This is a genomic window from Alteribacter keqinensis (assembly GCF_003710255.1).
Lineage (GTDB): Bacteria > Bacillota > Bacilli > Bacillales > Salisediminibacteriaceae > Alteribacter > Alteribacter keqinensis.
In genome coordinates this window covers 401,104-514,105 of the sequence record NZ_RHIB01000003.1, presented here as the reverse complement: position 1 = coordinate 514,105, position 113,002 = coordinate 401,104, and the positions used below count along the sequence as shown (strand labels likewise).

The window sequence follows — 113,002 nt, the reverse complement described above, 5'->3', positions numbered from 1 at the left end:
TGATGGAAGGATGTCCCAAACAAGGACAGTGATTACTGCTAAAGAAATGAGTAAATTCAGCCACAGCAGTTTCGGCCGGGCAAGGGCCGGATCCCTTTCCACCACGGCAGGCTCTGCAGTTTCGCTGGTGGCAGCAACCTCTGCCTCAGCATCAGCCTTGGCCACTTCATCATCTGACATCCTGGAAATCCGACGCTTTTCCCGAATCCCCAGGAATGCGGCTAAAACAATCAGCAGCAGCATAGCCGAAATCTGCACCGGAATCAGCGGACGCCAAAGCGCAGACGGATCCACACCGAGAACGGCACCGGCTCTGCCGATCGGCCCCGCCCAGGGAACAAGGTTCATAATACTGGCACTCAAACCGACCAATAGTAAAAGTAAATAAGGGCTCATCCGTAATTTCAAATAAAGCGGCAGCAGTGCCGGAATGGTAATGAGGAAGGTTGACGCTCCCGACCCGTCCAGGTGGGCAACGGCACCGACAATGACAGTCCCCACAGCAACGGCAACGACACTTCCCTTTGTAAGGGCAATCATTTTGTTGATTAACGGGTCAAACAGCCCCGTGTCCTGCATAATGCCGAAGAATAAAATCGCAAAAATAAACATGATCACAACACTGATAACCGAATCGATACCTTCGTTAAAGAAACCGCCAATGTCTACGATGTTAAAGCCCGCAAGCAAGGCCCCGCCCACAGGAACAAGGACAAGTCCCATAATCGGGGTAATTCTCCCGCCTATCAGCAGCACAACAATGGTGAGAATGGTTAAAAAACCGATAATACTGAGCATTCTTCATCCCTCTTTTCATAGAGTCTTGATCAGGAAGCGCTTTCAAAACCACGGCTCTTCCTTTGTTTGTTAAGGCTAAGAGTACTACGAAAGAAAAAAGGAGTGAAGATTACTCACATAAGTTCTATTTTGTTCATTTTGTTCACCGGGTTGTCACATAACGCCGTTCCGGCCGTCCCACATCGCCGTACTTGAGCCTCGCTTCCACTTCATTTACTGAAACCAGGTATTCAAGATACCTCCTTGCTGTTGAACGGCTCGCCCCGATTTGTTTTCCAACATTCACAGCAGTAATCCCGTCTTTTTCTTTCATCAGAAGCTTTTTAACCTGCTCGAGTGTAATCGCGTCAATCCCTTTCGGCAGATCTGTTTCATCAGACAGACTCCCTTTCCTGCCCACCTGCAAAAGATCGTCAATTTCCCCTTGATCAAGCTCCTGTTTCATCACAAGCGTCTGCCGCTGCGCTTTATACCGCTCCAGGGTCTGGGCCAGCCGCTCCAGGTCCACCGGCTTCACAATGTAATCAAAGATCCCGCCCTTAAGCGCTTCTTCAAAAGTAACCACTTCCTTTGCAGCCGTAACCATGACCAAATCAACGGCCGGATACTCCCTTCTTATTTCCCAAAACAGACTCAGACCGTCCACATCCGGAATGTACACATCAAGCAGAATAAGATCCGGCGCCGGACCCTTTTCCAAAAAATCACGAGTCTCCTTTGCCGTCTTAGCCGCCCCCGCAACAGTAAAACCGTCCACTTTATTTACAAACCGCTTTGTAATGTCAGCCACACGAAAATCATCTTCTACTATTAAAACAGCAACAGATTGTGTCATCATCATCCCTCCCCTTTGTTTGGAATCGTAATCACAAAGCACGTGCCCTCTTCCCCGGCCGCTTCCGTACTCATTGTGCCGCCGACATTTTCAAGAACCCGTTTGGATAAAGCAAGGCCGAACCCTCTGTGCTCCCCGTCCTTTGTTGTAAATCCCTGCTCATAAATCCGCTCCACGAGCTCCTCCGGAATGCCACCGCCCTTGTCTTCGATCTCAAACAGCACCTCATCCCCGAGATCCGTAAAGAAAACCGATACCGTCCGCTCGTCTTTCGGCAGATGCTTCACCGCATCAATGGCGTTATCGACCACATTTCCAAGAGCTGTAACAAGGGCATGCCGCTCTCCCTTAGGCAGCACCGACGAGAGCGTACTCTCCGGATCGATGATCAGCCGGACACCTCTCTCATGAGCTTCGTTGAGCTTTCCGAGAAGAATCGCACTCACCATAGGGTCCGCCACCTGGTCAATAAGCTGATGAATCCACTTCTGCTGGCTGACCGTCTCTTTTTTTATAAAATCAATGGCCTCCTGCTTCTGATTAAGCTGCAAAAGTCCCGAAATCGTATACAGCTTATTTGAAAACTCATGCGTCTGTGCCCGGAGCCCCTCCGCATACTCTCTTACTTTGGTCAGCTCCTTGGTGAGCCGCTCAATCTCCGTTTTGTTCCGGAACGTGGAAACGGCCCCCGCCAGATGCCCGTCATCATAGAGGGGAACCCGGTTCACCACAACAATATGCTCACCAAACTCCATCTCCTCATCGTACTGGCTCTCCCCGCTCTGAAGCACTTCAGGAAGCTTCGAGTACGGCAGGAGGTCATGAACAGGCTGACCAATATAGCGCTCCAAAGGCTCATTTTCCACATTCAGCAGACGCTGCGCCGCTTTATTCAAAAGCGTAATGTCCCCACTGTTGTTAACCGCAATAATTCCTTCGTGAGCCGACTGAAGAATCGTTTCCTTCTGAAGCAGAAGATACGAGATTTCCTCAGGCTCAAGACCGAACAACACCTTCTTAATGTAAATAGAGATAAGGATCGCTCCCCCAAGCCCCAATGCCATAATAAGGGCAAGGGCTGAGACCAGCTCGTCCCTGTAATTGTCCACCACTCCCCGGACATCTTCTACAAGGAAGCCGACCGACACCACACCGATAATCTCGCCGCTTTCGCTGAAGAGCGGCGTCTTCCCCCGAATCGACGGCCCGAGGGACCCTTCTGCCTGGGAGATGTACGACAATCCTTCAATTAATGCCCCGTCACTGTCCTCTCCTACCATCCGTTCTCCAATCTGACCGGGGTTGGGGTGAGAGTAGCGGATCTCATTGATATCTCCCACCACGATAAATTCAGCCCCCGTTGACTGCCGGATCGGTTCCACGAGGTTTTGGACGGTCCTGTCACCGGGATCGCCCTCGGCAACGGCATCTCTTACTTTAGCAATCTCAGCCACACTTTTTGATACCCCGAGTGCCCTCTCCCCCATCTCCTGCTCAAGGGAATCCGACAAAAGAAAGTAAAAGAACACACCGATAATGGCCAGCATCCCCACTGTAAGGAGCCCGATCAGAAGCGTCATCCTAAGCTTCAGGCTGATTTTTGCCGGAGACCGGCTTATGTATTTTTTCATCTGGGTCCGATCAAATTCCGCCATGTTGATTCTCCTTCTCCGTTCATCTTTCGTCATTATACTATAGTCAGTAAATTCGAAATAGAGCGGGAAGTCTGAGGGTAGTGTGGCAGGCTGTTATTGGGGTTTGTGTTAAGAATTGGGGTGTTATTGTTAATAATTGACCGATCTTTATTAAGCATTCAGCCGCGAAAGTTAAGAGTTAAGCATCTGTTCCCATATTAATGGTAAACAGGAGATTTCTCGTGCAAAACGAGAGCAGATACTCATTTGCGCTCATTGCACTTTTCACGGGGGCGCCGGTGAGCCCCCTGGAATTTTTATACCTGCTTCTTCCTCTGCCAGTAACGCTACGCAAATATGTGCGTCGAAGCAACTCGCAGCATATTTGTGGTGTAACTGCTCGCTGCTCCCGCAGGAGTGTCGCACATTCGCTACAATCACTACTCTCTTATAAAAAATATTGAAATTAACGGTTATTAATTGTGACGGTTTTTTTGTGACAATAGAAGTTAATTTCTGTGATTGACTCTTCAGAGACATCCACACAGCCTCCTATCCTATATAAGAAAAAAAGCCCCCTAAAAAGGGAGCTCTGTCTGTTACCGCTCTGGTGCGTGATAGTTGTTTCGTCCGTTGGCACTGCTGCTTGTCTTGTTGTTTCCGTGCGGACGGTGCTTGTTGTTGTTCTTCACATTATGATTCTGTTTGTTTTTACTCACTCGTAACGCCTCCCATAATCATAATCCAAGCGGTAACAAAAAAAGGGAATCACATCGTGAGAGTGCGATTCCCCTTCTTTTCCTGCATTCTATCCACTTCCCGTCAACAACCAACGCTTTTCATTTGCAGCCGCAAAAGAGATACGAATGATCTAAAGAAGCTTCATCTTCAGAAAACAGGGCCGGAATGAGAACCGCTGAGTTCCCCTTCCGTACTTATATCTTTAGCTTTTGAGCTCGTCCGTATCCACATCAGAAGGAGGTAATTGTTTCCGTTCACCTTCAGCTGCCTCCTCAAGCTGGATCATCTCTTCGGGTCCTTCGCTTCCCCGGAGTCTGGAGGAAAGCTCTTCAAATTCTTCTTTCGCTTCCTGGATCGTACCCAAAATGTCAAAGGTATGTTCCTTTAGCTGCTGGGACGTTTCCACAATCGTCTGAATGTCGTCGGACGCTTCCTCTACGATGCTTGCCACACGGTCCGCAGACACTCTGATGTGCTCCACAAACGACTCCCGGTTTTCTTTAATAAATTCCACCCACTCGCCTGTCGTCCGCGAAATGGTCTCAAACGTTGTTGTCACTTTTGTCCGTGCCTTTCTATTCGTGGCAAAAAAGATGAGTCCTGCTGCCAAACCCGTTGCAACTCCGCCATAAAGCCAGCTTTTGTTCGTTTTTTTCTGTTCCATGGTTTAAGCCTCCTCGTCTCTATAAAGGCACTGAAAAAGTTCGGTCTTTTACTTTTTCCAGCGGCCTATTCTACACTGTTCCTTCTATACATTTTAACAAGAAAACGAGGTCGCAAACAAATTTTCGCTATTTTTACGCAATTTTTTTACGTTGAATTTTGAGTGAACATTCAGTCGACTTTGCAATACCGGTAAACACTGTTTTCATTTACCGCCTTCACTTCGTTCATTTCCTCGAGAAGATCAAGATGACCAAGGGTCTCTGATAACGTCAGACCCGGCTGCTTTGTATACATCTGTGGATAAAGCCGTTTGCAAAGCTCAAAGGACGTGAGTGTCTCTTCACCAAGAAGATTTTTAATCGCTTTCGCTTTCTCGATTTGCTTTTGAAGGCGTTCTTCGATCAGAGCTTTCGGATCTTCCACCGGCTTACCGTGACCTGAGAACGCACGCTTAACATGAAGACATTTTTTCAGGGAATCACGGTATTGAAGCAGCGTCTTCGGCCGCTCAGTCTCCCCTTTGTAAGGAGCCTCAATGATGGCATTGGACGAGATGTGGGCAATTAAATGATCTCCGGAAATGAGAACACCGTCACGCTCACGGTAAAGAGAGATCTGCGACTGTGCATGCCCCGGTGTCTCAATTACGGACCATCCAGGAAGACCTTCAATCCGGTCGCCTTCAGACAATGTTACATCTATGCCTATTCTGCTTGTGTACTTTAAATAATAGGCGTTTGATTTTTCTATAAGAGCGACAATGTTTTCGTCTACACCATGGGCTGTGTATAACTCCCGGAAGAAGTCATTCTTCTGCTCAAAAAAACGCTGATCTCCTTCAAGCCACGGCTTTGTTTTTTCATGAGACGCAATCGTGGCGTGGTCAAACTCTTCTACAAGACCAATATGGTCGGGATGGTGGTGGGTTAAAATAACGAGCTCAATGTCTGAAAATCGATAATCAAGCTCCAGGAGCTCTGCCTCGAGTACCCGCTTCGCTTCTTCTGTTTTCACTCCTGTGTCGACTAGTGTCAATCTTTCTCCCTCAATAATATAGACGTTTACCGGCCCTACCAGAAAAGGAGTAGGGATGGTAATGCCATAAACAGAGGGGGCAACTTCTTTCGTTTTTACCAACATGGCGCCTCCTTAAAATGAATGACCATTCAGTTTTATTTTCTTTATTTTATCCAATCTTAAGCCATTTGTCAGCTAAACCGGCTTTATTTTTTTATCATCAGGATTTATCCACAGATGTGAATAATTTTTCGTATGTTCTTTTATACCAAGGTGTGAACATGTGGATAGATTCTGTGGATAACAAGGGATCTCCTTGTGGATTTTGTTGATAACTCTTTTCCGTCATGAAATATCAGCTATGGAAATGTGTATAACATTGTGGATCACCGAAAAAAGCGCGAAACGTTATTATAAGCAACATTTCCTGATAAGTAAATAATTAATCATTTGCATGTGCGTCTGCTCTTCGGACAGAAAAGGATAGAGGATACTCTGGTATTGAAGAGGACTGTGGATGTACAAATGAACATACAGTTTCATCATCTTTCCTTTTCGCTGCAGAACTTCACCGAGACCGGCCTCGTAGCTTTCGGGAATGCTTCCTGACGGGGTCTGAACGTTGGAACGCTGCCCGCTTATGTCTGTATAGATTTTTGCGAGGGTATCGTAATGGTTTCGTTCATCCTGACGCATGTCATAGAGAATCTGCTCCGCTCCGGGATCCTTTGTCTGCCCGATGAGGTAGTCAATCATCAGCTCATCAAAACTCTCCCACCCCATGATCTGCCGGATGAGCCGAAGAACCATCTGATTGTTATAATGTTGTCCGAAAGCCTCAGACTGAGGCGGGTATCCGCTGTCATACATCCTAAAACCTCCACATAAAACAGAGTCTTCTCTATGTATATGAGGACAGCCGGAGGAATATTTTTCAACAATGTTCGCAAAATTGTAACATCTTTTTCATGTACTTTTCCCCTTTAACCTAGTAAACTTAATTTATCAGAAAGTTTAGAACAAATAATTAAAAGGATGTGTAAAATTTATGCGCAAGCGCTTCCATAAAACATTTGAAGAACTCGTAAATGAAAATAGAGCCCAGCTTTTAAATGATCCAGAAGCGATTCACCAGATTGAAAAGAAAGTTGAAGACAAGCACGCGTTAGAAAAACAGGACTCAAAATAAAAAAAGGAGCGGCACCCTGTAGGGGCCCGCTCCTTTTTATGCGTATTCGCTCAGCAGTGTCTGAAGTTTCATGGCTTTGCCTAGGTCTCCCCTCACTTTCAGCTTTCCGCTCATATAAGCCATCGTCGGATTGAGGTTCCCTTCCGAGAGCTTGAGGAAATCTTTATCCTTCATGATCAGGGTAATGTCCTCGTCCTCTGTATCCCCCAGTGTGTAACGGGCAGCCTGATCTTTAATGTGAAGCTGATAAGTCCCTGCTTCGTCCCCGCTGAGCTCAAACTTATAAAGAACGCTCATCGTTCCAAGGTGCGCCGGATTTGCGTTCATTCTCTCCGTTAATGTGTCAAACTTCTCTTTTACAGCCATAAAAAATCCCCCTAAGTAAAAATGAATAGTCATTCACTTTACTAAATACGACACGATTCAGGGGATTCCTTTTATTTTCATAAAAAACTATACGGTTTCTTTTACCGGCGGCTGAACGTCAAGGTTTTTCTCGATCTCTTCCTGTACGATGCCGGCAAGGGTAATGCCGTCAATATCCTTGTTCTGCTGGTGAATGCGGACCGGCTCTCCGATTGTGACTTTTACATCCGCCGGCTTCATCAGGTTGTTGTTGGCTTCCATTATTTTAAATGAGCCGTTAATGGTAACCGGCAGAATCGCGGCTCCTGATTTGGTGGCAAGCTTAAAGCTTCCCTGTTTAAACTGGCTTACAGGCCCTCCCTTGCTTCTCGTTCCTTCCGGGAATACGACAAGGTTGTGACCATCCTTGAGCTGTTTTGCTCCCTGAAGGATCGCTTTTACGGACTGGCGGCGGTTTTTCCGGTCCATAAACACGCAGTTCATTTCTTCCATCCATGATGCAATGATCGGCAACTTTTTCACTTCCACTTTGGAAATAAAGCCGATTTTTAAATCGAGGTAGCCGAGAATAATCGGGATATCGAAGTTCCCCTGATGGTTGGAGACGATCAGCACCGGTTCGTCTTTCGGGATTCTCTCTATCCCCTCGATTTTCACCCGTGCTCCGGTTAATTTTACAAGTCTTTTCGCCCACTTATTGGACTGCTGTTTGACGATCTGGTCTGCCTGCTCGTCATTTCCGTTTTTGCGGAGCTTTTTCACTTTCCGCAATGCGGGAATGGTGGTGGGAAGATACAGCCAGAAATACGTAAACCATACGATTGTTCGAATCATGTTCTTTCTCCTCATTTTTTCCATTCTTTTATCCAGCCCTATTATAACAGAGGCTGCCGGGATCGTGGTGAAAATACGAGATTTGTGTGTGACTGAAAAAACGCACGGGTAATACACTACTAATGGCTTTATTGGAGGTGCTTAAGTTGAAACGCATACACGGAATTGTAAGCGGACGAGTGCAGGGAGTCGGGTTTCGTTACTTCACCATGCATGAAGCGGTAAACGCTGATGTAAAAGGGTGGGTAAGAAACCGCTCTGACGGTACAGTGGAGTTTGAAGCAGAAGGAACAGAATCAAACCTGAAAGCATTTACGGAAAAAATAAAGAAAGGGCCAAAGCGCTCCCAGGTGGAAAACGTCGTAACTTACGACATTGAACCGAAGAAAAATGAAACGAAATTCCGGAAGAGAAAGACGAAATAATAAAGAGACACCTGAGGTGGCATTTTACCTCAGGTGTCTTTGCAATGAGCGGAGCTATTGCCAACTGCTTTTGGACTTTTAAGTCAGCCTCTTATTCTTTATCCGTCCCAAACCGCTGGAAGACGGTTTCCTCTGATTCCTCGTAAACGCTTCGGCCGGCAATTTTATTAATGATCGTCACATTCCGGTGGACGGCGAGGCCTAGATTCGTGGCTCCTGCACCGTGGGAATGTTCGATGTTTGTGACTGTGAACATGTTGTGGGGACGTTCGTCTTTAAAGGCGAGGCGGTAGTCCCGGTGCACTTTAAAACGTTTATCGTCTTCCCAGACGATCTCCTCTTTCATTTTTTCGAGCCACTCCGGCATGTTCGGCTTGTACCCGGTAGCCAGTACGATCTTGTCTGCTTCCACGTGAAAATTCTTTTCCTCCATCCACTGATGGCAGGTCACATCGTAACGTCCCTCATCTGTTTTATCAATCGTTTTCACATCACTTGCAGAGCGGATCGTCACCGGCGCATTGCCCGGATGAATGGATTTATGGTAAAGAAGATCGTAAATTTCGTGAAGGGTCTTCTCCTCCACGCCGTTTCGGAGGTGATAGAGGTTCGGGAGCTCTTCTTCTCTTTTTTCAAAACTCAGTCTGTGAAAGTAATTCACATAATCCGGGGAGAACACTTCCTGCCCTACTTTGCCCGATTCAAGCTGAAAAAAGCCCGGAGACCTCGTAATCCAGTGAAGATGATAGCCGCCGCTCTCCTGACGCTGGAGAAGATCAAGGAACACTTCGGCTGCACTCTGGCCCGATCCGACGATAAGAATGTCCTCGGAGTCTTTCATAATCCCGTCTTTATGACACATATACTGGCTGGTGTGAACCACGTCTTCCACCGGAAAGGCATCAAATCCTTCAGGTACGAGAGGGATGCTCCCGGTTCCCATCACCACATTTTTAGCATAGTACCGCTCTGTGACCTTTGCTTCCCGGTCTTCAACGACCACTTCATAAAACGGATCTCCCTCTTCTCCCCGGTTAATCACATCGGTGACCCGTTTCCCAAAGTGACAATAGTCAAGCTGCGCTGCCACCCACTGGGCATAGTGATTATATTCCGAGCGGGGGATGTCGAAACGGTTAAAGAAAAAAAACTTCTGTATGCGGTTGTGCTTGTGTAAGTAATTTAAAAACGAATAAGGACTCGTCGGGTCTGCGAAGGTGACCAGGTCTGCAATAAACGGAACCTGAAGATCAGCTCTTTCAATGAGCATTCCCGGGTGCCAGTTAAATTCAGCTGATTCGTCAAAAAAGATGGCATTCACATCGTCAACACGATCCAAAAGGGCTGCCATCCCCAGGTTAAACGGTCCGATTCCGATCCCAATTACGTCATATGAAGCTGGATTTCCCATAGTAACGCCTTCTTCCTCTCATCTGGTTCTATTAGTTTTTCGACAAATATTATTCTCATTCCCATTACCCTCTTTTTTCCCATTTAAAGCTTTTGTTGACGCCTCTGTGCGCAGCGGATAAACTAAGTAAAATTACAGCGGAACAAGAGAGGGGACTCCCATGCTTGAAAACCAGATTAAAGCAGCCCGGAAGCAGGAGCTGTGTGACCTTGTGATAAAAAACGCCACGATTGTGGACGTGTTTAATAAAACTCTGATAAAAGACCAGGATGTTGCGATCCAAAACGGAATGATTGTTGGGACCGGCCTTTCTTTTAAAGGACGAGACGTGTATGACGCCAAAGGGAAAATCATGGTGCCGGGTCTGATTGACGCTCATGTACATATTGAATCATCCATGATGACACCGCGGCACTTTTCCGATACCCTCATTCCAAGAGGCGTAACGACGGCGATTACTGATCCTCATGAAATCGCCAATGTCTCCGGGGAACGGGGGATCCGTTTTATGCTGGAGGAAGCGGAAAAAGCAGACACAGATCTTTACACAATGCTGCCTTCTTCTGTGCCGAGTACGCCATTTGAGACTGCAGGCGCAAAACTCACAGCAACGGATCTTGCTCCCTTTATGGATCACCCGAAAGTCCTCGGCCTCGCTGAAGTCATGGACTCATCGGCTGTGACTTCAGGAGATGAAGACATGCTGGCAAAACTGGCTCTTGCAAAGAACGCCGGGAAAAACATTGACGGACATGGGGCAGGCCTCGGTGTTGATGCTCTGAACGTCTATCGCACTGCGGGTATTGAAACAGATCACGAATGTGTCACAGCCGAGGAGGCCATCGAACGGGTACGTAGGGGGTTTTATGTGATGCTCCGGGAAGGCTCGGTTGCCAAAGACGTAAAGAACCTTCTCCCTGCAGTCAATGAGGCTAACAGCCACCGGTTCATGTTCTGCACGGATGATAAGCATCCGGACGACCTTCTCACAGAAGGAAGCATTGACCACAATATCAGAATCGCCATAAAAGAAGGCGTGCATCCGGTTACAGCGGTACAGATGGCAACGATCAATCCCGCTGTATGCTTCGGACTCAAAACCAAAGGAGCGGTGGCTCCGGGATTTGAAGCCACGTTTGTTCTCACAGAGAGCCTTGAGGAATTTCATGCTGACGAGGTGTATATAAAGGGCGTTAAAAAAGCGGAAAAAGGTAAGCTCACGAGGGACACTGACTATACAGTGGACCTGCCTGAAGAATTGAAGGAGACCGTTCACCTGCCAGCGCTTACAGAAGAAAGCTTTGCGATTTCAATGAACGGGTGTAACAGAGCAAACATCATTGAAGTGCAGGCAAACTCTCTTGTTACCAGACACGCCGTGGAACATGTAAACGTAAAAGAGGACGGCACGTTTGCTCCTGATACAGCAGCGGATCAGCTCATCCTTGCCGTTGTGGAGCGTCACGGGAAAACAAGGAATATCGGCCTTGGGATTGTGAAAGGTCTCGGTCTGAAAAACGGTGCCATTGCGACTACCATCGCCCACGACTCCCATAACATCATTGCCGTAGGAACATCGGGTAGAGATATCCTTCAGGCAGTCCGGAAGATTGAAAAAGATCAGGGGGGCTTAACGGTGGTAAGCAGCGGTCGGGCTGTGTCCTGTCCTCTTCCATGCGGCGGGCTGATGGGACTGGTGCCGGTAAAAGCTGTTGCAAAGAAGCTGGATGAGCTTCACGAAGCTTTGCACAAGACCGGATGTGAAAATATCTTTAATCCATTTCTGACTTTGTCGTTTCTCGCTCTTCCCGTAATCCCATCGCTTAAGTTAACAGACATGGGGCTGTTTGATGTAAAAGAGATGAAGCATGTAAGTGTTCCGGTTAAAGAATAGAGTCCCGAAAGCTGTTCCCAAAGCACGTATGGGGCAGCTTCTTTTAATGGGTTTTTTTCAGACTAGAACCAGCGTATTTGGAAACTTGAGTTTCTCGATTCATGAAAGAAGTTATGTAGATAATAGGAAGTTATTTTCACAAATATTCTTGGGTCGCAGATAAAGGAATGCAGCCGGAATGTCCGAAGACTCCTGCGGTAGCAGAGGCCAGGAAAGACCCCGCAGAGCATTGCTCGAGGAGTCTTGCCGGCACCACCGCGGAAAGCGAAGGACATGCAGGCGGCATCAACAATCTCCATCAATGAGAAAATATCTTTTTCAACAGCCGGTACCTCTTTTTAAGCGTTTGTTTATTGGAAATGACAAAAAACCAGTTTGGCTTTTACATATTTTTCTCCTTTATATATAACAAGGCTAATCGTTTTCATGTTACATATTGCTATGCTATCATTATGTTAAGTAACTTGGAGGTCAATATTATGGAATATGTTGAACCAATTAAAGACATCAGTAAAATCAATGAGATTAAGGAAATATTAAAAAAGCAGTCTCCGAGGGATTATGCCCTGTTTACTCTCGGCATTAATACCGGGCTGCGCATTTCAGAGATTCTCTCCATTAAATTATCTGATATATCCGATTCTTCCGGCAGTATTAACGAGTTTTTCAGCTATACAGAAAACGAAAAAGCATACTGCCACTTCTATTTGAATAAGCAGGTGCACGAGGCACTTCATCTTTATTTATCCAGCAGGGATCTTAAACCCGGGGATTACTTATTCAAATCTGCAAAAGGAGACTTTCCCCTCTCCCGCCAGCAGGCCTACAGAATTATCCACCAGGCAGCCAGGGAAGCCGGGATTACCAATAAGATCGGCACCCACACGCTGCGGAAAACCTTCGGCTATCACGCTTACCAAAAAGGAGTTGCCATTTCGCTCCTTCAAAAAATACTGAATCACACTTCCAAGAAGAAAACCTATGAATACCTGGGAATCGATCCTGAACAACAGGCACCCTTAAAAATAGACGTGAATTTGTAGAAAGGCGGTCATGAATACAGGATGATACAAGACATCATCAATACCGATTATTTCATACTTATATTAGCCCTCTTTTTCATTATCGGGGTTGTAACGACAAAGTTTTCCTCCCGTTTTGGGGTTCCTGCTCTTATTTTATTTATTGTCCTTGGCATGGTTGCCGGAAGTGACGGGCTCGGCCTTATTTATTTCGACAATGCTTCCTACGCACAGGTAATCGGAATCTTCGCACTCGTGGTTATTTTGTTTGAAGGGGGACTCTCAACCAAGTGGTCAACAATAAAACCCGTAGCGGTCCCTTCTCTCCTTCTTGCCACTGTTGGAGTACTGGTGACCAGTTTTACTGTCGCTGTGGTTGCAACGTTCCTTCTTGGTGTTACCTGGCTTGAAGGACTGCTGTTCGGTGCCATTGTCGGTTCTACAGATGCAGCAGCCGTTTTCGCCGCATTAAAAGGGCAAAACATTAAAGCACGGCTTGGAGCCACACTGGAAGCGGAATCGGGCACAAACGATCCGATGGCCATGTTTCTGACGCTCGCTCTTATTCAGTTAATTACAATTGAAGAAACAAACATTTTGCATACGATAGGGATGTTTTTTCTCCAGATGGGGCTTGGCCTTATCTTCGGTCTGGCACTCGGCTGGATTGCGTCGTGGGTCATTAACCGGATCAACCTCGATTCAGGGGGGCTGTATCCGATTATTGCCATGGGATTTGCTCTCTTGACCTACAGTGTAACGGCAAGCCTTGGGGGAAGCGGACTTCTGGCTGTGTATGTGGCTGCCCTTTATATCGGTAATTCAGAATTGACATACCGGCATACGATCTTCCGTTTTAACGAAGGATTTGCCTGGATGATGCAGCTTCTCATGTTCGTCATTCTCGGATTACTCGTATTTCCCGCGCAGCTGTTTACATTTGAAGTCATCCTTCACGGGTTAATTTTATCGTTTGTCTTAATCTTAATCGCCAGACCACTGGCTGTTCTTTTGTCTACGATCGGGTTTAAGTACTCCTGGAAAGAGAAAACCCTCATTTCCTGGGCCGGACTTCGTGGGGCTGTTCCGATTGTACTGGCCACATTTCCCATGATTGCTGGCCTTGAGAATGCACAGCTGTTTTTCAATGTCGTCTTTTTCGTTGTTTTAACATCAGCCTTAATCCAAGGCTCAACCATTTCTCCTTTTGCCAATAAGCTTGGTCTTACGGGACCGAAAAAAGTCACACCTCTGCACTCCCTTGAGCTCGTGTCCATCGGTCAGGCAAATGCTGAGATGGTCGAGTATGTAGTGAATGAAGAGACAGCCATTATTGGGAAGAATCTGGCTGAGATCGAATTTCCTCCGGATGTACTGATCAATGCCATCATTCGTGACGGCGAGCTCGTGACACCATATGGGGAAACGATCATTGAACAAAATGACATCCTCTATATTCTCGTTTCAAGAAAAAGCAAGAAGCAGCTCACCATCCTTTTAGGAGAACGTGAGAGTGTTCCGGAAAAATAAATGATGGTAATGAAGTCACAACAGGAACTCGTAAGTTTCAACCGCTCCTCTTTCGTGAATAAAGAAAACGTAAAGCAGTACAGAAAGGATGATAGATAATGCAATCATTACAAGGAAAGAAAGCACTGATTACTGGAGGCAGCCGGGGAATCGGCCGGGCCACCGCGATTGCTCTTGCAAAGGAAGGCGCACACCTTGGTCTCGTCGCCCGCTCAGAAGACAGTTTCGGCTCAGTAAAAGACGAACTCACCGAGCTTGGTGCCACTGTTGTCACAGCCGCCGCAGATGTAGCGAACGAAGCTGAAGTCCGGAAGGCGGTAAAAGAAATCGAAGACGAGCTTGGCGGAATCGATATTCTGATTAATAACGCCGGTATCGCTGCCAGAGGAACGTTTCAGGAGCTTACAACCGAGCAGTGGCAGAACGTCCTTGATGTGAATGTGATGGGAATTGTCCATGTAACAAAAGCAGTGCTGCCTGGGATGATTGCCCAAAACCGAGGCGACATCATTAACATTTCATCTATGTCCGGTCTCAAAGGTACAAAAGGCTCAAGCGCCTACAGCGCATCAAAGTTTGCCGTGATCGGCATGAGTGAAGGGCTCATGCAGGAAGTAAGACCTCACAACATCCGCGTAAGCGTCCTTACTCCAAGCCTCGTGGAAACAGACCTTACCCGGGGGCGGGACAACAGCGAACGGGATCCGGAGAAATTCACCCAGGCGGAGGATCTGGCGGAATTTATGGTAAGCCAGCTCAAGCTTGATCAGCGCACCTTCGTGAAAACCGCGGCGCTATGGGCAACCAATCCATTTTAAATGTGTCATTTCAGGAAACAGCTCCAGGAGGTCTTTACGCCTTTTGGGGCTGTTTCCTTGATTTTTACCCCTTTAATCGATTTATTTCTCAAACCTCCCCTCTTTCGATATGATAAGAATGAGGTGATCAACATGACTGAAACGTATGCCGTCTGGTTTCGAAGCGACTTTCGCCTGGACGACCAGGTAGCTCTGTATCATGCCATTGAAACCGTGAAACGTAATGATGCCCGGTGGTTTGCTTTTTTCCACCTGGACCCCCGTTTTACAAAAGAGATCGACCTTCATCATGATTACTTTTTTCAGACACTGAACGACTTTCGCAAGTTGTGCAAAGACCACGGTGTTCACCTGCACCTTGTATACGGAGAGCTTAAAGAGGCACTAAACCGAATAACGAAAAGGGTTTCGTCCCTTGAAGCTGTCTTTTTTAACAGAGACGATGCCGGTGAAAACAGCGTCCGGGATCAAGAAGCGATTGATTTTTTCCATAAAAAAGAGATTGAAACCTATGCATATGAAGACGCCCACCTGCACGGCCCTCACGAGGTGACAAAGCAGGACGGTGATTATTACAAGGTATTCACCCCCTATCACAAAGCGTGGAGCAAAGAGGAAAAGCCTAGATCCTATCAAGTGGACACAAAAACACTGGCAGATTATCAGGCTGAGCTAAAACCTCTCCATGAAAAAGGGGAAACGTTTTTTGAGGAAGACGTCCTCTCCCGCTGCAAAGGAGACTGGCAGGCAATCGGCCGTGAAGCGGCGCTCGACAGGCTGGAAACCTTTGTAGATGAGCGTCTAAATTACTATAAGAACGAGCGGGACATTCCTCTTAAGGCAGCCACGAGCCGGCTCAGCCCTTATTTAAAAACCGGGGTTCTTTCACCGAGGGAGGTTTACCACCATGCGGCTGCCCGCCGGGAAGAAGCCGGGGCCGGTGCTGAAACATATCTCTCAGAGCTTGCGTGGCGGGACTTTTACTATATGATTCATGCCCATCACCCTGACTCCAAAAACAAAGAACTTACGGAGAAATATACGGCCCTCAGCTGGGGGGAAGATGAAGAGTGTTTTCAGTTGTGGTCCGGAGGCATGACCGGATTCCCGATTGTGGATGCAGGGATGCGGCAGCTTAATCGGATCGGCTGGATGCACAACCGCCTCAGAATGATTACCGCTTCCTTTTTGACGAAGGACTATCTCCTCGACTGGCGCCTTGGTGAGCGGTATTTTCAGAAGAAGCTCATCGACTATGATGCGTCATCCAATATCGGAGGCTGGCAGTGGGCTGCCTCTGTTGGAACCGACGCCGTTCCTTACTTCAGGGTGTTTAACCCGACAACCCAGGGCAAACGGTTTGATACTGATGGCGACTTTATCCGCAAGTACGTGCAGGAATTAGAGAACGTGCCAAAGAAATTCATTCACGAGCCTTGGAAAATGCCAGAGGACGTGCAGAAAGAAGCAGGCTGCCTGATCGGAAAAGACTATCCTGAGCCGTCCGTTGATCACAGTGTGCAACGAAAAAAAGCGATTGAGATGTTTAAGGGAGAGGGTTAAGTGAACATTCGAAAATTAAAAGAAGACGAGCTAGACACAGCCATCCGAATGTCAGAATTCGCGTTTCAGTATGAATTAACAGAAGACGAGAGAACAGAAAGAAAAAAAGCAATGAATCCTGCGGAAACGTGGGTCATTGAAGAAGAAGGTGACATTCAGTCAAAAGCCACAGTCCTTCCTTTGAATGTCTACATTGGAGGTAAACCGTGGTCCATGGGCGGTGTTGCCGGTGTTGCCACGTGGCCCGAGCACCGCCGGTCGGGACTCGTCCGCGAATTGCTCGGGGCTGCTCTTAACGAAATGAAGGAAAAAGGACAGACCGTTTCCTTCTTGTATCCGTTCTCCATCCCTTTTTACCGCAAATTCGGCTGGGAGCTCTTTGCCGACCAGACCGTAATTACGATTCCCAGGGATAAGCTCCCTGTTCGTCGGGCGACAAAGGGAAGCGTACGCCGTGTGGAAAAGAATGACACGATTGTCGGGCCTGTTTATGATCAGTGGGCACAGAAATTCAACGGTCCTTTAAAACGTAACAGCACCTGGTGGGAGCGCTCGGTTTTTAAACGCCGGGACGGTGAGCTCGCCGTTTATTTTAACGAGGATAAAGAAGCACGGGGTTATCTTTACTATCAGGTAAAAGATGAAGTTCTCACCGTTCACCAGATCGTCTGGCTTGATCATGAGGCTCGGACAGGCCTGTGGACGTTCATCAGCAACCACGATTCCATGATCAAAGAAGCGGTTGTCACACTTCCCGGGGACGATGGAACCGTGTTTTTACTGGACGACCCCCATGTAGAGAAAAAGGTCAGTTCGTATTTTATGGCGAGAATCGTGGACGCGAAGAGCTTTCTTGAGGCGTATCCTTTTGTGACAGCGAACGAAGATGACGGGCCAGTTTTCATTCATCTGGAGGACAGCTTCTGTGAGTGGAATAATGGCACGTATGTGATCAAACCGGCTGCTGGTGGCGGTGAACCGGTCCACGTGACCCATCATCATAAGCCGGAACAGGGGGCGAGCTGTGCACACCCGCCAAAACGTGGTCTTACAATGACCGTCAATACCCTGTCTGCCCTGATGCTCAATGCCCAGCCTGCCGGCGTTCTTTACGATGCCGGCCTTATTACCGGGCGAAAAGAAGAAGTGGTGCGTTTAGCCGGCATGATTCCGGACCGTAAGCCGTTCTTTTATGATTTTTTCTGAAATTAATTTCTTTTGTGCCTCATCCTAAGAAAAAAACGACATGGAGAAACATAATCTCCATGTCGTTTATCTATGATTGATCAGCAGGATAGAAATTCCAGTTTTACTAACACCTGCATTGGGGTCATCTTTTCAGGCCTCCTGAAACGTCTTTGATTAACCTGCCTTCCCTCTGCACACAACGTAGCCTTTGGCTTTGAGTAAGGAATACAGGTTTTTAACGGTCTTTCTGTTTCCGTCCCGGTAGTTGGTATTCTCCAGCAGGTCCTCAACCGCTGCAAGTTCTTCCCACGGAACAAGAGCTGAATGAAGCTTTCTGCCATTATCCTTGGCATCATTTTTGTTTTCAATCGTTTGTTTCGTATCCCAGTTGTTCGTAAAGTGAAAAGCGCACCAGCGGGCATGTTCTGATTTTGCCAGCTGTTCCATTACCCCCTCTAATGCTTCATGGTACTCTTTTTCATCAACGATCTCGTCTTTTTGAGGATCAATCTTGTCTCTTCGTTTTTTATGAAAGTTTAACTCATTGAGCTTTGTTTCAATGTGATCCGCCTGGGCACGGTTGGAATTCTTGTGAAAAAGACTGAGTTCCTCCCAGGAGGGGCCTCCGCCTTCGTTCGTTTCGCAATAATAGTCGTGTATTTCTTCTGCCAGTTCATCGAGGCGGTGGTTAATAATCACATCCTCACTGGCAATGTTCTGCAGGTCTCCGAACCGGTACATCGTTTTAAACTGCTTCACATTCTGGTCCACCCACTCAGCAATGTTCACATCACGCTCCATATGGATCGCAACCGGAATCGTGTGGTACTGTTCCCAGAAGAAAAGGCCGTTAATAAAATCAATATGGTCTGAGGATAAGCTCACTGCGATGTAGGTGATCGGCTTCGTTTCCTCTAAACGCAGTTCGGTGAGATCCGTGATGGTCTCAACGTCTATTGTAATCACCTTCATGGTGCACACGCGGTCAATAAACTTATACCGTTTACGAAAGCTCTTAATCTTATAATCTGCCTCTTTATCAATGATCGTCACGTGGAGTTTTTTTCCGTCCATAAAATGACTCAGCCTGGCTGCCTGGAGGAGGATGTGCTGGCCGGTCTTTCCGAATCCCACAATGAGGAGGTGGACAGCCTCGCCTTTCGCTTTATGCTTATATAACGGGTGATGACGGAACAGTACTTTGGCCGTTGTTTCATAGAGGTTGAAGATTTCCAGATCAAGGCTGTTTTTCGTTTTGCTGTGGTTGTTAATTTCCTTTTCGAACTCTTCAATCACTTTATGAAACTTAGGGTCAACGATGTGTATGCAGCACCTTGTTTTTCTTGTTGTGAATGTTTTACGCTGTTTAAAAATCGAGGTGGTCTTGATAAGTGCTTCAATGTTTAACGTGTCGTTCTTTGTCATCATCAGAAGATGTCTGCAGTTGATGACATTTGCCTTCTCCAAGGTCCTGTAATCAAGAAAGTCCCCTTCGATCACAACCGCCCCGTTTCTTCTAAGCACACCGATAAATTCATTTTGATGGTCTTTTTCGATCACAATAACCTTTTTGTGGTCTTTTCGCAGGTCTAGTGCCAGTTCTTTAGCAGCCTCATTCAATCCGCAAATGACGTAGTGATTACCGACAATACCTATTAATCTGCTTTTGAACGTTTCTGTTGTAATGTTATAGATTTTGTTCAGCACAGCAGAAAGAATAAAGAGAACGGCAAACCAGCGGGCGATCTCGAGGGAAAACGGAACTTCCGTGGTATCCAGGTTAAGGAAGAATAACTTCACTGTGGCATACAGACTCTCAAAAAAGACGTGAAACCCATTGCCATCAATGAGTTCGAAAAAGCTCGGCACTCCTGTAAGAATGACAACCGCAAAAGATATTTTCTGAAGTCGGTTGTGCCGGGGCACTTTTAACCAGTTCAGGATAATGATAAATGTAAAAAGCAAACCAAGAGCCAGTATGTTTGCATAAGGTCCCTCACTGTATTCAGGGTGAAACAGAAAAACAAACGCAGCTCCGCCTGAAAGGAAAGCGGCAGTGCTGAGCAGCCATACGTGCAACGTTGTTAATTTTTCATTAAACAATCTTCAATCTCCCCACATCGTCTGTTCAATTCTTTTTATCGATTGTATACCCGAGTGCCATAATGGCTTTTAAGGTATTCATTGCTGTGATCCGGTCATACCTTTTTTCTGAATCTGACAGACATTCATATTCTATAAGGCTCGGGTGCTCCAGTTTTTCGTCGTCCCGTTTCGGTCCATAGGTCCAGCCGTTTCTCATTCTTTCTTCCGCCCACAGGTCATGGGTATTTTTTGCAAGTTCTTCGGTCAGTTTTTCTACATCTTCAGGCAGCGTAATATGATCGGTATTGATCGGCTTTGGCTTATAGGTCATGATTTAAACACCTCTGTTTATGTATGTTCCAATTATACCTTAATTTGTATTATTTACAAATTGGCAATGTTAAAAAGCTCTGGTAAACTTTCCTGTTGAATTCGCACTTTCCACGGGCGGTTCGATTCGACGTTTGCATCTGCGGGGCCTCCTCGAAACCGGCTTCTACTATCGTGCTTTCATTCCACTTTATCAATAAAAAACCGGAGGCTGGGACAAAAGTGTTTTAGTCAACGAGAATCCGAACGAATCATATGCGGTGCAAATAAATCGCTCCTGAAATATACTTCGCTTTCCGCGGAAAGCAGGTTACCCTCCTCCAGCATACCTGCTTCTTCCTCTGCCAGCTAACCTTTGCAGCTGTCTGCGTCGAAGCAACTCGTCGCATTTTCATGAAGTAAATGCTCGTCACTGTGGGGTCTCACCTTTGCTTTTCATCCCGCAGGAGTCTGCGTATATTTCATCCGCTATGTTAGCGCATTGTTCGGATTATCAGCTAAACCCTTTCTTTATGTCCCAGCCTCCGGCCACTTACGGGAGTGTGTTACTCCCACATCTTCCTCATCGCTTTAATCGAGCCTTCACTTTTGCTGTATCGGAACGGCAGGTCAAATTTATTTGTCTGCTTCAGGACGCTTTTCTCATGTGAGAACGTTTCAAAGCTCGACCTCCCGTGATAGGCACCCATGCCGCTTTCCCCGACACCGCCGAATGGAAGATGAGGTGTCGTGATGTGCATGAGTGTATCGTTGACACATCCTCCGCCGAAGCTCAGGTTCTCAAGAATAAGAGATTCGGTCTGTTTTTTCTCCGTAAACAGATACAGAGCAAGAGGGTGCGGCCGTTTGCGTACTAAGTCGATCACTTCGTACTCATCTTCAAAGCTGATCAGCGGCAGAATCGGTCCGAAAATCTCTTCCCCCATCACATCGTCATCAAAGGTAACGTTATCCATAATCGTCGGTTCGATGAACAGCTCTTCTCTGTTATGAGCGCCGCCGTAAACGATTTTATCAGGATCAAGAAGTGCCGTAATCCGGTCATGGTGTTTTTCGTTTACAATACGCGGGTATTCCTTGTTTTCTTCGACACCTATGCCGTAAAATTTCTTGATATACTTCACCAGGTATTTATAAAGCTTTCGCTTCGCTTTTTCCTGAACGAGGATGTAATCCGGTGCCACACAAGTCTGCCCTGCGTTGATAAACTTGCCCCAGACGATTCGCTTGGCTGCCAGCTTCACATCCGCGTCCTTCATCACAATAGCCGGACTTTTCCCGCCGAGTTCCAGCGTCACCGGGGTCAGGTGTCTGCTCGCCGCCTCCATGACTTTTCGGCCTACGTCAACACTTCCCGTAAAGAAAATGTAGTCCGTGTTTTGTTCGAGAAGGCCCTTTGCAACGGACGCATCCCCTTCTCTTACGGCGATGAAGTCTTCTTCGAACGTGTCTTCAATAATCTCCCGGACCACGGCGCTTGTGTGAGGCGTCATTTCTGAAGGCTTCAAAATAGCTGTGTTTCCCGCCGCAATGGCTCCGATGAGTGGTGCCATCACGAGGTGAAACGGATAGTTCCACGGTCCGATAATGAGCGTTACACCATATGGCTCTTTATAAATAAAGCTGGTCGATCCCACATGGGTAATGGCCGTCTTTTCTTTGCGGGGCTTTACCCAGTCATCGATGTTTTTTGTCGCATCCTTAATTTCGCTGTACAAAAAGCCGATCTCAGAAAGAAAAGCTTCCCTTCTCGATTTGCCCAGGTCTCTCCATGCGGCATCCATAATGTCGTCTTCCCGTCTTTTAATCGCGCTTTTCAGCTTCTGCAGCTGTTCTACGCGGAACGATACTTTCCTTGTTGCGCCTGTATAAAAAAAGCGGCGCTGCTTGTCCACCAGTGTTTTGAATTCCCCACTCATCGTGATTCCTCCTACCTTCTTTTCCGCTTACGTTCATTGGATTTTTTCATTTTCACCGACGCTGTCGCCGGTTGCTTTTTAATCCATTTTAAAAATTTCTTTATCTTTTCATCGTCACGGAGACGCTCAATGGTTCCGAGCCGGAGTGCGAGTTCCTGATTGGTGTAAAGGTTATGAATCTGCCTGTGGCAGGGGGAGCACAGCATCCCTGTTTCCAGATGAGTTCCTCCCTCTTCTTTTGGAATGAGGTGGTGCTCCGTCAGCCTTGCCCCTTCCCGTAAACATAACTCACATGTACCAGTCTGCCCCTTCATCCAACGCGCTCCTTTTTTCCAGCATGCTTATTCTTATATTATGTTAAAAAGCCACTGATCTACAACTTTTTCGTTTTTTTCTACTGTAGAGGATCACGTGCGGTTCCATGCTTAATCACATCATAAATCGCTTTTCCGTCACTCGGGTTTCCGTCTCCGTAGTCGACGGGCAGAAGAGAGAAAAAGGTAAAATACAAGGAGAAATAGACAAATTGATAAAAGAGGATATGCGGCTCCAGCAATCCCATATGAATGGAAGAATTGATTACGATCACGGTTGCAATATTAAAAAGGGGCCCACCGAGATATACAATTGTATGGGACCATTTGTTACTTACGCTTAACTTATCGATCTGGCACCAGGAATCAAGGAAATAAACGCGCCTGACTTCGATCCCGCCTAATTTAAACAATATTTTTCCACGGCCGAGGCAAAATTTTATTTTCCCGCCGAACAAACGGGTAAATAAATAGTGGCCAAGCTCGTGGATCAGGGACACGAGAGGTAATATGACAAAAAACGCCCAGATCGCTGTGGGAACATCTGACCAGCCAAACACGGTGCTTTCACCCTTTCACATATAAGTACTTCTCCTATTTCCAATACGTTTACCTGTTAAACGTGCGTTATGTGGAAAAATCTCAAACCAGGATTGTTGTTAAACAAAAAGCTGCTTCCGGTTTTTTTCCGAAAACAGCCTGATTACTCTATTTATCCCTTGGTTCTGAAAAGAAATACTCGACTGCCTGCTTCAGATTCTGGTAAACTTTGATCCGGTCAAAATCCAGATCTACCTGGGAAAAATCAGCGGCAATTTCATGACGTACACCTGTAAGAATCACGTCTACACCGAGGACGCGGAGCACTTCGATGAGGCGGATAATAATATCGCCGAGTTCTTCGTCCAGAGTCCGGATCGCTGACAGGTTGATGGCAAGTTTTGAGAATCGCTTCTCCCTGCAGATCTGGGCTGTTTTTTCCACAATGACCCACTTCTGCTCATCTCGAAGAATCGGTGGCAGGGGCAGCACGCCGATCGTATCGGAAAGAGGCACCACATTCACCGTCATGTCGATAATCATTTTCTTCAGTTCTTTTTCCTGTCTGGCGTGCTCCGTCAGATCCTCAAACCTGGTCATCACATATTTCTCGCCTTCATGCTCAAATCTTTTGGAAACAGAGTCTAGAAAAAGGATCTCTCCTCCGAGCTTGTGTGTTACTTTCTTACTAAACTTCCTGAAGTCATTGTCGATCATTTCCGTTACAACTTGGTTCTCCTGCGGGGTGTCAGTAAACACGTCGTGGAGATGCTTTCCTACAATGTCTTCGCTTTTGAGTTCAAAAAGCTCCTCGTAAGCATCATTTACATAGCTGATTATATAATCTTCAGTGTTAATAATAACTGGTTGCTGCATCTGATTAAGTGCTTCCTTGAACATGTTATTAGCACCCTCCTGGTTTCAGTTCCAATCCTTGCCTATTAATCTTCTTTCCATTGTAAAGGAAATAAAGGCACAAGAGAAGGAAATTGATAAATTCCCATAGTTTGTGAGGTTTGATTTTGGTTCATTTTGTTGACTATTGAGGTTGGATTATGTAAAATCGGGTTATACTAACGATCGTTCGTTTTTTGTATTGACCACATAAGGAGTGACGATAGATGCCATCTCGGACAGCGGAAAAAATTAAACAGGTGTCCCTCCGCCTTTTTGCCCAGGAGGGGTACGATGGAGCCAGCCTGTCAAAGATTACTGATGAAGTGGGAATCCGCAAATCTTCCCTGTATAACCATTTTAAAAATAAAGAGGCGTTGTTTTTAACACTTGTTGATGATGTTTATGCCCGTTACGTCGCCGAGCTGAATGAGACCGTCCATGAAGGGGCGGATGATGAGAGTGTGGACACCACCCTTCACAAGGCGTTTATCATGACCACCGATTTTTTGCGGAAAGAAGAGGTGGGAAGGTTTTATATGCATTTTTTACTGTTTCCCCCAAAGGATCTGAAGCTTTCTGTCCATGAGCGTTTTTTGCGTTTTGAAGAAGAACTCAACCTTGTCCTGCTTCCGGTTATTACCCGTGGAATGAACGACAGGGCAATCGAAAAAAGCAGTCCGGCTGACGTTTTGGACGCTTTTTACTGCGTGTTGGACGGGATTTCAGCCCAGATGTTTTATTATGATCCGGATACGGTCAACAGGAAGCGGCAGCACGCATGGAACGTGTTCTGGCGGGGTATCCGGGCTGATTAAGAGAGGTGCTTGATGATGTTTGATCTGCTATGGCAGTATATACTGGTTTTCTTGATGGCCGCCCTCCCGTGGCTTGAGATCCTTTTTGTTATCCCTATCGGTATCGGGATGGGGCTTAACCCTTTTGGGGTGGGCATTGTCTCCTTTGCCGGCAACTTTATTCCTGTGGTTCTGATTGTGTATTTACTCAAATGGTTTCAGACGACCAGGCTCTATACGAATTGGAAAAGCAGGCGTGAGGAGAAAAAAGCCGTAAAGCTTGCGGCACAGACGGAGCAGGACGAGGAGCAGCTGATGAAAAAGCAACGGAGGGCAGAGCGGGCACACCGGATTTTTGAAAAATACGGTCTTCCGGGCCTCGCTCTTCTCGGCCCTCTTCTTACGGGTATTCATCTGGCTGCGGTTATCGCTTTATCGTTAAAAGCGAATAAGCACGCCACCACAGTGTGGATGGGGGCAAGTCTCGCGGCATGGACCGTGTTTCTCACCATTGCTGCATACTATGGGTTTGATTTTATTTTGTAGGGAGCCTGTTGGACGGTTTAAATGACCGCATGCCTAAGCGTAAAATTCGTTGCTCTAAGTGTAAGATAGTTGTCTAACCGTAAAATAGATTTGCATATGTGTAGAATACGTGAATTTCCCACGCTAACTGTAAAATACGGCTGTCTAAGTGTAAAATTCGCTGCTCTAAGTGTAAAATTCGTTGCTCTAAGTATAAAATACGTTTGCCAAACCGTAAATTAAGCTTCCCTAAGTGTAAGATACGTTTGCCCAATTGCTTAATTAACAACTTGGCTCTGGTTTCATAAATAATCCCGGGAGAAGAAAGCGTCTCCCGGGATTATTTTACGTGTTGCATCCTCTTGCATCCACCGGCCAACGGTCGGCGATCGTATCCCCTTCCACCACTAGATAGTGGTCGTAGAGATTCACGGCTGTACAGGCATGATTGGGGATGATGCGGATCACCTCATCCGTGATGGCTGGTGCTCCGTCGGGAAAATCGAGAATACCGTGTTCCTCGGATAACCGGGTCAGTGATTTCCCCGCCAAGGTTACAGGTTCCACAATGGTCCCGAAGCCGGTTACCGAGGCGTTGCCGTGAGCCCCTTTTTCAAGTGTGAGGGATTTGCTGCCGGCATCGACGATCAGCCTGTCTTTTTTCCCGCTCACCACCGAGGCGGTTACAGTAAGGGCACATTCATCCATTGTGCACACGCCAAGCCCCTCCTGGACGCCGTCGAAGAACACGGCATTCCCGGGTCTCACTTCTGTAATTCCATCATAAGCCCCGCTCCATTCATAGGTGGGGGTGCTTCCAACACTCCGATTCTCGATGGGAAACCCTGCGTTTTCACACGCCTCTGCCGACCGGACAACGGCCTCTGCTTCCTCTTTCGCGATCCGCTCCCGGTCTTCCTGTGCGCCGGCGCCATAGGCATGACCTGCGTGGGTGTAAAGACCGGTCACCTGGAGCGCCTGAAGCGGGGCAATGTCTTTTACAAGGGAGACGGCTTCTTCTCCGGGGTCTACTCCGCACCGGTTCAGTCCGCTGTTTACTTTTACCCACACTTCAACTCGCATGCCAGCCGTTGCTGCCGCCTCATCAAGTCTCCCTGCCTGTACAATGTCATCAATGGTTGCAATGAGCCTGCCCCGCTTTGCAAGCGCAACAAAACGGGCAATTTTCTCTTCGCTTCTTAAGGGAAAAGCAACAAGAAGATCGTCAAAGCCAGCGTTTTGAAATACCTCTGCTTCGGAGAGCGTCGCAACGGTGAGTCCAGTGGCACCGGCGTGGATCTGCCTTTTTGCCACCTCAAGGCTTTTGTGGGTTTTGATATGCGGCCTCAACTTCACGTTGTTCTTCCTGGCTGATGCAGCCATTCTTTCGATGTTCCGGTTCATTTTCTCAAGGTCGAGGACGAGAACCGGCGTAGGAGCTTCCTTCCATGTTTTCATAAAAAACCCTCCATTCTTTTAGTAAACTATGTAAGTTTCACTGAACGCATTGACATGAGTGCGTTTCTTTAGTAGATTTTTTCGTTGTACTATCGGAAGTGCTAATATAAAGGAGGCAGGTCCCATGCAAACCATCACATACAGCCAACCGCCCCTCGATTCAGACAATCAGGACGTAACCGTGCTTTTGGACGGTGACCATACAGGAAGCATGAAGCGTTTTTTCCCGACGAAAGTTCATGATGTCATGAACCAGATCGTTCCGAACCAGTGGGCACATCTGACGTTCACGACCCTGTCAGGGATGGAGTTTACCATCGTGCAGTCGAACGGGTTTATCCCGAACAAGCCCCGTCACTGGAATGTTCTTGACGGGACACAGATTGTGGGAAAAATTAAGGAAGAAACGACCCACCAGGCTCAGGTTCACACCCTTACCTACACGAGCCATGATCGTCTGATTACGATGAAAAAAGGGCACATAGCCGGGTCATCCAAAAAGGGCGTCCTTGAGGTAAAAGACGGTGGCGGGTCCGCGGACTTGACTTTTAAAGCCGAAAGCGATTTTATCCGCAACGGCATCACTACTGCCCACACCGTAACCGTTCAACAACAGGCGGACGATCCCCTGCTCATTGCAGCTATGAATTATTTATTAAGGTTAACAGACAAGAACTAAAATGGGAAAGCCTGACCCGGCGCGGGTCGGGCTTTTTTCGTTGGCTGTTTTTTCGGCGGGCGGGGTCGGTGGATAGGCGGTGCGGTGCGTTTAAACACGTTAGGTGCGGCTTTACACGGGTTAGGATGCGATTTAAACACGTTGTTAGCGGTTTTAAACAGGTTAGAACTCCTTTTAAACAGGTTAGCCGGTTTTCTCCCCCAACCACCTCGCTTTCCCCCGGGTTGCGCTCACGCATTAACACCTTAGCCACCCTATCCCACAAAAAAACAGGCCTCCCGATCAGGGAGACCCGCGCTTTATTATGCTACTTCTTTTGACACCATATCCACTTCGAACGGCTGATCTTTTCCGAGTTCTTTACGCAATTTCAGCGAGAAGAGGACAATGATGATAACGGTGGCGATGGCGGCTCCGATCAGGGAGACGTTCATCGGAAGACCGAAGCCGATCTCGGCGTTCAGGATATAGGTTGTCGTAACCATTGTCATAAAGGTTGCCGGAAGACTGGCAATCCAGTGATTTTTCTTTTGAAGGGCCAGGTACATGGCGCCGATCCAGAGGGCGATCATAGCTGTACTCTGGTTTGCCCAGGAGAAGTAGCGCCACAGGAGTGTGAAGTCAATCTGCGTCAGTGCAACAGAGATCACAAACATCGGCAGGGCAATGAACAGACGGTTCATCTTCTTGATTTGACCAATGTTGAAGTAGTCCGCGAGAATCATTCGGGCACTACGGAAGGCTGTGTCACCGGATGTGATCGGAAGAATGATGACCCCGATGATCGCAAGTGTACCACCGATGGCACCGAGCATCACAAGACTTACTTCACTTACAACAGCAGCTGGTCCGCCTTCTGCAATGAGGGCGTTCAAATCTGTGCCGTGGAACAGGGCCATGGCAGCGGCTGCCCAGATCATGGCGATGACGGCTTCAGTAATCATCATCCCGTAAAAAATCTTACGTCCCTGTTTTTCATTTTGAGTGGTACGTGAAATAATCGGCGACTGGGTTGCATGGAATCCACTCAACGCTCCACAGCTGATTGTGAGGAACAGCAGCGGGAAAATGGCCAGTCCTTCTGGGTGCATATTTGAGAAGCTTAATTCAGGAATCGGAGCACCTGTAACCACAAGTCCGCCTCCGATACCCAGTGCACTCAGAACAAGGAGTGCCCCGAAGATCGGATACACGCGGCCGATGATTTTATCGATCGGCAGCATCGTCGCAATGATGTAGTAGATAAAAATCAGAGTGATGATAAGCCCCATCGTTACCCAGCCTGGCGTGAGGTTGTCGATCAACGCAGCCGGCGCTGTGACGAACACCGTACCTACGAGAAGCAGCAGCAGGACCGCAAAGCCGTTTACTACATGCTTCATCACTTTACCGAGAAACTTCCCGGCAAGCTCAGGCAGGTGGGCTCCTTTGTTTCGAATCGAGATCATTCCGGTTAAATAATCATGGACTGCTCCGGCAAAAATCGCCCCGAGGACGATCCATAAAAACGCAACGGGACCGTATAAGGCACCGAGGATTGGACCAAAAATCGGACCGACGCCGGCGATGTTTAACAGCTGAATCATAGAGTTTCGTTTCGTTCCCATCGGCACGTAGTCGACACCGTCCTGGTTTGCATAGGCAGGAGTCGGACGCGCCTCCTTTACACCAAATATTTTTTCAACAAACTTTCCATATGTGAAATAACCAATCACTAATATAACGATGGAGATTAAAAATGTAATCATGAGTGCTTCACCTCGTGCGTTCATTTTGAATACGTTTTCATTATAGCGCGAAAACAATAAAGAAAGCTGTTTTCGTCGTAACATGTCGAAAACGGCTCTTCACGTGTCGTAAATGACGCTTCAGATGACAGCGGTTTCAGTACGGGGATTTTTTTGCTTCTCGTTTCGTTAACAAAAGAGCTTTAACGGAGTTCGTCCGTCAAAGCTCGAGCTTCTGCCGCAGTTCTTTTACATAGTTCCGGCTCACGGGAATGTCGCCCGTGCCCCCGCGCATTTTCACCTGGTAGGCGCCGTTCAGCCAAGGGGTGAGGGACTCGACCCGCTCCAGGTTTACGAGATACCCTTTGTGTGTTCTGAAAAAGGAATGGGCGGCGAGTTTTTCTTCAAGTTCACGGAGCGTGAGGCGGCTGGAATAGCAGCGCTCGCCTGTGCACACTTTCGTTTCCTTCCCTTCCCGGAAGCAGTAATCGATCTCTTCCGGGGTCAGGTAGGTGATGGTTTCATCGTGTTCCACGGCCAGGCGGGACACCTTTTTTGACGGCATTTCGGATGCCGTTTTGTATAAAGAACGGATCCGCTCCACCGTTTCTTCGAGCTGTTCTTCGTCGAAGGGCTTGAGGAGGTAGTCAAGGGCCTCCAGGCGAAAGGCGTTGACGGCATAGTCCGGGTACGCTGTAGCAAACACAACTGCGGGGACTTTTTTGAGCTGCTGGAGGGCCTTGGCCAGTTCCACGCCGCTCATCTCGGCCATTTCGATATCCAGAAAGATCACGTCGGGACTCAGCTTCAGGCTGAGCTCCAGACCTTCTTCTCCGGATCCTGCCTGTCCGACTACCTCCATATCTTTATACTCCGATAATAAGTGAGCGAGTTCATCTCTGCTAAGAGGTTCATCGTCTACGATTACGACACGGATCATTTCCTTTCTCCTCCTTTCACCACGTCAAACCAGACGCGTGTGCCGTTTTCTTCTCGGCTTTCCACGTGAAGTTCGCTTGCTTCTCCGAACATGAGAACGAGCCTGCGGTTGACGTTGTACAAACCAAGTCCGGTTCCTTCCTGTGATTCCACCGGCTGCTTTTTGACTTCCTTGAGGCGCTCCTTGCCTATGCCGGCGCCGTTATCTGTTACTTCGATACGAAAGGCTCCGCTGTCCTGGATTTTGACGTGGATACCGAGTTCGAAAAAGCCGTTTCTTTTTTTACCCTCAAAGCCGTGTTTCATGGCATTTTCCACCAGGGGCTGGAGCGTCATGGACGGGACGGTGATGGTCATGGCCGTTTCGTCCAAGTCGTAGGTGACTTTGAGGCGGTCCTGAAAGCGGGCTTCCTGGATGGCCATATAGGCTCGGACGTGGTTGAGCTCGTCTGTTAGTGTGGCCTGCTCCCGCTTCATGCTTGTCAGGTTCTGCCTCAGGTAACGAGACAGGTGGAGCAGAAGCTTGCGGGCGTTTGCCGGGTCGATGCGGATCATGGAGATGATCACGTTCAGGGCGTTAAAGAGAAAGTGCGGGCTCACCTGGGCCTGGAGCGCCTTCACTTCGGCCTCACCCGCGAGAGCCTTGAGTTCGTCGACCCGGGCAAGTTCGAGCTGGTTGCTTAAAAATAAGGACACGCCTTTTACGAGCTCCCGTTTGGTCGGGGTGATCTCTTTTTCCGAGCTCACGTAAAACTTGAGGGTGCCGATCGTGTCCCCTTCCTGCTTGAGGGGGACGATGATGCCGGACCGGATCGGGCAGCGGGGTTCACTGCAGGCAATGTCCTCTTCTTTTGCTTCGATGATGCTGCCTGTTTCGATCACCTCTTTTGTGGCGGGCGTCTGGATCTCGCTCCCCACCGGATGGTGATCTTTGCCCTGGCCTTCGAATGCGAGAATCCGGGTTTTGTCGGTGATCGACACGGCTACAGCGCCGACTTCTTTTACTAGAATGGCACATGTTGCTTTTGCGGACTCCGGTGTGAGGCCTTTCCGGAGGTGGCCCACAGTCCGGTCGGCAATACGGAGGGCGCGCTCGGTCTGGGCGGCGCCGATCCGCTCTTCTTCCCGGAGGACGCTTCTGATGATCAGGACAAAAATCATCGCTCCCACACCGTTGGCAAGGATCATAGGCATGCCGATCATCTGAACAAGGGCCAGGGCCTGGTCAAAGGGTGTGGCCACGACCAGAATGATGCCCATCTGGATCGCTTCGCAAAGAGCGCCGACGCCGAGGGCTGCCGGGAGTGAGACGATCCGTTTCTTTTTTACAAACCGGTGGACGAGTCCGGCGAGCATGCCGGCGACCACAGCGGAGATGCCGCACGCAAAGGCGGTGTAGCCACCGAGGGCATAGCGGTGCGCGCCGGCGATGATGCCGGCTCCTGTACCGACTCGCCAGCCGCCTAGAAGTCCGGCCACGACGATCCCGATGACCCGGGAGTTGGCGAGGGCTTCGTCTTCATTGAGGTCCCACGTCCAGACGGAAAAGGTCTGCTGGTTCGGGCTCACGGCGAGTCCGGTGTAGGTGCCGATGATGCCGAACAAGCCGAAGAGGATGGTGATTTTCAGGCGCTGGGTGAATGTGACATCGTAGCGGTCCAGTATTTGGCGAAAGTATGAAATCCGGGTCATGATGAAGGCGACCATGACGATGATGCCAAGGCGCTCCAGCATGAGGACGAGCAGTTCCCACATAGGCGGTCTCCTTTATGTATTTTTCTTACTATGTCCGATTATCCACAGTACATGATAGAGGATTTGGCGCGGGATGGGAAGAGGTGTGTGGGAGCGGGGGGCGGTGGCTTTGATCGAGTTAGACGGGCATTTAATCAAGTTAGCAGGCCGTTTAGACGAGTTAGCACTAGTTTTAAACAAGTTAGCATCACATTTAAACAAGTTAGGTCGATCTCAAATGATCCAGTATATATTTCTTCCCCCTTCCGCTTCCATAGCCGGTCAGGTTTAAATTTGAGATGATTGCTGTTGCCCTGCGCGAGTCAGGTATTTTAAAGAATTCTTTGAATTCCTGGTGGGATAGAGAAGGAGAAATAATATAGGAGTAATCAATTAGCGTTTTTAAAACAAGCAGCCGTCAATTAGATCGAAAGTGGCATTTGGGACATTTCCAGCTTCGTTGAGCGCGGTACATTGAGGTAGGGGTTATGCACTCGGTACATAATATCCCTTTAAGCAGTTGATTTTTTTCAAGGTCGTATTTTTCTAACACATTAAACGGTCTTTCTTGATGTGAATTTAAGAAGATCTGATCTAATTGGGTCAGTTTTTCAATGCAAAGTTTTTTCTCGGTATATTTCTTATCCATTTCCACTAAAAAATAGTCTAAATAGGTGCTTCTGAAAACTCGGTCAGTTTCTTTATATCCTTCGCTAAAGATAATTTCAGGATTTTTATTTGACATCACTACACCGTACTCTACTGGAATATATGATAATCCGTATTTTTTTAACATGACGAGGAGCTTTTTTCGCTGGGTCTTTACTTGTAAAACAGGGTCGTCATGGACCTCCTTTCGTCCATCGTGGTAGATCTGCCTGACTTGTTTCGTTTCCTCATTAAATTCGAGTGAGGCGCCGCCCCAGTTTTTTATTTCGATAATCATTAAATAATACGGGGTGACCAGTAAAGTGTCCATTTGAAAAGCTGTTTGAGAGGCCGGCAGCCTCAGGTTATGGTACAAATAGCTGGTGGGGGAATTGCTGATATTCTCGAGATAGTAGTCTACAGATTTTTCGCCATTAAATCCAGATTGTGTGATGCCAAGGTCTCTTTTAAAGTTTTTATATTTCGGATGGGCTTCAGGAAACCTCGGTTCTGTGGCATCGAGTGCGAGGAGTTCAAACGTAGGTTTTCGGGGTTTTCTTATCACGGGTCTCTTCCTTTCTTTTTTATAAGAACTTATGTTCTATATCAAAGAGAGGAAAACCTTTAATTTTCGAGTTTCACCTCTAATAAAGCCTCTTCCTGGTCTTTTTGTGGAAGAGACTTCACTAGCTGGCAGTGGGGTTTAATCAAGTTAGATGCAGATTTAACCGAGTTAGGATCCGATTTAAACCAGTTAGGAACTGCTTTAATCAAGTTAGCCTCACCTTTAAACGAGTTAGCTGGTTTCCCCTAGCCACGCCGCCATCCGCTCGATATCCTTTGAAAAAACCCGGTCTTCTTTAATAGAAGGAACGACTTTCCGGCCGGCTTCGTAAAACGCGCGTGTCTGTGCTGCCATGTTATCCACCCCGCGGTACTCCACGGCCTGCATGGCACAGATCGCTTCGATGGCGATAACACGCCGGAGGTTGCCGGCAATCATCCAGGCATGGCGGGCGCCGGTCGTGCCCATGCTCACGTGATCTTCCTGATTGGCAGATGACGGGATCGAGTCCACGCTCGCCGGGTGGGCGAGGGTTTTGTTTTCCGAAACGAGTGAGGCGGCCACATACTGCATGATCATCGCCCCTGATTCAAGACCTGGGCGGGGGCTTAAAAAGGCCGGCAGATCGTTCAGCTGTGGATTGACGAGGCGCTCAATCCGGCGCTCTGAAATGTTGGCCATCTCGGCCATGGCGATGGCGAGGAAGTCCATTGCAAGGGCGATCATCTGACCGTGAAAGTTCCCGCCGCTCAGTACTTTTTCCCCGTCATCAAAAATAAGGGGATTGTCTGTGGCCGCGTTCATTTCCGTTTCCAGCTGTTTTTTTACGTAGCCGAGTGCCTCTCTGCTCGCCCCGTGGACCTGAGGAATACACCGAAGCGAATAGGCGTCCTGCACTCTCAGCTCCCCCTGCTTCGTGACAAGTCTGCTGCCGGCTAAAACAGACCGGATGGAAGCGGCTGTCCGGATCTGTTCCTCATGACCCCGGGCAAGATGAATCGACTCGTCAAAGGCATCGATGATTCCCCGGAGTCCTTCCATGGTCATGGAAGCAACCCTGTCGGCATGATCAAAGAGCCGTGCCGCCTCGAGCCAGGCAAGAGCACCGACACTCGTCATGGCCTGGGTGCCGTTGATCAGGGCGAGACCTTCTTTTGCCTGAAGTTCTAGAGGCTCGAGTCCGGCTGCATGAAGAGCCTGGGGCGCGGCAACCTTTTGTCCTTTCGCCACCACTTCCCCTTCCCCTAAAAGGCCGAGTGCCAGATGGGCGAGCGGGGCCAGGTCGCCGCTTGCCCCGAGAGATCCCTGGGACGGGACGACCGGATGAATTTCTTCATTTAAAAAGGCAATAATCTGATTGACCACATCCGGGCGGACGCCGGAAAATCCTTTTAGCATCGTGTTTACCCTGAGGAGAAGCATCCCCCGGGATACTTCTTCGGGAAACGCCTCCCCTACTCCGCACGCGTGGGAAAGAATCAGATTCCGCTGGAGCTTGACCACGTCCTCTTTTGCGATGGCGATGTCGCTGAATTTTCCAAATCCTGTATTGATGCCGTAGACGGTTTCTCCGTTATTGACGATCCGGTCCACAGCACACCGGCTTGCCGTTACTCTTTTCATGGCTTCTTTATCTGCGGCCACGCATTCTTTTCCCTTAACCACCCGCTCAAAAAGCGTGAGTGTCATGTCGTTTCCTGTTAAAATCACCATTTCTTTTCCCCCTGCCTTTCTTCATGCACCGAAATAAAGCACGAAAAAAGAGACCTGGTCAAAAAATCACATCCGATTTTTTGTCCGGGTCTCTTTTGTTATTTTCAGAATGAAGCCTTCCATGGCTCATCACCTTTTTCTGTTTGAATAGTTAATTTCCGCTCATTGCACTTTCCGCGGGCGGCTCGATCCTCAGCGCTTTGCGCTTCCGGGGTCTCCCCGGAACTCGCTCCTCCCGCAGGAGTGTCGCGCATTCGCTTCAACAATTTTATACAACAAGACCTTAACACAATCATTAAACCAAGCCCGTTTCTACCTCTTTAATCCAGTGCCTGGCAGAATATGAGCTCACCGGCACCCCCACGGAAAGCGAAGAGCATGGAGGCAGCATCAACACCCTTTAGTTTTGGATATCTCCTTTCTATTTTATTAAACATTCTGACATTTAGTCAACCTGAAGCGCTTTCTTTTCTTCAATTCTGTTTGCCTGTGCTATACTATTCCGTGAATCGACAAAACAGGAGGAATGACACGATGATTAACGTTACGTTAAATAACGGACTTGAGATGCCTCAGCTTGGTTTTGGCGTGTGGCAGGTTGAAGATGACCGTGCTGTGACGGCTGTGACAAACGCCCTTGATACCGGCTACCGCTCCATCGATACCGCGATGATTTATCAAAATGAACGAGGTGTTGGAAAGGCGCTGCGCCAGTCCAGTGTTCCACGTGAAAATATCTTTCTGACTACGAAGGTCTGGAACTCGGACCAGGGGTACGACGAGACCCTGAAAGCATTTGACGATAGTCTTGAGCGTCTTGGCACAGACTATGTTGATCTTTACCTGATCCACTGGCCGACACCGGAATATGACGACTACGTGGATACATATAAAGCGATGGAGAAGCTCTACCACGACGGCAAAGTGAAAGCGATTGGCGTATGTAACTTTGACATTGAGCACCTCGAGCGTCTTCTTGATGAGTGCGATGTGAAGCCTGTGGTAAACCAGGTGGAGTGTCATCCGTACTTTGCCCAGAACGAACTGAAGGCGTTCTGTAAAAAGCATGACATCTTCGTGGAAGCGTGGAGTCCTCTTATGCAGGGCGGTGACGTTCTTGAAAATGAGGTTGTGAAGGAAATCGCTGACGCACACGGCAAAACACCGGCACAGGTGGTAATCCGCTGGCACCTGCAGAACGATTCCATCGTCATTCCAAAGTCTGTGACACCTTCACGAATCAAGGAAAACTTCGATGTGTTTGACTTCGAACTTTCGGCTGACGATATGCAAGCCATTGACGAGCTCGACCGCGGTGAGCGAAAAGGTCCGAAACCTACTGAAATGAATAGAAGATAACGTTAAAAGACCTAGAGAGCCCCTGTGGTTCTCCAGGTCTTTTATTTACGCTCTTTTAGCAAGGTTGTTGCTCTTACAATAGTAAATTTTGCTACAGGCGGACTTTTTCCACATTAGGCATCATTTCAGCCTCCTAGTGGAAAACACCCGGACCACAAAAAAGTCAATTTGTTCAGATAAGTACTCCGAAACCACCATACGGTCTTCAATCGATACTATTCCAGCAGGGGTCGCCGCCTTTCGATCCAATTTTTATAGCAACAATTTATCCGAAAACAGCTTTAATTTAACTTTACTAAATCGGAAGTGTAACGAAATCCTTTTAGTATTATGCTCCGCTGGACGCCAGCAGTGAGACTCCTGCGACTGTGGGGGCCAGGCGAGACCCCGCAGGGCATAGCCCGCGGAGGCTCACCGGCACCGTCGCGGAAAGCGAGCGGCTGGCGTTCAGCGGAGCTCAGGTAAACTGACTTAAGGGTATATTCATTTGAATTTATCATGAAAGATGCCTCGTTTTCTGCATATACTCTACTACTCGGAATATGGGGAGGTGAAAGGATGGGCGTCCGCTTTATTAAAACGGCTGTTGTCTACTTTGTCGTCAGTATCGCTGTTCTCACGTACATGACGCTGGCAGGCGATCAGGCTGCGGGTCCTCTCTTCATTAACACTGCCGTTCTCGGCTGGTGTTCCCTTGCGCTTACGGGTATCATTTATCACTTCTTTCCGAAGGCTGGCGAAAACAAGCTGGCACACCTTCATTTCTGGCTTTACAACACGAGCCTTCCTCTGTTCCTCACAGGACTTCTTCTTGAACTCACGAACATGAACATCATCTTCCCTCTTTTGCCGGTGAGTGTCACTCTTTTATCCGTTGCCATTTTTGTGTTTATGTATAATGTTTTTTCACATGTGAAAAAGAGGCGGAGGTTATAGGTACCTGGGAGAAAGTGCTTTTACAGTATGAATCGCATTTAAAAAGGGGCCGAAGAGTAAATTCTTCGGCCCTTTCACTTTATATTTAGAGCAAAAAAGGACGGCTATTGTAACCCCTCCCCATTAAAAAAGAGCAATCCCTGGTTGTTCAAGAACTGCCTATGCATCATCACTACCCCAGTAGTCTTCAGATTCCGGGTGCATCGTTTTTTGTTAAAACAATAAATTTTTATTGATAAACAATAAATCAAGGTATATGATAAAAATTACCATGACAGATGAGGTGAGGGTGTATATGAAGCGAGGTTCCATTCCCTTTTTAAAGAGTGCACTTGTGATTATCGGCTTGATCCTACTCGCCATGTGCGTGTTTGTTCTGCCGCCTCTTGCCAACAGCACTGCAGCCATGAACCCGGAGTTTTCTCATTTGAAGTACCCTGTTCTCCTTGGTCTCTATGCTACCGCGATCCCTTTTTACATTGCACTGTATCAGGCATTTAGCCTTTTACGCTGCATTGACAGAAACAACGCCTTTTCAGAGTCAGGGGTAAAAACGTTAAACCAGATTAAAAACTGTGCCACAGTCATTATGGCGCTGTATATTTCAGGCTTTGTTTTTCTTGCCCTCCAGGGGGCCCTTCATCCAGGGATTATCCTTATCGGGGTGACTATTCTCTTTTCCTGCTTTGTCATTTTCGTGTTTGCATCGGTCCTGCAGGAGCTGCTTAGGAATGCACTGAAAATAAAGTCAGAAAACGATATGACGGTTTGAGGTGAGAGCGTGGCAATTCGAATTAACATTGATGTAATGCTGGCAAAACGGAAAATGAGTGTGACCGAGCTGTCCGAAAAAGTCGGCATCACCATGGCCAACCTGTCAATTTTAAAAAACGGGAAAGCAAAAGCGGTCCGCTTTTCCACATTGGAAGCCCTCTGCAGAGCCCTTGACTGCCAGCCTGGGGATATCCTTGAGTATGAAGACGATGGAGATGAGTAACACAGAAAGGGTGAGGAGATGTCACTGCTTTTGCTGACCGGCATATTCGGTATCGTGCTGGTTCTTGTTTGCAAAAAACCGTTAATGAACAAGATCGGGACAACCAGCAAAATGGCACAGAGGCTGAGCCAGGCAACCTGGTTTTACAACCACTGGCTGGCAGGACTGTTCCTGTTCGCACTGAATACCGCCTTGTTTTTCACCACGGGCTTTCTTCTATATCTCCTTACCCTGGTCCTGATTCCATTCGTCCATTTGTTTGTGATGACCGGGGCCGTCATCGCAAGCATCCTTTTGTGGGTCGTTCTCAGCCAAACATGGCGCGGAACGAAAGAAAACCGTCTTAAAATGAGCGCAACGGGAAGCAGCGTTTATCTGATTCTTACCTTGCTCTTCGGGTACTTTTTCGTGACTCTTGAGCCGTCTTATGAAGGACAGGACACCTTTATGGCTGCAATCGGACTGTTGTTTGCCGCCATTGTCACCACCGTGGCCTTTCTCACGTGTCTTACAATTACAGGACTGTATGGAAAAAAGAGCACCGGTGCATAACAAACGTGCTGTGTGACGGCGCTTCTATAAAAATTCTAGATAAACCAGAAAAACACGCTGATCACAAGCCCCACAATGGCTGTGTTTCTCTTATTCTCTTTATTTACAGGCGCATTCTTCGCAATCATCAGGGCAAAGACAATTCCCACCGGAATGGGAATGAAAATCCAGAAAATAAAGCCCCCAAGCATCGTATGAAGGCACTGGTAAGGTAAAGATCGACCTTTTTCAGTGCCTTCTCGTATACCCGAGCATCTTCAGAAAACCCCAGTCCTCCCCCTCGCCCCTCTTGTAAAACAAAAACGCCGTAAGGAGAAGCAGACCAAAGTGCAGAAAGTCAATCTCTATATTCAAGACCATCCCCCTCTTTCCCCTATTGTAGAAACGATGGATAATTCATACAAAAATACCCGGCTATCTCCCCCCAAGCAGGACATCCCTCCCCCAATCTCGAAACCCTATTTCAAGGAGAGATCATTATGCCGACACTTCTCATCGCCGACCGCGACCACGCCGAATGCCAAGGGCTCAAGTGGTTTGCGGAGCGCTCATCACAAAATATGAAAACCATTACGCCCGCCCACAGCTGCGGGGAGCTCCTCGCCGCACTCGATGGCACCACACCCGACGTGCTCATCCTTGAACTGGACCTCCTTTCAGATCCCCGTGCAAAGTCACGGATTATGGGCCTCAGAGAAACAGCCATCATCGCCACCACCGCCGAACCGACCTTTGAAAAAGCAATGCAGGCCTTACATATGAATGCTCTGGACCTGCTCATCAAGCCCCACGCCCCCGCAAGGCTTCAGGCCCTCCTCGCAGCGGCAGCCAAAACGGGGCACTATGAACCTCCGGCTTCAAATGCCGCCACACTTACGTACGACGACCTGTTTGTGAAAAAAGAGCCCAAGGACCGTGCGTACAACGCCGTCGCCTTTGCCCCGTCAAACAGCCGGAGCCGGGAGCGGCTCTCCCGTTTTTTTAGGGAGCAGTCTTTTTCCAGTACGTTCTTTACCCTCAGTGACTGGACGATCGCCATAAGCGACCGGGGGGCTTCTGATTTGGCAAAAGAAGCGAACCGCCTGTTGGACGTGTGGAACAGCAATCAGCCCTCCACCGCCCTGGCAGCCATTTTGTATACACCCGGATCAACGGATATCCATCACCTATATCAGGAGACAAAGCAGTTGATCCCCATCACCTTTTACAAAGGATACAGACAGCTGTTTTCCTTCGAAAGACCGCTCCGTTGGAAAAAAATCGATCCGTTTTTAACACCAAACGAGCAGCGGGAATGGGTGGACATGCTCGCACACAGGGAGCTCGACCGGGTCAAGGACTGGCTCTACTCGAACCTTCTTCATTCCGACGCGCCGTACCCCGAGCCACAGCTTATGAGAACCCGGCTCACGAGCATTCTCGCCCAGGTGAGGCGCTACATGCGTACGTACCGCCTGGACAGAGGTGACGATGAAGCGGCTTACGAAAAACTTTACGGGACAATCCTCCACGGGCCGACCCTTCACGGGATCGTCCAGGATCTGTACCTGTTTATTCAGGACACCATCACCCACGTGAGCCGGGAGCCTGGGAGTATGGACGCAGTGGAAAGGGGAATTCTGTATATAAACGCACAGTATCAGGACCCGAAGCTCAGTCTGTCCAGGGTAGGACAGGCAATCGGCCAGAGTCCCGGGTATTTCAGTGAGGAACTGAAAAAGCGGGAAGGGATGTCCTTTCGCCCGTACCTCATCCGTGTGAGGCTGAAAAAAGCCGAATCCCTTCTCAGGGATTCCACATTATCCATAAAGGAAATCGCCGCGCAGTGCGGCTTTCTATCGAGCAATTACTTCGCCCGGACGTTCAGACAGCACCGCGGTGTTTCACCGAAAGCGTGCCGGGAAGCCTACAGGAGGGAAAACCATGATCACCATACGCAAAGCGGAAACCAGTGATGCAAAGGGCATCGCCCGGGTTCATGTGGACAGCTGGAATGAAACCTACAAAGGCATCATTCCGGATGAAGTCCTGGACGGAAGAACGTATGAAAGGCAGGAAAAAATGTGGAAAGGTGCCCTCGCCGCTGCCCTGGAAGACCGGGCCATTTTTGTCGCCGAAACCGATGGCGGTGAAGTGGTCGGCTTTATTACCGGGGGACCGAACCGGGAACCGGATAAATTTGACGGCTTTGACGCTGAACTTTACGCCGTGTATGTATTAAAAAATGCCCAGGGTCAGGGTGTGGGACGAAAGCTTACGAACAGCCTCACGTCCTTTCTTGGGGAAAAAGGGTACGATTCGATTATGGTCTGGGTCGTGAAAGACAACCCGGCGGTCCGCTTCTACGCCCGGATCGGCGGCCGCCCGATCGGAAAACGGACGGAAACGATGGGCGGAAAGGAAATTGAAGAAATGGCCCTCGGCTGGGACATTTCCGAGTAGGCTCCCTACTCGGTTCCCAGCTTCATCGTTTCAACGAAGTTTTTCGCAAACCGGTCGTAAACAAAATCCATAGCCACCCGGACAAAGGGCGTCTCTTCCTCCCACTCGGCGCTTGGGCGAAAATCGGCGATGCTCTGACCCCGCGTTGCCGGATCGGCGGAGACGCTCACGGGCTTTTCAACGTAATCAAACATGTCGGGCTCCACGAGGGTCATGAGCGCCACCACGTCATGAAACGGCGCCCCTTCAATCTCCGGCACAAGAACGGCGTAGGCATCGGCATAATACGAATAGACCGGCTCAATGAGCGCTGTAAAGCTGTTGAACTCCTCCTGGGTAACGTCGGTGATCATGCGATCAGTGACGATGGCATAGTTTGTGACGTTCAAAGGGACCAGGGTCACGCGCTCCCCTCTTGCCATCACCAGGTTTGCCGCGATCGGATCGCCGTAAAAGTTGGCTTCACTTAGTGGCGTCACGTTTCCCGGGTTGAGAAACGAACCACCCATGATTACGATCTGCTTCACTTTTTCCATCACTTCCCCGCCGAGGATAAACGCCATGGCAAGGGATGTGAGCCTCCCTACATCCACAATCGTCAGCTCACCTTCGTATTGTTCAATCACATCAAACAGATCGGTAAAGTTCAGCAGGTCCCCTTTGATTTCGTCCGGCGGCTGAATCGGGCCGAGCCCGTTTTCCCCGTGAATTTCCGGGTAAAACACTGCCACTTCCCCTGACAGAGGAAAGCGGGCACCGGCATAAATCGGAATATCTTCCCGTCCGGCAAGGGACAGAAGATAGGCGGCGTTGTTGGTTGCCTGTTCCTGGTCCACATTTCCGTAACCGGTCACAATGCCCACAAGCTCAATATCCGGATGCAGAAGGGCATACATAATCGCCACTGAGTCATCAATTCCCGGATCACAAAACAGCAGTACTTTTTCCAAAAATTCCGCACCTCCCCTCACCTCCAGTTTATGTTAACAATTCAGGCAGGTGCCCGTCTGTCAGCAGGATACTTACAACGGCTTGGTTTCCGGCAAAAAAGCTATGATTCTTTGAAAATTGAACCAATTTGTTATTTCCCAGGTGAAATATCAGGGATTTGTCCTTGTTTTCTGTGAAGATCCGTCTGTTTTTACCCGCCCTCCCTTTCTATACTGAAATTATTAAATGGTCAGGATGGTGAAAAGATGAAACAGGTGAGAACAATTCGAAGTAAACGGGGCACTGCCCTTGAGACGAAAGGCTGGATTCAGGAGGCAGCGCTCCGCATGCTTTCAAACAACCTGGACCCGGAGGTGGCGGAAAATCCGGAAGATCTCGTTGTGTACGGCGGGATCGGAAAGGCCGCAAGAAACTGGGAAGCGTTTGACGCTCTTGTTGCGAGTCTGAAAACCCTTGAAAATGACGAAACCCTTCTCGTCCAGTCAGGAAAACCGGTGGCAGTGTTCCGCACACACGCCAACGCCCCGCGGGTGCTCATTGCCAACTCCAACCTCGTTCCGGCGTGGGCAAACTGGGATCACTTTCACGAGCTCGATGCAAAAGGCCTGATGATGTACGGTCAGATGACCGCCGGAAGCTGGATATACATCGGCAGCCAGGGCATCGTTCAGGGCACATATGAAACATTCGGGGAGCTTGCCAAGCAGCACTTTAACGGCTCACTCAAAGGAACGATCACTCTTACTGCCGGCCTCGGAGGCATGGGCGGCGCCCAGCCCCTGGCTGTGACGATGAACGACGGGGTCTGTCTTGCCATCGAAATTGATCCTTCCCGCATTGAAAAACGGATCGAAACCGGCTATCTGGACCGTTCCACCAACTCCCTCGAGGAAGCAATCCGAATGGCCAGACAGGCGAAAAGTCTCGGGGAGCCGTTATCCATCGGGCTTCTCGGAAACGCTGCCGAACTTTTACCCCAAATGATTGAAGACGGCTTTATCCCTGATGTACTGACAGACCAGACCTCCGCTCACGATCCGCTAAACGGCTATGTGCCGGAAGGGTTCAGTCTCGATAAGGCTGCCGCGCTCCGTAAACAGGACCCGAAAGCATACACCGGTCTTTCAAAAGCGAGCATGGCGACCCACGTAAGGGCCATGCTGGAGATGCAAAAACAAGGAGCCATTACTTTTGACTACGGCAACAACATCCGTCAGGTGGCCTTTGATGAAGGTGTCCGGCACGCCTTCGACTTCCCTGGTTTTGTACCGGCCTATATCCGTCCCAAATTTTGCGAAGGGAAAGGGCCGTTTCGATGGGTCGCCCTCTCCGGAGAGCCTGAGGACATCCGGAAAACCGACGAAGTGATTCTCCGTGAGTTTGCGGACAACGAGCATCTGTGCAACTGGATCCGGATGGCTCAGAAGAAAATTCAGTTTCAGGGGCTGCCGTCAAGGATCTGCTGGCTCGGATACGGTGAGCGGGCGCGGTTCGGGAAAATCATCAATCAGATGGTGGCGGACGGTGAGCTCTCGGCCCCGATCGTTATCGGGCGGGACCACCTGGACTCGGGCTCTGTAGCCTCCCCAAACCGGGAAACAGAAGCGATGAAAGACGGCAGTGACGCCGTGGCCGACTGGCCGATTTTAAACGCCCTTATTAACAGCGTCGGCGGTGCGAGCTGGGTGAGCGTGCATCATGGGGGTGGTGTGGGGATGGGGTACTCCCTTCACGCCGGAATGGTGATTGTGGCGGACGGAACGAAAGAAGCAGAAGAACGCCTCGAGCGGGTTCTCACGACCGACCCGGGAATGGGTGTGGCCCGCCACGCCGACGCCGGGTATGAGAAAGCGATTCGTACCGCGGAGGAAAAAGGAATTCACATTCCCATGCTCAAACAGAAAGGAGACGCGCGCCAATGAGCTATACGTTTATTAAACACGCGAACGAGCTTTTGACGGTAAAAGGACATTCTGAAACGCCTGCTGTCAAAGAACAGATGAACAACCTTCATATTATTGAAGACGGAGCTGTGCTGATCGAGGACGATACGATCATCGACGTGGGAACAACCGACAAGCTCAAACGAAAATATGCGGACATTCTTGATGATGCGATTGTGGTTGACGCATCGAATAAAGTGGTGGCACCGGGACTCGTGGATCCCCACACCCACCTCGTGTTTGCCGGAAGCCGGGAAAATGAGTACAACATGCGTCTTCAGGGGGCCAAATATATGGACATCATGGCCAAGGGCGGCGGCATTCACGCCACCACCCGGGCTACTCGCCAGGCGTCCGCGGAACAGCTTTACACCGAAAGCTTTCCCCGTCTCGATTCGTTTTTAAAGCACGGGGTTACAACCGTGGAAGCGAAAAGCGGCTACGGTATGGACTGGGAGGTTGAGCGGCGCCAGATGGAAGTGGCCCACCAGCTCAACCGTGATCACGTTGTGGACATCGTGAGTACGTTCATGGGAGCCCACGTGATTCCCGAGGAATACAAGGATAAACCCGACCAGTTCGTGGACGAGGTGGTAAACGAGATGATCCCCGCCACGGCGGAGCTCGGGCTCGCCGAATTTAACGACGTTTTCTGTGAGCGGGGCGTGTATACACCTGCCCAGAGCCTGCGAATTCTGGAAGCCGGGAAAAAACACGGTCTCATTCCGAAAATCCACGCCGATGAAATCGAACCGTACGGCGGGGCGGAAATTGCCGCGGAGGTGGAGGCCGTGTCCGCCGATCACCTTCTGAAGGTATCCGACCGGGGGCTCAGCATGATGGCCCATAAAGGGGTTGTGGCGGTTCTCCTCCCGGGGACGGCATTCTTTCTCATGACGGAAGCCGCAAACGGACGGAAAGCGATCGACTCGGGTGTACCGGTGGCCCTGTCCACAGACCGGAACCCGGGCTCGTCCCCCAGCACATCGATGCCGTTTATGATTAACCTTGCGAGTCTGACGATGGGCATGACGCCGGCCGAAGCCATTGTGGCGGCCACCATCAACGCTGCCCACGCCATCAAGCGGGCCGACCGGATCGGCAGTATCGAAGCGGGGAAAAAAGCGGATCTCGTTATCTGGGACATTCCGAACCACATGCAGTTTACGTATTTGTACGGTGTGAACCACACAGAAACGGTCATTAAAAACGGGCGCAAAGTGGTTGATAAGGGGGTTCTCGTGTGAATCCATACGAAGGACTCGAACGTCCCCCGTTTGTCTGGAACCAGCACAAAGACGTACCTGAAAAAGTGCACGAATGGATCAGGCCGGTTGGGGAAAAAAGGCCGGAAGATGCTGAAGCCGTCCTATACGGCGTCCCTCTTTCCCGCTCCTCTATCAGCCCCTCGGCGGCTTCCGCGTTTCCCGAAGCCTGCCGCCGGGCATGGCGGGGATTTACGACGTATAACCTCGATGAGGATGTGAATCTGAGCGGGCTTCGTTTGTATGATCTGGGTGACGTGAAGCAGCACGTCACCGATATTCCGCAGTGTCACCAAAACATTGTGGACGCTTCGGCGGATGTGAAACGGCACCACCCGGGGAGCGTCTCCCTGGCCATTGGCGGGGATCACTCGATTACGGCGATGATTGTAAAGGGATTAAAGGAAGCGGCGCCGGATAAGACGATCGGAATTGTGCAGTTGGACACCCACTTTGATCTTAGGGATATGCGGGAGCTCGGTCCGGCGAACGGTACACCGATCCGGAACATGGTGGAATCGGGTCTTGTAAAAGGCGAGCATATTCACAACATCGGGCTCCACGGATTTTTTAATACACCTGATCTCAAAGACTACGCCGACCACCACGGCATTCACTACACCACGCTTAAACAGGCCCGCAAAAACGGCGTTGCCGAGACTGTGGCACAGGCTTTGGAGAGCCTCGGCGGGAAAGTGGATTGTGTTTATTTCACCTGCGACATGGATGTTCTGGATATGGCGTATGCTCCGGGAGTGCCGGCCACGACGCCCGGGGGGATGCGTACCGATGAGCTGTTCGAGGCGGCGCTCGTGTGCGGGCGGCACCCGAAAGTGATGGCGATGGACATCGTCTGCCTCGATCCGGAGAAAGATGTGGCGGGGATGACGGTGAAGGCCGGGACGCATGTGATGCTGTCGTTTCTGACGGGGGTGGCGATGCGGTAGGTTTTAGGTGTGGTTTTGGGCACAGGGGAGGTTTCCTCTGTGTCTTTTTTGAGTGGGTTTTGGGCTAACCTGTTTAAATGGGGAGGCAATCTGTTTAAGTGGTCAGCAAACCTGTTTAAAGGACCTGCTAACCTGTTTAAAGGACGCCCTAACCTGTTTAAAGCAGATCCTGTCTTGTTTAAAACCACGGATGGGACGCTCCTCCTTACTTCCGCCCTAGTAAACTTCTCCTCCATTTGCTACTCCAACGTCTATCTTCCTGATTCCAAGGGATCAATTTCCAATTCTTGATGCGGGATGGATTGTTTTTCTCTATGGTTCAGCTATGATATACGTCAGATTACATATGAAGGTACTGAGAAAGTTGTTTTGTACTTTTTCAGTGGCCTCACATTTAAGGAGGAGACAATATTATGAAGAGAAACCGATGGCTTCACACCTTTTTGGGTGCCGGGGCGTTATCCTTGGCGCTTATGGGGTGCGCTGAAGATGTGGATCAGGATGTGGAGGAACCTGAGGAGGAGCCGGCTGAAGAGGAGGCTTCTGATGAGGGGGAATCGTTTGAGCTGACGATTTTTCATACGAATGATACCCACGGCAGGACGAATATGTATCCTCAGCTGATTACGACGTTGAATGAAGCGAAAGAACAGTATGGTGAGGGGCTTTTGCTTGATGCGGGGGATGTGTTTTCCGGTACGCTCTATTTTAACGAATTCAGCGGCCAGGATGCCCTGGAGTTTATGAATCTTATGGAATACGACGCGTTTGTCCCGGGAAATCACGAGTTTGACCTTGGGGACCCGGACACGGGCCACCAGGAGCTCGTTGACTTTATTAAAGGAGCGGAGTTCCCTGTTGTGGGGGCGAATATGGACTTTTCCGGCGATGAAGGTCTGAGCGCTCTGGCAAATGAAGGGGTCAGCTTTGAAGCGGAGAACGGGCAGATTTACGACGGAATTGTTCTGGAGCATGACGGTGAGGAAATCGGTGTATTCGGTTTGAATACAGAGGATACTGAATCGATTTCCAGCCCGTTTGATGTAGCGTTCACAAACTATGTGGAGGCAGCCGAGGGTATGGTTGAAGCCTTTGAAGCGGAAGGCGTCAATAAGATTGTGGCCCTTACCCACCTCGGGTATGACAGCGATCCGAGCGTCGGCAATGACCTCCTTTTAGCACAGCAGGTTGAGGGGATTGACGTGATCATCGGCGGACACAGCCATACGGAAATCGCTCCGCCGACGGTCGTTACCGAAAACGCTGACGGTGAGGAAATGGATCCGACCGTGATCGGACAGGCGGGTGAATACGGCCAGTACCTTGGGGTGATGAATGTCTCCTTTGATGAAAACGGTGTTGTGCTGGAGGCTGATGGAGAACTTCTTGCCACCGAGGAACGTGAAGCGGATCCTGAAGCCGCTGAGATGCTCGCTCCGTACACCGAACAGATTGAGGAGCTGGAGAGTGAAGGTGCCGGTTCGTCAGTGGTAACCGAGCTTCCAAACCCGCGTCATGGTGAAGGCGATGAGAAAAGTGTTCGGGCAAACGAGACGGCTCTTGGCAATTTAATCGCCGATGCCCAGCTTGAGGCTGCATTATCGGCTGATGAAAATACGGTTATGGCCTTGCAAAACGGGGGCGGTATCCGTACGTCACTTCCTGAAGGAGACATTACGATCGGTCATTTAATTGAGGTTCAGCCGTTCGGCAACCGCCTGACACTGCTTGAAGTTTCAGGAGAGGAATTGATCGAAGCCTTTGAGGTGAGTGTCTATGATGCCCCTGAGGAAAGCGGGGCGTTCCTTCAAGTATCCTCCGGAACCCGACTGACCTATGACAGCAGCCAGGAGCCTGGAGAACGTGTCGTTTCTGTTGAAATTGACGTGGACGGTTCCTATGAGGAGATTGATCCGGACGAAACGTATACGATTGCCACTAACAACTTCACGGCTACTGGTGGCGACGGCTTTACCGTTTTCGCTGATGCGTATGATGACGGCCGCGGCACGATTGTCGGCTTCACTGACTGGGAGATGCTTCGTGATTATATGGCTGACCACGGTGAAGTGGATTATGAGACGGAAGACCGGATTGTGGATGTGGCTGAGGGAGAATAGAAGATTGTATGTTTTGGCATCCCCTGGTTCTTTTTTGGGCCGGGGGTTTTTTGCTGAGTTTTTTGTGGGCGGGGGGCCGGGCTAACTTGATTAAAGCAGTTTCTAACTTGATTAAAGAAGATCCTAACTTGTTTAAAAGGATCTTTATGTGTATTTTTGTATGAGTTCACCTACAGAGTAACCAATAAAATCCTCATGGCTGCGAAGTTTTCTGTCTTCTGATACGAGATTGATTCCCAGTTTGGAAGATTCATACATTATCATCAGATCATAAATGGTTGAGAGTTTTTGCTGCTTGGAGAATATTTTGAGTATACGCATGAGGCTTTCTTTATCAGGGTGTACGAAGAAGTCTTTTTCAAAGAAGGGAATTAGTATGTCGGTGATCTTTCGAACAGGCAAAGCGATACGGTTCTTTGGCTTACCCTCCTCATCATATGCAATGAGTCTTTTCGCTCCGAAAAACACGACTACTTCTACTAAAACATGATAGGAGAAGTAAAAATCTATGATGCCTTTTTCGGCAAGGCTGAAAACGCCTTCAGCGTTTTCGAGATTTGAATCTGCTGTGAGGAAACTGATAATGATATTGGAATCAAGAATGAGCTGTTCTTTTTCCATAGGCATTAACGGTTCTTTTCATCAATAATGGTTTGAGCATAATACTTATGCGCTGATTCAATTCCTTCATCACAAATCTTTGTGGAGATGGAGAACACGCCTTTGAATTCATTTAAAGGGGTTTCTTTCGTCCACTGCTGACTAGCACCTTTTTTCAGTACACATGTTTCATCATTCACTTGACGATTGGCAGAAATGACATGACGGCCGGACACTTGAGGATATAGATGACCTCTTCGCCCTCTGGTTACACGTCTAGCTTTCATTACAGACATTCTTTTCCCACCTTTCATAAACCTTTTTCTCATCATAACACTTCCCCCTGAAATCTAATAGTAATCAGTATACGCACAGAGGTAGTTTTTTAGCCTTTATTGCCGGCTTGTGCTACTCCTCTCCTCCCCCCGCTTCTGCCAACCGGTTAATTCCTGGATATCCACCACACGCTTCGGAAATGCAGATGACTCCTTTGCTGTATCTTTCGTTTTTTGAGAAGTCAAAAGCACAACTTTTGCACAAAAGAACAATTGACCTGCTTCTAACCTACCAGTTTCTGTGACAGAAAAGGAAGAACTTCTCATGATAAAATCTTTCGACTTCCTCACAATTAATTTATAGAATATTTAGATAATAACTTTAGGAGGAACGTTATGAAACGGTTACGATCTAAAAGTATGATTGTTTTTTTATGTGTTGTTTTACTGGGTTCCACCTTTACGACCCAGTTTCCTGCGTCAGCACAACAGGCGGCCCCGCAGCATTCCATTGAGGAAGAACATTTCCATCATGGAAAACCAAGCTCTCTACCTGCACAGGTATCTGCTCCTGCATGGTCGAAGGCATGGGACAGAGCAGGAAAACCAAACAGAACTATCCGTGAAGGACATCCCTCCCAGGTTAATATGAACGGGGATTATTTAGAAAACATTGATGAGGTTGTTCTTAGGGGAATTGAGGAAAACAAATACCCGGGTGCTGTTGCTATGGTAGTAAAAGACGGCCGTATCGTGAAACACGAAGCATATGGAAAAGCGTCCGTTTATAAAAACGAAACAGAAGTTTTACCAGAAGAGGAACAGTTGGCGATGGAAAAAGATACGATCTTTGACCTCGCGTCTTTAACGAAGATCGTCACATCCATTGCAACGATGCAGCTGGCAGAAGAGGGCCACATCTGCCTGGATGATTCACTCGCAGCATACATACCTGAATTCGGTATCCTCGGTAAAGAGGAGATTACAATTAAACAGTTATTAACTCATACATCCGGTCTTGCAGCGTCTCACCCTCTTGACAACTACGACACAGAGGAAGAAATGCTTGAAGCTTTGTATACATTAGAGCTTCAATACGAGCCTGGAAAAACCATGGTATACAGTGATTTGAGTATGATTCTGCTGGGGCTTCTAGTCGAAGAGGTATCCGGGGAGTCATTGGATCATTATATTTACAATCACATCACCAGCCCTCTCGGTATGGATGACACGATGTTTAACCCGTCAGAGGAGTATCTGCCGAGGATCGCACCAACGGAGCACTCTCCATGGTCAGGCAGAGAAATGGTATGGGGTACAGTGCATGACGAAAAAGCTTATGCCATGGATGGTATTGCAGGACATGCAGGCCTGTTCAGTACGGCTGAAGACTTTGCGATTTTATCACAAATGATCTTGAACGGCGGCAGGTACGGAAATGTCCGCATTCTGGAACCTGAAACGGTTTCTCTTATGCTCACAAACCACATGACAGATGAAACAGATTTAGGTCAGGGCCTGGGCTTTAATTTAAACCGTGGCTGGTTTATGGACGGACTCTCCTCTCCGGTGGCAGCCGGTCATACGGGTTTTACGGGCACGTCCTTTGTGGTTGATCCGGTCAATGACACAATTGTTATCTTTTTTACAAACAGGGTCCATCCGACACGGTACGGTCCTTCCATTAACCCTGAAAGGCAGGATGTAGTCCAACACGCAGCAAGAGCATTACCGGTTCGCCCTGCAGCCGGGCAGAAAGCCTGGTTCAGCGGAAATGGCAGGGACAAAAATCATACCCTTACCCTCCCTGTCACTCTTGAAGAAAACAGTGAACTTACATTTAAAACGTGGTTCGATATTGCAAATGATATTCCACGGGATTTTGGCTACCTTGAAATTTCAATGGATGAAGGAGAATCATGGGAACTTCTTGAAGGCGAACTTTATGCACGGCACACGACAAATGAGCACGACGGTGTTTTCACTGGTTCCACAGGCTGGCAATGGGTGGATGCAGCCTATGACTTAGGAGATTACGAGGGCGATGCACTCGTCCGTTTTCATTATGAAACAGATGCCTCTGCAAACGGCCGCGGCTGGTACATTGACCGGGTCAGTGTAAAAGGAGATAACGGATATGTGTTCAAAGATGGTCCTAACCCCGATCCAGAGAGCTGGCAGGCAGAAGGCTGGGAGTTAAGCGGGGATTAATTCTGATGCTCCGTGATTATATGTCTTACCTTGGTAAGTGGATTATTGGAAGGCAGGACTGTGGATCTGGCTGAGGAAGAATAAGCAGAGAGTGTGTTGGCGGGGATCCCCGGTTCATTTTGTGGACCGGGGGTTTTTGTTGAGTTTAGAGAAAGCTTTATATCTACTTTTTTTGGATGGACCTCGCCTCCCCCGTTAATGTGCGGGTCGAAACCGCGAATCGCGTCCACCAATCCGTTAATGGCAGGATTTCCGCTTCCTTTTTATCTATGAAGCTCTCTTTCTGACTCCAAGCCACGTTGAGGATCCAATTGCGAGGCCCATAACCACTCCAAACAATGTGCTGTCAAAAATCGGTGTGAAAAAAATGATCCCGATCGTAATCCCGATTGCCATCCAACCTAGGTAAAGGAACGTTTCCTTGTAATCAATGGTCATTTGTCTCCACCTCCCTGGTGATAAATGTTGTCCTAAACATCTTAAGCAATTTCGAATTTGATTCTTTTAAGCTCTTCGTTTAAAAACCAGAACTCCAGCGTTGCTCCCCGTTCTTTATCCGGATAGCCGACGATGTGGAATGACTGCTCTTCTCTTATGTAATGCCGGTCTCCATAGGCGCTGATCACGTCCTCAAGGGAGCTCCCCGTGCGAATCAATTCGTTCGTTGCCCATCTCCCCGTTCCCGACGGTCACCCTCCAGACAACGTCATCTTTCACTGACAGGTAATCAATGGGGTTTATAAAGTACGTCCCGGGATTCAGACTGTCCTCTTTCAGCTTCAGGCGGCTTTCCACTTCGTACAGATCTGCCCTCCCGGCTACATAAATGTTGTACAGGTTCTCCCCGGACAAATCATAGTGCGCTGCTTTTTTAAAGGAGCGGTCTTCCTTTACCTGCTGCATGAAAATAGTGGAGGGGATAAATAACAGGAAAACGATGAATATGGTTATGAAAAAAATGATGTTTCGATTCTTCAATTCAGCCTCACACATCCTTATTGTTTTTCACTCTGAAGTAATACATCCACGAACGCAAAATCATGCTAAAAAAGGTGAGTATAATGAAAGGGTATACCGTGACATTGAACCGTTCGAGGCCGGTTAGTGAAAAATATCCGTTTTCCAGCACATCAGGCAGCATAAACCCAAAGAAATTGAGGCTGAAAATCACAACGACCGGTGAAACAAGGAGGGAGTTTAATGTGGCCATCCTCTTAGCGGCGTGCTGCTTTAATTCAGTGACGTTATTCACTCCCGGGTTCTCCTCATGCCCGGAATCACCTTTTCTCCAGATGGTCCATTGCTGCCAGGAAGTACCTGTGGCAGCGGCCTGCTTCCACCCGGCATTCCGGTAGGCAAGATAGAGATGAATGTCCCCTTTTCCTTCATTAACCACACTGAATGTGCAGAGCACCGGATCTGCTTCTTCAAAATAAAACGTGAGGCCCCGTTTCGAAACCTCAACCAGATTATACCCTTCAGCTGCTTGTTTCTCGAGCCACTTCTCAAGCCTGTCAGGTGCATACATCCATCCGAATTTATACCGTTTGATTGAGGTTGTTATGTCATCCATCCTCCTCTCCCCTTCTATAAATCTGTTTCCAGCTGGATATCCCGTACTTCCCGCAGATAGATCTCTTCGTTTGTTTCTTTGGCAGGAACACATCCCATTGACCGGTAAAAATGCTGGGTTTCCACTGCAGGATGGGCTCCGATATAAAGCTTTTCGGCACCGGATGCTCTTGCTTCTTCCTTTGCTTTGTGGAACAGTTGTCTGCCGATGCCCTGCCCTCTTTTTCTTCTGTCAGAATGAAGGTAGGAGAGTTCCTGATAGACTGCGGTTTTGCCGAAAAGGCCTGGCTCCAGAACGGCGAAACCTGCAATGTGAGGACCGTCTTCAGCTGTGATTACTGTTCCCCCGGATTCAATAGTCTTATAGAAGTGGTCTGTGATCGTGCGCTTTTCCTCCGGAGACCATGCGTCTTCAAAGTAATCGGTCTTTTCTTGCCATTCTCCTTTCTCATACGTCAGTACCCGGGATGTGTGCTGGGTGCGGTCAAATGAATCGAGCATGGTCAAGGTGAGGTCATTTAAGGATAAAACACGTATTTTTATCATCGGCGGCCTCCTTTCTACAGGAACCAAAGTCCTGTTTTTCAGCGGTAGGAAGGAAGAAGTCTTCTTCCCGGTGAATAAACAAAAATCAATATGAAAACAAGGGTGATGGTATGGACGTGGAATTGATTTTATGCGGAATGATTGTGTTGGGTTTTATCATGATGGCGGCTGCATTTTTCACGAAGGAAAAAGACATGGATGAGCTGTCTTTTTTCGGGGCAGCTGATTTATTTGCCTGGATTTATCAACTATTCTTTAATGCTTCAGACATTTTTGCAAAGCGGTTTCTGATTTTTTCCCTCGGTCTGGTATGGTCGGGGGTGTTTATTGCTGTGCTCGTTTTAGGTCTTTACTGAGTTTTTGCCAGCTCTTTTGTGAGGGCATTGATGGCGCTCCTCACCTCTTTCACTTGTTCCTCGCCGTTCATGTTGTTTCTCGCATGAAGGAGCACCGGTCTCACGGACTCAACCGAGCGGCCGAACGCGTACATCCACTCATAGCGGGGTACCATCCACGTGTGAAAGAGTCGTGTCTTCGTTGTAAAAATAATAGACGTGCTCAATCCCCAATACTTTCGCTGTGCTTTTCGAATCGTGGCCATGAGGTTGATGTACTCGTACCGCTCCTCTTCTGTGAGTTCATCCAGGCACGTGATATGACGCTTCAGGCGAGAATGACCAGCCCTTTGACCGGATACGCCACGTCCTGGTGGGCATGAAAGTGCCCGGTCTACAATCGTGCCTCCGTCCGGCTCAATCAGGCCTGTAGTGATGGCGCAGCTCAGGCACGTCATTTCTACTTGTTCGCCGTTTGACAGGGTCACTTGCTTCATTTCTGCCTCCTAAAATTGCACACTGATTCTGTTAAAGCGGTGAACGCCGGTTCCGAATTCAATCAGATTGTGTTCCTTCAGATACGATACGAGTCCTCTGACATCTTCCAGAATGTCCGGGTCGAGACCGAGGGAATTGTGGCCTCCGTAAATCCTTTTCACACCATTGAGATTCGTCATTCTCTCAAGGGACCGGATCAGGTCTTCGGGACTTGTGCTCGGAAAAAAAGCATAGACCGGTGTTTCGTCATAGATGAGGTCGCCGGAAAACAGAAAGCCGTTTTTCACGTCAAAGACCGCAATATGCCCCGGGGAATGACCGGGCGTATGATAAATCGTGAGTTCTCTGTCTCCAAGGTTGATTGTATCCCCATCTTTCAGCGTCCCGGCAGGCTTTCCCTGATAGGGCGTGTACATTTCAGGATTAAAGGAAGCGGGAACCGGCAGCGTAATATCCCGGGCAACGTCTTTTCTGATCTGATCGATAGGAAGTCCCTTTATGCCGTTTACAAGCCAGTCCTCTTCCTGTTCATGAACGAAAATGTCCCCGTACTCGCCGTGACTGCCGATGTGATCCCAGTGAACGTGGGTGGTGAGCACCATGACCGGCAGTGATGTGAGCTGATCGGTGATTTTTTTCATGTTATCAATGCCAAGCCCGGTATCGATGAGAGCCGCCTTGTCTTTTCCGAGTAAAAGATACGAGTGGACTTTTTCCCAATGGCCGTATTCGCTGATGCCAAAGGTCGCGTGATCGAGTTGTGTGACCGTAAACCAGTTGTCCTCTATGAAGCTCACTCTGCTCCCCCCTCTAATATTCTCGTATAGCAGACAAACGTCAGTTTCTGCCCGTTAAGTTCGACCGTTTCCTTGTTCGTTTCCACTTCCCTGAAGCCGTTTTTCTCCAGCACTTTCCGGGAGGCCGTGTTGTCCTTGGTTGTTTTTGCGTGGAGTTCGGTTATGTGTTTTTCTTTCAGGTTCCCGATTAATAATTTGAGGGCATCCTTCGCCACACCTTTCCCCGTATGGCTCTCGCCGATCCGATAGCCGAGATGGCCCCGGCCCTCTTCTATATCCGTCACATTGATCCGCCCCAGAATCGTGCCGGTGCTGTCTTTGATTAAATAATAAAGGGCCTGTCCCATGGCCTGTTCCCGGAGCCGTGTTTCGAGCCGGCTTCTAAACGTGTCGCTGTGGTAGAAGCTGTTGCCCCGGCTTGGGACGGACTGCTCAAAATAGGCTCTGTTTTCAAGCTCAAATTGAAGCAATGGTCCGGCGTCTTTTTGGTTAAGCGGTTCAAGATGGATTGGCATGGTGATCATCCGTTCTTTTATAAACTTTTTGTGGTTGATTTCCGCTATTTGCGTTCGCTTCTATCAACCTCTTTTTTAAAACACTTTTAAAACAACAGCTTTATTTCATATCCGGATAAAGCCAAGGTATCACCGGCGGGATCCCTGCTTCGGGCAGGAGGTAGGCAAATATGAACCATGCCCCCATGAGGATACCGAGTGCCGTTACCCAGCCTGACATGACGGGACGGTTGCCTGAAAAAGCGCCGATCGTTCCGAGAATGGTTGTGAGAATTGCTGTTACCATCATTGAAATGCCAAATTGATAGGCTGTGAGAGCTGTTCTTTCGATGAGAAACAGAAAATCGACAGCCATGGTGAAAAAAATATAGGTTATTTGAATGATGAGTCCGATAAGAGCTGCGTGCTTCAAGATGGTGTCACGTCCTTTATGCTTATGTATGACTGCCTTAAGAAGCCCCCGTTTCTCCGGTTCCTCCGTCAATAATCTTTCGCGTCTTTCAGCTCATCGATGATTTCGGTGAGGCGGGTTCTTACTACGAGCTGGGCTTTTCGGGGCTGATCGTCCAGGTGTTTGAGATCTTCTGTCTGTTCCTCCCACGAAAGCTTTGTTTCCCGTTCCAGCGCTGAGACTTCTCTTTCAACCCAGTCGGGGTTTGTGTGGTAGAGGCGGAGCGCAGGCTCTTCGTCTGCCAGCTCCCCGGGAACCGTATACGTGAGCTCCCCAAGCCACGCCTGAAAGTCCTTGTCCCCGAGGACGGTTCGTTTCTCTTCCAGTACCTCTTCAATCAGACGGGCCGCCTTCGGATCGAACCCCTTTTCGTCCATTTTTCCCGTAACGGTCTTGATCGTGAGCCTGTTGAGCTGTTTGGCTTCAGCCCGTTTGCCCGACACGTAAAAGTACAGCATCACGCCTGTGGCGAGAAGGACAATCACCGCGCTCCGGTCGATCTCGCCGTGGTTGATCCAACCGGTGACGAGGGTGAGGCCGCCGTAGCCGAGAAGGATGGCGGTGAGGATGATGATGAATTTTGATAGTGTGGTCATTGCTTCTCTTTCATCTCATCGAGCTTTTTTGTGATTTCGTCCAGCTGGCGCTTGTTTCTCACGGTGTGCCTAATGAACCAGACGACCAGTGCCGCCATTCCGACGAGAATGCCGAGGCCGGCGACCTGATAGAGAAAGTCTGTGATTGAAAACATTTGTCATTCCCCCGTACATGAAATTTTTGATAATTCTATTTTAACATATAATACCATCGCGACACCGCCTTACATTTTCCCCGGGGGGCGTGTAGGATTGCTCCTAACTTTGCGGAAAGGATTTAGGTATTTAATCCTACCGGTTCGTATATCCATGTTCATATACGAGAAGGCACTGAAAAATTCGATCTTTACCTTTTTCCAGTGCCTTCATACTAACGTTGGAGGCTTTATGATGGAAATGGTGAAAAAGGGATGGGAAAACGTGTGGGTGTGGCGGGTTGCGGCGGCTGTTTTTCTTGTGTTGTTTTTCGTGAGTCTGGCGTCGTGTAATGGGGCGAGGTCTGAAGCGGGTGTTGCCCGGACGGTGATCGGAGAGCTGGATAAGGAGCGGGACCGAGTGTCGGAGCAGTTTGAGGATGCCCGTGACAGGGCTGATGCTCTCGAAGCGGAGAATGAGGAACTTGCCGGTGCCGTTGGGGAACTGGAAGCGACGGTTGCGGAGCTGGAGTCGTTTATTGAAGAGAACAACGTGGAAGCTGCGGTTGCTGAGCGGGATGATGCGGAGAAAAAGCGGAAGGCCGCTGAGAGCAGGGCCGAAAACCTCGAAGGCGATCTGGCAGAAGCAGAAGGGAATCTTGAGAAGAAAGATAAGGAGATTTCAGGGCTGAAGGCTCAGCTTGAGGAAAAGGAAGAGGAGATTATTGCGCTGAAAAATCCGCCGCCGCCAAAAACAGAGAAGCTCGGAGCCGGAAAATGGACGGCTGGCGAGCATATCGCCCCCGGCCGGTACACGGTTAGAGCTGAGAGCGGATCTGGTAATTTTATCGTCTATGACAGCGCGGGCTGGCTTGAGGTCAACGAGATTCTCGGTGGTGAGTGGGGCGTGGACGATGTGACGTTTACGCTTGCTGATGGGGATGAAATCGAGATCATGGGGATTACGGTGATTTTTGAGGAAGCGGATTAACCAAACGACTAAAAGTGCCCGAATGCGAGCAATCGTCCGGGCATTTTGTATGGGTTGGGGCGGGGTTTTGCAGGACACTTTTTTTGATTATCACCTGGTTCTCACCTATTTCATTTTCCCTGCTTATTGCATTGCTTGCGGTCTCCAACGCCAAATTATTATAGAAAGTGTAATTATTCAATCCTTTTATCGTTTAAAAAAGCTGTTAAGACCAAAGTCTCAACAGCTCTCCAATCACTTTTTCCCGTTGCCGTTCCCTGTTTTCTGCAAGACCTTTAATCCCGTTTCCATATCAGACGCCAAGATATAGTTTCTGTGTACAAATACGCCCCAAATATTGGACTTTTCAGGTACATAAGCTCCGATTTCTTCAGGATTAGATGGGCTGGTAATGTCGACAATTCTCACTCCGTCAAAGTAGTGAGACAAATAAAGCGTATTTCCCAGCACTTTAGGGTCGTGAACGGTGAATCCCGGGTATCCTGTAGTCATGTTTTCTGCATTATCCGTTTGGAACGTGCTGATTAATTCAGGATTCGCTTTATCTTTAATATCATAGATACGAACATAGCCAAACCCTTGCTCGTAGCCGTGGCGGACCGGGTTAAAGACTTCACGTGTTTCGATTAACACATTGCCGCCCTTTGCAAGAGCCGCAGAGTGGGCTGCCCCTTGAACCTGCTCTTCATAAGAAGTACGTCCTACAAATTCTGCTTCTTCCGGGTTACTGATGTCAAGAATGACCGTGCCCATGTCCCAAGCGGATAAATACGCATATTTTCCTGTAGTATCTGCAATCACGCTGTGAACGCTGATGGATCGTGTTTGATTATGTTCATCTACAAAGCGGTAAGTCTGATCGACTTCTGGAATCACCGTTTTTGGATCGAATTGATAGATTTCCTGAGGTTCAGCCGGATTACTCACATCAACAATCACAAAGTCATGAATCTCCCCGCCTGAACGCCTGTACGATCCCGAGTTAGCCGCAAGAAGCAGCGCCCGGTTTCCTTGAGTAGTTAAATAAAGCTCGTGAGTCCCGCCGCCATTAAGATGAGCTTCAGGTGTTTCCCAGAACCCTAACTCTATCGGGTTAACAGGGTCTGTTACGTCATAAATAACAGTCCCCACCTTTTCTGCATCACCATTAAATCGCTGTACACTGACAACAGCCAAGTCTCCCTTAAAGTGAGGTGTATTGACAGACTTTACAATGATTTTTTCCTGCCATGTACCCGGGAGATTATCTGCGAATTTCGCCACCTCTACAGGATTGGAAGGATCTTTCATGTCGAACACTCTTATTCCTTCATTGGAGCCCGATCCGAGGCGGTGGGTTCCCATGTAGGCATAACCTTTATAAGCGTATACGTCAGCCCCTGTAACGGGGAGTCCGCTTTCTGAAGCGTTTAACGATACAGCCGCTGTTTCCTTTAAAAATGACACGTTTTTACTGCCTTCCATCACAGGAATTTCATTCATTCCTTCATCACCGTACCGGTAACTGCTCCCAGCATCGTATTCATAATCTCCTTTTCCCCAGCCATCAATATCACACGCTAAAGCAGGTGTTGCAAACATTAATGTAGCCAAACTCGTAATAGCCCCGACCTTCAATTTCTGTTTCATTTCTTCCCCTCCGTTATATGTAGGTTTTAAATACCAACAATTAACTAAATATTAAGATAATTACATCGTATTTAGCAACACTAAATACCATCTTTTTCAATAAATAGGTAAATAGTGTATGATTCCACCATCATTAAACAAAATTTTACTGTGGTTTAAGGAGGAATAAGGTCTGCAGTAGCAGGTTAATAGTCATAGAAATATAAAGAAATACCTCTTACACATCACATATGGATAATATTTCAATTTGTTCAGACATGCTCATTAAGCAGGGGAGTGATTGTAGAGTGATGAGGGAGCATTTAGGTTAAACTCAAACCTAACTTGTATCTCTTTTTCAAGCTGCCTTTCAAAACGAATACCGTAAAGGTATCCAACAAACATAATTTTAAAAAGCATCACAGAATCAATGGGAGGGCGGCCGTTGTCCTCTCTATAATATGGATTTACTTTGTCATAGATAATGGAAAAGTCAATCGTGGCATCAGTCTTACGGAGTAAGTGATCTTCAGGGACGAGCTGATTAATGGAAACCATCTCTAATTCAACTTGTTTCTCTCGAATAGGACGTAACATGTCATCCTCCGAAAATAAAATTTTATCCTTATTTATAAGAGTAGACAGGAGCGGGAGACGGCGACTCCAGCGGGAAAAGCAACAGCTGCGAGTTGCTTCGACGCATGTACATCAAAGAAAATAGCAGAGGAAGAAGCAGAAGGCGACTTCAGGAGGCTGAGGCGTTGCCCGCGGAAAGCGTCCGTCTGTAGCGAATGCAAGATCTCTTTTTTTAGGGAGTACATATGCTTGTGTTTTACCAGCCCCTGAAGAACCAACAATAAATAACTACATAATTAAAGCCGATAAAAAATAAATAAAACCGATAACTTTTTTCTAACTACGATAATGACCCAATTAAATCCGATGAACATAGCTAAATCTCGTATTCTTTTTCTGTATCCTTTGGCATGACCCAGTCGGCGATGATGTAGACGATTACGCCGGGCATGATTGATGTGAGGAGAGTGGCGATGGCAAATACAAGCCGGACAATTGTCGGGTCCCAGTTGTAATACTCAGCGATCCCCGCAAGGACGCCGCTCGCTTTCACGTCAGTGGTGGATTTGTAGAACTTTCGGTTGCTCATGGTTTCACCTCCAGTTGTGTGATGCAATCAATCTGCTGCTTTTCTTTCATAAACCTCGAGGGATAAAGCTCTTCTGCTTCCACGACAATCGCCGTCAATCATTTTACCGACCGGGTTTCGTGCCATTCACCACGCTCCCAGCAGACGGCGTCGCCGCTCGTCACTTCAACCCACTCGTTTTCTTTTCCCATGACCGTTCCTTTACCGGAAACGATGAGTAGAAGCTGGGGTACGGCAGCTTCATGGGCTCCGATGACGCCTTCTGCCCCCAGATGTATACAGCCGATGCGGGTTTCCGTGTCTATGACAGCGATCCGGAACATAATGAAGTCCGATTTAAACCGGGTCACCTGCGTTCCTGTTTCTTTTGTGAATGTATAAATGACCATCTCTCCACCTCCGAATCTCTGTGTTCATTCTAACAAATATTCCATTTTTATCCTACGCAAATTATAATAAAGGAAAACAGTGGGGGGATGCCGGGTGGACTTTTATATGATTGCGTTCGTTTTCTTCATCTTTTTCGCCATCAGTTCCGTGTTGAATGTGCTTTTAAATAAGAACATGACGAAGAGGCATTGGGGATTTTCGGTTGTTGTATGTGCCGGTTTTACCCTGATTACCGTTGCCGTTTTGGGGATGTAGACTGAGCGCAGGGAGATGTTTTGAAGGGACCTCTCCAACCCGTTAATGGAGAGGGGAAACCGTTAATCAGACTTACAAAGCCGTGAATAGGGTTATACGATCCACAAAAAGAACCGGAGCGGGTGCGTCCGGTTCTTTTCTATAGAAATATGTGCGGTTATTCCGGGGAAAAGGTGCGTTTCCCGAGCTCGCTTTCAAGCATGTAGAAAGCATTGCTGTCATTTTCGATACGCTTGAGCTTTTGAATGATCGAGTCGAACGTGGCCTCTTCCTCCACCTGCTCTTCGATAAACCAGTTTAAAAATGTCATGGTGGCGTGTTCCCTCTCATCCAGGGCGCGGTCAGCCAACTTGTAGATGCGGGCGGTCACGTCTTTTTCGTGCTGCAATGATTTTTCAAAGGCATCCAATACAGAAGAAAAGTCACGGTTTGGCTTTGGCAGTTCGTCCACTACCGCCCGGGCTCCCATATCTATTATGAAATTGTAGAATTTCATGGCATGATACCGCTCCTCTTCCGCCTGCGCCAAAAAGAAATTTGCAAACCCGTCGAGACTTTCGTTCGAGCAGTACGCTGCCGTTGCCAGATAGATGTGGGCGGAGTAAAATTCGTAATTCATCTGCTCGTTCAGTTCTTTGACCAATTCTTTGCTTACCATAGTAATCATCCTTTCCCGAAGGAGTACTCAAAGATTCATGTAGTCATACTATACCCTTTCCTACTTCAATATAACTTTCAAGTTTCCTTTATTTTGTTTTATCGAAAGTAACACTTGCGACGGCGTCATGGAGATGTATGGACTCTTCATTCCGGCATTCCACTGTAAATTTGATGATGCCTTCTTCCTCATACAGGTCAGCTGCCACAAGGCGTACCATATCTTCTACAAATCGCGGATTTTCATATGCTCTTTCTGTGACCGCCTTTTCATCAGGTCGTTTTAACACAGGGTATAGGAGAGAGCTTGCGTTCGTTTCCGCAGCTGTCAGAAAAATCTCCTTCCAATCTCTGCTTAATTGCTGAAGGTCCAGGTGTGCCTCTATCGTTACATACCCCCTTTGATTATGGGCGCTGTACTCGCTTATCTCTTTTGAGCATGGGCAAAGGGTCGTAACCGCCGCCTTTAGTCCTCCCCTGACAGAAATCCCTTTCTCTTCATGGTAGGACACAGTCAAATGGGCATCCGCATGCATCATGCCAGGTTTTTTAAGCACGGGACTTTCCCTTGTAAAAAACCACGGAAAACTGACTTCCACTATGGCAGCCTCCTGTTCCATACGATCGGCCAGCTCTTTTGCAAGAGCGGATAATTGTTCAAGCGTCAACCGGAGTCCGTCCTTTTCCTGGTATTCATGAAGAACCTCTGTCAGCCTGCTCATATTGATTCCTTTCTTATCCTGACGAAGAGACGTAGTCAAAGAAAAGGTTCCCACCGTTGCCTGCTCATATGGTGCACGATTACTTATGACCACCACAGGATGCTTCACACTTGCAACACCAACCGCGTCCAAAGAAAACAAAAAATCTTCATCTTTATTCTGCAAATCAGCCATCTCTTCTTTACCCGTTGGTTTTACGCCTTTTACCGGCGGAACAGAACCGAACAGAACGTGCCTTTCCGGTTTTGTCAGCCATGTATTGGTTATTGTCATCCTTGCATCTCCCTCCCGCAAATAAGAACGATTACGCTTTATAATTACGTCGTCTATTGTACGTGCAGCGCTTCAAATAATCAAACAAACGTGCCCTCTTTGACAGATTTAACGTATGTAAGTATGATAAGCTACATAAATAGTAATGATTACGATTTAAGGAGTTTTACTATGACTGCAACTCACTATGATGTGATTATCGTTGGCGCAGGTCCTGCCGGGGTGGGACTTGGGTCTCTTTTCAAGCAAACTGGACTGGAGAATTTCACGATTTTGGAGAAAAACGAGGTCGGCAGCACTTTTTTAAACTGGCCGAAAGAAACGAGACTGCTGACTCCCTCATTCCCGGGGCACGGATTCGGGCTTCTCGATTTGAATGCTGTCGTTCCGAGTACATCTCCCGGCTATGCCTATGACCGGGAACATCTGAGCGGGGAAGATTATGCTGATTACTTGAAGCGGATTGCCGATCACTTTGAGCTTCCTGTTCAAACGGGAATCACCGTTGAGCGCGTTCATAAAGAAAATGAGAGGTTTTTCGTTGAAACATCCTCTGGTGTTTTCCAGAGTGAGTTTGTGGTGTGGGCAGGAGGAGAGTATCAATATCCTGAACGCCATCCTTTTCCAGGGGCCGGACATTGCGTTCATTCAAGTGATGTGGGCAGCTGGACCTCTGTTCAGGAGGGACACCACTACATTATCGGTGGCTATGAAAGCGGAATTGATGCGGCTTATCACCTTGTTTTAAGCGGAAAGGAAGTTACCGTTCTTGCCAAGGGAGAACCGTGGAACAACGACGATCCTGACCCGAGCGTCTCATTATCTCCTTTCACGAGTGAGCGGCTTGATGAGGTTATTGACCGTGATGAGCTTACCCTGTTAGGTGACGCCCAAGTCGCAAAGGTAGATAAAAAAGGTGAGCGTTTTTATATTCACTTACTTTCAGGGGAAGTGATCGAATCAGAGACCGTGCCTTTTATTGCTACAGGATACAAAAGCAGTCTCACCCTTATTTTTGAGCATTTTTACTGGGAAGATAACGGTAATGTCCGTCTTACGGAGTCAGATGAATCCACGGTCACAGATGGTCTGTTTCTTACAGGTCCCCAGGTAAAGCATGCTGAGGTGATCTTTTGCTTCATCTACAAGTTCAGACAGCGATTTGCCGTAATTGCAAAGGAAATTCTTGTTCGTCTCGGTCTTCCCGTTAACGATGAGGTGTTTAATGAGTACCGCAAAGCCACCATGTATCTTGATGACTTATCCTGCTGCGATAACAGTTGTCAGTGTTAGGCCATGAGATCTCACACTCAACAACATCTACAGCCTGTGCAGCTTCCACCTTTCTTTACACAGGCCTGGGTGCTGCTCGTCATTATTTTGATTTATGGGATCCCGATTTTTCTTGCCTATCACTTTGCGTCCTTTATCGAACCTGTCGTTGAATCCTATGTTCTCGAACCGTTGAGTGGCACACTCACAAACATGCCTGCTTTTGTTCAAACACTTTTTATGGGCGACTACGGACTAATCTCACTCGGTACCTTTTCTTTTGTCTGGGCTTTTCCTGTGGTTCTTTTTGTAGGAGTGAGTATTGCCCTTGCTGAAGAAACAGGGCTCCAGACTAAATTAGTGCGGGGAAGCGATCCTCTGTTAAGAAAGATCGGTCTTACGGGGTCGGATTTAGTGCCTGTTTTAACGGGATACGGATGCAATGTGGTGGCCATTATGCAGACAAAAGGCTGTCATGCCTGCAGTCAGAAACACTGTGTTTCCATGGTATCTTTCGGCTCTGCCTGCAGCTACCAGATAGGAGCGACCTTGTCGATTTTCAACGCCGTCCATGCACCTTGGATGTTTATTCCCTACATTGGGGTCCTGTTCGTTGCAGGAGCATGCCATACCCGGATCTGGTACGGGAAACCGCGTGACATGCCATTGATATTCCCGGGGGGTTCACGGCTTCGCAAACCTGCTAAAAGAAGGGTGGTAAAAAAACTGACCGGCATGCTGAATCAATTTTTTTACCAGGCTATGCCTGTTTTTCTCCTGATTTGTTTTATTGCTTTCATGCTGGATAAATTCAAAATCATCGCTTTTGTGATTGGAATACTTGAACCTGTCTTTTCGTTCTTTTCCCTTCCTGTAGAAGCAGCTGTGGCCATTTTCTTTTCTGTGCTGCGTAAAGACGGTATCCTCCTGTTTAACGAAGGGGGAGGCGCCATGCTTGCCACATTCTCTATTCTTGAAATTTTTGTTCTGGTGTACCTTGCGTCCACCCTTTCCGGCTGTTTGGTTACAATCTGGACAATCGGGAAGCAAATGGGGGGGAAAGCAGCCCTTAGTGTTACCGGAAAGCAGGCAACAACCTCCGTTCTTTCCGCACTGGTCATGCTCGTGCTGGTCCGGCTCATAACAGGAGATTTATAGGGGCATTTCCTTATCACATTAACTGAGGTTAAGAAAGGGGAGCAAAATGGAAGACCGGCAGCAAGGTTCACTTCTGCCGGTCTTTTTAAAGGGGATTCGGATATGCTCAAAAGCTTTAAGATTGATTCAAAAGGTAATGACCGGCCTAAATAAATCTGTCAGTCGTAGTCGGACTGTGCAGCCTGAATAAGTGCCTTCGTATAGGGGTGCCGGTGGTGTGAGTACAGCTCATCCCGCCTGTTCCTTTACCAATCACACACGCATATAAGGCAGATCCTTCATATGCACTTACCCGTCATTCACTCCAAGCTCGTTCCACCTCCTGACAATGTTGTCTTTATCTAATTCCAGACCGATTAAGATGAGATAACTCTCTTCTTGAGCCTGCGCTTTCTCCCAGTAGGTTTTCTTCATCACGTGCTGAATGAGGTGGACGTCTGCCTCTCTTTTTACACTGATATACCCTTTTGCCCGAATCAGACCCGGCTTAAGTTCCTTAAATAACGCCTCTGCCGCACGTTTGGATTTAACCGGCTTGGTAAATTCAATTTTCAATGTTTGAATGCGGGAATGGGTGTGTTCATCAGTATTTTTTTCTTCTTTTAACAATGAAAAGGGCTTTCTTTCCCCTTCCATGTTAAATAACAGGTCGTCCAAATCCACCTGGCAGTAACTTGTAAACGTAACCGGTGCAACACTGTTTTCTTTTGAGATCACCCGCTTGATTTTCTTCCTGTTGCTTTCATCCATTTGATCTTCTTTATTGACAATCAGGGCGTCTGCAAAAGCGATTTGCTTGCGCGTTGTCTTCACCATCGCCCTTTCGGCTGTAAAAATGCTGTTGTAGTCGAGAATATTTTCACCATCAAGAACGGATATAACTTTCTTAAGTTCGATATGTTCCATGAGTTCCGGTTCAGCCAATGCATCTGCCACTTCTTCAGGGTCGGCAATACCAGTTAACTCCATTACCATCATATCCGGATTTGTCTCTGCCAATTTCATCACGGCCCCGGACACTTCACTCTTTTTGTTGCAGCACATACAACCATCAAGAAGCTTTTCTACCGGGAGATCACCATCCAGTTCAGAAATCAGCCTTCCATCTGTATCGGTTTTACCGGCTTCATTCATAAGAACACTTAAACTCAGCCCCTTATCCCGGGCTTTTTTAATGATGTCAACCAGCAGGGTCGTCTTCCCGCTGCCTAAGAAACCACTCAGCACAAATACAGGAATTTTTTTCATGATAATCCTCCTCTCCCGATCACAAAACGTAATCATTACGATTCGAATTATGGAGGAAAGGGCCGGCTAATACAAGGGGGGATTGTCCTATTTGTGGTCTCTAATAATCTGATCGCTCAAAAAAGAGACATTTCTGGTGTTAAGTCGTTTAATTGTGTTCCTAACCTGATTAAACGAACGACTAAACTGTTTAAACGAGCAGCTAACCTGTTTAAACGATCGACTAACATGTTTAAACGAGCAGCTAACCTGTTTGAAGCTCACTTCCACCCATAAAAAAACCGCCACCGAAGTGACGGTCCACCATTATTTCATTAGAAAAGCGGCGGCTTCTTCCGCGAAGATGTTAAAATTCTCCGGGAAATCATGGCCGAGTCCTTCAACGACGACGAATTGGCATGGCACGTCGTAATCGAGAAGGAGCTGGTGAAGGGCCCTTTGCTGCTGAAGGTACGGATCGTTTTCGCCTGTGAGGATGTACCCTTTCACTTTGCTGCAGACTCCTTCCTTCAACAAGGATTCATAGGCTTTAAGGTCTTTGATGGACGGGACGACTGCGAAAAAGCAGTGATGGGGAACGGGCTGGTGCCTGAGGGCCAGGTCGATGGCCAGTTTTCCCCCCTGGGAAGCCCCGCACAGCAGGGTCTCTCCTCCGCCCACACTGATCTCGTCAAACGCTTCATATGATTTTTTCAAAACCATAAGAGCTTTTTCCTCATCATCCCAGCAGAAACGGCTGTATCCGTGAACCTGGGACGACTGGGGGAAGCCCATATGCCAGTCTGCAAGTCTAGGTGTGGTTTCGAAATACTCGGAGAAACTCTCGGCATCGTCACCGCGCCAGTGAATGGCGAACAGCCGCTGGTGGCTGAGGGGATTCCCCATGGAGACGAGAACCGGGTCCCTGGTGTCTCTTTCCTCATTATACTTTACCCGGCATCGCGCCACGAACGTCTCAAACCGCGGGTCCTCCTGCAAATCGGCTAGACCCGGCTCTTCTTTTATCCGGTCCGGGTTCCACCAGATGCCTTCGTCCAGGGCTTCAAACCCGATTTCAAAGGCTTTGTCCCTCTCCCCTTCCAGGGCGAACGAACACATTTTCCACATAACCGTACGATGCCTCTGTTTCGGAAAAGCACCGTCGATTTTCTTTACCAGCTTACGTACACCTTCGTAATCCTTTTGTTCAAACGCAGAGAAAGCCTCTCTTTGAAGATCCACAAACCGTCCGTGAGCCTGACTTTTCATAAAGACCCCTCCTGTTGAAAATGAACACTCTTCTATACATAGTTCGGCAGAGGCGAAAAAATCCCCTTTATAAAATAGCCGACAAAGGCATACACGTTTCACCCTCCGGCTTCGTCCTTTGGTCCTATAAACATCGCCCAGATAAATCCAGATGCATGTATTCCTGTTTTACCAGTTCATACACGTCATGAATGAGAGCTTCCATTTCATTTATCGCATCTTCAGGGCTGCCAAGAAGAACGGAGTTAAACCGCTCCACTGCCCTCTCAGGCTTCAGGGCCATTCCCCTAAGTGTTTGGTGCTGCCATTTGAATGCAGGGTGATGAACATACTGCCGGTTCAGTGCAAACAAGATGCCCATCAATTTCGTCTGTACAGACACCATTACGCTAAAAAGCATAAGCCAGTCCTGCCGGTAAAGAAGGGCTTCACGATTATTCCAGCGGCTGCCCAGGTCACTATTTTCCCGGAGCATGGCTTCCCTCAGTTCCGGAGGATAAACCGCTGCTTTTTCTTTCAAGACCGCAATCACACCATCCTCTTCCCTGAGTGTAATCCCATCCCGAACCGTTGCCACCACACACTGCTTATCCAGGCCAGTATCAAACGACAGCGTCACATCCCGGATGAAAGATGATACCGTTTTGGTCAAAAAATTGCTGATCTCCAGCTTAACTCCCTTGGTAATATACGTTTCCGACCATTCTTCATCTTCGTAGGGATAGAAGTCCAGCAGCTGCCCGTCCAAGGCTTTGACAGGAGCCATCCGCTCTTCATCCGTCGGACCTTCCTTCCAGAGGACAAACAGTTCAATATCTGAATAGTCATCATGCCAGTTTCGTGCAACAGACCCCCCGAGTAATACTGACTCCACTTTAGGGTTTTTCTTATAGTGTCTCGAGATCTCCTGAGCCCGTAGTCTAAGGTTCTTCATTTATTTTCCTCCGTCGATCGTTGAATCACTTCTCTGACCGCCGCGACCACCACTTCCGGTTCGTCACGGTGGATATAGTGGCCGCTGTTTTCGGCCATGATGAACCGGCTGTCTGAAGAAATCGTGAGCATCTCATGCTGCAGGGTGTTCCACAGCTTTTGTGCCCCGGCGGAGTAATGATCTTTTTTTCCGGCAGCCAGGACAGTCAGGGAAATGTCCAATTTGACTTCTGTTTTCTTCACCTGGTTCAGGCTCTCCATAAATTCTTCGTAATTTCCTTCGATCACAAACTGCTTTTTGTACGCTATTTGAAACTCCTCCGGCATCACCGGCAGGAAACGTTCTCGGTAATCAACCGGTGTCGCATCCACGAGGACGAGGCCGCAGACGTTTTCCGGATAGACCGAAGCATACAGACGCGCGTTCACTCCCCCAAAGGAATGGCCCACAAGGATATAGGGAGGCTCTATTCCAGCAGCCTTTAGAAGATCATACAGTTCTTTTACCATCTCACGGCTCGTTCTCGGGTTCTCGCTTTTCCCGCTCCGGCCAAGGCCTGCCCGGTCATACCGGAACACCTCTCCCAGCTCGGAAAGGCGGTCTACCACAGGCTCCCACGTGTCTGAGTCTTCCCCGTACCCTGCCTCCAGCACGATCACCGGCTTCTTCTGCCCCATCACTTCCGAATATAATGTAAGCTCTTTAATAAAACCCAAGCTTTGACACCTCCCCACTCATCCAGCCGTCCTTCTCTCTGCTGTTCTCCTCACGAAGGTCCTTGCAGATCTCCTCCACATTCACTTGTCTGTCGTAATACCAGTCAAGCGCCACGTTTTTGTAAAGTTCATTGAGCTGGGCAAACGAGAAGCCGTCCGTTGCCTCCACAAGAGCGTTGATATCTTCGTCTGAAAGCAACTCGGTCAGCTTTTTCTTAATCAAATAATCCGATCGCATGGCGGCTGTCGGGCCTTTCAGCTCATAAGCCCGGTCGAAACGCCCTGCCCGGTTGATCAAAGCCGGGTCAATTTGTTCAGGATAGTTCGTTGTTCCGATCAGAAAAATGCCTTCCTTTGAGGTGGCACCATCCAGTGTATTTAAAAACACGGAGCGAACCAATTCAGGCATGGAATCAATATCTTCGATCACAAGAACCATCGGTGTCATACGGGAGATTGACGAAAAAACTTCCTGAATGGAATAGCTGGATGTAAACTCGGTAATTTGCCAGTACGCCACTGGTGAAGAGATGCTGTTTGCAATCGATTTCACCATCGTTGTTTTTCCGTTCCCGGGCTTTCCGTACAGCAAAAGCCCCCTCTTATACGGAATGTTGTACTGCTCAAAAAATGTCCCGTTCTTCGTGAAGAATTCATCCACGAAACGGAAGATCTGCTTCTTTATTTTGCTCTCCATAATCACGTCATCACGGGTTACATAAGAAGTAATCTTCACTTTCTCCGGCTCAACGCCGTGCTCCATATCTGTAAAAACCGTCACATAATTTTTAATGTATTCCTTCTTCCGCGCCTGAACATAATCCAGGAATTGCTTTATGTCTTCGTCGCTTCCTGCAAAAATAAAGTGGTGAATCATGTCCCCGAAACCGTGCATAAGAGAAGCCTGCGTGAGGGCAACATTGAATTCGGGGTAATAAAACAGCGAATTCAAAATACCAGGCTTGACTGTAAAGCCATGATGTTTTCCACTTTCCTCAGACGCAATCGACCTTGTGGCCACATGATCAACGATGTGGCTTATGAGCTTCACATCGGTCTTCTTCTCCTGCACATCTTCCTCCAGTACCTCCCACATTTCCTGGGACGTTCCGTCCTCTAAGTAAAGGTGATAATCGTCTGTACCTGAATGTTCTTTTATCCCTTCTTTGCATTTTTTTACTAGAAAATTAAGGGCATGCTGATCGGGCATGTGAGCCTTACTTTCCGTGATTGACAGAAGTGTCTTTGTTTTCATGTTCATTTTCCCCATTTAGATAGTAACTGCCATAATATTGTAATAATACCCCACATAATGTAAATGTCTACAGATAGATGGTTTTTTTGACAATATTTCATGGGAAATAAAAGGGTTTTATCCGTTTAGGAGATAAATCTGGTAAATATATCAAAATTATAAGAAAGCAGGGGTTACGATGGGAAGAGTCATAGGATTTGAGATCAGCTGTCAGGATCCGGAGAAAGCTGCGCATTTCTACAGAGAGGTTTTTGGATGGGAGATTGGCGAACCGATGTGGGATTACCGGTCTGTCTCAACAGGAAAAGAAGACGGAAAGGGTGAGCTTAAAGGAGGGATCAGTAAAGGACCGGGCGATTATCCTCATGGCACACGGATTCTGATCGAAGTGGATTCGATCGAGGAGACGATGGCCACAGCAAAGGACCACGGTGCTCAAGTGGTGAGAGAGAAAATGGCGTTTGAGAATTTTTATCTTGCCTATCTTGTGGATCCTACAGGTGTAGGGTTTGGGATCAGGGAGAAAAAATAAGACGATGGAGGAACTTCTGTGAATAAGAACTTTTTGGTGTCAGGATACGTCTTGTTTCTATCAGGATTAGTGTTATTCGGTCTCATGCATGTGGCTATTGCTCTCTACGTCCCTCACTTAGGAGGCTGGGGCGATCCTCCGGGTAAGTTTGTCACGGTCCTTAACGAAATAATGGGATGGGTCCCTTATGTATTGAGCGTTATTCTGATGATCGTTGGTGCTGGAATTCTTCTTGATCAGATGAATAAATGGATCGAACAAAAAGAGAACCAGCAATAGTCAGATAAAAACGCATGTGGTTTCACATGCGCCATTCACATTCAATTACTGATCCATCATGTAGGTGAAGCCCCCGATTAGCGCACCGATAACAATTGCAGCCCCTGCCACAATCATAAGTGTTTTGCCCTGTTTAGGGTCGTGTTTTTTATACAGGTACCCGAATAAAATGCCCAGTCCTCCGAAAAGGATCGGGACGAGTAGGAGTGCTATTAAGGCATTGATATACCCCACTACCAGCATCCACGTTGGTTTGTTTTTTGTTCCTGCTTCTCTCATCTGCTTCTCCTCCTGTATGTAAGTGATTTTTCAGTACATGTCCATTGCTTCATGTCATTCTTCATTTCACATGAATTCGAGTGTAGTACTGAATCAATTATCCTCCTTATTTCCCTAAATCAGGAAGTCAAAACAAGTTAACAGTTTTTTAATAACACTGTTTTCGTATGAATTTTTAGGAACACCCTGTAAAAAAGACCGCAGGGGCATCCATACCCCTGCGGTGCTTCATCAATTACGGTTTTTGACCCTCGTTCAAATCCAGGTCCAATGTGTCCCGTTCTTTTCCACCTACTAACAGCTTCCCGTCTTTAATTTCAAATTCGAGGTCAAACTCAGCATACCCTAAATCCCAACTGTCCACCGCAAGGACTCGGTAGTCACCATCGCTCAACCGGAAGCGGTAAGCCCCTCCTTCAATCCAGCTGTCGTACCAGTCTTCTTCATTCGCAGAAGCCACCGATACATAGCCCTCTTGAACCGGGGTATCTCCTTTATAGACGGATCCACTGAGTGTGACGGGCTGTACTGTTATTTCCAGTTGCTCGGCAGGCTCACCATCAATCAGCAACTGCCTGTCTTTAACAGAGAAGGGCTGATGGGTTCTAAATGAAGTGCCGTCTTCCAGGTACACGTTTTGCACTTCAAAGTCCCCATCGGACAGACGTAACGAGAACATGTTGTTTTCATTCGTATAGGACCAAATGGAGTGATACTCGTCATCAACAGGCGTAATCATTACTTCTCCTTGCACAGGCTGGCCGTCTTCAAGAAGGTAACCTGTCACGGTTACCGGTGGAACATGGATCTCAAGTCTGTCAGTTTCCTTGCCGTCGACGATTACCTTTCCATTCACAATTTCGAACGGAACCGTCAAGAATGCGGAGGTACCATCTTCAAACAAATACACTTCTCTTACACTGTACTTACCGTCGGATAACCGCATCGAGAAGGTGCCGTCATCGTTCAGCCATTTCCACAAATAATCTCCTTCTTCTGAAACGACGACAATTTCCCCGTCTCTTACAGGAGTGCCATCATTCAGAACAATGCCGTGTAAAGAGACCGGGGGTACATCGATATCCAGTATTTTTTGTTTAACACCGTTCACATAAAGCTGTCCATCTTTCATTTCGAAAGAAGTCCGGGCATAAAATTCTTCATTTTCGTCAATCAGATAAACCCAGGAGACCTCATAGAAGCCGTCTTTTAACCGTAACGAAAAGATCCCGTTTTTATCTGTTCTTCCTCCGTACCATGAATACATCCCGTCCTCTGTTTCCCCTTCTACATTCACATACCCGTTCAGCGCTTTTCCGTCATCAAGGAGCCTGCCGGAAAAAGTGATAGGAGGCAGGTGAATGTCTAACAATTCACTGACTGAACCATCATAAATAATCTTCCCGTCTTTAATTTCAAAAGGCAGGGCAACAGAGGTGCTCCGATAACGCTCTTCCACGAAGGTTACCGTATAGCTGCCATCGGCCAGGCGGTATGAAAAGTCACCCTTTTTATCCACCGGCACTGAAAAATAATCGTACCAGTGGCCATCCTCTTCGTGTCTCTCAATCTCCAAGTAACCATGTCCGGCCTTTTTCCCATTATCAAACAGTGTGCCTTTCAGGGTCATATCCGGAACGGCAACGTCCAACCGGGAGACCTCTTCCCCGTCAATATAAAGGGCGCCGTCTGCTACGTCAAACAGGTACGTTTCCCACGCATAGTAGGTATCGTGGAACACACTCAGGCTGTAAGTACCGTCTTCCAGGGCTCTTATGTCATATTCACCTTTACGGTTTGTGTACGTGAATTCGATAAATTCATAGCCGTAATCGTAACCGTAGTCTTCATCATAGTCCTCTTCATCGTAACTGTACCCTGCTCCAACCCTTTCGATAATGATCCCTGCTTTTTCCAGAGGGGTTTTACTGTCTTTTACTACACCGCTGTAGCTCCGTTCGGGAATTGCCACCGTCAAGGATGTCTGCTTTTCCCCGTCTACATAGAGGTTGTTTCCCTCTACGGTAAGCATTCGCTCATATTTATAAAGCCCGCCATTGACTGACACACCGAAAATAAAGTATTCCCCGTCCGCAAGAGAGGCAGAAAACTGACCTTTCTTATTCGTCGAGAGTGTCACAATCTCTTCTTCCGTCTCAGAGATCGTTCCAATCAGAAGGTCTCCCTGAAGTCCTGATGTGCCCTCCAACAGCTGGCCGTTCACGTTCTTTTTCCCCTTATAAGCGGGGCCTTTCACCTGATGGTTTTTCGTAAGGCTGCTCTCACGCCCTTTTGAATCACCAATCATGCCTTCCTCGATCGTAAATACCTGTTCAGTCGTATACCAGTGACTGCCGTGATGCAATCCTTTTAATTTGTACTGCCCGTCAGGAAGGTCTGCATAAAGGTTTCCCATCTGATCCGTCATCCGCTGATGAATCACAGATGGATTTGTCTGTGACTGAATCAGCACAGCCGTATGCTTTAAATCCTGCATCCCATCTTTTAGCCGGCCTTCCTCAAACTGCACCCCGGTAAGATCATCATTGGAGAGACCCTCCGCATGTACACCGGCGATCACGCTTCCCATCATCACAAATACAAAAACAAATAATAAACCCTTTTTCATCCAACCATTCATCAACATCTTCCTCCTGATTATTCAACTTGGCAAAGCCGGATAAAAAAGCACGCTCCTCCCCGCAACAACTGAAATAGAAACATCTGGATAATTCTCCTAATTTCAAAATTTTTCCTTCCTACTAAAGACTTAAAACCCACAAAATTCTTCATGAAGGTTAAATATTTGTAATTTGAAGGAATTCCGAAGAAAAATAGAGAAATATGGAAATGGAGTCTATTAATGAGGATTGAAGGAGAAAAAACATGGAGATAACCATTACAAAAACAGAAGACAAAGAAGACATTAAACATGTGAATGATCAGCTTTTTTACTATAACCTGGCCCACTTCCCAAAGGATTTAAGAGACCGGTATGAGCAGATCAACCTGGTGCTTAAAGACGAATACGGGAATGTAAAGGGCGGGATTTTAGCAGCCGTGTGCTGGAACTGGCTGGAGATCGATACACTCATTGTGGACACTGAACTGCGAAAATCCGGATACGGGACGAAGCTTTTGCAGGAAATGGAGCAGATCGCTTTGGAGAGAAGCTGTGATTTCATCAAAGTGGATACGCTCAGCTTCCAGGCCCTCGGCTTTTATGAAAAACACGGCTATGAGGTGTTCGGGAAAATCGACGGCGTGGGAAGGGACTTCTCCCACTATTATTTGAAAAAAGAGCTGTAGAAAAAGGGGGCGTTTTTCATTGAAAAAGCCAATGTTTCTTCTTTTATTTGCTCTGCTCCTGTCTGCCTGCTCTGCCAATGTGGTTGAAGTCACCCTTTACGAGATGAACAGCTTCAGCGATGTGAATGAGGATTCCGCTGTGGTGATTACAGATGATGAGGACATTTCAATTTTCACCAAGGCGGTGAACGGGGCTAAAAAACAGAGTGGGATTGTGGATATGGATGACCCTCATTTTAAGGTGGACATTGGGGAAGAGAGCTATTTTCTTTGGACGGGTCCGGAGAGCGGGACGGTCATGAACACGGAAGACACCCATACGATTTACTCACTATCGCCTCGTGCAGCGGGCCAGGTGAACGACTGGATCCGCGTTCACAGGGATTGAGCGGGCTGTCTGCGGGGAGCTCCTCTGTCATAAGACCTTTCCGTGTGGTAGGATGGGAGGTAGTATTTTTACTGAACAGGAGAGGATTCATTTGGAACCCCGCATCACGCTGGCCCTTTTATCGTTCGCTTTTCTCGTACTGGGCGGACTGCAGTTTTTCTGGCTTAACAAGCAGTATCAAAACATGGACACCGACAACGAGACACAGCACAAACTTGCCCGTAAATCTGTGAACAGAATTAAAATCGGCATTGCTTCCATCGGCTTCGGCACCCTTTTTGCGGCCATGGCGATTTTACTGTAAGGTTACGTCCCCGTCCGCAGGCGGCGGGGGGTGGATATCGACCACTAATGTTTGTTTATCGACCCTTATCCTCATTTTATCGACCTCTAATCTTCTTTTATCGACCCTTACTCAGAATATATCGGTCATTCGACAAACCCCTCCCCCATTTTCACGAATTCTCAACGATAAATCTGTTAAAATGGTAACAAAAATACAGAAAAGAATCGGGGGGTAAAGCTATGAAAATAGGCATCCGAAAACCTAGTATCAAGAAGTCTCTCAAGGCCCGCACGACCGGAAGAGCAAAACGGGCCGTCAAGAGCACAGTCTCACCCGGCTACGGCAAAAAGGGCATGGGATGGGTAAAGAGCCCGAAGAAAGCCGCTTACAACAAAGTTTACAAGAAGACGTCGTTCAGTCTTTTTAACCTGTTTAAGAAGTGGAAATAAGAGAGATCCAGATGGAGTGTGTGACTTGGGAAAATTGGCAGTAAAAACGACTGTCTATTCTTTTATACTTTCATTTGCACTGTTACTGGTATTTACAGACCGCTACTCCACAACCCCAGATGCAATGGGGGTATACTCGACATCCGTCCAACCGTATCCGGACTATTTTTTAACGATTGTAAGAAATGCTATGAAGATTTCATTTATTACTGTGCTCGCTGTTCTTGCCGCAAGAGTATATTAAGTGAGGAAAAAAAACTGCTCTGTCTTAAAACAGAGCGGGTTTTTTTCTGTTTGAATCCCGATTTTCCGCGGTTATAACTCTTCTGTATCTGAGCCGTCAACTAGTATCTTTTATTTAAAAACCTCCACATCTTCACCCAGCAGACTGTCCATGTCAAACAGCGATTCATCATAGTCCGGATCCAGGTCGAACTCCAGCACTTCAGCTAACACGTACGGATCACTTCCCTTGGTTTCTTCCCGAACAATATAAAACTCGTTCACCTCAAACCAGTAATCGAGGATCTCCTCCTCGTCAGAAAAGGTGAGGCGGTAAGCTTCAAAGCCGTTGACCTCTTCCACACCGGCCAGCTCTGCGCTGTCCGACTCCATCATCCGGCGAATGTCATCACTTCTTGTATGGATCGGTCCCTCTTCCCTTTCATGAATACTGGCCGTATCCGAGCCTTCTCTGTAAAAGAGCACGCCCCCGCTTTCCGTGTCCGTGACATAGTATTCCGTCGGTTCATTATCCTCCGTAATTTCCCTTCTCTCCATCACCTGACCGTCGCTTTGCTCAAACTGCCAGAACCTAAGCTCTCTCATTTCCGTTTCTTCTACACCGTTTACTTCTTCCCTCCGTTCAAGGGTCTGACGGTAATAAATGTCACCCTTGTTCTCATAGGTGCCCAATGCCTGTTCCAGGATATCCTCCGGGCTGAGATTCTCCCGTTCGGTCTCTTCTCCGCAGGCTGCAAGGAACAGGAGCGGGGTAAAAAACAATGCTGTTTTCTTCATCGAAAGTCCCCTTTCCATATGGAATACTTTTCCTTATAAAGAGGAAGTACAAACCCATAAATGTACGCAAACGCTGTCCCTCTGGTAAAATAAAGGTATCTTACTTCTAACAGCGGCATGGCCACGGTGGATACAAACCTCGGGCAGATAACCATGAACGGCTACGAGGCGAAAGGGCACTTTGTTCTTCCGGCGTCTGATTGGACCGGGGAGTACTATGAGCTTCTTCAAGCCAGTCTGGAGAAGATGAAAAGGAAGTACGAACACAACACCGGAGCACAGCAGGTGATCGGAATGATTGAGAGTGAGATTAGCCTGTATGAAAAGCACGGTGGGGAATACAGCTACGTGTTTTTTGCGATGGAAAGGAAATGGATTTAATTGAAGGTGTCTCCCGGGCTCGGGAGGCACTTCTTTTGTGTTTCAGGGTAAACGGGGTCTGGTACATAGATATGGGACAGACGGAAAAGTCCGCCTGCCCCCTTGTTTATTCAACCTTCACCTTTACTTTATCAACGGCATTATAGCCGTATCCTTTGCGGTTCCATAACGGACTGGACGGCTGGACCTGCTCCGATGCGTCCGTTGATTTACTCAGAATGGTAAATTCGCCGGGATGAGATGCTTCCCATTCGTAAGACCAGCGTATCCAGTGGTAGCCGCTCTCACCGTCATTATCAAGTTCGGCTTCTGCCCACGAAGTTCCATTATCCACGCTGATATCAACTTTTACTATCTCCTCACTTCCGCTCCAGGCGAGACCCTCGATAACATGGATTCCTCTTGAAAGGATATCTCTGTCTGTGGGATGGAGGATCGAACTGTTCACATTCATTGCCGTGACCGGGAAGGCACCTGCGTCACTGTCTTTTTCGGGGTAATATACATAATCTTTTGTTTGAAAAGGACCGGTAAATGGTTTGGCTGAAACCTCGATTTGTTTGATCCATTTTACGGAGGCCATGCCATACCAGCCCGGTACGATCAGCCTCAGGGGAAAGCCGTGTTTAAAAGGTATCGGTCTGTCGTTGTATGCATAGGCAACAAGGGTGTCGGGGTGCATCGCTTTTTCCAGGGGGAGGCTTCTCGTATACGAAACCTCCTGGGCTGAATCTTTTCTTTTTCCTCTGTCACAGCCTTCCACCACGACTTCAACCGACCCTTCCTGAATGCCTGCCATCTCAAGAAGTATCCGCAGTTGAACGCCCCGCCAGTTTCCCTGGCTCATTGCTCCTTTTTCCCACTGCTCGCCAAAGACTTTCGGCTCAAACAGGCTGCGTTTATTTCCGGCGCACTCCAATAAGGCAGATACAGTGACAGAAGGCAGATCGTATAACTCCTTTAAAGAAATCCACATGGGTCTTTCCACGTTACCCCGGATTGGAATCCAGTAGGTGAAAGACAAAAGATTGGGATAGAGAAAATGATTTCTTCTGAAATGATAACGGGCAGATGTAATTTCAGGTTCGATAAAGTGAATCGGACTTTCCTGATTTTCAGGTACAAGCCCGCAGGTGGTGAGGTAGGGCCTTGCAAATGGATAGGGCATAATGACCTCCTGATAAATGAAGTAGCCTATCAAAAGATTATGTAGCGTAAGCCCGTCAGAATACCTCTTCATCCGTGTTGCTTGTGTTTATCAGGTTGGCGTGGCTCCGATTATGGGCGTCTCCCTTCCCTTTATAAGCTATGGCGGGAGCATACTGTTCTTTTATTCTGCCATTCTTGGGCTGACCCTGAATGTCTACAGGAGAAAGGATATCGTGGAGCCGACAATTGGAACGGAAGTTAAGGTGTAGAAAAAGGGATGACTTCCCCGGTTTTTAAGGATCAACGTAAAAATGCACGGAGATTTCCGTGCATTTAACTTTGTACTTTTGGCCTGTTTGAGATCGGGTGCTTTTTTTATTGCAGGGGATACGCTCTTTTTGTCGAATAGGAGGTAGAAGGGGGGAATGAGTGACCTTTAATGTAAACCTGCGCGGTAAAAATTCGCAATATTTTTACATGTGCAGATTAGGCCTGCAGGAACCCGTGGGACTCATTTTTTTAACAGAAAGGTTGTGACATAAAATGAATGCGCTTACAAGTTTTACGACCCGGATGATGCAGCGGTATCTTCCGGACCCGTTTTTATTCGTGATAGTATTGACCTTCGTTGTTTTCGGACTGGGGCTGATTCTGACACCGAGTACGCCTATGGATATGGTGGCTCACTGGGGCGGGGGGTTCTGGGATCTGCTTGAATTTGCCATGCAGATGGTGCTGATCCTCGTCACCGGGTATGTTCTTGCATCGAGTCCGTTCTTTAAGCGGATCCTTCAAAAGCTGGCGGGGCTTGCGAAGTCTCCCGGCCAGGCGATCGTTATCGTCACCATCGTTTCATTGATGGCAAGCTGGATTAACTGGGGCTTCGGTCTTGTGATCGGGGCGCTGTTTGCAAAGGAGCTGGCCAAAAAGGTCACCACCGTGGACTACCGTCTTCTAATCGCCAGTGCGTACAGCGGATTTATTGTCTGGCACGGGGGACTTGCGGGTTCTGTTCCGCTTACGGTTGCAACGAGCGGAAACTTTACGGAAGACCTGATCGGGCTGATCCCGACAAGTGAAACGATCTTCGCCCCCTTTAACCTTGCTATTGTAGCGGCTCTGTTTATTACCGTGCCAATTCTCAACAGGCTGATGATGGATCAGAAAAAAGCGGTAAACGTGGATCCGGCACTTTTGGAAGACGACGAAACAGCCGCGACGGTCGACGGTGACCTTCTGGGAATCGATGAGCTGACACCGGCGAAACGTCTGGAGCGAAGCCGGCTCGTTTCTCTTGTGACGGGGATCTTGGGGATCATATTCCTCATTTATTACCTTGTGCAAAACGGATTTGACCTGAACCTGAATATCGTCAACTTCCTGTTCCTATTCCTCGGTATTCTGCTGCACGGAACACCGCAAAATTTCCTGAACAGTGTGGCCAGCGCCGTTAAAAATGCTGGCGGCATCATTATTCAGTTTCCGTTCTACGCCGGGATTATGGGGATGATGGTGGCATCAGGGCTTGCGGCAGATGTCTCACAGTGGTTTGTGAGCATTTCCAACGAGACCACTTTTCCTCTGTTTGCCTTTATGAGTGCGGGGATTGTAAACTTCTTCGTCCCTTCAGGTGGAGGCCAGTGGGCAGTCCAGGGACCGATTATGCTTACAGCCGGTGGTGAACTCGGCGTCGACGCTGCGAAAACAGCGATGGCCGTTGCGTGGGGAGATGCATGGACGAACATGATTCAGCCGTTCTGGGCGCTTCCAGCACTTGCTATTGCCGGTCTGAAAGCCCGGGACATCATGGGCTTTTGTGTGATCGTTCTTTTCCTGAGCGGCATCATTATCGGCCTCGGGCTTGTATTGCTGTAAATGACGGAGGAGGACTAATTAAGCAATTGAATAGAATAAAAATAACCCAGTCAGCTTTGACTGGGTTATTCTTATTTAATCTGCAAAAAAACCTCGTTTTTCGGTGCAAAATGAATTTCAGCTCAATATGTACATCCAGGAAGCTCACCTTCATTCCCCGCTTTTCTGAACAAACGTGATCCGGTTTGCGAACGGATCTGTCACTGTGAACTCTTCTGTACCCCATGGCATTTGTTCGATTTCAGGTTTCGCATAGAATACGCTTTTTCCGTGGTAGCTTTTCAGGTCGTTCACTTCAACTCTGATCGCACTTCCGGGCGCAGCGTCTCCGTAATGTTCCGACAGATGAATGACAACCTCCCCATCTGTATGTAAAGCGGCATTCCCTTTTCAAACTGATGCGTCCAGTCCACCTCAAAACCTAGATAGGCAAGATAAAATTCCTTCGCTTTTTCCACGTCAAACACCCGAAAAATCGGTGTAATCATCCTTTCGCCACCCTCGGTTTGCTGAAGAAAGCGGCGAGAAAGAGGAACACCAGGCCTGCTTTAAAAAACAGTTTCATCCTAAACATCACCTTTCACAAAAAGACTTTTATCACGAGTCCGGGTACGTCTCGCCTTTTTCCAGATCCAGCGTGCGGCCGTTAATGGTAACGGTATGATCATCGAGCCACTCCACGTCCGCTTTGTCCATCCGGTATTCGTTATAGATGGTTTTGTTGAACCAAAGGGGACCGTCAATCTTCCCGATCACCCCAAAGGCCGTCGTTGCTCCCCCGTTTGTGAGGTAAAAATCGATCGTATACGTTTAATCGGGCGAATGCTCGGTCTTCATTAATTCCTCTGATATGAAAAGAAACCGGAGTACCCCCAGGAAAAGAACAATGCACAATAAGGAAGAAAGGGTCACCGTGGTCCAGTTTCTGATTTTTGCCACGTGGCCGGGCTTATAGTGGAAACCAAGAATACCGAGAACCAGGGAAGCAGCCGCAAAAAGCCAGAGAACAGCCGCCGGCGGGGAGACGGTCCACGTGTGATTCGTCATGGCATAAATAAGCTGAAGGGTGAAAAGGAAACAGATCGTGCACACGTAAAATCCCCCGAAATGATAGTATCTCGTCATACCTGCATTCCCTTTTTCGCAACGAAAGCACCCCAGCGGGCAATCCCCTGCACGGCAAAGTAAAAAGAAGCAGAGAGAAAAATCGTCCATGTCGGGCCGAACGGTTTAAACCAGTAGGCATGCTCCTCAGCAATAAACCATTCGGCTAAAAGGACATGACTCAGGAGCAGGGACAGATTCACAATGAGAAACCAGCTCAGTGGAATCCGGGCGGAAATAATCCCGATCCCAACCGCAAAGCCGATATGAATCAAAAACGGCACCCCGAGCGTCAAGGGTAACTCTCCGTAAAAACGGTTGTAATATTCTATATAACTGATTAGAAACGGCACATGCAAGAGTGATAAAACAACAAACAGTGTACGCATAAAGCCTCCATCATTCTATGACACCTACAGTCTATCACAGGTGGAAGAAATTGGTAACAGTTTCTTTACCTCTCCTGCTTCTTCCGCTTCTTTCGTTCCCGTGAGCAGTATACAGTAATTTTTGTAATCCCTTGTTCATAGGAGAACTCTCTTTGCCCTACAATATATCCCCAGCCGTCCACGAGCAATGTATCGCCTTCCGTCGGCACGAAAACAAAGCCGTCGGATTTCACAGGCTCCGGGAAAATCTCTTTCTTTTCCCCTAAATCATAGTATCGTAATTCCGTCATTTATCCTCACCTCTGCTAATGGATACGAGCGAGTGAGAGCGAAGGTTTCGCAAACAAAGCCAAAAGTATCATTTCCCATTTAATTGGATTGGAGCTGGTTATCTTTACACAAATCCGGCATAAATTCATATTCATCCGCATTAAATCCACCCAAAATCCGCATATCTTTACACAAAGCCTCAAAAAACAGCCGGTTGCCAAATTTCGTTATGTTAAAATTAACCATACACACTCATAAAGGAGAGGATGCCCGTGTTCCTGGAATCATCAAGATTGAAACTGAGAAAGATGACGTTGGAAGATACGGAACGTTATCACAGCTGGCGAAATGACCTGGAAGTGATGCGCTACACCAGCCCCAGCCTTGATACATATACGCTTGAAGAAACGAGAGACTTTGTGGAGTCTGTTATTCTCGGAACTTCTGCTTCGAAGAGTTATATAATCGTAGAAAAAGAGTCGGACACCCCGATCGGTGTGACCTCTCTTATCAATATTGATTATAAGAACCGGAATGCCGAGTGCATTATCGACCTGGGAGAAAAACGTTCCTGGGGAAAGGGTTGTGGTAAGGAAGCCATGGGCCTCCTGATGGAATACGCGTTCCTTGAAATGAACCTGCACCGGCTGTCCCTGAAGGTATATTCCTTCAACACGAAGGCGATCAACCTGTACAATATTCTGGGCTTTTACCAGGAGGGGGTATCGCGGCAGACGCTTTACCGGGATGGCGAGTGGCATGACGTGATCCATATGGGGATTTTGCAGAATGAATACCGGGCGGACGATACGACCCAACTCTCAGCGGCATTGGGTGAAAAGAAATGACCTTTGGTATCATGCTCACCGGCGCCTTAGGTGTACTCCTGTTTGTCTGTGGGATAATCAAAAAATCACAAATGACCGCTTTTCTGAGCAGCAACGCGGTTTTGGTGGTCGCGCTATACTTCAGCGGCCTCTCCTTCTGGATGACCCTGCTGCCCCTTGTCCCGGCAGCCGCACTGCCTTTATCCTTTACGGCAAAAAAGAAGGCTGCTCATGGGTAAAAAAAGACCCCGCGGAGGGTCTTTTTTTAAGTATATATCCTTTCACTCCCCTGCATCGGCCTTAAGGATGGATTCTGTATACCTCTGAAAATCCTGCAGGTGATTTTCAAGTATTCTTTGGAGAATAATAAGGTTCAGCTCCTGATAGTCGTGGACAGCAATATTTCTAAAACCGACCATCGCCTTCATCAGCTTATTTAAGGAAGGTTCAAGCATACCTTCCTTTTCCAGTATGGAAAAAGCGTCTCTGCTCGTTTGAGGAAGTCCGAGTTTTCTTCTGATACGATGTGCATGGCAAGAAAGGACAAGTACTTTTACATTAGAGATAAAAATGACTAAGCAGTTCGGGAAAAAACAGCTTTATTCTCTCCTTATTTATTTTTAGATTACTTCTTCAATTGTAGATGTTCCTTCGGTTGGTTCACTATCAACCCATTTCCACTTCTCATGTAGTCTAATTCTACCATCTGATAGAGATTCGGGAGTGGAATAACATTGGCCTCCTCTAATCTCATTTCTTGTATTTACATGGTTATATTTAAAATTCAAACAACCATTATCCTCCACAATACCAATTAATGTGCCTTTTACTATCTCACCTCCACTATATGTAGCTGAAAGAATGTTACGTTCCTGTTTGTAATCAAAAAACGTTTTTGAAGAAACCTCTCCGTTTTCAGAATTAGCAACTGAAACAAATCTTTTTCCATTGTAATTCAGCATTATTATCCCCACTTGTCATTCTGAGTTTTGTTGATATGCTAACCTTTACTTATGTTAATTTCAAGTTTACCAGCAGAAATTACGACTGCTTTCTAAAAAAACGCATATGATTTCCTATGCCAAAATCAATGCGTTTTCCTTTGTGATTCTGTGTGATGGCAGCTTTCCATGCGTCTACTTCCACGTCTTATCCAGCTTGTCCGAATAAAATTCAATCGCCCTTTTATAGCTTAAAATACCGGCGTCCTGGGTTGTATCCAGCAGGCATTTCAGTAGCAGCTCCATCGCTTTATGATGTTCATTCAGGTTATATAAAGTCATGGAGTAAAAGGTTTGAAGGGCTTTGTTGCCGGGGAAAAATCCGATCCCTTTCAAAAACACTTCTTTCGACTTTTCATATTCTCCCAGTGTCCGGTATGTACTGCCCAACCCAAGGAAGGCTCCTTCCAGCTCCTTCGGGGGCAGACCTGACTCGATGGCCTTTTCATAAAAAGGGACAGCCTTCGCTTCTTCTCCCAAAAGATCGAAGCTCCAGGCACATTGATAGTTGACCGACGCATCGTCAGGAAACTCACTAACAAGCTTCATAAACAGCTTGTTCGATTCCTTGTGGTGTCCGCTCTTGCGTAACTCAATTGCTTTATCGAACTCTCTTTTCATAACGTTCATCTCCTTTCTAAAAGAAGAAAAACACAAGCCCCAACACCGGGCTGGTCATCAGTAAACCTGCCCAGATGAGCTTCGTGCTCTCCAGCCGGCTTTTCTTTTTTTAACAGTAAAACGGTCGTGATCAAGACGACCGGATGAATGCAGAAGACAAAAAAGATAGCTGACAAAAGCCAAAGCGACACGTCGGGTATATCATGAATAGAATGCCTGCGACCATTGCCAGACTGTAAACCGCAAGAATCTTCCAATAATAAGCCGGGAAATAATGCAGCATCATTGAGCCTCCCCCTACTCCTCGAATCAGAACTGAGCTTCTACGATTTCATCAATCACTTCCATCTGGTATTGATGACTCACTTCATGGTCGGCCCTGGTGCCATATTCTTCTTCCAGCAGTGGATACAAGTTCTCACGTATCTCCCTCTGCTCAAAAATAGGCGCTGTAAACTGATAAACATATTCGTCTACACTGTATCCAAGTTCCTCTGCAAGATAAAGCTGTGTATCACGTTCCGGGTTATCCGGAGAAAAGACATCATCTTTTAATGCCGTTGCATCCTTCTCTATAATCTCCTGGAGCCTCTCTTCTTCCACTTGAATTCCATACCTTTCAACAGCGAGATCCTTCCATGTTTCCTCGTACTGAAGCCTTAACTGGCTGTTCTCGTAAACGTCCTCTTTGTCCATTTCTATATCATTCGTTGCATAAATTAAATGATAAAGAACAAACCGGTCCCGGTCTTTTCCCTCAAGATCCAGTTGAGAGGCTGCACTTACCGCCTCATCGATGTGGGCTTTGTCCATCTCTTCAATCGGGCTTGTACGATTGACTTCAAGCAGCTTCTGCCTCAATTCTTCTTTTTCCTCTTCAGCATTCAGATTCATACTGCAGGCACTCAAAAATAAAACCGTTACACACAAAAACAACCCTTTTTTTAACAGCATCTCTACCCCCATTATTTTAGGTGACTTGTCTGCTTATACGGATTAACCACGGGGGATGTTTCACCTGCTTGTCAGGAACAACAACTCTGCGCCTTGTTTACATCCTTTTCCCTGATAAAAATCTGTCCGTCTTTCACCTCGTAATCAATGTTGCTGTATTCCAGCCTTTGTACGGCGGAATCACTGTATTCGCCCCATTGGACGTCATCGTTTTCATCACCGGCGCTGCAGGCTGTCAGTATAACGAAACAAAGAATCACCGCGATTCTTTTCAACCGGCACCCTTCCCCGACTCTTCCTTTTCAAGCCGCTTTCTCACCCTGAATTCAATGCCGAAATAATACACCGCAACGATAAACAGACCGGTGGAAAGCCACAGCGCGATCCCGTTCCATTCCCCGCTGAAGAGCGTCAGGTTCACGAGGGTAACCAGATGCATCAAAAAGACAATCGCAAATAAAATTGTATAGGTTTTCACTAACGTACCTCCTTTACTTCGAACACTAAGAGACCCTGCTTCTGTCTCCTAGACTTTCGGCAGCTTTCGGTCTGCGGCAGGCACCGCCCTCATATACAGGTCCCGGCTTTTGTGACCGGCGGACAGAATGGCCTTCATTTCCTCCCGGCGCTTATCCCTCGTTTTTTCCTGCTTGGCGCTGTAGACAAACCTGGCCCAGTCTTTTCGATACCCCGGTGTGAGGGACTGGTAAAACTGAAGAACATCCGGTACCTGCTCGAGATCTTTCTCAATATCAGGAATCTGTTCTATGTAATCATCCACACATTGACTCGCCCTGTTCGCAGACTTCTTCGGGCTTTTCGAATCGTCTTTAAAGCCCACAACGGTAAACGTTTCATCCAGGCTGACCATGAGGGAAAATGTAATCGTACTCGTGCCAATGCGGCCCTTCTCATCAGCTCCGACTCCCTCAAAAAGATCATCCCGGTGGATATACGCAGGATAGCGTTTGTTTCCCTTTTTGGGGTAAGCAATGAACATATAGCCGCCCTTTTTTAAATACTGATGCTCGATCACGTCACCGACCATCTTTTGCAGCGATGGCATGTCCAATGTGAAGGCAAAAATAAGGTCATAGGAGCTGCCCGGTGTTAACTCGGTTTCATACGTTTCAAGCCCGTCAAAATGCGTTTCCCCCTCCGGCAGATGGATAATTGCCGGGGATTGATATTTTTTCAGATTCAGTTTTTCAACAATTGATTTCGACATCCTTTTCACCTCTCATTTTCATCTCTTGCTCTGTCTCTAGTTTAACATCTTTATCCAGTAGCTGGGCGGAGTCTGAGAGCTCCTGCTACCCTGTCTTAAAAAGACCTATGGTTTCGACAAAATCCGGGTGGTGACAGGCACCGAAGACAAGAAGCACTTGGATATTTATGTTAAATTAGAAGAAGATAGATTTTTTTAGGGGGAACTTTAAAGGAGGCAACTGATGAAGATCATTATTTATGTCTACAATGGGATGACAATGCTAGATGCTATTGGTCCATATGAAATTTTAAGACACATGAATGATACTGACGTATTATTTGTTGCAGAAAAACCAGGGAATATAAAGGCGGACTCCGGGTTTATTGACATTAATGTGAAACATAGTATCGATGATATAAAATCTGCAGATATTCTACTATTACCGGGTTCTACAATCGGTTTTTTGAATGAAATAAAGAAAAAAAACGTAATAGAATGGATAAAAGAAGTAGATAAAAGCACGAAATGGACGACTTCTGTATGCACAGGGTCGATATTACTTGCTTCCACCGGCCTGCTATCAGGGTTAAAAGCAACATCACATTGGAAGCCGATAAATCTATTAAGCGATTTCGGTGCCATACCTACTCGGGAAAGAATAGTGGAACAAGGGAAGTACATAACTGCCGCAGGAGTGTCTGCGGGGATCGATATGGCTTTATATCTATCGAATAAAATTGTCGGAGAAGTGGAAACAAAAGCAATTCAACTCACAATAGAATATGACCCGCAACCACTCTTTCAATCCGGCAATTATTCCAATGCTGATGAAAACATCTTAAAGACGGCGGAAAAAAAGCTAACCAAAGGTGCGAAAAAAGAGCTTGGTCTACTGGGAATGATTAAGAACACAAGAAACATTCTTAACATGATTAAATAGCAGTCAACAATCGTATTCCTCCTCCGACTGTGAACCAGAGTGACTTCCGGGTCAAATTGACTGGATTCTTTACCCCTGGAACGGAATGGGAGCAGCCAATCCTCCAACCAGGGTCTTAAGTTTTTCCCTACACTGCTCCCACGAAAAAATGCCTTTTTCCGGTTACACTACATTCATAAACAAAAGTGGAGGAAAGAAAAATGAGATTCAAAGACATTACATTATTTACACACAAATTAACTGAAATGAAAGATTTCTATAAAAAGGTGCTTGAGCTTCACATAAATAGTGAAGACAAAAGCCATTTCTCTGTTCAAATCGGATCAACTAATCTGGTTTTTAAACAATCAGAGCCCGGTTCAGAACCGGTGTACCATTTTGCTGTGAATATTCCGGAAAATAAAAGGAAAGAGGCAAAATCCTGGATCGCGTCAAAAGTAGAGTTAAATACAGAAAATGATTCTGATGAAGTCTTCTTTGAAAGCTGGAACGCCCACGCCATCTATTTTGAAGACCCGTCAGGAAACATCTTGGAATTCATTGCCCGCCACAATTTGAACAATGCCGTGGAGCATCGTTTTTCCTCCGGAGATTTCACTTGCATCAGTGAACTGGGGATCGTGGTGGATGACGTTATCCCATTCGTGAGAAAACTGAATGATTTAGGACTGCCTAACTGGAAAGAGGACAATGAAGGACTGACGCCTGTCGGAGATGAACATGGTCTTTTTATCACGGTAAAAGAGGGCCGGAGATGGTTTTTCACAAAAAAGGCTGCGGAATTTTATCCATGTGAAGGGACCATTGAAGGGATGGGGCAGTTTTCGGTTGAGAGGAAAGACAGTAAAACCTTTATAACTTCTGTTCAACATGATGGTAAAACAATCCATTAAAGTATAAAATATAAGGAAAAAGATGGAGGATCTGCGAACGACAGCTGAAGGGGTGAAAAAATACGAGGAAGCATTCCAAACACTGCAGAATGAATACCGTGTTTTTATATGGTTATATTCTTTTAGTTTCGGGGGGATGGAAATGGAAGTAGAAATGATGTTGTGGATTATTTATGGGTTATTAGCAGTAACAGTCGCCGGATGGATCCTTTTAGGCATCTTTCACCGAAAGTTTGGTATGTACTTTCTCCCTTATTTGATCAGTCTGCTCGGCTTAACACTTTTAATGGTGAGCATTTTTCTCATCGGGGGATGGGAAGGGATGGGTGTCGGCATGATTTCATTTGCAGTTGTTGCCATAGGCCTGTTAGCAGGGCTGACTGTCTACGTGTATTCTTTAGTGAAAAAGAAAAGAACATTCTCCAGCTGAAGGTGAAGAAGAAGTAAAAGCAGTGCTTTGGTTTAGATAAAGGGGGAATCTGTCCTCTATACGTTTTCCCCCTTATTTCATTAAAAACTCTCCTCTGCATCAAGTCCTCGTTACTTTACAGAATTTTATACTTAAATATAAGTTCGCCGTTTGGATCTCTTTCATTCATATATTCAAACCCCATGCTTTCGTACAAACGATGCGCTGCTCTATTTTCCTCAATAATACTCAAGTAGATTACGTTCACGCCATACTCTTTGGATACAGTATCAATAAGGGCCTTCATCGCCATTCTTCCCAAGCCTTTGCCCTGATATTTTTCATCGATCATAATCCGGTCAATCCAAGTATCTTTATTGAGGCCAAAAGAACCGTAAATGGCAAAGCCGACAATTGCACCGTCATAATAGATCGCTACCGGATGCCATTCCTTGTGCTCACCGGCCTCTTAAGGCATTCCTCGACCGATTCAATGTATGTCTCCTGCCCGGATTTTAACGTTATATTTCTGACCATACATTCATTTGTCTCATCAATATCTCTAAAATACACGTGACTCATGTTTGGAATCTCCTTTATCATAGCCTTGCTTATCATAAAGAATGTTGTATTCCTTTTTATCAGAATTGAATTCTCCTCTTATGCCCCTTCTGTTCTATTACTCACTCACTTATCATCCAGCGCTTGTTTGCTTAAACAAGGGGCCAGATGCCCGGGACGAACACCATTCTATGCCGTATGCTTACGGCTTTCCCGGGCAACTGCCGGGCTTGGGAGCTTGATGACGCCTTTAAAGACGAGGACGCCTATGAGGATGACGAAGATGCCTGCCAGCTTTGTGTAGCTGAACGGGATCTGCTCGAGTCCGAACCAGCCGATGGAGTCGGACAGGAGGGCGGTGCTCAGCTGGGCGGTCAGTACAATAGAGATTGTAAACGTGGGTCCGAGGCGCTTGATGGCTTGGACGAGACAGAACACAACGCCGACGCCGGTGATTCCGGCGAACCAGTACCACGGCTCGATCCGGGCGAGCTGATACACGTTCAGCTCCCCTGCCATTACGGTGGCAACGAGGGCAAAAACAAAGCCCATTCCAAGGGCCAGTGCCGTTGTCGTCCACGAGCCGGTCTTTTCGTTTACTTTATTGTTAAACACGGTCTGGAGGCTGATGGCCGCCCCGGCACTTGCAGCGAGTATGATTCCAAAGATCATGACTATTCCTTCTTTCTATTCATACAGGACAGGATCAGCAAGCTTCCGGAGGCTTTCCCTGTCCAGAATCGTAATGTATCCCTTCTTCCGTTCGATCCACTTCTCTTTGATCATCATGTTGATGACCCGGTTCAGGTGGCGGTAGGAGGTGCCGAGGAGGTTGGCTACGTCCACCATGTTTGAGAGCTCCTCAGGGTTGTCTTCGCCTTCCGGGGAAACCGACAGGAGGTAGCTGGCGAGACGGGTTTCCACCGGGTGAAGGAGATTGAAGTTCGTGAAGTTTGAGTCGGTGTGCAGCTTCTCGGTAATCACCCGAAGCAGAAATTGGAGAAACGGCACGGACGAAGCGCCGGACTCGTCGATGGCGCGGTACGGCATTTTGAGCACCCTGACCGGGGTGACGGCTTCCACCGTATTGATCACCGCACTTTTTCTCACATATTCCACATCCCCAATGGCCTCGAGAGGCTTCTTGAAGCAGAGGACGAGAATCTTCCCCTGGGCGGAGCTTGTGAAAATCTTAATCTTTCCCTCAACAAGAAGATAGAGGTGGTCAATGGCTTCACCCTGCTCACAGATCTTCTCGCCCTTTTTATAATCATGAACGGTCATGTGCTCCCGGAGTCTGGCAGGAATGACCGGGTCAAGGTCGAACTTCTGAATGTAGGTATTGTTCATAGAGATTCTCCTTACAGCTGGATGATGATGACGCCTAGGATCATCAGGCTGATGCCGACGACCTGTGGCAGTTTTATCTTCTGTTTTTTTAACCCGAACCATCCCTTTGTGTCAATCAGGACGGCCATGACGATCTGGGATATGAGGATGACGGCCATGGTAAAAGTGACGCCGACCATGTTGATGGCGGTGACTTCGTTGAAGATGACGAGGAGGCCGAATGAGCCGGCGAACAGGTACGGCCATTTGACGGTTTTCAGCTGAGTTAGGCTGCCATCTTTGACGACGAGCAGGATGGTGAGTGCCAGCAGAAATCCGGTGAATTGTGTGACCGTGATGGCCGGCAGGATGCCGATGTCCCGGCTGATGCCTGCGTTCACCACGCCCTGGAGCGTGATGAACATGCCGCCGAGGATGGCAAAAATAATTCCTTTCATGCTTACATCTCTCCTTCTTGCTCTATTAAAGTACAGAAGGAGGAGGTTGGGAAAGGACATATGTCCTTGGAGGAAGAATTAGTAGGGGAAGAGGGGTATATCCTGAATCCACGGAGTTTTTCCTGGATCCACAAGTTTTTTTCCTGAACCCTCTTCCACTTTCATGAATTCCGCCCTCCGGCTGCCCGCTCACGGTGAAAAACTCGAAAACTATGAATGTTTTCTACCTGTCTGGTCATACTATCTAGTAAAAGGGGTGATCGATATGGCAGTAACCAGAATGAACGGCAAACGTGTTTCTTATTGTACTGTACTCGGCTCCATGTCCCTTCTGATCAGCGGAAATCACAGTGAAAAGATAGATGTGCTGCAAAAACTGAGAGCGTCTTTTACGACCCGGACGATCGAGAGCGACCCTTCGATTCTATTATGCTTTTCTACCATTTCCAGCGAGCTTAAGCATTCGGACGATGCGGGTGTTAGATATGAGCTGGCGAAAACGATTTTTGCTTTCACGAAGCATACGGGCATTTACTTTGACCTGGCTCAGCTGCGCTGGATCGAGCGGATTGCGGCTTATGAGCCGGATGAAAAGGTCAGCCAGGAGCTGGAGAACATCATCTTCTGGCACGAGAACTTCATGTACTGCGAAATTATGGGCGGCGGAGTGAAGACGTATTTCACCGAAGTGAAGAAGCACTTCCCGAATGCACCGGTGTCTTTTTCGAAAATGTGACCATTGTTAAAGCCATGGAGGTTGATGATAACGGGTTCGGTTTTTGGGAGACATTATCTAAAAAACAATGAAAATAACGTGAAACGAAATTAAGATCACATCCATATTAACAATATAAAAAGCACCTGAATTCGTCAGGTGCTTTTTCAAAGCTTTTAACTTCCCTTCTTCAAATACCGCACTCGTTAGGTCAATAAGAATTGTGCTAACCTTTGTTAAATATCTCTTGATTGGGCATGCCTTTTCTTTTACTTATGTAATAAACAGCCAATACTATAATGCTCGTAATTCCAAAAGAATAAGTAAAAAGTGTAGTGAAATATTCTTGATACGATCTTGGTGTCCGAACTGCATCACCCATGATTCTTACTCTTTCAGGTAACCACGAGGCTGATATTTATATAAAAAATGGAGGGCGCTATCATTTTCATGGAGACAGCATCAACACATTTATTAACAATATCTCTCCCTGCAACAACCCTAAGGGCCAAATCTCCCAACTTTTATGTAGAAGCTTTCACCAAATTAGGAATCTTTCCGTTCTGTCCAAACATTTTTTATAGTGAAACGTAGACTTATGCCAAGGAGTCATTTCAAATACACTTTTGAACAAGAAAGGAAGTTACTATGCAACGCTTAGCCATGGCATATCAAGGAGATTTGGTAGAAGTAAGAAATCGCAACGGGCAAGTTTTTCGAGGGATTGCAGACGGGGTAAACCAAAGAAGAGGAATGTTCTTCGCACTTCCCCGTTCAGAAGAATCTTTATTCCGTTTTTCTAAATTACCTCCATTTTCCTTCTAAGGCGAAGACGTTTTTTCTAAACAGTCCTCTTTCCGGCAGAGAGAGTCTCAATAGATGAGGCTCCCTCTCTTCTAACCAACCTTATACACTATTATGTTTGCGGGGAATTCTGTTTTTAATAGGAGACACCATTCTGATCTTCAGTATCATATCCCATTTGCTCAATGAGTTGTTTGGCAGCGGATAGGGTTTGTTCCGTTTCCCGCTGCCAATTTATAATGTTTTCGATAAATGATTCAAATCCTTCAGGTGCATTGTCTCTCATTACATGTAACCACCTCGTTACTTCCTTATCTTCTTGAAGACCTTTATTAACACATGAAGTCAGCGTATGAATAATGGACTCATCGAATTCTCCGTTTTGTAGCCGGTAAACAGAACCGACAGCGGTTACACGATGATAAGAAGCTGGTATAAGGTGTCGGTGCAATTCGGGATTTCCCTCTAATCCCGCAGTAGCTGGAATATAAAACAATTGTGTAGTCATGGAACAAACCATTCCTTCACCATACAGACTCTGGTTTAACTGTTCTAATACTGAGGACCACTCTTGACGGTAAGGGTAATAATACATTTTTTCCCACCTTCTTAATAAGAAATTATTATATGCTATGCCGGTAAGTTGGCATTTGCTCCTAAAGTTCCAATCTTAATAACCGACTCATAAGTAGAACAGACCCGTCCATGTACTCATTCACCAAAAAAAACACAAATAACCCAGGGGCTCGTTTAATAACCACTGGGTCTCTGACTGATTTATTCTGGTTCATCAATGTTACTCAAACTGGCTTCAATTTCACCTCTGATATCCCCTGCATTAGCAGGTCCTTCAAGGTAAACTTCAACACGACCCGGCTCGGCCTTCAAAAGAGAAATAACAAAACTTATTCAGGTAACGCTGCAGATGTTTCGTTCCCAGACCATGAAAGTTAGAAGTGACCAGTCACTTTGGGACCTGCTCGAGTCCCAACCAGCCGATGGAGTCAAAAAGAAGAGCGGTGTGGCCGGCGAAAACGATTTTTGCCTTCACAAAGCATACGGGTATTTATTTTGACCTGACCCAGCTGCGCTGGCTTGAACGGATCGCCGCTTATGAGCCCGATGAAAAGGTCAGGCAGGAGCTGGAGAACATCATCTTCCGGCACGAGAACTTTATGTACTGCGAAATAATCGGTGGCGGGGTGAAGACGTACTCCATGAAAGTGAAGAGGCATTTTCCGAATGCGGAGATGGTTTATTGAAAAGGTGAAAAGCGTGAAAGCCATGGAGGCAAGGGGCTCTCCATGGCTTTTGTTTAGTATGGGGCTTTTATAGGTTCAGCTCTTTGGGAGAGTCGTGATTAACTCGAAGAACAAATTGGGGAAGTCGATGAATAAACTGGTGTCGGTTATAAATTCCTCTTTTACAGGAGCTCCTCTACTCCATAGTCAGCTTCAACTGCGAGACAAAAAATTCTTCCCTTTATGAGCGATCACATAATTGCCAGGCACTAAAAACAACAGCGTCATCATAATCGTTCCTGTTACATTTTGACCGTACCAGGAGAAAAGTGATTGAACGAGAAATAGCTTGTCCAGAACAGGATAAAAAAGATCATGCAAAATACCAATGTACCTTGGTCTAACTTCATTGAAAAAAACCTCTTTCACACATAATTATCCTATTTTTTGAACGACAGCCCGCTCTCCTCCAGCGCTTTCCTCAGGTTCGGAAGTGAGGCCGGCCCCACACCGTGGAGGCGCAGCACCTCTTTTTCCGAGTATCGGGAGAGTTGCTCCACCGTACGGATTCCCTCATGTTCGAGGGCACTCCTCGCCGGTGCAGAAAGTGTGGACAGAAAGCCCTCCGCCGGTGCCCGCTCTTTTTCACAAATCGGACAAACCGGACAGTCACTGCTTTTTTGAAAGGTATGCCCCTTTTCGCACGTTTTCGTTACTGACATGATCATCCCTCCTGTCTTATTTTATCCTCCCGCTGCCGGTCAGCTGGTACTGTTCCTGATTGGCAATCTGGAGGAGTTCATAAACATATCCGTACTCCTCGTCTTTCCGGATGGAGCTTGCTGACACCATATACTGCTCTCCTTCTTCGATGAGGTTGTAAACCATCGCTTCCTCGATGAAAATTTTGTACCGCTCCCTGTTTGCTTCTTTTTCGTAAGCGTTATAGCCGATGATCCACATTTCGGTATAGTCTCCGGGTTCAATATGATGGTGTTTTTCTTCAATGATCATGCCGGCCATACCGAATGATTGCATGATTTCCCCGGACTCTCCCACCAGCAGATTAATCCCGTAAAAAAGGACAAAAGCGAGACAGCCAACGATTACCCCATGCCTGAATGCCGGTTTCACCATCCTCATCCTCCACTCCAAATCGGTTTATCTTCCATTTTATTCTAACACTTACGGCTCTAAAACGCGGCGGAATATAAAAGATCAGAAGCTTCTCAAAGCCGCTTATCTTTCTTAAAATCCTACGGTTTCGACAACGTTCGGGTGGTGACAGTCAAGTCTCCCGGTCTAACACCGGATCCACCGTATAGCAAAACCCCTTATCCACAGCGCCCATAATGTCAACGTGGTTCCCTTCCTGATCCCGGATGGTGGAGCCGTGTTTGACGACTGAATAATAAAAGCGTTCGTCCGCTTTTAACAGGGCGTGCTTCAATTTTGCCCCATGAAAAAGCTTCACATCGATGCCGTTTACTTTTGCGTAAACCATGATGATTCCTCCTTAGGTGTGGGGGTTCCCAGATACATGCCGCATGAGCTGCGCTGCATTTTACACTTACGCTAGCCGTTTTTACGTTTAGCCAACGCTATTTTACACTTACACCAGCTGTTTTTACGTTTAGCCGCCGCCTTTTTACACTTCCCCCGGCCTATTTAACGATTAGCACCCGCCACCCATATAAAAGAAACCTGCAGGAAACAGCGCCCCTGCAGGTCTTCACTCACTTCTTCATTATGGACGTCCGGCAAAATCCGGCTTACCCGGTTGCCCGGCGTGATCCGGCTTGCCTGGCTTATCAGGTTTCCCCGGCTTATCCGGCTTTCCTGGCTTGCCCGGTTTCCCCGGCTCCGTCCCGTCCTCTTCTTCCTCATAAAGCTCAATGGCGATTCTACCTTCAGACGTGTAATCGATCGGCGCGTCCTGGGACGTGAACGTGTCAGCGAAGTCGAGCATCGCGTTCGTCATGAACCCGGCACCAGGCTGAATCACGTCGCCTTCAAAGTTGTAGCCGCTTCCTCCTGTACCAAGGAAGTCAGGAATCGCGAGGGTGTAAGTCTCGTCATAGTCGATCGGTTCCCCGCCAACCTCCATCTCAATATCCACAAGGTTACCTTCTTCATCCGTCAGCACCGTATAGTGCAGGCCCGACGTCTGAAGGTCGATCTGATTGCTCCGGTTGTAGGAATACTCCAACACATCCTTAATCGCAGCACCTGTCATTTCAATTTCCATTACTTCGTTCGCAAACGGCTCGACGGTGTAAATGTCGCCGGCCGTAATCTCGCCCGGCTCGATGTTGGCGCGGATTCCGCCATTGTTCGTCACGGCAATATCTGCATCAATGTACTCACGCATGGCGTCCGTCCAGAAGTTTCCGAGAGGCGCGTCCATTTCGTAGCGCTCATCGCGGCTCAGCCCGGTATTTGTGTACCCGATCACCTGGGAAAGAAGCTCGTCCATTTCTGCATTGTACGCGTCAATCATGTCCTGAATGTGGGGAACCGTTTCCGTGAGCTCATCCACATCCTGCAGGTGCCCGTCCACACTCACAACTTCCTTCGTGTCGCGGTCCACTTCAAGAGTCACATTGCCGACGAAGCGGTTGTTCGATCCGGCCTGGGCGATCGGTGTACCGGCAACGACACTCGGCTCGTCCAAAATCGTGTGCGTGTGACCGCCGACGATTAAGTCAAAGTGATCGGGGAACGCTTCTGCCAGCTGCTGGTCATCCCCGTAGCCGATGTGTGTGAGCCCGATCAGGACGTCCACTTCATCTTTCAAATACGCATATTCTTCAACGGTTTCCTCATACCCGTGAAACTCAAGGCCCACAATCCCGGCAGGAGCTGTCGCAGGAGGTGCCTGGGTCAACGCAAGAATCCCTACCGTAAAGTCACCCAGGTCTTCAATGATGTAAGGGTCCGGCTGCTCGATCGGGAACTCCGGATCGACCACTTCCATGTTTGCACTCAGCCATGGAAAGTTCGATAATGCTTCATTACTGATAAACGCTTCCTGCCCGTAGTCAAACTCGTGATTTCCAATCACCATGGCATCCACGTTCATTTCATTCAAAAGATGAACCAGGGGCTCCCCCTCCTGCAGGTCAACCACCGGGTTTCCGCTGAAAATATCCCCCGCATCCAAGTAGAGGGAATGCTCCGCCGCCTCACGCTCTGCGTTAATGTAGGCCGCTGACTTCCCAAGATCATCAATCGTCGAATGAATATCATTCGTGTGGAGAATCTTCAGCTCGTGATTCCCTTCCTCTGCCTGCACACCGCCGTCCTGTACGGATAGAAACGGCGCCATCACCAAGCCGCCCACGAGTGCCGCTGTCAACAAACGTTTTTTCACCATCTTCACTGCCTCCTATGTAAATGTAATCTGATATTCTAGCAGACTGAATATCTACTAATCACTATACTGGAAAAATATGAATCTATCGTTTTCCTAATGTTAAGAATGTTTACAATAACATTTCAGGCAAGAAGCGCTCTTTGCTCCCTGCCTGATTTGAATAAAGTCCTACGAATTCGACAAAATCCGGGTGGTGACAGGCACCATTAATTCGCGTGTGGTGGTGGTCCTGGCTGTCCCGCATGTGGCGGTGGTCCCGGCTGTCCTGCGTGAGGCGGACGGTTGCCCGGACGATCGTCCTCATCCTCGTCATCGCCGTCCTCAACGTGCTCTTGCGGATGGATCTGGAAAAGACCCGTCGTATCATTTACGGTTTCTACGAAAGAAACGAACGGAGTCGTGTCTGCAAGGGGCTCTCCCTGGAGATCACTTTCGAAAACAACCTGGGCATCTGTTTCAAACGGCACAAGAGACCAGTTGTTTGTGACTTCGACTTCAAGAGGACCATCGTGGTCACGGATGTAGTCGATGATCACTTCACGGTTTTCGTCAGTAGAAGCAAGAACCGTTTCCACGCCGTCAATGTGGGCTCCCCCGCCCCCGGCACGGTAGTTGTTTGTTGCTACAAGGAACTCGTCCTCTTCTGTTACGTCTTCGCCTTCATACGTGAGGCCGACAATACGCTCGCCCACAGGCTGCGTGACATCGATCTGGTACTCAACGCCTTCGATTGTATCGAAGTCAAAGCTTGCAAAATCAGTGTTTATCACGTACTGACGATCGCTTGAGTCAGGGTCGATCTGAAGGAAGTTCTCAGCCGAACGCTCAAGCCAGTTGTGAAGCTCGGTTCCGTTTACTTTGACAACGTGAAGGGTGTTCGGGTACACGTAAATGTCGTTCACATCACGGATGGCAATGCTGCCTTCCTCTACATTCGTGTATGCGCCTCCGCGTCCTGCGCGGAACGGTGCGGCCGCGCTGAGCATGGCCATGTCTTCATATTCTGTGCTTGCAAAGTTCTGCTCCATATAGTCAAGCTGAGCGTCGTTTACAAGCTGAACCACTTCGTTGTCCATGACGCGTGAAAAGAACGTGTTCAAATCCGTTGCTGTATCGCCAACAGGACTGTTGACGTATTCAATGGTCGCTTCGTGAGTTTCTTCCACAAGGCTCACCATGTCAGGGTGAGGCTCGTAGGCTGCAGTTTCTCTTGCTTCACTGTCAAAGCCCGCCACTTCCCACTGACCGTCAGTGTTTGTTAAATCAAGCTCGATCACGCCGAGGTGGCTGCCCCATGCGCCAGGCATCACAGTCGGTACGCCGTTGACAGTTCCTGCTTCAACGTCGATGCCGTCAATGCCGGAGTAGGCGTCGGTTCCCGGGAATACGTTGTGCTGGTGGCCGAGGATCATGGCGTCGATGCCTTCAACCTGGGAAAGCTGATAGCCGGCGTTTTCGCTTGCGTCCTCAGCCGGGTTGATTCCGGAGTGGGCAACGGCGACAACGATGTCCGCTCCTTCTTCTTTCATCTGCGGCACGTATGTTTTTGCTGATTCCACGATTTCGTTCACGTAGACGTTGCCGTCAAGGTGTACGCGGTCCCACGTCATGATTTGCGGTGGTACTAAGCCGATCACGCCGACGTTCAACGTTTCTCCGTTGATTACTTTTTCGATGATCGCGTATGGATCGTAGCGGAGGTCTTCCGTTCCGTCGTTATAGACGTTGGCGCTGAGCCATGGGAAGTCGGCTTTTGCGATCGTTTCGTCCAGGTAATCGAGGCCGAAGTTAAATTCATGATTTCCAAGAGTGGCAGCGTCATAGCCCATCATGTTCATGGCGTCCATGATTACGTGGGGCTCGTCCGCTCCAACCGGATCCACAAGGGCAAGCATGTCCCCGAAGATGCTTCCCTGAATGATATCCCCGTTGTCCAATAGAAGGGTGTTTTCATGTTCACTGCGGATTTCCTCCACCAGTGTATGTACTTTTGTAAGTCCGTAAGTGTCGTCTACCGTGTCGTTCATGTAATCATACGGCATCATGTAGGCATGAATGTCCGTCGTGCCCATGATCACAAGCTTTTCTGTGTCCTCAGCATCTGCCTGAGCGGCCGGTGCTGTGGTTGAAAATAAAAGGCCTGTCATCAGACCACCTAAAACCCATTTGTTCCTTAGGATGTTCTTCAACTCTCTCACTCCCCCGTTTGTTATGTAATCGCTTCCAATCTTACCAATGGCGAGAATTGTCGTAAAGGTCTGACAACTTTTTCGCTACTTTACGCTTATTTTTTGTTAGAAATGTCACGGATAACCAGTCAAAGGACGGGGGTCTTTCGTTCATATTTAGTTCATATTTTGTGATAAAACTTTTACATTTACACCAAATAGGCCCATCCACATACATGTCCGTACTTCCAATAAAGTACCACTAACATTTTACGGAAAGATTTGTTAGAGTAGTAAGGTAGCGGAGTTCGTAACCATCCTCCGCTCTATAAATCAAAACTAGGAGTGAACCAAGTTGAAAAAAGCGATTGTTGTGTTCAGCGGAGGTCAGGACAGCACCACATGTCTTCTCTGGGCACTGAAAAACTTCGATGACGTCGCTGCCCTGTCTTTTGACTACGGCCAGCGCCATAAAAAAGAGCTCGATTACGCAAAGCAGATCGCCGACGAGCTCGATGTGCCCCATCACGTGATGGACGTAAGCATGCTCGGCCAGATTACGGCCAACGCCCTCACCCGTGATGACATTGAGATTGAAGAAGGGGAAAAATACCCGACTACCTTCGTGGACGGACGGAACCACCTATTCCTGCTCATGGCCGGCATCTTCGGCAAGCAGATCGACGCGAAGCATATCATCACCGGTGTGTGTGAAACGGACTTCTCCGGCTACCCGGACTGCCGGGATTCGTTCGTGAAATCCATGAACGTGACGCTCAACCTGAGCATGGACGAGAACTTCGTGATCCATACGCCGCTCATGTTTTTGGATAAAAAAGAAACGTGGAAGCTCGCCGATGACCTGGGCGGCCTCGACTTTGTCCGCTACAACACGCTCACATGCTACAACGGCATCGTCGGCGACGGCTGCGGCGAATGTCCGGCCTGCAAGCTCCGCGCCCGCGGGCTTCGCGAGTACCTGGCGGAAAAGGACGGTGGCCACGTTGAATAAAACTGACAAGCTGATCCTGCTCGCCGGGATCTTCTTTACTGCCCTTTTCGTTTCAAACGTGATCAGCGTCAAGCTGTTTACGATCGGCTCCGCCGTTTTGACCGCGGGACTGCTCACGTACCCCCTCACGTTTTTGATCACCGATTCGATCAGTGAAGTGTACGGGAAAAATACAGCGAAGCGCGTGGTGATCATCGGACTGCTCACCAACCTGATGATGATCGGCTTTTTCTACATGGCCATCGCCCTTCCCGCCGCGAACTTCTGGCCGATGCAGGCGGAGTTTGAAATGATCCTCGGCGCCGTTCCGAGAATCGTGGCCGCATCGCTCCTCGCGTACTTCGTGAGCCAGCTGTTTGACGTGCACTTTTTCCACAAGCTCAAGGAGATGACGAGCGGCCGACACCTGTGGCTGAGAAACAACGGAAGCACCTTCGCAAGCCAGCTTCTCGACTCGACGATCTTCGTGGTCGTGGCCTTTTACGGCACCATGCCCGTAAGCGCGCTTCTTGCCATGATCGGCGTGCAGTATCTCGTGAAGGTGGCGATCGCCGCCCTCGACACCCCGTTCATCTATTTAATGGTGAAATGGCTGAGAAAAGATGATGCAAACGATAACGGAAACAATAAGGAGGAAGAAAGCTATGCAGTATGACCGCGAAAAAGAAGTGGAACAACTCGGCAGCAATAAAACCGAATACCGGATGGACTACGATCCGTCCGTCCTGGAGGCGTTCGAGAACGTCCACCAGTACCGTGATTATTTTGTGAAATTCAACTGTCCGGAGTTCACAAGCCTGTGCCCGAAAACCGGCCAGCCGGACTTCGCCACCGTCTACATCAGCTACATTCCCGACAAAAAGATGGTCGAGTCCAAGTCCCTGAAGCTGTACCTCTTCAGCTTCCGCAACCACGGCGACTTCCACGAAGACTGCATGAACAAGATCGTGAACGACCTTGTCGAGCTGATGGATCCCCGCTACATCGAAGTCTGGGGCAAATTCACCCCCCGCGGCGGCATCTCCATCGATCCCTACGTGAACTACGGGAAGCCCGGCACGAAGTGGGAAGCATTTGCCGAGAAGCGTCTCGTGCAGCATGATTTGTATCCGGAGACGATTGATAACAGGTAGGTTTGTTTTGTGCCGCCATGCGTGTGTTGATGCGGATCACTTGTGGGGGAATATCGGAACACATTAGAAATCGCATAAATTACTCACATTAAACAGGCTGGGACCAAAGTGTTTTAGTTAAACGAAAACCCGAACGATTAATATGCTGTGCAATAAAACCGCTCCTGAAATATACTCCGCTTTCCGCGGGAAGCTGGTGAGCCTCCGTGTGCTATCGCACTCCGGGGTCTCACCTTTGCTTTTCCTCCCGCAGGAGTCTACGTATATTTCATCCGCTAGGCCAGCGCATTGTTCGGATTTTCAGCTAAACACTTTCTTTATGTCCCAGTCTTTTTACTGTTTGCTTCTTTTACTAACGCACGCCGCCAGGTGAAATGTATTTATTCCCCTCATCCCAGTTATGTGCCGTAAAAGTTCAGTTATCTTCTTACTTTTTCAGAACGGGAATCCAAATGTCACACTTTACGGAAGGTGAAGATAAATCTTTATTTTTGATCAACAATAGTTCAGGTCCTTTTGTTACTTGATAGTTTGAGGAGGGGAACCACTCAGCATAAATCCTTCCCCAGGTTTCCTGAAGTGTGTCAGGGAACGGGCCTGTTGATTCGAAAACCGCCCAGGTTAAAGCAGGTACTTCAAGCTTCACAAACTGTTCAGGATTCTCTTTGTTTGTCGCCACTCCTATATACTGGTCCAGCTCTCCCTTTTCTTCCATACGCCCTTCAGAGAAGTTTGCGGAAGCCTGGATCATTCCTTCTGGCTCAACGTTGGAGAGGTTTTGCAACTGCTCTATTTTTTCCTTCGTCAGGGATTGCCACATCGCGGCTATTTCTGGATTTTCCCCTTCAAAAACAATGGGAACCCGTTTCATAATACCCACAATGTTAAAAGCTTCTTTTGGTTCAATCCGGTAATTCATTTCATGTCCTCCTTTAACTGATAATTGGAAGGTCATGGATGGATAGGCTTTTACTAACTGACCATGGCTTCTTGCTTCTGTAGGTGTAACACCATGTAAATGGATAAACGCTCTCGTAAACGAGTCTGCAGAGCTGTATCCATACTTTATTGCAATATCAATTACTTTTACGCTGCTGTTTTGAAGCTCAGCTGCTGCCAGACTGAGCCGTCTCCGGCGTATATATTCCGATAACGTCACTCCGGCGAGGAAGGAAAACATTCGCTTAAAATGATATTCGGAGCAATGAGCCAGCCTTGCCACCTCTTTAAAATCAATGTCGTTCGTAAGGTTTTCCTCAATATACTCCATTGCAGTATTCATGCCCTTAAGCAAATCCATTTAATGACCTCCTTTCATCACCAGAATAACAGGAGTATTGTTCAGTCATCCGACATTTGGTGCACCGTTATGCAGGATTCATTACTTTAGCTCGGAATATAAAATCAAGAAAATCAGTCTCTCCTTTGCCTAATGGTTACAACTATCGCTTCCTGTTTGTTCAATAAGATTGTCCTGCCATTTCTTTTAATGTATTAAAAGCATTTTGCGTAACCAGTTGCTTTTGTTCTTCGTCAGCACCTGTTATTTCAAACATATTATAAATATCACTATACTTTTTAATTAATAAAATATCTGAGTATACCTTAATGCTATCCTTCTCAACAATAGTTAACGGTCTAATTTGTTCATAGCCTTTTAAAACTGAATTATATACCTTTTTTGTAAAACTTAATCTAATAACTGCTAAGTCGTGAATCCTATATCCGAACGCACTATGGTCAAAATCAAATAGAGAGAAACCGTCTTTATTACTAAAAAAGAAGTTTGACGGATTGGGGTCTCCGTGAACAATTCCATAAGAATCGACATCCATTGGTATATCATTAATACTGTCAATTAGTGTCTTCGAACGAACGCTAAAAAAAGAAAGCTTTCCAAAGTCAAACTGACGAGTATACTTCTCGATAGTATGTAATGGTTCCTCTACAAGTCTTCGAACGTCTAGTGAATAACGCGAATACTGACTTGTAAAATTATTAGAACATAAATGGAGTTTTGCTATTATTCCACCTAGTTTTATTGATTGATTTATGTCTAGATTTTCGTTAATTGGACTCCCCTTTGCATATGGAAACAATGCCAAGTATCGAGTTTCATTATAATTTAATTTTAGAAGAGAAAGATTTTGATTATTATTGTTTTTTATAGGTGATATTACTGGTATCTTTTTTGAATTTAAGTATTCAAGAAATTCTAATTCAAAGTGAATGTCGTTGAGAGAACTTATATAGCTTTTATTATTAATGTACACTCGCAATATAAACTGTTTAGAACCAGAAACAACAATATAGTGGTCATTGAAACTTCTTCGTATAAACGTACACCTTATTGGTTCAGGTAAGTTATAGAAATGAGTAAGTAATGCTGCTAAAGTCGTTTCTTCAATAATTGAGTTCGAAGCCTCCATTAAATACCTCCAAGTACTTCTATAAGTGCTTTAGAAACCGTTCGGGCTGGTTTAAAAAATCTCTTGTGAGGGACACATGTTCAATTTCATCATACTTTTTAGGTTTCATTTCTCCATCTTCAATAAAATAAATATCGGCCTCAGGTATAGCCATTAATATTGGAGAATGCGTGGCAATGATAAATTGTCCATTATCTTTCACCATTTCATTAATCAGTGAAATCAAAGATAGTTGTTTCAGTGGCGATAAGGGGGCTTCAGGCTCATCCAAAAGATATAAACCATTCGGCTTAAACCGCGCTTTAAATAAATCTAAAAAACTTTCACCATGTGAGCGAACATCCAACCCCTCTCCATAAAGATGCTCTAAATCGTTAAGTGTTCTTGCATAAGGTAATACTTCTAAACTGTGTTGTTTCTTTTGTCTAATATTCCTTATTGCTTCCGTGGATTCTTCTTTAATTTCTTTTATGCGGTTAGTAAAGTTAATAAAATCATTCGCTCTAAAAAAGAACCCTTTATTAGTCCTTAATTTCCAGGTAAGTTTCATCTTCTGTCCTAATTTTCTTGCCTGGTCAAGTGAAGTGTCCGTTTCTATGTTTTCACCGCCAATGAGAATACTGCCAATATTCGTTGCAATAGCTTCCAGGAGAGTTGACTTTCCTGTTCCATTATCTCCTACAAGTATTGTTACTGGCTTATTAAAATGTAGTTCTTTTACATTTCTTATTAAAGGAAGATTAAAAGGATAATCTTTGTCTTTGTTACCCGGCTGTATATAAATCGTTTTTAAGTGAACCACTTTAACACCTCTTCCTCAAATAGCTGATACTATTTCTTGAGCGGTTTTCCCCGTTTGCCGGAAAGAGAAGCAGTAAATTATTGTGCTGAAAATTCCGACAGTTGACTACCCTTTTAGTTTATATCACCTAAATAAATTGGCGCTTGTTCATTCTTGGCATACATGACGATATATTTCCTAATCTCTTTTGGGTATAGACGATATTCCTGTAAGTCCTTCATATGTACCCATTCTACTCCCACTTGATGGCTGTCAGGATTAGCAGGCAGTTCAACATCATTTTTTCCGGTTACGAGTTTGCAGACAAAATAATATTCAACTTGGTGAACGTTAAAATCCGCAGAAGCATACTCATGATTTTTCCCTATATACTCACGAAGATGAAGCAGTTCCCCTATCTCGATCTGCTCCCCAGTTTCCTCAATACACTCTCTGATTAAGGTTTTATGAAGGGTTTCGCCATGTTCCTGTCCGCCACCGGGAAAAAGATAAAAATATCCGTCACGATCCCGGTTCTTCGTTAACAGAACCTTATCGCCTGAAATGATGACAGCTTTAGCTGAATTCCTTATATTCATTAACAATCCCCTTATTTATCCCTGTATTTTACTAAAGAATATATTTACTAGATTTATTTATCCTCCACAGGAGCAACGACAACTTCCTGTGTTAATCTTTGTTAATTATCTCTTGATTGGACGTACCTTTTAACTGTAAATTCTAATCTTTTTCCACTATTTATACCCGTTTGTTCAATATCATCTCCATTTTTCTACTCTTCGTTGTCATCCCGATTGATTTATAAAATTCAATGGCAGATGTATTTTCCTCGGACACTCCCAAATCAATACTGTCAACTTTGAGGCTTCTTCCAAAATCAAAAACGTAATTAATCAGTTTTTTTCCGACACCTTTCTTTCTTTGTGTTTCAGCAACACATACACTCTTTATAAATAATACTTTCCTCTCTTTAACAAAAGTATTTTCAGTTATTTCTTCTTCTTTTGTCACTGCAACGCCGACTATTTCATTGTTTATTGCAGCCACAAAAATATGCTGTTTACTATCTAATAACTGGCTTTCAAAAAACTCCTGTTCGACTGGAGTTGCATTCTCTTTGTACAAATCCGGCCTGACGGAAACGTGGAATTCATGAACCTCCCTGAATAAAGGCAGCAATAACTCGTAATCGCTTTCCTCGGCGTTTCGAAGAAGTATATTCATATTTTTTTACCTCTCACTAAGTTTCTAATGATATGCTGTCAATGCTCACACTTGCAGGAAATGCCACCTTAAATGAATCTCCCCTACAATAAAAAAAGCTATCTCTTTTTCTTTGAATTAGCTCCAGCGATGCCGCCAATCACGCCTGCCATCAGTGCAATTGCAATTGCAGCCCAAGTCCCAAAACTCATATAATACTCCCTTTCAATAAATTTGACATTCAATTATCCTATCCATTAGCACCACAACAGGAGCAACAGCTTATTTCACTATTGCTCCCCTTTACTTTAAAAAGCTATATTATTTTTGAATATTTTCATAGAAGACAATTTTATTTCCGAACGGGTCCCCAATTCTAACCTCCAGCGTATTCCAATCCGTAGTTTCAAGGCCCGGGCGTGCGTATTTGTATTCCTTTTCGCTAAGCTTTGCATGAAGCATCTTCACATTTTCCACTTCAATTCTAATGGACGCTCCAGGTGTTGAATCTCCAAAATGTTCAGAAAGGTGAAGGATACAATTGCCTTGGGAAATTTGCATATACAAAGGAAAGTTTTCCTCAAACCGGTGCTCCCAATCCAATTCGAATTCCAGAAATGAAAAATAAAATTCTTTGGCTTTCTCCTCATCAAAAATACGGAATACCGGTACAGGGCTTTTCATCCTTATTCCAGGTGTGCTCACGATCACATCACTCTTTCTTATCATTATTTTTGTATAAAATTAATCAACTTTATGATTTACAAAAGAACCTACTCCGTTAATTCAATTATTGAAGGATTTCCAGCTTTAGTTTAAATTAACTTCTTCACATAATTTGTATATTCCTTCCTCTAGTTTAAAATGAATATCCAAATCCTACTCATTCACAATGGGCTTAACAGGGCAAATCACATAAGGAGATATATAGGTGGATTCGTTCCAGATTTTTTGGCCATTCGGCCTGAGTAGTTCTTTCACCAAAGCCGCTTCCTTGAGGCAGATCCAAAAGTGTCCACCTCGCACGGACTGTCCTCCCACCACGCACATCTCTACCACTTTTCCCGATTTATCTACCACTTTTCCCAGCCAGCCCTCCCCCTCCACACACAAAAAAAGAAGCCCCGCCATCCAGCGAGACTCCTCCCTTATAATAGAGGCTACTGAAAAATTACAAAACAACTTTTTCAGTGCCTTCTATTACTCTTTACCCGGCAAGCAAACCCTCTAAAATCCACCAGCCAGACATCCTTCCGAACTCCAAAACTCTTACTATCTAACTACGCTTCTATCAAACAACTGCCGATCGAACATTCATCCGATCAAACAATCCTCCATTCAAACTACCAACCTACTGTGCATCCACCGCCGCTCTCACATCAATCACGCCATTACCATAATAGAAGTGATCACCGAGTGGCACCGCCGTTTCATTTAACACGGCACGCACATCATCGTTGGACAACGACGGGTTCGCCGCCAGCAGGAGCGCCGCCGCACCGGCCACGTGAGGCGCTGCCATGGACGTACCGCTCAACGCTGCATAGCTGTTATCCAGGTACGTACTGTCAATCGCCACACCCGGGGCCATCACATCAAGCTCGTTCCCCACACTGGAGAAGGACGCGCGGTCGTTGTTCTCGTCCACCGCACCGACGGCGATCGCATTATCGTACTTCGCCGGATAGCCAATCGTGTTCCATCCTGGAATCAGCGAGCCCTCATTCCCGGCCGCAGCCACGACCGTCACACCTTCACCGTGAGCGTAATTGACCGCCTGCTCCAGCGTCGTCGAACCGACCGGCGCACCAAGACTCATGTTGATCACATCGATGTCATTTTCAACCGCCCATTCAATACCCTGGACGATCCCTGCATGAGACCCGCTGCCGTCAGCGCCGAGCACCTTCACCGCATACAGGTCCACATCCGGACTCACACCGAGCACACCAACCTCATTGTCGAGAGCCGCAATCGTACCTGCTACATGCGTCCCGTGCCCATTCTCATCCTGGTACTCAGGCTCACCGTCAATAAAGCTCACACCGCCGGCCACATTCAAATCCTCATGATCCTGAATCCCCGTATCAAGCACCGCCACACTTACACCGGCACCTGTGTTCCCGTCATTTTGCTGCACATCCAGCGCACCAATATGCTCAATTCCATACGGCACATCCTGGGCATACGCCTGAACCTCCACGTTCTCCTCCACAAACGCCACATTCGGATTATTCTCCAGACCCGCTACCGCTTGTTCGGGTAAAGAAACATGGACGATATCTGCAAAACCAAACTCATGCTCCACGTCCCCGCCAAGTGCGGTCACTGTGTTTGAAGCATTCACGGCACTTGCCGCTGCCCCGGGCTCAAAGCCGACGAGATACTCCTTTGTTTCACCGGAGTCCTGTGCGCTTCCAAAACCGCCGGCACCTCCCAATACGAGTGTTGCGGCCAGCGCCGCACCTGCTATCTTTTTAAATGCTTTCATCTTGTCGCTCTCCCTTCCCACTTGCTGAATTTGAAAAAGTTGTAATTTGAACTTTAACAGGGAAAAGGGGGAAAATTCAACAAATACTCAAAATTTACAGATAATTAACCGTTTATCTGACAATTTTTTCATATGACACAGTTCTATTTTCACAACCGATCCGGGTGAAAATAGGCTGTACCCCAACGATCGTTCAGGGTCAAAATGCCACCAATATTCTGACATTATGGCATGAAATGTTAAAATAAACCTAAGATCACCAAAAAGGGGGGACTTATTTTGCCCAAAAAAACGTCAAAGCCATGCTCATTCTCATGGCCACAGGCGCAGTGATCGGCGCTGTTTTCGGCATCATCGCCTACGACCGTGAGTGGCTTGGGTAATAACAAAAGAGTAAGAGTCACGAGCGATAAAGAAAACTTGCCGCTATATGACCTCGAGCTCGCAGGCACTGAAGCTGGACTTGGAAAAATCTCACCATAAAGTTATTCACATCTTAGAAATCTTAACAATCAACAATAAACAAAAAGAGCAGCCTCAGCTGCCCTCTCATTACTTCCGCCAGAATGTGGAACACTCTGCTTTATCCTCAATGTTAAACGCGATCATTTTCTCCAGTAAGGAGAAATCAAACGGCCTGTCCCACCGGAACCGGACCAGCTCCTTCGTATAATCGTAGCCGGCCTTGGCAATGTCATCGGAAAACTGAAGAATCCCTGCCTGCTCAGGGGCAACGGCCATATGATGCTTGGCGATGCTGAAGCCGATAATATAGGTGCCGTGGTCCGTAAACATCGGCTGGTTCCAGGCGATTTTCGGCGTCAAAGCTGGAAACGTCTCCTGTACCCAGACCAGCACCTCTTCCATCCGCTCCCGGTGCTCCGGATTGTCAATCTGCTTTACAAATTCTTCAAATGTGTCCATGCCACACTCTCCTTAGTTATGCTTCAAACGCTCCAGCGCGCCGACAGCCTTTTTGTAATACTGGACGCTCTTGGAGTAGTGCTGCTTTTTCTCGTAAAGGGCAGCGAGGTGCTTGCCGTATTTATAAATGAACTCGTGGCGGGGATTTTCTTCAAAGAAGGGAATGATCTCGTCTTTGAGTACTTTTTCAAATTCCTCGGTGTCTGCATCCCCGGCAACGTGCTCGTAGTACTTCAGATGGTATTCATACTGACGGACGAGGAAGCTTCCCGCTTTGCTTTTGTGCTCGTCGAGAATTTCGAATCCGTGCTCGATCCAGCTTTTCATTTCACTGAAAAGCCGCATTTTCGCAAACTGTTCAAGAATTGCGACGATGGTAATGAGGCGGTCGGTTCCCTGACGGAGCCGGTAGCTCATCTGAAAGTGATGAATCGCTTCCATGGAGCGGTTCATGGCTCCAAAGGTCTCCCCCTTGGCCTGAAGGACTTTTGCTTCCAACTTTTTATCCCCGATGTTTTTGGCCAGTTTCATGGCAAGCTCAAACTGTTTCTCCGCCTTACTGTATTTGCCGAGCACCTTGAAGCACAGGCCGAGGAGAAGCCGGCAGTCCCCGCTACGGTGGTACTCGTAGTTCGCGTCATACACCCTCACCGCTTCGTTTAAGTGGTGCATGCTCGAATTGATGTCCTCCACCCGGTAGGACGTGAGCCCGAGCATGTAGTAGAGATCCACCACATCCTTGTGGGGAAAATTCGACGTATCAAGAAGCGCGTCGGCCTCCTTCAGGTGTTCAAGGGACTTGTGAAACTCCTGGTTCATGTACGCATACACACTCTTCATTTTAAGAAAATGAAACCGTATCTCCGGGTCCTCCACATCATTGATGAACGACTCGTTTTTATTCAAAAGCACCTGGGCACTGGCCCCTTCCCCCTGCAAAAAACGCAGACGGGAAAGAATCACCTCAAACAGCACGATCAGGTTCGGGTTCTGGACAAAGTTGAGCTGCTCCTGGAGGCTCCCGCTCAGCTCGGCGGCTTCTGCCAGCTCCCGGTCAATCACTTTCTCATTGAGCTTGTAAATCCGTTCTTTTAACTGGCTTTCATTGTGAACAGACTTCACTTCCTCCCGGATATCAAGACGATCCATCAGCCTCTCAAGCAAGTCAGTACTCACATCGATCTGGTCGTTCTCAATCTTGCTGTAGTATGAGACCGAACATATTCCTTTGCATACTTCGTCCTGCTTCTTTCTCTGCTTTAAACGATGGTACTTTAACACTTTTCCATTCATCCGGTTCCACTCCTAACGCGACTCCGACTGCAGATAATATGTATCGAAAGACCCTCTACTTTTATCATATATGATGCTGGTAAGATGGGAAACCTTATCAATCTACTTTTATTTGGGAAAATACAGGGTCCATACAGCCCCTAAAGCCTGTTAACCACCTGTAATTTTCCTCAAATCAAGAAAGTACCCAGATAATTACCGGTAATTTTATCATAAATCGACCTATTAAACACCCCCTCGCTGGAGGGGGTGTCGATTCGTGTCATATGATTGTGCTGCTTATTGTGGCGGGCTGTTCGTATAAACGACCTCACCGTCGCTATTGTAGGCAATGAAGTCTGCCTTGAACATGGCATCATTGTCTGAACGGACAAGGGCGAACCGCTCCATGTCCGATCCCTTCGCGAGGATCTCAAGCTCAGTCAGGACCGCATCTCCATGCTCCAGCTGGATGGTGCTGATGTCCTGGTCAAAGACCCTGACGAGAACCATGTTCATATCGCCCTCCTCATGGTACGGGGAGCCGAAAAAAGACAGAAAGAACGGGTAGTTCTTTTTTGCCGGTTCAAACGTGTAATCAATCCTGCTCGTCCACCTGAACCAGCTTTTCTCCATATACATTTCCCGCTCCACTCCGTCTGCCGTTTCAAAAAACGCCACCGCCTTCGTGTCGTCCACCAGCTCAATGTGTTGCATATCCCTCACGTGCCACTGCTCCCTGATCGCACTCTCAATCAGGTCCTTATCCGCCCCCTGCAGATGGATTGTAATAAAGGCAATCACCCCAAGCAGCAGCGCAACCGCAATCGTCCTCTTCCTTTTCGCCATCCCCATTCTCTCTTCCCCCTGGTCAGTGTATATGAATATATTAACATATGAACCAGTTTTATCTATTTAAAATTCGTATGCCTGCCTTTCTCTTCCACCTTCTTCTGGTAGGCTGTGATGTGGTGGCTGAGGTCAATCTAGTCTGCATCGTTATAATGACCACGCGGGTAAACAATAATGGCTGTTGGGATTGCAATCCCAACAGCCAAACTGCTTTTTATATTTTACTGCCCTGACGATGCAAGAAGGATTTCTCCTTCAGGCAGTTCGTTGTTCGGCCGGGGCTCGAGAGTGATGGCAATTTGATCCACGTTGAGCTCTTCAAGGTCCTGCATGTTAAAAGCGACAGCGCCGTTACCGGTTTCGTCAATTTTAAAGCTTCCGGCAGGAATCGGGGTTTCCCCTTCGATAATCCATGCCTGATAAGCTTCGGTTCCTGAAAGCTCCGGCATATCACTTACCTGAATAACGAGCTGCACTTTATCATGTTCGGTTATGAGCGTCGCAAATCCGTTGCTCGCTTCACCGAGGGTAGAGTCCAGTCCCGCTGATAGAACGACCTGTGCCGTTCCGGGGGCGGTTTCTTCATCAAGGGCGTCCCGGATAGCCGTCAGTTCCGTGACCAGTTCGTTGCGCTCTTCAGCCACCTGCTGAAATTCCCCTGCAAGCTGTTCGTTTTCCCCTGCCAATTCCCTGTTTTCTGTCCAGAGCCAGGTGTTGAGCCCGACAGAAAGCAAAAGTGATGCAGCGAGAGACCCTAAAAGGATTGGTGACTTTCTGCGGCTGGTGCCCGGACCTGCAACAAGGTCGTTATTCTTTTCTTTAGTATCCACCCCGTTGCCACGGACGTTTTTTTCTTCATTTGCAAACACATTGGCAAGGACGCGTTTTTTCATATCTTCAGGAGGTTCTGCCGGATCCGCAAGAAACGGAAGATC

General features: G+C 47.4%; 129 protein-coding genes and 5 pseudogenes (2 of these 134 running past the window's edge). 49 read left to right on the top strand and 85 right to left on the bottom strand.

Annotation, left to right across the window (positions count from 1 at the left end):
* From EBO34_RS17900 to EBO34_RS17870, 6 genes are all read right to left on the bottom strand, one after another.
* Positions 1-798 carry the 5' portion of a CitMHS family transporter gene (locus tag EBO34_RS17900; RefSeq protein ID WP_122901133.1) on the bottom strand. 534 nt of this gene lie to the left of the window's left edge, so only the first 798 of its 1,332 coding nucleotides appear in the window; it begins with the start codon at positions 796-798; the stop codon falls past the left edge of the window.
* A gap of 142 nt (positions 799-940) precedes the next feature.
* Entirely contained in the window at positions 941-1,633 is a 693-nt protein-coding gene (locus tag EBO34_RS17895) for a response regulator (protein ID WP_122901131.1), read from the bottom strand.
* Between the two features lie 2 nt (positions 1,634-1,635).
* On the bottom strand, positions 1,636-3,288 hold the full coding sequence (locus EBO34_RS17890; RefSeq protein WP_122901128.1) for an ATP-binding protein: 1,653 nt from the start codon (positions 3,286-3,288) through the stop codon (positions 1,636-1,638).
* 922 nt (positions 3,289-4,210) lie between these two features.
* Positions 4,211-4,672: a hypothetical protein gene (locus EBO34_RS17880; protein ID WP_122901124.1), complete on the bottom strand. Its 462-nt coding sequence runs from the start codon at positions 4,670-4,672 to the stop codon at positions 4,211-4,213.
* 170 nt (positions 4,673-4,842) lie between these two features.
* Positions 4,843-5,814, bottom strand: a complete 972-nt coding sequence (locus tag EBO34_RS17875; protein ID WP_122901122.1) for an MBL fold metallo-hydrolase — start codon at positions 5,812-5,814, stop codon at positions 4,843-4,845.
* Between the two features lie 288 nt (positions 5,815-6,102).
* Positions 6,103-6,561, bottom strand: a complete 459-nt coding sequence (locus tag EBO34_RS17870; protein WP_122901120.1) for a ferritin-like domain-containing protein — start codon at positions 6,559-6,561, stop codon at positions 6,103-6,105.
* 178 nt (positions 6,562-6,739) lie between these two features.
* Between EBO34_RS17870 and EBO34_RS17865 the strand changes: the two genes are divergently transcribed.
* Complete coding sequence (locus tag EBO34_RS17865) at positions 6,740-6,880, top strand: FbpB family small basic protein (protein ID WP_122901118.1); 141 nt, start codon at positions 6,740-6,742, stop codon at positions 6,878-6,880.
* A 36-nt stretch (positions 6,881-6,916) separates the two neighbouring features.
* Here the strand turns inward: EBO34_RS17865 and EBO34_RS17860 are convergent, their stop codons facing one another.
* Positions 6,917-7,246, bottom strand: coding sequence for an SCP2 sterol-binding domain-containing protein (locus EBO34_RS17860; protein WP_183163946.1), 330 nt, complete (start codon positions 7,244-7,246; stop codon positions 6,917-6,919).
* Positions 7,247-7,333: 87 nt separating this feature from the next.
* Positions 7,334-8,080 carry a lysophospholipid acyltransferase family protein gene (locus EBO34_RS17855; protein ID WP_122901113.1) on the bottom strand — a complete coding sequence of 249 codons (747 nt, stop codon included), beginning with the start codon at positions 8,078-8,080 and terminating at the stop codon, positions 7,334-7,336.
* Between the two features lie 146 nt (positions 8,081-8,226).
* Here EBO34_RS17855 and EBO34_RS17850 point away from each other — a divergent pair, with 146 nt between their 5' ends.
* Positions 8,227-8,505, top strand: a complete 279-nt coding sequence (locus tag EBO34_RS17850; protein ID WP_183163945.1) for an acylphosphatase — start codon at positions 8,227-8,229, stop codon at positions 8,503-8,505.
* A 91-nt stretch (positions 8,506-8,596) separates the two neighbouring features.
* Here EBO34_RS17850 and EBO34_RS17845 read toward each other — a convergent pair whose 3' ends face one another.
* On the bottom strand, positions 8,597-9,916 hold the full coding sequence (locus EBO34_RS17845; RefSeq protein ID WP_122901109.1) for a lysine N(6)-hydroxylase/L-ornithine N(5)-oxygenase family protein: 1,320 nt from the start codon (positions 9,914-9,916) through the stop codon (positions 8,597-8,599).
* 160 nt (positions 9,917-10,076) lie between these two features.
* Between EBO34_RS17845 and ade the strand changes: the two genes are divergently transcribed.
* The 6 genes from ade (at position 10,077) to EBO34_RS17815 (ending at position 17,949) form a co-directional block, all read left to right on the top strand.
* On the top strand, positions 10,077-11,810 hold the full coding sequence (gene ade / locus EBO34_RS17840) for an adenine deaminase (RefSeq protein WP_122901107.1): 1,734 nt from the start codon (positions 10,077-10,079) through the stop codon (positions 11,808-11,810).
* Positions 11,811-12,289: 479 nt separating this feature from the next.
* Positions 12,290-12,853, top strand: coding sequence for a tyrosine-type recombinase/integrase (locus tag EBO34_RS17835; RefSeq protein ID WP_122901104.1), 564 nt, complete (start codon positions 12,290-12,292; stop codon positions 12,851-12,853).
* A 21-nt stretch (positions 12,854-12,874) separates the two neighbouring features.
* Positions 12,875-14,362: a potassium/proton antiporter gene (locus tag EBO34_RS17830; protein WP_122901102.1), complete on the top strand. Its 1,488-nt coding sequence runs from the start codon at positions 12,875-12,877 to the stop codon at positions 14,360-14,362.
* A gap of 98 nt (positions 14,363-14,460) precedes the next feature.
* On the top strand, positions 14,461-15,180 hold the full coding sequence (locus EBO34_RS17825; protein WP_122901100.1) for a 3-ketoacyl-ACP reductase: 720 nt from the start codon (positions 14,461-14,463) through the stop codon (positions 15,178-15,180).
* A gap of 132 nt (positions 15,181-15,312) precedes the next feature.
* A complete protein-coding gene (locus EBO34_RS17820) occupies positions 15,313-16,743 on the top strand; it encodes a cryptochrome/photolyase family protein (protein WP_122901098.1) in 1,431 nt (476 codons plus the stop codon).
* Positions 16,744-17,949 carry a GNAT family N-acetyltransferase gene (locus EBO34_RS17815; RefSeq protein ID WP_122901096.1) on the top strand — a complete coding sequence of 402 codons (1,206 nt, stop codon included), beginning with the start codon at positions 16,744-16,746 and terminating at the stop codon, positions 17,947-17,949.
* Positions 17,950-18,105: 156 nt separating this feature from the next.
* Here EBO34_RS17815 and EBO34_RS17810 read toward each other — a convergent pair whose 3' ends face one another.
* The 6 genes from EBO34_RS17810 to EBO34_RS17785 all read right to left on the bottom strand — a co-directional run bounded on the left by EBO34_RS17810 (position 18,106) and on the right by EBO34_RS17785 (position 24,019).
* Positions 18,106-20,034: an NAD-binding protein gene (locus EBO34_RS17810; protein WP_122901094.1), complete on the bottom strand. Its 1,929-nt coding sequence runs from the start codon at positions 20,032-20,034 to the stop codon at positions 18,106-18,108.
* A gap of 25 nt (positions 20,035-20,059) precedes the next feature.
* Positions 20,060-20,347, bottom strand: coding sequence for a RyR domain-containing protein (locus EBO34_RS17805; protein ID WP_122901092.1), 288 nt, complete (start codon positions 20,345-20,347; stop codon positions 20,060-20,062).
* Between the two features lie 544 nt (positions 20,348-20,891).
* Positions 20,892-22,265, bottom strand: coding sequence for an aldehyde dehydrogenase (locus tag EBO34_RS17800; protein WP_122901090.1), 1,374 nt, complete (start codon positions 22,263-22,265; stop codon positions 20,892-20,894).
* An 11-nt stretch (positions 22,266-22,276) separates the two neighbouring features.
* Positions 22,277-22,579: an HNH endonuclease gene (locus tag EBO34_RS17795; RefSeq protein ID WP_122901087.1), complete on the bottom strand. Its 303-nt coding sequence runs from the start codon at positions 22,577-22,579 to the stop codon at positions 22,277-22,279.
* A gap of 80 nt (positions 22,580-22,659) precedes the next feature.
* Positions 22,660-23,139 (bottom strand): site-2 protease family protein, encoded by a 480-nt coding sequence (locus EBO34_RS17790; protein ID WP_122901085.1) that lies wholly within the window; start codon positions 23,137-23,139, stop codon positions 22,660-22,662.
* A gap of 148 nt (positions 23,140-23,287) precedes the next feature.
* On the bottom strand, positions 23,288-24,019 hold the full coding sequence (locus EBO34_RS17785) for a PAS domain S-box protein (RefSeq protein WP_122901083.1): 732 nt from the start codon (positions 24,017-24,019) through the stop codon (positions 23,288-23,290).
* Positions 24,020-24,240: 221 nt separating this feature from the next.
* Here EBO34_RS17785 and EBO34_RS17780 point away from each other — a divergent pair, with 221 nt between their 5' ends.
* Positions 24,241-24,831, top strand: a complete 591-nt coding sequence (locus tag EBO34_RS17780; RefSeq protein WP_122901080.1) for a TetR/AcrR family transcriptional regulator — start codon at positions 24,241-24,243, stop codon at positions 24,829-24,831.
* A gap of 12 nt (positions 24,832-24,843) precedes the next feature.
* Entirely contained in the window at positions 24,844-25,356 is a 513-nt protein-coding gene (locus EBO34_RS17775; RefSeq protein ID WP_122901078.1) for a small multi-drug export protein, read from the top strand.
* A gap of 324 nt (positions 25,357-25,680) precedes the next feature.
* Here EBO34_RS17775 and EBO34_RS17770 read toward each other — a convergent pair whose 3' ends face one another.
* Entirely contained in the window at positions 25,681-26,793 is a 1,113-nt protein-coding gene (locus tag EBO34_RS17770) for an alanine racemase (RefSeq protein WP_122901076.1), read from the bottom strand.
* 124 nt (positions 26,794-26,917) lie between these two features.
* Between EBO34_RS17770 and EBO34_RS17765 the strand changes: the two genes are divergently transcribed.
* Positions 26,918-27,472, top strand: a complete 555-nt coding sequence (locus EBO34_RS17765) for a hypothetical protein (protein ID WP_122901074.1) — start codon at positions 26,918-26,920, stop codon at positions 27,470-27,472.
* Between the two features lie 302 nt (positions 27,473-27,774).
* Here EBO34_RS17765 and EBO34_RS17760 read toward each other — a convergent pair whose 3' ends face one another.
* From EBO34_RS17760 to hutH, 5 genes are all read right to left on the bottom strand, one after another.
* Positions 27,775-29,220 (bottom strand): carbon starvation CstA family protein, encoded by a 1,446-nt coding sequence (locus EBO34_RS17760; RefSeq protein WP_122901072.1) that lies wholly within the window; start codon positions 29,218-29,220, stop codon positions 27,775-27,777.
* Positions 29,221-29,419: 199 nt separating this feature from the next.
* Entirely contained in the window at positions 29,420-30,139 is a 720-nt protein-coding gene (locus EBO34_RS17755) for a LytR/AlgR family response regulator transcription factor (RefSeq protein WP_122901070.1), read from the bottom strand.
* Positions 30,136-31,893, bottom strand: a complete 1,758-nt coding sequence (locus EBO34_RS17750) for a sensor histidine kinase (RefSeq protein WP_122901068.1) — start codon at positions 31,891-31,893, stop codon at positions 30,136-30,138. Before EBO34_RS17750 ends, EBO34_RS17755 begins: the two co-directional genes overlap by 4 nt.
* 397 nt (positions 31,894-32,290) lie before the next feature.
* Complete coding sequence (locus EBO34_RS17740; RefSeq protein WP_183163944.1) at positions 32,291-33,085, bottom strand: NERD domain-containing protein; 795 nt, start codon at positions 33,083-33,085, stop codon at positions 32,291-32,293.
* A 231-nt stretch (positions 33,086-33,316) separates the two neighbouring features.
* On the bottom strand, positions 33,317-34,798 hold the full coding sequence (gene hutH, locus EBO34_RS17735; protein ID WP_122901062.1) for a histidine ammonia-lyase: 1,482 nt from the start codon (positions 34,796-34,798) through the stop codon (positions 33,317-33,319).
* Between the two features lie 534 nt (positions 34,799-35,332).
* Between hutH and EBO34_RS17725 the strand changes: the two genes are divergently transcribed.
* The 5 genes from EBO34_RS17725 (at position 35,333) to EBO34_RS17705 (ending at position 38,642) form a co-directional block, all read left to right on the top strand.
* The gene (locus tag EBO34_RS17725) at positions 35,333-36,157 is read left to right on the top strand and encodes an aldo/keto reductase (protein WP_122901058.1); all 825 of its coding nucleotides are present in this window, start codon (positions 35,333-35,335) and stop codon (positions 36,155-36,157) included.
* Positions 36,158-36,715: 558 nt separating this feature from the next.
* Positions 36,716-37,093: a cytochrome-c oxidase gene (locus tag EBO34_RS17720; RefSeq protein ID WP_122901056.1), complete on the top strand. Its 378-nt coding sequence runs from the start codon at positions 36,716-36,718 to the stop codon at positions 37,091-37,093.
* A gap of 295 nt (positions 37,094-37,388) precedes the next feature.
* Positions 37,389-37,865, top strand: a complete 477-nt coding sequence (locus EBO34_RS17715; RefSeq protein WP_122901054.1) for a DUF2975 domain-containing protein — start codon at positions 37,389-37,391, stop codon at positions 37,863-37,865.
* Positions 37,866-37,874: 9 nt separating this feature from the next.
* Positions 37,875-38,090, top strand: a complete 216-nt coding sequence (locus tag EBO34_RS17710) for a helix-turn-helix domain-containing protein (RefSeq protein ID WP_122901052.1) — start codon at positions 37,875-37,877, stop codon at positions 38,088-38,090.
* Positions 38,091-38,108: 18 nt separating this feature from the next.
* Positions 38,109-38,642 (top strand): hypothetical protein, encoded by a 534-nt coding sequence (locus EBO34_RS17705; RefSeq protein ID WP_122901049.1) that lies wholly within the window; start codon positions 38,109-38,111, stop codon positions 38,640-38,642.
* A gap of 35 nt (positions 38,643-38,677) precedes the next feature.
* Here the strand turns inward: EBO34_RS17705 and EBO34_RS20820 are convergent, their stop codons facing one another.
* Both EBO34_RS20820 and EBO34_RS21120 read right to left on the bottom strand, forming a co-directional pair.
* The gene (locus tag EBO34_RS20820; RefSeq protein ID WP_183163943.1) at positions 38,678-38,833 is read right to left on the bottom strand and encodes a hypothetical protein; all 156 of its coding nucleotides are present in this window, start codon (positions 38,831-38,833) and stop codon (positions 38,678-38,680) included.
* A gap of 37 nt (positions 38,834-38,870) precedes the next feature.
* On the bottom strand, positions 38,871-38,996 hold the full coding sequence (locus EBO34_RS21120) for a hypothetical protein (protein WP_283234598.1): 126 nt from the start codon (positions 38,994-38,996) through the stop codon (positions 38,871-38,873).
* Positions 38,997-39,121: 125 nt separating this feature from the next.
* Between EBO34_RS21120 and EBO34_RS17700 the strand changes: the two genes are divergently transcribed.
* Positions 39,122-40,597, top strand: coding sequence for a helix-turn-helix domain-containing protein (locus EBO34_RS17700; RefSeq protein ID WP_122901047.1), 1,476 nt, complete (start codon positions 39,122-39,124; stop codon positions 40,595-40,597).
* Positions 40,566-41,084, top strand: coding sequence for a GNAT family N-acetyltransferase (locus EBO34_RS17695; protein ID WP_122901046.1), 519 nt, complete (start codon positions 40,566-40,568; stop codon positions 41,082-41,084). The genes EBO34_RS17700 and EBO34_RS17695 overlap by 32 nt, the downstream gene beginning before the upstream one ends.
* 5 nt (positions 41,085-41,089) lie before the next feature.
* Here EBO34_RS17695 and EBO34_RS17690 read toward each other — a convergent pair whose 3' ends face one another.
* Complete coding sequence (locus EBO34_RS17690) at positions 41,090-42,034, bottom strand: nucleoside hydrolase (protein WP_122901044.1); 945 nt, start codon at positions 42,032-42,034, stop codon at positions 41,090-41,092.
* Positions 42,035-42,280: 246 nt separating this feature from the next.
* Between EBO34_RS17690 and hutU the strand changes: the two genes are divergently transcribed.
* From hutU to EBO34_RS17665, 5 genes are all read left to right on the top strand, one after another.
* Positions 42,281-43,957: a urocanate hydratase gene (hutU, locus tag EBO34_RS17685; RefSeq protein WP_122901042.1), complete on the top strand. Its 1,677-nt coding sequence runs from the start codon at positions 42,281-42,283 to the stop codon at positions 43,955-43,957.
* Positions 43,954-45,225 carry an imidazolonepropionase gene (gene hutI / locus EBO34_RS17680; RefSeq protein WP_122901040.1) on the top strand — a complete coding sequence of 424 codons (1,272 nt, stop codon included), beginning with the start codon at positions 43,954-43,956 and terminating at the stop codon, positions 45,223-45,225. The genes hutU and hutI overlap by 4 nt, the downstream gene beginning before the upstream one ends.
* Positions 45,222-46,190: an agmatinase family protein gene (locus tag EBO34_RS17675; protein WP_122901038.1), complete on the top strand. Its 969-nt coding sequence runs from the start codon at positions 45,222-45,224 to the stop codon at positions 46,188-46,190. The genes hutI and EBO34_RS17675 overlap by 4 nt, the downstream gene beginning before the upstream one ends.
* Positions 46,191-46,229: 39 nt before the next feature.
* Positions 46,230-46,481 carry a hypothetical protein gene (locus tag EBO34_RS17670; protein WP_122901036.1) on the top strand — a complete coding sequence of 84 codons (252 nt, stop codon included), beginning with the start codon at positions 46,230-46,232 and terminating at the stop codon, positions 46,479-46,481.
* 122 nt (positions 46,482-46,603) lie between these two features.
* Positions 46,604-48,310 (top strand): bifunctional metallophosphatase/5'-nucleotidase, encoded by a 1,707-nt coding sequence (locus EBO34_RS17665; protein WP_221175161.1) that lies wholly within the window; start codon positions 46,604-46,606, stop codon positions 48,308-48,310.
* 144 nt (positions 48,311-48,454) lie between these two features.
* On the opposite strand, the gene EBO34_RS17660 is transcribed toward EBO34_RS17665, so the two are convergent.
* Positions 48,455-48,937 (bottom strand): PIN domain-containing protein, encoded by a 483-nt coding sequence (locus tag EBO34_RS17660; protein ID WP_122901034.1) that lies wholly within the window; start codon positions 48,935-48,937, stop codon positions 48,455-48,457.
* Complete coding sequence (locus EBO34_RS17655; protein WP_142996811.1) at positions 48,937-49,206, bottom strand: hypothetical protein; 270 nt, start codon at positions 49,204-49,206, stop codon at positions 48,937-48,939. Before EBO34_RS17655 ends, EBO34_RS17660 begins: the two co-directional genes overlap by 1 nt.
* A gap of 375 nt (positions 49,207-49,581) precedes the next feature.
* On the opposite strand from EBO34_RS17655, the gene EBO34_RS17650 reads away from it, so the two are divergent.
* On the top strand, positions 49,582-51,396 hold the full coding sequence (locus EBO34_RS17650; protein WP_122901030.1) for a serine hydrolase domain-containing protein: 1,815 nt from the start codon (positions 49,582-49,584) through the stop codon (positions 51,394-51,396).
* A 267-nt stretch (positions 51,397-51,663) separates the two neighbouring features.
* Here EBO34_RS17650 and EBO34_RS20815 read toward each other — a convergent pair whose 3' ends face one another.
* From EBO34_RS20815 to EBO34_RS17635, 5 genes are read right to left on the bottom strand one after another with little or no spacing between them, the layout of a single operon-like run.
* Positions 51,664-51,834 (bottom strand): hypothetical protein, encoded by a 171-nt coding sequence (locus EBO34_RS20815; protein ID WP_183163942.1) that lies wholly within the window; start codon positions 51,832-51,834, stop codon positions 51,664-51,666.
* A 41-nt stretch (positions 51,835-51,875) separates the two neighbouring features.
* The gene (locus EBO34_RS20810; protein WP_183163941.1) at positions 51,876-52,022 is read right to left on the bottom strand and encodes a hypothetical protein; all 147 of its coding nucleotides are present in this window, start codon (positions 52,020-52,022) and stop codon (positions 51,876-51,878) included.
* A gap of 4 nt (positions 52,023-52,026) precedes the next feature.
* Positions 52,027-52,374: a hypothetical protein gene (locus EBO34_RS17645; RefSeq protein ID WP_142996810.1), complete on the bottom strand. Its 348-nt coding sequence runs from the start codon at positions 52,372-52,374 to the stop codon at positions 52,027-52,029.
* A 7-nt stretch (positions 52,375-52,381) separates the two neighbouring features.
* Positions 52,382-52,969, bottom strand: coding sequence for a DUF2812 domain-containing protein (locus EBO34_RS17640; RefSeq protein WP_183163940.1), 588 nt, complete (start codon positions 52,967-52,969; stop codon positions 52,382-52,384).
* A 14-nt stretch (positions 52,970-52,983) separates the two neighbouring features.
* The gene (locus EBO34_RS17635; RefSeq protein WP_122901024.1) at positions 52,984-53,514 is read right to left on the bottom strand and encodes a GNAT family N-acetyltransferase; all 531 of its coding nucleotides are present in this window, start codon (positions 53,512-53,514) and stop codon (positions 52,984-52,986) included.
* Positions 53,515-53,624: 110 nt separating this feature from the next.
* On the opposite strand from EBO34_RS17635, the gene EBO34_RS17630 reads away from it, so the two are divergent.
* Positions 53,625-53,870 carry a hypothetical protein gene (locus tag EBO34_RS17630; protein ID WP_122901022.1) on the top strand — a complete coding sequence of 82 codons (246 nt, stop codon included), beginning with the start codon at positions 53,625-53,627 and terminating at the stop codon, positions 53,868-53,870.
* Here EBO34_RS17630 and EBO34_RS17625 read toward each other — a convergent pair.
* From EBO34_RS17625 to EBO34_RS20805, 6 genes and pseudogenes are all read right to left on the bottom strand, one after another.
* Positions 53,864-54,346: pseudogene (locus tag EBO34_RS17625) on the bottom strand (HIT family protein). The gene EBO34_RS17630 and the pseudogene EBO34_RS17625 sit on opposite strands and share 7 nt — an antisense overlap.
* A gap of 9 nt (positions 54,347-54,355) precedes the next feature.
* Positions 54,356-55,135 (bottom strand): MBL fold metallo-hydrolase, encoded by a 780-nt coding sequence (locus tag EBO34_RS17620; RefSeq protein WP_429699528.1) that lies wholly within the window; start codon positions 55,133-55,135, stop codon positions 54,356-54,358.
* Positions 55,136-55,140: 5 nt separating this feature from the next.
* Positions 55,141-55,659, bottom strand: coding sequence for a GNAT family N-acetyltransferase (locus EBO34_RS17615; protein WP_122901018.1), 519 nt, complete (start codon positions 55,657-55,659; stop codon positions 55,141-55,143).
* A 100-nt stretch (positions 55,660-55,759) separates the two neighbouring features.
* Positions 55,760-56,143 carry a hypothetical protein gene (locus tag EBO34_RS17610; RefSeq protein ID WP_122901016.1) on the bottom strand — a complete coding sequence of 128 codons (384 nt, stop codon included), beginning with the start codon at positions 56,141-56,143 and terminating at the stop codon, positions 55,760-55,762.
* Positions 56,140-56,706 carry a hypothetical protein gene (locus EBO34_RS17605; protein WP_122901014.1) on the bottom strand — a complete coding sequence of 189 codons (567 nt, stop codon included), beginning with the start codon at positions 56,704-56,706 and terminating at the stop codon, positions 56,140-56,142. The genes EBO34_RS17610 and EBO34_RS17605 overlap by 4 nt, the downstream gene beginning before the upstream one ends.
* The gene (locus EBO34_RS20805) at positions 56,703-56,861 is read right to left on the bottom strand and encodes a hypothetical protein (RefSeq protein ID WP_183163939.1); all 159 of its coding nucleotides are present in this window, start codon (positions 56,859-56,861) and stop codon (positions 56,703-56,705) included. The genes EBO34_RS17605 and EBO34_RS20805 overlap by 4 nt, the downstream gene beginning before the upstream one ends.
* A gap of 235 nt (positions 56,862-57,096) precedes the next feature.
* Between EBO34_RS20805 and EBO34_RS17600 the strand changes: the two genes are divergently transcribed.
* Positions 57,097-57,831 carry a hypothetical protein gene (locus tag EBO34_RS17600; RefSeq protein ID WP_122901012.1) on the top strand — a complete coding sequence of 245 codons (735 nt, stop codon included), beginning with the start codon at positions 57,097-57,099 and terminating at the stop codon, positions 57,829-57,831.
* 234 nt (positions 57,832-58,065) lie between these two features.
* On the opposite strand, the gene EBO34_RS17595 is transcribed toward EBO34_RS17600, so the two are convergent.
* The 4 genes and pseudogenes from EBO34_RS17595 to EBO34_RS17580 form a co-directional block, all read right to left on the bottom strand.
* Entirely contained in the window at positions 58,066-59,460 is a 1,395-nt protein-coding gene (locus tag EBO34_RS17595; RefSeq protein ID WP_249414144.1) for an LVIVD repeat-containing protein, read from the bottom strand.
* Between the two features lie 273 nt (positions 59,461-59,733).
* Positions 59,734-60,036: pseudogene (locus tag EBO34_RS17590) on the bottom strand (transposase); the annotation flags it as partial.
* Between the two features lie 355 nt (positions 60,037-60,391).
* Positions 60,392-60,604 (bottom strand): PspC domain-containing protein, encoded by a 213-nt coding sequence (locus tag EBO34_RS17585; protein ID WP_122901010.1) that lies wholly within the window; start codon positions 60,602-60,604, stop codon positions 60,392-60,394.
* Positions 60,605-60,702: 98 nt separating this feature from the next.
* Positions 60,703-60,993 carry a cupin domain-containing protein gene (locus tag EBO34_RS17580; RefSeq protein WP_122901008.1) on the bottom strand — a complete coding sequence of 97 codons (291 nt, stop codon included), beginning with the start codon at positions 60,991-60,993 and terminating at the stop codon, positions 60,703-60,705.
* 94 nt (positions 60,994-61,087) lie between these two features.
* On the opposite strand from EBO34_RS17580, the gene EBO34_RS20800 reads away from it, so the two are divergent.
* A complete protein-coding gene (locus EBO34_RS20800) occupies positions 61,088-61,249 on the top strand; it encodes a hypothetical protein (RefSeq protein ID WP_183163960.1) in 162 nt (53 codons plus the stop codon).
* Positions 61,250-61,406: 157 nt separating this feature from the next.
* On the opposite strand, the gene EBO34_RS17575 is transcribed toward EBO34_RS20800, so the two are convergent.
* Positions 61,407-61,907, bottom strand: a complete 501-nt coding sequence (locus tag EBO34_RS17575) for a ferritin (RefSeq protein WP_122901006.1) — start codon at positions 61,905-61,907, stop codon at positions 61,407-61,409.
* Positions 61,908-61,995: 88 nt separating this feature from the next.
* Positions 61,996-62,901 (bottom strand): GTP cyclohydrolase FolE2, encoded by a 906-nt coding sequence (folE2, locus tag EBO34_RS17570; protein WP_122901004.1) that lies wholly within the window; start codon positions 62,899-62,901, stop codon positions 61,996-61,998.
* Between the two features lie 171 nt (positions 62,902-63,072).
* On the opposite strand from folE2, the gene EBO34_RS17565 reads away from it, so the two are divergent.
* Both EBO34_RS17565 and EBO34_RS17560 read left to right on the top strand, forming a co-directional pair.
* Positions 63,073-64,194 carry an NAD(P)/FAD-dependent oxidoreductase gene (locus tag EBO34_RS17565; RefSeq protein ID WP_122901002.1) on the top strand — a complete coding sequence of 374 codons (1,122 nt, stop codon included), beginning with the start codon at positions 63,073-63,075 and terminating at the stop codon, positions 64,192-64,194.
* A gap of 3 nt (positions 64,195-64,197) precedes the next feature.
* Positions 64,198-65,331 carry a nucleoside recognition domain-containing protein gene (locus EBO34_RS17560; protein WP_142996809.1) on the top strand — a complete coding sequence of 378 codons (1,134 nt, stop codon included), beginning with the start codon at positions 64,198-64,200 and terminating at the stop codon, positions 65,329-65,331.
* 288 nt (positions 65,332-65,619) lie between these two features.
* On the opposite strand, the gene EBO34_RS17555 is transcribed toward EBO34_RS17560, so the two are convergent.
* The 5 genes from EBO34_RS17555 to EBO34_RS17535 form a co-directional block, all read right to left on the bottom strand.
* Entirely contained in the window at positions 65,620-66,579 is a 960-nt protein-coding gene (locus EBO34_RS17555; RefSeq protein ID WP_183163938.1) for a CobW family GTP-binding protein, read from the bottom strand.
* A 306-nt stretch (positions 66,580-66,885) separates the two neighbouring features.
* Entirely contained in the window at positions 66,886-67,827 is a 942-nt protein-coding gene (locus EBO34_RS17550) for an alpha/beta hydrolase (RefSeq protein ID WP_122900996.1), read from the bottom strand.
* A 124-nt stretch (positions 67,828-67,951) separates the two neighbouring features.
* Positions 67,952-68,761 (bottom strand): DUF4037 domain-containing protein, encoded by an 810-nt coding sequence (locus tag EBO34_RS17545; protein WP_122900994.1) that lies wholly within the window; start codon positions 68,759-68,761, stop codon positions 67,952-67,954.
* Complete coding sequence (locus EBO34_RS17540) at positions 68,758-69,438, bottom strand: alpha/beta fold hydrolase (protein WP_122901422.1); 681 nt, start codon at positions 69,436-69,438, stop codon at positions 68,758-68,760. Before EBO34_RS17540 ends, EBO34_RS17545 begins: the two co-directional genes overlap by 4 nt.
* A gap of 25 nt (positions 69,439-69,463) precedes the next feature.
* A complete protein-coding gene (locus EBO34_RS17535; RefSeq protein ID WP_183163937.1) occupies positions 69,464-70,732 on the bottom strand; it encodes an ATP-binding protein in 1,269 nt (422 codons plus the stop codon).
* A gap of 178 nt (positions 70,733-70,910) precedes the next feature.
* Between EBO34_RS17535 and EBO34_RS17530 the strand changes: the two genes are divergently transcribed.
* Positions 70,911-71,264, top strand: a complete 354-nt coding sequence (locus tag EBO34_RS17530) for a VOC family protein (RefSeq protein WP_122900990.1) — start codon at positions 70,911-70,913, stop codon at positions 71,262-71,264.
* A gap of 18 nt (positions 71,265-71,282) precedes the next feature.
* Positions 71,283-71,543 (top strand): hypothetical protein, encoded by a 261-nt coding sequence (locus tag EBO34_RS17525; protein WP_122900988.1) that lies wholly within the window; start codon positions 71,283-71,285, stop codon positions 71,541-71,543.
* Between the two features lie 45 nt (positions 71,544-71,588).
* On the opposite strand, the gene EBO34_RS17520 is transcribed toward EBO34_RS17525, so the two are convergent.
* Positions 71,589-71,822, bottom strand: a complete 234-nt coding sequence (locus EBO34_RS17520; protein WP_122900986.1) for a hypothetical protein — start codon at positions 71,820-71,822, stop codon at positions 71,589-71,591.
* Between the two features lie 235 nt (positions 71,823-72,057).
* Complete coding sequence (locus EBO34_RS17515) at positions 72,058-74,463, bottom strand: carboxypeptidase-like regulatory domain-containing protein (protein ID WP_122900984.1); 2,406 nt, start codon at positions 74,461-74,463, stop codon at positions 72,058-72,060.
* 245 nt (positions 74,464-74,708) lie between these two features.
* On the opposite strand from EBO34_RS17515, the gene EBO34_RS17510 reads away from it, so the two are divergent.
* The 5 genes from EBO34_RS17510 to EBO34_RS17490 all read left to right on the top strand — a co-directional run bounded on the left by EBO34_RS17510 (position 74,709) and on the right by EBO34_RS17490 (position 76,498).
* A complete protein-coding gene (locus tag EBO34_RS17510; protein WP_122900982.1) occupies positions 74,709-75,131 on the top strand; it encodes a GNAT family N-acetyltransferase in 423 nt (140 codons plus the stop codon).
* Positions 75,132-75,150: 19 nt separating this feature from the next.
* Positions 75,151-75,519: a YhfM domain-containing protein gene (locus EBO34_RS17505; protein ID WP_122900980.1), complete on the top strand. Its 369-nt coding sequence runs from the start codon at positions 75,151-75,153 to the stop codon at positions 75,517-75,519.
* A gap of 91 nt (positions 75,520-75,610) precedes the next feature.
* Entirely contained in the window at positions 75,611-75,823 is a 213-nt protein-coding gene (locus tag EBO34_RS17500; protein WP_122900978.1) for a hypothetical protein, read from the top strand.
* Between the two features lie 221 nt (positions 75,824-76,044).
* A complete protein-coding gene (locus EBO34_RS17495; protein WP_122900976.1) occupies positions 76,045-76,254 on the top strand; it encodes a hypothetical protein in 210 nt (69 codons plus the stop codon).
* A 25-nt stretch (positions 76,255-76,279) separates the two neighbouring features.
* Positions 76,280-76,498: a hypothetical protein gene (locus EBO34_RS17490; RefSeq protein ID WP_122900974.1), complete on the top strand. Its 219-nt coding sequence runs from the start codon at positions 76,280-76,282 to the stop codon at positions 76,496-76,498.
* Between the two features lie 110 nt (positions 76,499-76,608).
* Here EBO34_RS17490 and EBO34_RS17485 read toward each other — a convergent pair whose 3' ends face one another.
* Entirely contained in the window at positions 76,609-77,274 is a 666-nt protein-coding gene (locus EBO34_RS17485) for a hypothetical protein (protein ID WP_122900972.1), read from the bottom strand.
* A 126-nt stretch (positions 77,275-77,400) separates the two neighbouring features.
* Here EBO34_RS17485 and EBO34_RS17480 point away from each other — a divergent pair, with 126 nt between their 5' ends.
* Entirely contained in the window at positions 77,401-77,655 is a 255-nt protein-coding gene (locus EBO34_RS17480) for a hypothetical protein (RefSeq protein WP_122900970.1), read from the top strand.
* Between the two features lie 106 nt (positions 77,656-77,761).
* Here EBO34_RS17480 and EBO34_RS17475 read toward each other — a convergent pair whose 3' ends face one another.
* The gene (locus EBO34_RS17475) at positions 77,762-78,823 is read right to left on the bottom strand and encodes a sulfite oxidase (protein ID WP_122900968.1); all 1,062 of its coding nucleotides are present in this window, start codon (positions 78,821-78,823) and stop codon (positions 77,762-77,764) included.
* A 28-nt stretch (positions 78,824-78,851) separates the two neighbouring features.
* Here EBO34_RS17475 and EBO34_RS17470 point away from each other — a divergent pair, with 28 nt between their 5' ends.
* Complete coding sequence (locus tag EBO34_RS17470; protein WP_336511451.1) at positions 78,852-79,073, top strand: FtsW/RodA/SpoVE family cell cycle protein; 222 nt, start codon at positions 78,852-78,854, stop codon at positions 79,071-79,073.
* Positions 79,074-79,347: 274 nt separating this feature from the next.
* A complete protein-coding gene (locus EBO34_RS17465) occupies positions 79,348-80,679 on the top strand; it encodes a short-chain fatty acid transporter (protein ID WP_122900964.1) in 1,332 nt (443 codons plus the stop codon).
* Between the two features lie 150 nt (positions 80,680-80,829).
* On the opposite strand, the pseudogene EBO34_RS17460 reads toward EBO34_RS17465, so the two are convergent.
* From EBO34_RS17460 to EBO34_RS17445, 5 genes and pseudogenes are all read right to left on the bottom strand, one after another.
* Positions 80,830-81,167 (bottom strand): annotated as a pseudogene (locus EBO34_RS17460) (glyoxalase superfamily protein).
* A 109-nt stretch (positions 81,168-81,276) separates the two neighbouring features.
* On the bottom strand, positions 81,277-81,480 hold the full coding sequence (locus tag EBO34_RS20795) for a DUF5412 family protein (RefSeq protein WP_183163957.1): 204 nt from the start codon (positions 81,478-81,480) through the stop codon (positions 81,277-81,279).
* A 9-nt stretch (positions 81,481-81,489) separates the two neighbouring features.
* On the bottom strand, positions 81,490-81,804 hold the full coding sequence (locus EBO34_RS17455; protein WP_122900962.1) for a hypothetical protein: 315 nt from the start codon (positions 81,802-81,804) through the stop codon (positions 81,490-81,492).
* A complete protein-coding gene (locus EBO34_RS17450) occupies positions 81,801-82,172 on the bottom strand; it encodes a hypothetical protein (protein ID WP_122900961.1) in 372 nt (123 codons plus the stop codon). Before EBO34_RS17450 ends, EBO34_RS17455 begins: the two co-directional genes overlap by 4 nt.
* A gap of 65 nt (positions 82,173-82,237) precedes the next feature.
* A complete protein-coding gene (locus EBO34_RS17445; RefSeq protein ID WP_122900960.1) occupies positions 82,238-82,462 on the bottom strand; it encodes a hypothetical protein in 225 nt (74 codons plus the stop codon).
* A 252-nt stretch (positions 82,463-82,714) separates the two neighbouring features.
* Here EBO34_RS17445 and EBO34_RS17440 point away from each other — a divergent pair, with 252 nt between their 5' ends.
* Complete coding sequence (locus EBO34_RS17440; protein ID WP_122900958.1) at positions 82,715-83,290, top strand: GNAT family N-acetyltransferase; 576 nt, start codon at positions 82,715-82,717, stop codon at positions 83,288-83,290.
* A complete protein-coding gene (locus tag EBO34_RS17435; RefSeq protein ID WP_122900956.1) occupies positions 83,287-83,508 on the top strand; it encodes a hypothetical protein in 222 nt (73 codons plus the stop codon). Before EBO34_RS17440 ends, EBO34_RS17435 begins: the two co-directional genes overlap by 4 nt.
* Positions 83,509-83,550: 42 nt before the next feature.
* Here the strand turns inward: EBO34_RS17435 and hepT are convergent.
* The 7 genes and pseudogenes from hepT to EBO34_RS17395 form a co-directional block, all read right to left on the bottom strand.
* Positions 83,551-83,807 (bottom strand): annotated as a pseudogene (gene hepT / locus EBO34_RS20995) (type VII toxin-antitoxin system HepT family RNase toxin); the annotation flags it as partial.
* Positions 83,808-83,889: 82 nt separating this feature from the next.
* Positions 83,890-84,231 (bottom strand): avidin-fold protein, encoded by a 342-nt coding sequence (locus tag EBO34_RS17425; RefSeq protein ID WP_183163936.1) that lies wholly within the window; start codon positions 84,229-84,231, stop codon positions 83,890-83,892.
* Between the two features lie 174 nt (positions 84,232-84,405).
* Positions 84,406-84,891, bottom strand: a complete 486-nt coding sequence (locus EBO34_RS17420) for a tetratricopeptide repeat protein (RefSeq protein WP_122900952.1) — start codon at positions 84,889-84,891, stop codon at positions 84,406-84,408.
* 309 nt (positions 84,892-85,200) lie between these two features.
* Positions 85,201-85,845, bottom strand: coding sequence for a hypothetical protein (locus tag EBO34_RS17410; protein ID WP_122900948.1), 645 nt, complete (start codon positions 85,843-85,845; stop codon positions 85,201-85,203).
* A 71-nt stretch (positions 85,846-85,916) separates the two neighbouring features.
* The gene (locus EBO34_RS17405; RefSeq protein WP_122900946.1) at positions 85,917-86,120 is read right to left on the bottom strand and encodes a hypothetical protein; all 204 of its coding nucleotides are present in this window, start codon (positions 86,118-86,120) and stop codon (positions 85,917-85,919) included.
* On the bottom strand, positions 86,117-86,323 hold the full coding sequence (locus EBO34_RS17400; RefSeq protein ID WP_122900944.1) for a hypothetical protein: 207 nt from the start codon (positions 86,321-86,323) through the stop codon (positions 86,117-86,119). Before EBO34_RS17400 ends, EBO34_RS17405 begins: the two co-directional genes overlap by 4 nt.
* Before the next feature lie 48 nt (positions 86,324-86,371).
* On the bottom strand, positions 86,372-87,073 hold the full coding sequence (locus EBO34_RS17395; protein WP_122900942.1) for a YdeI/OmpD-associated family protein: 702 nt from the start codon (positions 87,071-87,073) through the stop codon (positions 86,372-86,374).
* Positions 87,074-87,296: 223 nt separating this feature from the next.
* Here EBO34_RS17395 and EBO34_RS17390 point away from each other — a divergent pair, with 223 nt between their 5' ends.
* From EBO34_RS17390 to EBO34_RS17380, 3 genes are all read left to right on the top strand, one after another.
* Positions 87,297-87,995 (top strand): DJ-1/PfpI family protein, encoded by a 699-nt coding sequence (locus tag EBO34_RS17390; protein WP_122900940.1) that lies wholly within the window; start codon positions 87,297-87,299, stop codon positions 87,993-87,995.
* 200 nt (positions 87,996-88,195) lie between these two features.
* Entirely contained in the window at positions 88,196-88,888 is a 693-nt protein-coding gene (locus EBO34_RS17385; RefSeq protein ID WP_183163935.1) for a VOC family protein, read from the top strand.
* A gap of 142 nt (positions 88,889-89,030) precedes the next feature.
* Complete coding sequence (locus EBO34_RS17380; protein ID WP_183163934.1) at positions 89,031-89,318, top strand: YesK family protein; 288 nt, start codon at positions 89,031-89,033, stop codon at positions 89,316-89,318.
* A 115-nt stretch (positions 89,319-89,433) separates the two neighbouring features.
* On the opposite strand, the pseudogene EBO34_RS17375 reads toward EBO34_RS17380, so the two are convergent.
* From EBO34_RS17375 to EBO34_RS17360, 4 genes and pseudogenes are all read right to left on the bottom strand, one after another.
* Positions 89,434-89,879 (bottom strand): annotated as a pseudogene (locus EBO34_RS17375) (GNAT family N-acetyltransferase).
* 168 nt (positions 89,880-90,047) lie between these two features.
* Positions 90,048-90,530 carry a DMT family transporter gene (locus tag EBO34_RS17370; RefSeq protein WP_122900936.1) on the bottom strand — a complete coding sequence of 161 codons (483 nt, stop codon included), beginning with the start codon at positions 90,528-90,530 and terminating at the stop codon, positions 90,048-90,050.
* Between the two features lie 15 nt (positions 90,531-90,545).
* Positions 90,546-91,208: a Crp/Fnr family transcriptional regulator gene (locus EBO34_RS17365; protein WP_122900934.1), complete on the bottom strand. Its 663-nt coding sequence runs from the start codon at positions 91,206-91,208 to the stop codon at positions 90,546-90,548.
* Between the two features lie 11 nt (positions 91,209-91,219).
* Positions 91,220-91,645 (bottom strand): DMT family transporter, encoded by a 426-nt coding sequence (locus tag EBO34_RS17360; RefSeq protein WP_122900932.1) that lies wholly within the window; start codon positions 91,643-91,645, stop codon positions 91,220-91,222.
* Between the two features lie 265 nt (positions 91,646-91,910).
* On the opposite strand from EBO34_RS17360, the gene EBO34_RS17355 reads away from it, so the two are divergent.
* On the top strand, positions 91,911-92,381 hold the full coding sequence (locus EBO34_RS17355; RefSeq protein WP_122900930.1) for a hypothetical protein: 471 nt from the start codon (positions 91,911-91,913) through the stop codon (positions 92,379-92,381).
* A 919-nt stretch (positions 92,382-93,300) separates the two neighbouring features.
* On the opposite strand, the gene EBO34_RS17350 is transcribed toward EBO34_RS17355, so the two are convergent.
* Positions 93,301-93,759 carry a hypothetical protein gene (locus tag EBO34_RS17350; RefSeq protein ID WP_122900928.1) on the bottom strand — a complete coding sequence of 153 codons (459 nt, stop codon included), beginning with the start codon at positions 93,757-93,759 and terminating at the stop codon, positions 93,301-93,303.
* 361 nt (positions 93,760-94,120) lie between these two features.
* On the opposite strand from EBO34_RS17350, the gene EBO34_RS17345 reads away from it, so the two are divergent.
* Positions 94,121-94,426 carry a hypothetical protein gene (locus EBO34_RS17345; protein ID WP_142996808.1) on the top strand — a complete coding sequence of 102 codons (306 nt, stop codon included), beginning with the start codon at positions 94,121-94,123 and terminating at the stop codon, positions 94,424-94,426.
* Between the two features lie 419 nt (positions 94,427-94,845).
* Here the strand turns inward: EBO34_RS17345 and EBO34_RS17335 are convergent, their stop codons facing one another.
* The 5 genes from EBO34_RS17335 to EBO34_RS17315 all read right to left on the bottom strand — a co-directional run bounded on the left by EBO34_RS17335 (position 94,846) and on the right by EBO34_RS17315 (position 99,970).
* Positions 94,846-95,127 (bottom strand): RNA polymerase alpha subunit C-terminal domain-containing protein, encoded by a 282-nt coding sequence (locus tag EBO34_RS17335; protein WP_429699523.1) that lies wholly within the window; start codon positions 95,125-95,127, stop codon positions 94,846-94,848.
* A gap of 16 nt (positions 95,128-95,143) precedes the next feature.
* A complete protein-coding gene (locus EBO34_RS17330; protein ID WP_122900919.1) occupies positions 95,144-95,542 on the bottom strand; it encodes a hypothetical protein in 399 nt (132 codons plus the stop codon).
* A 151-nt stretch (positions 95,543-95,693) separates the two neighbouring features.
* Complete coding sequence (locus EBO34_RS17325) at positions 95,694-95,909, bottom strand: hypothetical protein (RefSeq protein ID WP_236784568.1); 216 nt, start codon at positions 95,907-95,909, stop codon at positions 95,694-95,696.
* A gap of 243 nt (positions 95,910-96,152) precedes the next feature.
* Entirely contained in the window at positions 96,153-97,781 is a 1,629-nt protein-coding gene (locus tag EBO34_RS17320) for a bifunctional metallophosphatase/5'-nucleotidase (protein ID WP_122900915.1), read from the bottom strand.
* Between the two features lie 206 nt (positions 97,782-97,987).
* Entirely contained in the window at positions 97,988-99,970 is a 1,983-nt protein-coding gene (locus EBO34_RS17315) for a bifunctional 2',3'-cyclic-nucleotide 2'-phosphodiesterase/3'-nucleotidase (RefSeq protein WP_142996807.1), read from the bottom strand.
* Positions 99,971-100,304: 334 nt separating this feature from the next.
* On the opposite strand from EBO34_RS17315, the gene queC reads away from it, so the two are divergent.
* Genes queC through queF form a run of 3 tightly spaced genes read left to right on the top strand, consistent with a single transcriptional unit; the run spans position 100,305 to position 102,094 of the window.
* Positions 100,305-100,961: a 7-cyano-7-deazaguanine synthase QueC gene (queC, locus tag EBO34_RS17310; protein WP_122900911.1), complete on the top strand. Its 657-nt coding sequence runs from the start codon at positions 100,305-100,307 to the stop codon at positions 100,959-100,961.
* Positions 100,945-101,616 (top strand): queuosine precursor transporter, encoded by a 672-nt coding sequence (locus EBO34_RS17305; protein WP_122900909.1) that lies wholly within the window; start codon positions 100,945-100,947, stop codon positions 101,614-101,616. Before queC ends, EBO34_RS17305 begins: the two co-directional genes overlap by 17 nt.
* Positions 101,617-101,665: 49 nt before the next feature.
* Positions 101,666-102,094 (top strand): preQ(1) synthase, encoded by a 429-nt coding sequence (gene queF, locus EBO34_RS17300; RefSeq protein ID WP_419466029.1) that lies wholly within the window; start codon positions 101,666-101,668, stop codon positions 102,092-102,094.
* Between the two features lie 427 nt (positions 102,095-102,521).
* Here the strand turns inward: queF and EBO34_RS17295 are convergent, their stop codons facing one another.
* The 11 genes from EBO34_RS17295 to EBO34_RS17240 all read right to left on the bottom strand — a co-directional run.
* On the bottom strand, positions 102,522-103,394 hold the full coding sequence (locus EBO34_RS17295; protein ID WP_122900904.1) for an AraC family transcriptional regulator: 873 nt from the start codon (positions 103,392-103,394) through the stop codon (positions 102,522-102,524).
* Positions 103,395-103,554: 160 nt separating this feature from the next.
* Positions 103,555-104,523: a phosphotransferase gene (locus EBO34_RS17290; RefSeq protein WP_122900902.1), complete on the bottom strand. Its 969-nt coding sequence runs from the start codon at positions 104,521-104,523 to the stop codon at positions 103,555-103,557.
* Positions 104,524-104,542: 19 nt separating this feature from the next.
* Positions 104,543-105,325 (bottom strand): AAA family ATPase, encoded by a 783-nt coding sequence (locus EBO34_RS17285; protein WP_221175160.1) that lies wholly within the window; start codon positions 105,323-105,325, stop codon positions 104,543-104,545.
* A gap of 113 nt (positions 105,326-105,438) precedes the next feature.
* Positions 105,439-105,903, bottom strand: a complete 465-nt coding sequence (locus EBO34_RS17280; RefSeq protein WP_122900900.1) for an NUDIX domain-containing protein — start codon at positions 105,901-105,903, stop codon at positions 105,439-105,441.
* A 160-nt stretch (positions 105,904-106,063) separates the two neighbouring features.
* Positions 106,064-106,549 carry a GNAT family N-acetyltransferase gene (locus EBO34_RS17275; RefSeq protein ID WP_122900898.1) on the bottom strand — a complete coding sequence of 162 codons (486 nt, stop codon included), beginning with the start codon at positions 106,547-106,549 and terminating at the stop codon, positions 106,064-106,066.
* Between the two features lie 300 nt (positions 106,550-106,849).
* Positions 106,850-107,212: a glyoxalase superfamily protein gene (locus EBO34_RS17270; protein ID WP_122901416.1), complete on the bottom strand. Its 363-nt coding sequence runs from the start codon at positions 107,210-107,212 to the stop codon at positions 106,850-106,852.
* Positions 107,213-107,879: 667 nt separating this feature from the next.
* Positions 107,880-109,019, bottom strand: coding sequence for a S8 family peptidase (locus tag EBO34_RS17260; protein WP_122900894.1), 1,140 nt, complete (start codon positions 109,017-109,019; stop codon positions 107,880-107,882).
* 552 nt (positions 109,020-109,571) lie between these two features.
* Entirely contained in the window at positions 109,572-109,943 is a 372-nt protein-coding gene (locus EBO34_RS17255; protein ID WP_122900892.1) for an iron chaperone, read from the bottom strand.
* Between the two features lie 12 nt (positions 109,944-109,955).
* Complete coding sequence (locus EBO34_RS17250) at positions 109,956-111,236, bottom strand: helix-turn-helix domain-containing protein (protein WP_122900890.1); 1,281 nt, start codon at positions 111,234-111,236, stop codon at positions 109,956-109,958.
* A gap of 279 nt (positions 111,237-111,515) precedes the next feature.
* The gene (locus EBO34_RS17245) at positions 111,516-112,070 is read right to left on the bottom strand and encodes a hypothetical protein (protein WP_122900888.1); all 555 of its coding nucleotides are present in this window, start codon (positions 112,068-112,070) and stop codon (positions 111,516-111,518) included.
* A gap of 218 nt (positions 112,071-112,288) precedes the next feature.
* Positions 112,289-113,002, bottom strand: partial view of an anti-sigma factor gene (locus tag EBO34_RS17240; RefSeq protein WP_122901414.1) — the 3' portion only. It continues 141 nt past the right edge of the window; 714 of the gene's 855 nt are visible here — the last part of the coding sequence; its start codon lies off the right edge, out of view; its stop codon occupies positions 112,289-112,291.

Coding starts and splice junctions, on each gene's coding strand:
- EBO34_RS17725 (WP_122901058.1), top strand. CDS start 35,333: ATGATTAACGTTACGTTAAATAACGGACTTGAGATGCCTCAGCTTGGT.
- EBO34_RS17295 (WP_122900904.1), bottom strand. CDS start 103,394: ATGGATTTGCTTAAGGGCATGAATACTGCAATGGAGTATATTGAGGAA.
- EBO34_RS17435 (WP_122900956.1), top strand. CDS start 83,287: ATGACCTTTGGTATCATGCTCACCGGCGCCTTAGGTGTACTCCTGTTT.
- EBO34_RS17865 (WP_122901118.1), top strand. CDS start 6,740: ATGCGCAAGCGCTTCCATAAAACATTTGAAGAACTCGTAAATGAAAAT.
- EBO34_RS17650 (WP_122901030.1), top strand. CDS start 49,582: ATGAAACGGTTACGATCTAAAAGTATGATTGTTTTTTTATGTGTTGTT.
- EBO34_RS17330 (WP_122900919.1), bottom strand. CDS start 95,542: ATGGTGAAACCGGCATTCAGGCATGGGGTAATCGTTGGCTGTCTCGCT.
- EBO34_RS17785 (WP_122901083.1), bottom strand. CDS start 24,019: ATGTTCAAGGAAGCACTTAATCAGATGCAGCAACCAGTTATTATTAAC.
- EBO34_RS17825 (WP_122901100.1), top strand. CDS start 14,461: ATGCAATCATTACAAGGAAAGAAAGCACTGATTACTGGAGGCAGCCGG.
- EBO34_RS17515 (WP_122900984.1), bottom strand. CDS start 74,463: ATGAATGGTTGGATGAAAAAGGGTTTATTATTTGTTTTTGTATTTGTG.
- EBO34_RS17275 (WP_122900898.1), bottom strand. CDS start 106,549: ATGAATATACTTCTTCGAAACGCCGAGGAAAGCGATTACGAGTTATTG.
- EBO34_RS17445 (WP_122900960.1), bottom strand. CDS start 82,462: ATGACGGAATTACGATACTATGATTTAGGGGAAAAGAAAGAGATTTTC.
- EBO34_RS17410 (WP_122900948.1), bottom strand. CDS start 85,845: ATGCTGTTAAAAAAAGGGTTGTTTTTGTGTGTAACGGTTTTATTTTTG.
- EBO34_RS17540 (WP_122901422.1), bottom strand. CDS start 69,438: ATGGGGCAGAAGAAGCCGGTGATCGTGCTGGAGGCAGGGTACGGGGAA.
- EBO34_RS20805 (WP_183163939.1), bottom strand. CDS start 56,861: ATGTTTTCAATCACAGACTTTCTCTATCAGGTCGCCGGCCTCGGCATT.
- EBO34_RS17870 (WP_122901120.1), bottom strand. CDS start 6,561: ATGTATGACAGCGGATACCCGCCTCAGTCTGAGGCTTTCGGACAACAT.
- EBO34_RS17830 (WP_122901102.1), top strand. CDS start 12,875: ATGATACAAGACATCATCAATACCGATTATTTCATACTTATATTAGCC.
- EBO34_RS17280 (WP_122900900.1), bottom strand. CDS start 105,903: ATGAATATAAGGAATTCAGCTAAAGCTGTCATCATTTCAGGCGATAAG.
- EBO34_RS17425 (WP_183163936.1), bottom strand. CDS start 84,231: ATGCTGAATTACAATGGAAAAAGATTTGTTTCAGTTGCTAATTCTGAA.
- EBO34_RS17595 (WP_249414144.1), bottom strand. CDS start 59,460: ATGAAACAGAAATTGAAGGTCGGGGCTATTACGAGTTTGGCTACATTA.
- EBO34_RS17770 (WP_122901076.1), bottom strand. CDS start 26,793: ATGAAAACATGGAAGGAAGCTCCTACGCCGGTTCTCGTCCTCGACCTT.
- EBO34_RS17475 (WP_122900968.1), bottom strand. CDS start 78,823: ATGCCCTATCCATTTGCAAGGCCCTACCTCACCACCTGCGGGCTTGTA.
- EBO34_RS17510 (WP_122900982.1), top strand. CDS start 74,709: ATGGAGATAACCATTACAAAAACAGAAGACAAAGAAGACATTAAACAT.
- EBO34_RS17820 (WP_122901098.1), top strand. CDS start 15,313: ATGACTGAAACGTATGCCGTCTGGTTTCGAAGCGACTTTCGCCTGGAC.
- EBO34_RS17775 (WP_122901078.1), top strand. CDS start 24,844: ATGATGTTTGATCTGCTATGGCAGTATATACTGGTTTTCTTGATGGCC.
- EBO34_RS17795 (WP_122901087.1), bottom strand. CDS start 22,579: ATGAAGGGGCAGACTGGTACATGTGAGTTATGTTTACGGGAAGGGGCA.
- EBO34_RS17290 (WP_122900902.1), bottom strand. CDS start 104,523: ATGGAGGCTTCGAACTCAATTATTGAAGAAACGACTTTAGCAGCATTA.
- hutU (WP_122901042.1), top strand. CDS start 42,281: ATGAAACAGGTGAGAACAATTCGAAGTAAACGGGGCACTGCCCTTGAG.
- EBO34_RS17635 (WP_122901024.1), bottom strand. CDS start 53,514: ATGATAAAAATACGTGTTTTATCCTTAAATGACCTCACCTTGACCATG.
- hutH (WP_122901062.1), bottom strand. CDS start 34,798: ATGGTGATTTTAACAGGAAACGACATGACACTCACGCTTTTTGAGCGG.
- EBO34_RS17320 (WP_122900915.1), bottom strand. CDS start 97,781: ATGGTGAAAAAACGTTTGTTGACAGCGGCACTCGTGGGCGGCTTGGTG.
- EBO34_RS17805 (WP_122901092.1), bottom strand. CDS start 20,347: ATGACCTATAAGCCAAAGCCGATCAATACCGATCATATTACGCTGCCT.
- EBO34_RS17355 (WP_122900930.1), top strand. CDS start 91,911: ATGGCAGTAACCAGAATGAACGGCAAACGTGTTTCTTATTGTACTGTA.
- EBO34_RS17860 (WP_183163946.1), bottom strand. CDS start 7,246: ATGGCTGTAAAAGAGAAGTTTGACACATTAACGGAGAGAATGAACGCA.
- EBO34_RS17565 (WP_122901002.1), top strand. CDS start 63,073: ATGACTGCAACTCACTATGATGTGATTATCGTTGGCGCAGGTCCTGCC.
- EBO34_RS17260 (WP_122900894.1), bottom strand. CDS start 109,019: ATGAAAGCATTTAAAAAGATAGCAGGTGCGGCGCTGGCCGCAACACTC.
- EBO34_RS17325 (WP_236784568.1), bottom strand. CDS start 95,909: ATGGTTTACGCAAAAGTAAACGGCATCGATGTGAAGCTTTTTCATGGG.
- EBO34_RS17845 (WP_122901109.1), bottom strand. CDS start 9,916: ATGGGAAATCCAGCTTCATATGACGTAATTGGGATCGGAATCGGACCG.
- EBO34_RS17390 (WP_122900940.1), top strand. CDS start 87,297: ATGAAGATCATTATTTATGTCTACAATGGGATGACAATGCTAGATGCT.
- ade (WP_122901107.1), top strand. CDS start 10,077: ATGCTTGAAAACCAGATTAAAGCAGCCCGGAAGCAGGAGCTGTGTGAC.
- EBO34_RS17765 (WP_122901074.1), top strand. CDS start 26,918: ATGCAAACCATCACATACAGCCAACCGCCCCTCGATTCAGACAATCAG.
- EBO34_RS17420 (WP_122900952.1), bottom strand. CDS start 84,891: ATGAAAAGAGAGTTCGATAAAGCAATTGAGTTACGCAAGAGCGGACAC.
- EBO34_RS17360 (WP_122900932.1), bottom strand. CDS start 91,645: ATGAAAGGAATTATTTTTGCCATCCTCGGCGGCATGTTCATCACGCTC.
- EBO34_RS17835 (WP_122901104.1), top strand. CDS start 12,290: ATGGAATATGTTGAACCAATTAAAGACATCAGTAAAATCAATGAGATT.
- EBO34_RS17605 (WP_122901014.1), bottom strand. CDS start 56,706: ATGACCACACTATCAAAATTCATCATCATCCTCACCGCCATCCTTCTC.
- EBO34_RS17335 (WP_429699523.1), bottom strand. CDS start 95,127: ATGTCAGTAACGAAAACGTGCGAAAAGGGGCATACCTTTCAAAAAAGC.
- EBO34_RS17495 (WP_122900976.1), top strand. CDS start 76,045: ATGAAAATAGGCATCCGAAAACCTAGTATCAAGAAGTCTCTCAAGGCC.
- EBO34_RS17450 (WP_122900961.1), bottom strand. CDS start 82,172: ATGCGTACACTGTTTGTTGTTTTATCACTCTTGCATGTGCCGTTTCTA.
- EBO34_RS17615 (WP_122901018.1), bottom strand. CDS start 55,659: ATGCCAATCCATCTTGAACCGCTTAACCAAAAAGACGCCGGACCATTG.
- EBO34_RS17520 (WP_122900986.1), bottom strand. CDS start 71,822: ATGAGAGAAGCAGGAACAAAAAACAAACCAACGTGGATGCTGGTAGTG.
- EBO34_RS17530 (WP_122900990.1), top strand. CDS start 70,911: ATGGGAAGAGTCATAGGATTTGAGATCAGCTGTCAGGATCCGGAGAAA.
- EBO34_RS17370 (WP_122900936.1), bottom strand. CDS start 90,530: ATGATCTTTGGAATCATACTCGCTGCAAGTGCCGGGGCGGCCATCAGC.
- EBO34_RS17545 (WP_122900994.1), bottom strand. CDS start 68,761: ATGAAGAACCTTAGACTACGGGCTCAGGAGATCTCGAGACACTATAAG.
- EBO34_RS17890 (WP_122901128.1), bottom strand. CDS start 3,288: ATGGCGGAATTTGATCGGACCCAGATGAAAAAATACATAAGCCGGTCT.
- EBO34_RS17855 (WP_122901113.1), bottom strand. CDS start 8,080: ATGATTCGAACAATCGTATGGTTTACGTATTTCTGGCTGTATCTTCCC.
- EBO34_RS20815 (WP_183163942.1), bottom strand. CDS start 51,834: ATGACCATTGATTACAAGGAAACGTTCCTTTACCTAGGTTGGATGGCA.
- EBO34_RS17465 (WP_122900964.1), top strand. CDS start 79,348: ATGAATGCGCTTACAAGTTTTACGACCCGGATGATGCAGCGGTATCTT.
- EBO34_RS17630 (WP_122901022.1), top strand. CDS start 53,625: ATGGACGTGGAATTGATTTTATGCGGAATGATTGTGTTGGGTTTTATC.
- EBO34_RS17585 (WP_122901010.1), bottom strand. CDS start 60,604: ATGAGCAACCGAAAGTTCTACAAATCCACCACTGACGTGAAAGCGAGC.
- EBO34_RS17380 (WP_183163934.1), top strand. CDS start 89,031: ATGGAAGTAGAAATGATGTTGTGGATTATTTATGGGTTATTAGCAGTA.
- EBO34_RS17255 (WP_122900892.1), bottom strand. CDS start 109,943: ATGGACACATTTGAAGAATTTGTAAAGCAGATTGACAATCCGGAGCAC.
- EBO34_RS17535 (WP_183163937.1), bottom strand. CDS start 70,732: ATGAAAACAAAGACACTTCTGTCAATCACGGAAAGTAAGGCTCACATG.
- EBO34_RS17385 (WP_183163935.1), top strand. CDS start 88,196: ATGAGATTCAAAGACATTACATTATTTACACACAAATTAACTGAAATG.
- EBO34_RS17600 (WP_122901012.1), top strand. CDS start 57,097: ATGGAAATGGTGAAAAAGGGATGGGAAAACGTGTGGGTGTGGCGGGTT.
- EBO34_RS17560 (WP_142996809.1), top strand. CDS start 64,198: ATGAGATCTCACACTCAACAACATCTACAGCCTGTGCAGCTTCCACCT.
- folE2 (WP_122901004.1), bottom strand. CDS start 62,901: ATGACAATAACCAATACATGGCTGACAAAACCGGAAAGGCACGTTCTG.
- EBO34_RS17555 (WP_183163938.1), bottom strand. CDS start 66,579: ATGAAAAAAATTCCTGTATTTGTGCTGAGTGGTTTCTTAGGCAGCGGG.
- hutI (WP_122901040.1), top strand. CDS start 43,954: ATGAGCTATACGTTTATTAAACACGCGAACGAGCTTTTGACGGTAAAA.
- EBO34_RS17660 (WP_122901034.1), bottom strand. CDS start 48,937: ATGCCTATGGAAAAAGAACAGCTCATTCTTGATTCCAATATCATTATC.
- EBO34_RS17750 (WP_122901068.1), bottom strand. CDS start 31,893: ATGTGGGAACTGCTCGTCCTCATGCTGGAGCGCCTTGGCATCATCGTC.
- EBO34_RS17250 (WP_122900890.1), bottom strand. CDS start 111,236: ATGAATGGAAAAGTGTTAAAGTACCATCGTTTAAAGCAGAGAAAGAAG.
- EBO34_RS17720 (WP_122901056.1), top strand. CDS start 36,716: ATGGGCGTCCGCTTTATTAAAACGGCTGTTGTCTACTTTGTCGTCAGT.
- EBO34_RS17895 (WP_122901131.1), bottom strand. CDS start 1,633: ATGACACAATCTGTTGCTGTTTTAATAGTAGAAGATGATTTTCGTGTG.
- EBO34_RS17245 (WP_122900888.1), bottom strand. CDS start 112,070: ATGGGGATGGCGAAAAGGAAGAGGACGATTGCGGTTGCGCTGCTGCTT.
- EBO34_RS17575 (WP_122901006.1), bottom strand. CDS start 61,907: ATGGTAAGCAAAGAATTGGTCAAAGAACTGAACGAGCAGATGAATTAC.
- EBO34_RS17550 (WP_122900996.1), bottom strand. CDS start 67,827: ATGAAAAGTCAGGCTCACGGACGGTTTGTGGATCTTCAAAGAGAGGCT.
- EBO34_RS17580 (WP_122901008.1), bottom strand. CDS start 60,993: ATGGTCATTTATACATTCACAAAAGAAACAGGAACGCAGGTGACCCGG.
- EBO34_RS17655 (WP_142996811.1), bottom strand. CDS start 49,206: ATGTCTGTAATGAAAGCTAGACGTGTAACCAGAGGGCGAAGAGGTCAT.
- EBO34_RS20820 (WP_183163943.1), bottom strand. CDS start 38,833: ATGCTTGGGGGCTTTATTTTCTGGATTTTCATTCCCATTCCGGTGGGA.
- EBO34_RS17880 (WP_122901124.1), bottom strand. CDS start 4,672: ATGGAACAGAAAAAAACGAACAAAAGCTGGCTTTATGGCGGAGTTGCA.
- EBO34_RS17270 (WP_122901416.1), bottom strand. CDS start 107,212: ATGAAAAGCCCTGTACCGGTATTCCGTATTTTTGATGAGGAGAAAGCC.
- EBO34_RS17700 (WP_122901047.1), top strand. CDS start 39,122: ATGCCGACACTTCTCATCGCCGACCGCGACCACGCCGAATGCCAAGGG.
- queF (WP_419466029.1), top strand. CDS start 101,666: ATGGACTACGATCCGTCCGTCCTGGAGGCGTTCGAGAACGTCCACCAG.
- EBO34_RS17800 (WP_122901090.1), bottom strand. CDS start 22,265: ATGAGTGGGGAATTCAAAACACTGGTGGACAAGCAGCGCCGCTTTTTT.
- EBO34_RS17715 (WP_122901054.1), top strand. CDS start 37,389: ATGAAGCGAGGTTCCATTCCCTTTTTAAAGAGTGCACTTGTGATTATC.
- EBO34_RS17875 (WP_122901122.1), bottom strand. CDS start 5,814: ATGTTGGTAAAAACGAAAGAAGTTGCCCCCTCTGTTTATGGCATTACC.
- EBO34_RS17365 (WP_122900934.1), bottom strand. CDS start 91,208: ATGAACAATACCTACATTCAGAAGTTCGACCTTGACCCGGTCATTCCT.
- EBO34_RS17485 (WP_122900972.1), bottom strand. CDS start 77,274: ATGAAGAAAACAGCATTGTTTTTTACCCCGCTCCTGTTCCTTGCAGCC.
- EBO34_RS17350 (WP_122900928.1), bottom strand. CDS start 93,759: ATGTATTATTACCCTTACCGTCAAGAGTGGTCCTCAGTATTAGAACAG.
- EBO34_RS17755 (WP_122901070.1), bottom strand. CDS start 30,139: ATGATCCGTGTCGTAATCGTAGACGATGAACCTCTTAGCAGAGATGAA.
- EBO34_RS17695 (WP_122901046.1), top strand. CDS start 40,566: ATGATCACCATACGCAAAGCGGAAACCAGTGATGCAAAGGGCATCGCC.
- EBO34_RS17760 (WP_122901072.1), bottom strand. CDS start 29,220: ATGATTACATTTTTAATCTCCATCGTTATATTAGTGATTGGTTATTTC.
- EBO34_RS17395 (WP_122900942.1), bottom strand. CDS start 87,073: ATGTCGAAATCAATTGTTGAAAAACTGAATCTGAAAAAATATCAATCC.
- EBO34_RS17455 (WP_122900962.1), bottom strand. CDS start 81,804: ATGACGAGATACTATCATTTCGGGGGATTTTACGTGTGCACGATCTGT.
- EBO34_RS17780 (WP_122901080.1), top strand. CDS start 24,241: ATGCCATCTCGGACAGCGGAAAAAATTAAACAGGTGTCCCTCCGCCTT.
- EBO34_RS17705 (WP_122901049.1), top strand. CDS start 38,109: ATGTCACTGCTTTTGCTGACCGGCATATTCGGTATCGTGCTGGTTCTT.
- EBO34_RS17665 (WP_221175161.1), top strand. CDS start 46,604: ATGAAGAGAAACCGATGGCTTCACACCTTTTTGGGTGCCGGGGCGTTA.
- EBO34_RS17640 (WP_183163940.1), bottom strand. CDS start 52,969: ATGGATGACATAACAACCTCAATCAAACGGTATAAATTCGGATGGATG.